At 59.9% G+C, this 111274-nt stretch carries 98 protein-coding genes, 4 pseudogenes and 1 other annotated feature (1 of these 103 running past the window's edge); of the genes and pseudogenes, 57 read left to right on the top strand and 45 right to left on the bottom strand.

The window, feature by feature from the left end; genetic code table 11:
- The 3 genes from alsS to ENGE1_RS03780 all read left to right on the top strand — a co-directional run.
- Positions 1 to 389 carry the 3' portion of an acetolactate synthase AlsS gene (gene alsS / locus ENGE1_RS03770; RefSeq protein ID WP_048254365.1) on the top strand. Its footprint begins 1291 nt before the window's first position, so only the last 389 of its 1680 coding nucleotides appear in the window; its start codon lies off the left edge, out of view; the stop codon is at positions 387 to 389.
- 30 nt (positions 390 to 419) lie between these two features.
- Positions 420 to 1190 (top strand): (S)-acetoin forming diacetyl reductase, encoded by a 771-nt coding sequence (locus tag ENGE1_RS03775; RefSeq protein WP_043080693.1) that lies wholly within the window; start codon positions 420 to 422, stop codon positions 1188 to 1190.
- Positions 1191 to 1510: 320 nt separating this feature from the next.
- Entirely contained in the window at positions 1511 to 2911 is a 1401-nt protein-coding gene (locus tag ENGE1_RS03780) for a cytochrome-c peroxidase (RefSeq protein WP_048273256.1), read from the top strand.
- A 200-nt stretch (positions 2912 to 3111) separates the two neighbouring features.
- Here the strand turns inward: ENGE1_RS03780 and treC are convergent, their stop codons facing one another.
- The 3 genes from treC to treR all read right to left on the bottom strand — a co-directional run bounded on the left by treC (position 3112) and on the right by treR (position 7313).
- The gene (gene treC / locus ENGE1_RS03785) at positions 3112 to 4770 is read right to left on the bottom strand and encodes an alpha,alpha-phosphotrehalase (protein WP_048254362.1); all 1659 of its coding nucleotides are present in this window, start codon (positions 4768 to 4770) and stop codon (positions 3112 to 3114) included.
- Between the two features lie 51 nt (positions 4771 to 4821).
- Positions 4822 to 6240: a PTS trehalose transporter subunit IIBC gene (gene treB / locus ENGE1_RS03790; protein ID WP_048254426.1), complete on the bottom strand. Its 1419-nt coding sequence runs from the start codon at positions 6238 to 6240 to the stop codon at positions 4822 to 4824.
- A 125-nt stretch (positions 6241 to 6365) separates the two neighbouring features.
- Positions 6366 to 7313, bottom strand: a complete 948-nt coding sequence (treR, locus tag ENGE1_RS03795) for a trehalose operon repressor TreR (protein WP_048254360.1) — start codon at positions 7311 to 7313, stop codon at positions 6366 to 6368.
- A gap of 157 nt (positions 7314 to 7470) precedes the next feature.
- On the opposite strand from treR, the gene mgtL reads away from it, so the two are divergent.
- From mgtL to ENGE1_RS03820, 6 genes are all read left to right on the top strand, one after another.
- A complete protein-coding gene (gene mgtL / locus ENGE1_RS29460; RefSeq protein ID WP_225823582.1) occupies positions 7471 to 7524 on the top strand; it encodes a mgtA regulatory leader peptide MgtL in 54 nt (17 codons plus the stop codon).
- A gap of 148 nt (positions 7525 to 7672) precedes the next feature.
- Entirely contained in the window at positions 7673 to 10381 is a 2709-nt protein-coding gene (gene mgtA, locus ENGE1_RS03800) for a magnesium-translocating P-type ATPase (RefSeq protein WP_048254359.1), read from the top strand.
- A 116-nt stretch (positions 10382 to 10497) separates the two neighbouring features.
- Positions 10498 to 12891, top strand: coding sequence for a beta-N-acetylhexosaminidase (locus ENGE1_RS03805; RefSeq protein ID WP_048254358.1), 2394 nt, complete (start codon positions 10498 to 10500; stop codon positions 12889 to 12891).
- Positions 12892 to 13269: 378 nt separating this feature from the next.
- On the top strand, positions 13270 to 14142 hold the full coding sequence (locus ENGE1_RS03810; protein WP_048254357.1) for a transporter: 873 nt from the start codon (positions 13270 to 13272) through the stop codon (positions 14140 to 14142).
- Positions 14143 to 14167: 25 nt separating this feature from the next.
- On the top strand, positions 14168 to 16393 hold the full coding sequence (locus tag ENGE1_RS03815; RefSeq protein ID WP_080964547.1) for a PQQ-dependent dehydrogenase, methanol/ethanol family: 2226 nt from the start codon (positions 14168 to 14170) through the stop codon (positions 16391 to 16393).
- The gene (locus tag ENGE1_RS03820; protein WP_043080687.1) at positions 16390 to 17742 is read left to right on the top strand and encodes a cytochrome c; all 1353 of its coding nucleotides are present in this window, start codon (positions 16390 to 16392) and stop codon (positions 17740 to 17742) included. The genes ENGE1_RS03815 and ENGE1_RS03820 overlap by 4 nt, the downstream gene beginning before the upstream one ends.
- A 75-nt stretch (positions 17743 to 17817) precedes the next feature.
- Here ENGE1_RS03820 and ridA read toward each other — a convergent pair whose 3' ends face one another.
- The 9 genes and pseudogenes from ridA to ENGE1_RS03860 form a co-directional block, all read right to left on the bottom strand.
- Complete coding sequence (gene ridA, locus ENGE1_RS03825; RefSeq protein ID WP_043080686.1) at positions 17818 to 18204, bottom strand: 2-iminobutanoate/2-iminopropanoate deaminase; 387 nt, start codon at positions 18202 to 18204, stop codon at positions 17818 to 17820.
- Between the two features lie 79 nt (positions 18205 to 18283).
- Positions 18284 to 18745, bottom strand: a complete 462-nt coding sequence (gene pyrI, locus ENGE1_RS03830) for an aspartate carbamoyltransferase regulatory subunit (protein WP_043080685.1) — start codon at positions 18743 to 18745, stop codon at positions 18284 to 18286.
- A gap of 13 nt (positions 18746 to 18758) precedes the next feature.
- Positions 18759 to 19694: an aspartate carbamoyltransferase gene (gene pyrB, locus ENGE1_RS03835; protein WP_043080684.1), complete on the bottom strand. Its 936-nt coding sequence runs from the start codon at positions 19692 to 19694 to the stop codon at positions 18759 to 18761.
- A 30-nt stretch (positions 19695 to 19724) separates the two neighbouring features.
- Positions 19725 to 19835: pseudogene (locus ENGE1_RS29465) on the bottom strand (pyrBI operon leader peptide); the annotation flags it as partial.
- A 127-nt stretch (positions 19836 to 19962) separates the two neighbouring features.
- On the bottom strand, positions 19963 to 21984 hold the full coding sequence (locus ENGE1_RS03840) for an NADPH-dependent 2,4-dienoyl-CoA reductase (RefSeq protein ID WP_048254353.1): 2022 nt from the start codon (positions 21982 to 21984) through the stop codon (positions 19963 to 19965).
- A 157-nt stretch (positions 21985 to 22141) separates the two neighbouring features.
- On the bottom strand, positions 22142 to 22942 hold the full coding sequence (locus ENGE1_RS03845) for a gluconate 5-dehydrogenase (protein WP_048273255.1): 801 nt from the start codon (positions 22940 to 22942) through the stop codon (positions 22142 to 22144).
- Between the two features lie 286 nt (positions 22943 to 23228).
- Positions 23229 to 24110 (bottom strand): dihydrodipicolinate synthase family protein, encoded by an 882-nt coding sequence (locus ENGE1_RS03850; protein ID WP_048254350.1) that lies wholly within the window; start codon positions 24108 to 24110, stop codon positions 23229 to 23231.
- Positions 24111 to 24181: 71 nt separating this feature from the next.
- Complete coding sequence (gene ygjG / locus ENGE1_RS03855) at positions 24182 to 25561, bottom strand: putrescine aminotransferase (RefSeq protein WP_169804719.1); 1380 nt, start codon at positions 25559 to 25561, stop codon at positions 24182 to 24184.
- Between the two features lie 258 nt (positions 25562 to 25819).
- Positions 25820 to 26326 carry a PadR family transcriptional regulator gene (locus tag ENGE1_RS03860; protein WP_048254348.1) on the bottom strand — a complete coding sequence of 169 codons (507 nt, stop codon included), beginning with the start codon at positions 26324 to 26326 and terminating at the stop codon, positions 25820 to 25822.
- 221 nt (positions 26327 to 26547) lie between these two features.
- Here ENGE1_RS03860 and ENGE1_RS03865 point away from each other — a divergent pair, with 221 nt between their 5' ends.
- From ENGE1_RS03865 to ENGE1_RS03875, 3 genes are all read left to right on the top strand, one after another.
- The gene (locus ENGE1_RS03865) at positions 26548 to 27321 is read left to right on the top strand and encodes a siderophore-interacting protein (RefSeq protein WP_048254347.1); all 774 of its coding nucleotides are present in this window, start codon (positions 26548 to 26550) and stop codon (positions 27319 to 27321) included.
- 477 nt (positions 27322 to 27798) lie between these two features.
- Complete coding sequence (gene ycaC / locus ENGE1_RS03870; RefSeq protein WP_043080677.1) at positions 27799 to 28434, top strand: isochorismate family cysteine hydrolase YcaC; 636 nt, start codon at positions 27799 to 27801, stop codon at positions 28432 to 28434.
- A gap of 324 nt (positions 28435 to 28758) precedes the next feature.
- Positions 28759 to 30177: an MFS transporter gene (locus ENGE1_RS03875; protein ID WP_048254346.1), complete on the top strand. Its 1419-nt coding sequence runs from the start codon at positions 28759 to 28761 to the stop codon at positions 30175 to 30177.
- Between the two features lie 3 nt (positions 30178 to 30180).
- Here the strand turns inward: ENGE1_RS03875 and ENGE1_RS03880 are convergent, their stop codons facing one another.
- Positions 30181 to 30636 carry a DUF1269 domain-containing protein gene (locus tag ENGE1_RS03880; RefSeq protein WP_162268880.1) on the bottom strand — a complete coding sequence of 152 codons (456 nt, stop codon included), beginning with the start codon at positions 30634 to 30636 and terminating at the stop codon, positions 30181 to 30183.
- 34 nt (positions 30637 to 30670) lie between these two features.
- The gene (locus ENGE1_RS03885; protein ID WP_043086262.1) at positions 30671 to 31531 is read right to left on the bottom strand and encodes an AraC family transcriptional regulator; all 861 of its coding nucleotides are present in this window, start codon (positions 31529 to 31531) and stop codon (positions 30671 to 30673) included.
- Positions 31532 to 31715: 184 nt separating this feature from the next.
- On the opposite strand from ENGE1_RS03885, the gene ENGE1_RS03890 reads away from it, so the two are divergent.
- The 3 genes from ENGE1_RS03890 to ENGE1_RS03900 are packed head-to-tail and all read left to right on the top strand — an operon-like array spanning position 31716 to position 36005.
- Complete coding sequence (locus tag ENGE1_RS03890) at positions 31716 to 33497, top strand: DUF2264 domain-containing protein (RefSeq protein ID WP_053075603.1); 1782 nt, start codon at positions 31716 to 31718, stop codon at positions 33495 to 33497.
- A gap of 31 nt (positions 33498 to 33528) precedes the next feature.
- Complete coding sequence (locus tag ENGE1_RS03895; RefSeq protein ID WP_045291289.1) at positions 33529 to 34794, top strand: oligosaccharide MFS transporter; 1266 nt, start codon at positions 33529 to 33531, stop codon at positions 34792 to 34794.
- A gap of 20 nt (positions 34795 to 34814) precedes the next feature.
- A complete protein-coding gene (locus ENGE1_RS03900) occupies positions 34815 to 36005 on the top strand; it encodes a glycoside hydrolase family 88 protein (RefSeq protein ID WP_048254340.1) in 1191 nt (396 codons plus the stop codon).
- A gap of 74 nt (positions 36006 to 36079) precedes the next feature.
- Here the strand turns inward: ENGE1_RS03900 and ENGE1_RS03905 are convergent, their stop codons facing one another.
- A complete protein-coding gene (locus ENGE1_RS03905) occupies positions 36080 to 37546 on the bottom strand; it encodes an aminotransferase-like domain-containing protein (RefSeq protein ID WP_048254338.1) in 1467 nt (488 codons plus the stop codon).
- Between the two features lie 177 nt (positions 37547 to 37723).
- On the opposite strand from ENGE1_RS03905, the gene ENGE1_RS26695 reads away from it, so the two are divergent.
- From ENGE1_RS26695 to ENGE1_RS03920, 4 genes are all read left to right on the top strand, one after another.
- Positions 37724 to 37888, top strand: coding sequence for a DUF1127 domain-containing protein (locus ENGE1_RS26695; protein WP_071199409.1), 165 nt, complete (start codon positions 37724 to 37726; stop codon positions 37886 to 37888).
- Between the two features lie 122 nt (positions 37889 to 38010).
- Entirely contained in the window at positions 38011 to 38460 is a 450-nt protein-coding gene (locus tag ENGE1_RS03910; RefSeq protein WP_043086258.1) for a MarR family winged helix-turn-helix transcriptional regulator, read from the top strand.
- Positions 38461 to 38478: 18 nt separating this feature from the next.
- Positions 38479 to 39546 carry an HlyD family secretion protein gene (locus tag ENGE1_RS03915; protein WP_043086256.1) on the top strand — a complete coding sequence of 356 codons (1068 nt, stop codon included), beginning with the start codon at positions 38479 to 38481 and terminating at the stop codon, positions 39544 to 39546.
- 4 nt (positions 39547 to 39550) lie between these two features.
- Positions 39551 to 40636 (top strand): DUF2955 domain-containing protein, encoded by a 1086-nt coding sequence (locus ENGE1_RS03920; RefSeq protein ID WP_048254424.1) that lies wholly within the window; start codon positions 39551 to 39553, stop codon positions 40634 to 40636.
- Positions 40637 to 40789: 153 nt separating this feature from the next.
- Here ENGE1_RS03920 and ENGE1_RS03925 read toward each other — a convergent pair whose 3' ends face one another.
- Together ENGE1_RS03925 and hpaB are read right to left on the bottom strand one after the other, a co-directional pair.
- Positions 40790 to 41299 carry a 4-hydroxyphenylacetate 3-monooxygenase reductase subunit gene (locus ENGE1_RS03925; RefSeq protein ID WP_048254335.1) on the bottom strand — a complete coding sequence of 170 codons (510 nt, stop codon included), beginning with the start codon at positions 41297 to 41299 and terminating at the stop codon, positions 40790 to 40792.
- Positions 41300 to 41314: 15 nt separating this feature from the next.
- Positions 41315 to 42877, bottom strand: coding sequence for a 4-hydroxyphenylacetate 3-monooxygenase, oxygenase component (hpaB, locus tag ENGE1_RS03930; RefSeq protein ID WP_048254333.1), 1563 nt, complete (start codon positions 42875 to 42877; stop codon positions 41315 to 41317).
- A gap of 296 nt (positions 42878 to 43173) precedes the next feature.
- On the opposite strand from hpaB, the gene ENGE1_RS03935 reads away from it, so the two are divergent.
- The 4 genes and pseudogenes from ENGE1_RS03935 to ENGE1_RS03950 form a co-directional block, all read left to right on the top strand.
- Complete coding sequence (locus ENGE1_RS03935) at positions 43174 to 43623, top strand: DcrB-related protein (RefSeq protein WP_048254331.1); 450 nt, start codon at positions 43174 to 43176, stop codon at positions 43621 to 43623.
- Complete coding sequence (locus tag ENGE1_RS03940) at positions 43616 to 47845, top strand: RHS repeat-associated core domain-containing protein (protein ID WP_048254330.1); 4230 nt, start codon at positions 43616 to 43618, stop codon at positions 47843 to 47845. The genes ENGE1_RS03935 and ENGE1_RS03940 overlap by 8 nt, the downstream gene beginning before the upstream one ends.
- A gap of 11 nt (positions 47846 to 47856) precedes the next feature.
- A complete protein-coding gene (locus tag ENGE1_RS03945) occupies positions 47857 to 48162 on the top strand; it encodes a DUF7716 domain-containing protein (RefSeq protein WP_045291419.1) in 306 nt (101 codons plus the stop codon).
- 121 nt (positions 48163 to 48283) lie between these two features.
- Positions 48284 to 48727 (top strand): annotated as a pseudogene (locus ENGE1_RS03950) (type IV secretion protein Rhs); the annotation flags it as partial.
- A gap of 30 nt (positions 48728 to 48757) precedes the next feature.
- Here the strand turns inward: ENGE1_RS03950 and ENGE1_RS03955 are convergent.
- Positions 48758 to 49675, bottom strand: coding sequence for an IS3 family transposase (locus ENGE1_RS03955; RefSeq protein ID WP_080964546.1), 918 nt, complete (start codon positions 49673 to 49675; stop codon positions 48758 to 48760).
- Positions 49676 to 49920: 245 nt separating this feature from the next.
- On the opposite strand from ENGE1_RS03955, the gene ENGE1_RS03960 reads away from it, so the two are divergent.
- Both ENGE1_RS03960 and ENGE1_RS26700 read left to right on the top strand, forming a co-directional pair.
- Entirely contained in the window at positions 49921 to 51129 is a 1209-nt protein-coding gene (locus tag ENGE1_RS03960) for an IS256 family transposase (protein WP_064360549.1), read from the top strand.
- 291 nt (positions 51130 to 51420) lie between these two features.
- A complete protein-coding gene (locus tag ENGE1_RS26700; RefSeq protein WP_072065325.1) occupies positions 51421 to 51519 on the top strand; it encodes an IS1 family transposase in 99 nt (32 codons plus the stop codon).
- A gap of 21 nt (positions 51520 to 51540) precedes the next feature.
- Here the strand turns inward: ENGE1_RS26700 and ENGE1_RS26705 are convergent, their stop codons facing one another.
- Positions 51541 to 53280: a hypothetical protein gene (locus ENGE1_RS26705; RefSeq protein ID WP_072065324.1), complete on the bottom strand. Its 1740-nt coding sequence runs from the start codon at positions 53278 to 53280 to the stop codon at positions 51541 to 51543.
- A gap of 188 nt (positions 53281 to 53468) precedes the next feature.
- Here ENGE1_RS26705 and ENGE1_RS29150 point away from each other — a divergent pair, with 188 nt between their 5' ends.
- Positions 53469 to 53909, top strand: coding sequence for a hypothetical protein (locus ENGE1_RS29150; protein ID WP_255265514.1), 441 nt, complete (start codon positions 53469 to 53471; stop codon positions 53907 to 53909).
- On the opposite strand, the pseudogene ENGE1_RS03965 reads toward ENGE1_RS29150, so the two are convergent.
- Positions 53817 to 54961 (bottom strand): annotated as a pseudogene (locus tag ENGE1_RS03965) (IS256 family transposase); the annotation flags it as partial. The gene ENGE1_RS29150 and the pseudogene ENGE1_RS03965 overlap by 93 nt on opposite strands.
- A gap of 96 nt (positions 54962 to 55057) precedes the next feature.
- On the opposite strand from ENGE1_RS03965, the gene ENGE1_RS03970 reads away from it, so the two are divergent.
- From ENGE1_RS03970 to ENGE1_RS29155, 4 genes and pseudogenes are all read left to right on the top strand, one after another.
- Positions 55058 to 56263: an IS256 family transposase gene (locus ENGE1_RS03970; protein ID WP_048253258.1), complete on the top strand. Its 1206-nt coding sequence runs from the start codon at positions 55058 to 55060 to the stop codon at positions 56261 to 56263.
- Positions 56264 to 56403: 140 nt separating this feature from the next.
- Positions 56404 to 56673, top strand: coding sequence for a hypothetical protein (locus ENGE1_RS03975; RefSeq protein ID WP_146144431.1), 270 nt, complete (start codon positions 56404 to 56406; stop codon positions 56671 to 56673).
- Entirely contained in the window at positions 56670 to 57062 is a 393-nt protein-coding gene (locus ENGE1_RS03980) for a hypothetical protein (protein ID WP_048284819.1), read from the top strand. Before ENGE1_RS03975 ends, ENGE1_RS03980 begins: the two co-directional genes overlap by 4 nt.
- 85 nt (positions 57063 to 57147) lie before the next feature.
- Positions 57148 to 57288 (top strand): annotated as a pseudogene (locus ENGE1_RS29155) (hypothetical protein); the annotation flags it as partial.
- Between the two features lie 25 nt (positions 57289 to 57313).
- Here the strand turns inward: ENGE1_RS29155 and hpaA are convergent.
- From hpaA to hpaG, 8 genes are all read right to left on the bottom strand, one after another.
- Positions 57314 to 58204 carry a 4-hydroxyphenylacetate catabolism regulatory protein HpaA gene (gene hpaA, locus ENGE1_RS03985; RefSeq protein ID WP_048253255.1) on the bottom strand — a complete coding sequence of 297 codons (891 nt, stop codon included), beginning with the start codon at positions 58202 to 58204 and terminating at the stop codon, positions 57314 to 57316.
- Positions 58201 to 59559: a 4-hydroxyphenylacetate permease gene (hpaX, locus tag ENGE1_RS03990; RefSeq protein ID WP_048253254.1), complete on the bottom strand. Its 1359-nt coding sequence runs from the start codon at positions 59557 to 59559 to the stop codon at positions 58201 to 58203. Before hpaX ends, hpaA begins: the two co-directional genes overlap by 4 nt.
- Positions 59560 to 59579: 20 nt before the next feature.
- Entirely contained in the window at positions 59580 to 60377 is a 798-nt protein-coding gene (hpaI, locus tag ENGE1_RS03995) for a 4-hydroxy-2-oxoheptanedioate aldolase (protein WP_048253253.1), read from the bottom strand.
- A 10-nt stretch (positions 60378 to 60387) separates the two neighbouring features.
- Positions 60388 to 61191, bottom strand: a complete 804-nt coding sequence (hpaH, locus tag ENGE1_RS04000; RefSeq protein WP_045291162.1) for a 2-oxo-hept-4-ene-1,7-dioate hydratase — start codon at positions 61189 to 61191, stop codon at positions 60388 to 60390.
- Positions 61192 to 61252: 61 nt separating this feature from the next.
- Positions 61253 to 61633 carry a 5-carboxymethyl-2-hydroxymuconate Delta-isomerase gene (locus tag ENGE1_RS04005; protein ID WP_043086232.1) on the bottom strand — a complete coding sequence of 127 codons (381 nt, stop codon included), beginning with the start codon at positions 61631 to 61633 and terminating at the stop codon, positions 61253 to 61255.
- A gap of 48 nt (positions 61634 to 61681) precedes the next feature.
- Complete coding sequence (gene hpaD / locus ENGE1_RS04010) at positions 61682 to 62755, bottom strand: 3,4-dihydroxyphenylacetate 2,3-dioxygenase (RefSeq protein ID WP_045291170.1); 1074 nt, start codon at positions 62753 to 62755, stop codon at positions 61682 to 61684.
- Positions 62756 to 62793: 38 nt separating this feature from the next.
- On the bottom strand, positions 62794 to 64260 hold the full coding sequence (gene hpaE, locus ENGE1_RS04015) for a 5-carboxymethyl-2-hydroxymuconate semialdehyde dehydrogenase (RefSeq protein WP_048253252.1): 1467 nt from the start codon (positions 64258 to 64260) through the stop codon (positions 62794 to 62796).
- Entirely contained in the window at positions 64257 to 65537 is a 1281-nt protein-coding gene (hpaG, locus tag ENGE1_RS04020; RefSeq protein ID WP_048253251.1) for a 4-hydroxyphenylacetate degradation bifunctional isomerase/decarboxylase, read from the bottom strand. Before hpaG ends, hpaE begins: the two co-directional genes overlap by 4 nt.
- Before the next feature lie 264 nt (positions 65538 to 65801).
- Here hpaG and hpaR point away from each other — a divergent pair, with 264 nt between their 5' ends.
- From hpaR to ENGE1_RS04035, 3 genes are all read left to right on the top strand, one after another.
- Complete coding sequence (gene hpaR / locus ENGE1_RS04025) at positions 65802 to 66266, top strand: homoprotocatechuate degradation operon regulator HpaR (protein WP_048253250.1); 465 nt, start codon at positions 65802 to 65804, stop codon at positions 66264 to 66266.
- Complete coding sequence (locus tag ENGE1_RS04030) at positions 66250 to 67191, top strand: Rpn family recombination-promoting nuclease/putative transposase (RefSeq protein WP_048253249.1); 942 nt, start codon at positions 66250 to 66252, stop codon at positions 67189 to 67191. Before hpaR ends, ENGE1_RS04030 begins: the two co-directional genes overlap by 17 nt.
- Positions 67192 to 67351: 160 nt before the next feature.
- On the top strand, positions 67352 to 68368 hold the full coding sequence (locus ENGE1_RS04035; protein WP_048253248.1) for an Ldh family oxidoreductase: 1017 nt from the start codon (positions 67352 to 67354) through the stop codon (positions 68366 to 68368).
- Positions 68369 to 68821: 453 nt separating this feature from the next.
- On the opposite strand, the gene ENGE1_RS04040 is transcribed toward ENGE1_RS04035, so the two are convergent.
- The 3 genes from ENGE1_RS04040 to ENGE1_RS04050 are packed head-to-tail and all read right to left on the bottom strand — an operon-like array spanning position 68822 to position 70719.
- Entirely contained in the window at positions 68822 to 69061 is a 240-nt protein-coding gene (locus ENGE1_RS04040) for a DUF2164 domain-containing protein (RefSeq protein ID WP_043086211.1), read from the bottom strand.
- A 14-nt stretch (positions 69062 to 69075) separates the two neighbouring features.
- On the bottom strand, positions 69076 to 70344 hold the full coding sequence (locus ENGE1_RS04045) for a DUF445 domain-containing protein (protein ID WP_048253247.1): 1269 nt from the start codon (positions 70342 to 70344) through the stop codon (positions 69076 to 69078).
- Between the two features lie 18 nt (positions 70345 to 70362).
- Entirely contained in the window at positions 70363 to 70719 is a 357-nt protein-coding gene (locus ENGE1_RS04050) for a hypothetical protein (RefSeq protein ID WP_048253246.1), read from the bottom strand.
- Between the two features lie 234 nt (positions 70720 to 70953).
- Here ENGE1_RS04050 and ENGE1_RS04055 point away from each other — a divergent pair, with 234 nt between their 5' ends.
- Genes ENGE1_RS04055 through ENGE1_RS04075 form a run of 5 tightly spaced genes read left to right on the top strand, consistent with a single transcriptional unit; the run spans position 70954 to position 74658 of the window.
- Positions 70954 to 71277 carry an HMA2 domain-containing protein gene (locus ENGE1_RS04055; protein ID WP_048253245.1) on the top strand — a complete coding sequence of 108 codons (324 nt, stop codon included), beginning with the start codon at positions 70954 to 70956 and terminating at the stop codon, positions 71275 to 71277.
- Between the two features lie 23 nt (positions 71278 to 71300).
- Positions 71301 to 71963: a hypothetical protein gene (locus ENGE1_RS04060; protein ID WP_043086201.1), complete on the top strand. Its 663-nt coding sequence runs from the start codon at positions 71301 to 71303 to the stop codon at positions 71961 to 71963.
- Positions 71947 to 72261 (top strand): hypothetical protein, encoded by a 315-nt coding sequence (locus ENGE1_RS04065; RefSeq protein ID WP_043086200.1) that lies wholly within the window; start codon positions 71947 to 71949, stop codon positions 72259 to 72261. The genes ENGE1_RS04060 and ENGE1_RS04065 overlap by 17 nt, the downstream gene beginning before the upstream one ends.
- Entirely contained in the window at positions 72254 to 72580 is a 327-nt protein-coding gene (locus ENGE1_RS04070) for a YtxH domain-containing protein (protein WP_048253244.1), read from the top strand. Before ENGE1_RS04065 ends, ENGE1_RS04070 begins: the two co-directional genes overlap by 8 nt.
- The gene (locus ENGE1_RS04075; RefSeq protein ID WP_048253243.1) at positions 72577 to 74658 is read left to right on the top strand and encodes a heavy metal translocating P-type ATPase; all 2082 of its coding nucleotides are present in this window, start codon (positions 72577 to 72579) and stop codon (positions 74656 to 74658) included. Before ENGE1_RS04070 ends, ENGE1_RS04075 begins: the two co-directional genes overlap by 4 nt.
- A 35-nt stretch (positions 74659 to 74693) precedes the next feature.
- On the opposite strand, the gene ENGE1_RS04080 is transcribed toward ENGE1_RS04075, so the two are convergent.
- The gene (locus ENGE1_RS04080) at positions 74694 to 76001 is read right to left on the bottom strand and encodes a glycoside hydrolase family 28 protein (protein WP_048253242.1); all 1308 of its coding nucleotides are present in this window, start codon (positions 75999 to 76001) and stop codon (positions 74694 to 74696) included.
- A gap of 475 nt (positions 76002 to 76476) precedes the next feature.
- Between ENGE1_RS04080 and tsgA the strand changes: the two genes are divergently transcribed.
- The 8 genes from tsgA (at position 76477) to ENGE1_RS04120 (ending at position 85898) form a co-directional block, all read left to right on the top strand.
- On the top strand, positions 76477 to 77685 hold the full coding sequence (tsgA, locus tag ENGE1_RS04085) for an MFS transporter TsgA (RefSeq protein ID WP_073971305.1): 1209 nt from the start codon (positions 76477 to 76479) through the stop codon (positions 77683 to 77685).
- A 55-nt stretch (positions 77686 to 77740) separates the two neighbouring features.
- Positions 77741 to 78535, top strand: a complete 795-nt coding sequence (locus tag ENGE1_RS04090; RefSeq protein WP_048253240.1) for a nucleoside phosphorylase — start codon at positions 77741 to 77743, stop codon at positions 78533 to 78535.
- Between the two features lie 141 nt (positions 78536 to 78676).
- Positions 78677 to 79561, top strand: coding sequence for a nucleoside-specific channel-forming protein Tsx (locus tag ENGE1_RS04095; protein WP_048253239.1), 885 nt, complete (start codon positions 78677 to 78679; stop codon positions 79559 to 79561).
- 57 nt (positions 79562 to 79618) lie between these two features.
- Complete coding sequence (locus ENGE1_RS04100; RefSeq protein ID WP_072065269.1) at positions 79619 to 80566, top strand: LacI family DNA-binding transcriptional regulator; 948 nt, start codon at positions 79619 to 79621, stop codon at positions 80564 to 80566.
- Positions 80567 to 80592: 26 nt separating this feature from the next.
- Entirely contained in the window at positions 80593 to 81816 is a 1224-nt protein-coding gene (deoB, locus tag ENGE1_RS04105) for a phosphopentomutase (RefSeq protein ID WP_048253238.1), read from the top strand.
- Between the two features lie 347 nt (positions 81817 to 82163).
- A complete protein-coding gene (locus tag ENGE1_RS04110) occupies positions 82164 to 82895 on the top strand; it encodes a hypothetical protein (RefSeq protein ID WP_048253237.1) in 732 nt (243 codons plus the stop codon).
- A 143-nt stretch (positions 82896 to 83038) separates the two neighbouring features.
- Entirely contained in the window at positions 83039 to 84412 is a 1374-nt protein-coding gene (locus tag ENGE1_RS04115) for an NAD-dependent succinate-semialdehyde dehydrogenase (protein WP_043086184.1), read from the top strand.
- A gap of 397 nt (positions 84413 to 84809) precedes the next feature.
- On the top strand, positions 84810 to 85898 hold the full coding sequence (locus ENGE1_RS04120; RefSeq protein WP_225823489.1) for a porin: 1089 nt from the start codon (positions 84810 to 84812) through the stop codon (positions 85896 to 85898).
- Positions 85899 to 85916: 18 nt separating this feature from the next.
- On the opposite strand, the gene yjiA is transcribed toward ENGE1_RS04120, so the two are convergent.
- Together yjiA and ENGE1_RS04130 are read right to left on the bottom strand one after the other, a co-directional pair.
- Positions 85917 to 86876 (bottom strand): GTPase, encoded by a 960-nt coding sequence (yjiA, locus tag ENGE1_RS04125; RefSeq protein WP_048253235.1) that lies wholly within the window; start codon positions 86874 to 86876, stop codon positions 85917 to 85919.
- Positions 86877 to 86964: 88 nt separating this feature from the next.
- On the bottom strand, positions 86965 to 89118 hold the full coding sequence (locus ENGE1_RS04130) for a carbon starvation CstA family protein (protein WP_048253234.1): 2154 nt from the start codon (positions 89116 to 89118) through the stop codon (positions 86965 to 86967).
- Between the two features lie 271 nt (positions 89119 to 89389).
- Between ENGE1_RS04130 and ENGE1_RS04135 the strand changes: the two genes are divergently transcribed.
- Both ENGE1_RS04135 and ENGE1_RS04140 read left to right on the top strand, forming a co-directional pair.
- Positions 89390 to 91033, top strand: a complete 1644-nt coding sequence (locus ENGE1_RS04135) for an anti-phage dCTP deaminase (RefSeq protein ID WP_048253233.1) — start codon at positions 89390 to 89392, stop codon at positions 91031 to 91033.
- Positions 91026 to 91223, top strand: coding sequence for a hypothetical protein (locus ENGE1_RS04140; protein WP_043086174.1), 198 nt, complete (start codon positions 91026 to 91028; stop codon positions 91221 to 91223). The genes ENGE1_RS04135 and ENGE1_RS04140 overlap by 8 nt, the downstream gene beginning before the upstream one ends.
- 53 nt (positions 91224 to 91276) lie before the next feature.
- On the opposite strand, the gene ENGE1_RS04145 is transcribed toward ENGE1_RS04140, so the two are convergent.
- Complete coding sequence (locus ENGE1_RS04145; protein WP_048253232.1) at positions 91277 to 92497, bottom strand: amino acid deaminase; 1221 nt, start codon at positions 92495 to 92497, stop codon at positions 91277 to 91279.
- A 200-nt stretch (positions 92498 to 92697) separates the two neighbouring features.
- Here ENGE1_RS04145 and ENGE1_RS04150 point away from each other — a divergent pair, with 200 nt between their 5' ends.
- The 5 genes from ENGE1_RS04150 (at position 92698) to ENGE1_RS04170 (ending at position 97634) form a co-directional block, all read left to right on the top strand.
- Entirely contained in the window at positions 92698 to 94152 is a 1455-nt protein-coding gene (locus tag ENGE1_RS04150) for an N-acyl-D-amino-acid deacylase family protein (protein WP_048253231.1), read from the top strand.
- Positions 94149 to 94541 (top strand): RidA family protein, encoded by a 393-nt coding sequence (locus ENGE1_RS04155; protein ID WP_048253230.1) that lies wholly within the window; start codon positions 94149 to 94151, stop codon positions 94539 to 94541. Before ENGE1_RS04150 ends, ENGE1_RS04155 begins: the two co-directional genes overlap by 4 nt.
- A gap of 138 nt (positions 94542 to 94679) precedes the next feature.
- Positions 94680 to 96170, top strand: coding sequence for a sodium:solute symporter family protein (locus ENGE1_RS04160; protein ID WP_043086169.1), 1491 nt, complete (start codon positions 94680 to 94682; stop codon positions 96168 to 96170).
- A complete protein-coding gene (locus tag ENGE1_RS04165) occupies positions 96170 to 97042 on the top strand; it encodes a 2-dehydro-3-deoxygalactonokinase (protein ID WP_048253229.1) in 873 nt (290 codons plus the stop codon). The genes ENGE1_RS04160 and ENGE1_RS04165 overlap by 1 nt, the downstream gene beginning before the upstream one ends.
- The gene (locus ENGE1_RS04170) at positions 97029 to 97634 is read left to right on the top strand and encodes a 2-dehydro-3-deoxy-6-phosphogalactonate aldolase (protein WP_048253228.1); all 606 of its coding nucleotides are present in this window, start codon (positions 97029 to 97031) and stop codon (positions 97632 to 97634) included. Before ENGE1_RS04165 ends, ENGE1_RS04170 begins: the two co-directional genes overlap by 14 nt.
- On the opposite strand, the gene ENGE1_RS04175 is transcribed toward ENGE1_RS04170, so the two are convergent.
- Positions 97631 to 98494, bottom strand: coding sequence for a MurR/RpiR family transcriptional regulator (locus ENGE1_RS04175; RefSeq protein WP_048253227.1), 864 nt, complete (start codon positions 98492 to 98494; stop codon positions 97631 to 97633). The genes ENGE1_RS04170 and ENGE1_RS04175 overlap by 4 nt on opposite strands.
- Positions 98495 to 98671: 177 nt before the next feature.
- Here ENGE1_RS04175 and tsr point away from each other — a divergent pair, with 177 nt between their 5' ends.
- Positions 98672 to 100339: a methyl-accepting chemotaxis protein gene (tsr, locus tag ENGE1_RS04180; protein WP_048253226.1), complete on the top strand. Its 1668-nt coding sequence runs from the start codon at positions 98672 to 98674 to the stop codon at positions 100337 to 100339.
- Positions 100340 to 100367: 28 nt separating this feature from the next.
- Here the strand turns inward: tsr and ENGE1_RS04185 are convergent, their stop codons facing one another.
- The 7 genes from ENGE1_RS04185 to ENGE1_RS04215 all read right to left on the bottom strand — a co-directional run bounded on the left by ENGE1_RS04185 (position 100368) and on the right by ENGE1_RS04215 (position 106503).
- Positions 100368 to 100886, bottom strand: a complete 519-nt coding sequence (locus tag ENGE1_RS04185) for a GNAT family N-acetyltransferase (protein WP_048253225.1) — start codon at positions 100884 to 100886, stop codon at positions 100368 to 100370.
- A 20-nt stretch (positions 100887 to 100906) separates the two neighbouring features.
- On the bottom strand, positions 100907 to 103195 hold the full coding sequence (opgB, locus tag ENGE1_RS04190; protein ID WP_064360550.1) for a phosphatidylglycerol--membrane-oligosaccharide glycerophosphotransferase: 2289 nt from the start codon (positions 103193 to 103195) through the stop codon (positions 100907 to 100909).
- Positions 103196 to 103380: 185 nt separating this feature from the next.
- On the bottom strand, positions 103381 to 103872 hold the full coding sequence (locus ENGE1_RS04195) for a DUF2501 domain-containing protein (protein WP_048253224.1): 492 nt from the start codon (positions 103870 to 103872) through the stop codon (positions 103381 to 103383).
- Between the two features lie 59 nt (positions 103873 to 103931).
- Positions 103932 to 104669 carry a DNA replication protein DnaC gene (gene dnaC / locus ENGE1_RS04200; RefSeq protein ID WP_045291058.1) on the bottom strand — a complete coding sequence of 246 codons (738 nt, stop codon included), beginning with the start codon at positions 104667 to 104669 and terminating at the stop codon, positions 103932 to 103934.
- Positions 104670 to 104672: 3 nt separating this feature from the next.
- On the bottom strand, positions 104673 to 105212 hold the full coding sequence (dnaT, locus tag ENGE1_RS04205) for a primosomal protein DnaT (protein WP_048253223.1): 540 nt from the start codon (positions 105210 to 105212) through the stop codon (positions 104673 to 104675).
- Positions 105213 to 105271: 59 nt separating this feature from the next.
- Complete coding sequence (locus tag ENGE1_RS04210; RefSeq protein WP_043086154.1) at positions 105272 to 105745, bottom strand: threonine/serine exporter; 474 nt, start codon at positions 105743 to 105745, stop codon at positions 105272 to 105274.
- Complete coding sequence (locus tag ENGE1_RS04215) at positions 105736 to 106503, bottom strand: threonine/serine exporter family protein (protein WP_043086153.1); 768 nt, start codon at positions 106501 to 106503, stop codon at positions 105736 to 105738. The genes ENGE1_RS04210 and ENGE1_RS04215 overlap by 10 nt, the downstream gene beginning before the upstream one ends.
- Before the next feature lie 192 nt (positions 106504 to 106695).
- Here ENGE1_RS04215 and pobA point away from each other — a divergent pair, with 192 nt between their 5' ends.
- Positions 106696 to 107880: a 4-hydroxybenzoate 3-monooxygenase gene (pobA, locus tag ENGE1_RS04220; protein ID WP_048253222.1), complete on the top strand. Its 1185-nt coding sequence runs from the start codon at positions 106696 to 106698 to the stop codon at positions 107878 to 107880.
- Positions 107881 to 107902: 22 nt separating this feature from the next.
- A complete protein-coding gene (locus ENGE1_RS04225) occupies positions 107903 to 108781 on the top strand; it encodes a helix-turn-helix domain-containing protein (protein WP_064360551.1) in 879 nt (292 codons plus the stop codon).
- Positions 108782 to 108787: 6 nt separating this feature from the next.
- Here ENGE1_RS04225 and ENGE1_RS04230 read toward each other — a convergent pair whose 3' ends face one another.
- Positions 108788 to 109246, bottom strand: a complete 459-nt coding sequence (locus ENGE1_RS04230; RefSeq protein ID WP_043086148.1) for a YbaK/EbsC family protein — start codon at positions 109244 to 109246, stop codon at positions 108788 to 108790.
- Positions 109247 to 109483: 237 nt separating this feature from the next.
- Between ENGE1_RS04230 and ENGE1_RS04235 the strand changes: the two genes are divergently transcribed.
- Positions 109484 to 110827, top strand: a complete 1344-nt coding sequence (locus tag ENGE1_RS04235) for a PTS sugar transporter subunit IIC (RefSeq protein WP_043086147.1) — start codon at positions 109484 to 109486, stop codon at positions 110825 to 110827.
- Positions 110828 to 110842: 15 nt separating this feature from the next.
- On the opposite strand, the gene ENGE1_RS29470 is transcribed toward ENGE1_RS04235, so the two are convergent.
- Positions 110843 to 110932 carry a (2Fe-2S)-binding protein gene (locus ENGE1_RS29470; RefSeq protein ID WP_218016954.1) on the bottom strand — a complete coding sequence of 30 codons (90 nt, stop codon included), beginning with the start codon at positions 110930 to 110932 and terminating at the stop codon, positions 110843 to 110845.
- 127 nt (positions 110933 to 111059) lie between these two features.
- Positions 111060 to 111264, bottom strand: a sequence feature (23S ribosomal RNA rRNA prediction is too short).
- Positions 111265 to 111274 lie beyond the last annotated feature (10 nt).

A 111274-nucleotide genomic window follows, 5' to 3' on the forward strand; every position in this document is an offset into this window, starting at 1 on the left:
GCGCCTGGCTGGTGAACCCGGGCCGCAAGGTAGTCTCGGTTTCCGGCGACGGCGGCTTCCTGCAGTCGAGCATGGAGCTGGAGACCGCCGTGCGGCTAAAAGCCAACATCCTGCACATCGTGTGGGTGGATAACGCCTATAATATGGTGGCTATTCAGGAAGAGAAAAAATACCAGCGGACCTCCGGCGTCGATTTTGGGCCGGTGGATTTTAAAGTCTACGCCGAGGCCTTCGGCGCGAAGGGTTTTGCCGTTGAAAGTGCGGAGGCGCTGGAACCTGTTTTGCGTGCAGCAATGGATACAGACGGTCCCGCCGTAGTGGCGATACCGGTCGATTACAGCGATAACCCGCTGCTGATGGGACAACTCCATCTCAGCCAGTTACTTTGAATCAACGAGAATCAACGAAAGGATACTGATATGCAAAAGGTAGCATTCGTGACGGGCTCCGGTCAGGGCATTGGTAAAGCGATTGCGCTGCGCCTGGCAAAAGACGGTTTTGCGGTGGCCATCGCCGATTACAACATCAATACGGCCGAAGACGTTGCTCAGGAAATTAACAGCAGCGGCGGCAAGGCGCTGGCGATCAAAGTGGATGTCTCCAGCCGCGACCAGGTGTTTGCGGCGGTTGAGAAAACCCGCGCCACCTTCGGCGACTTCAACGTTATCGTCAACAATGCGGGCGTCGCGCCCTCCACGCCGATTGAATCGATCACCGAAGAGGTTATCGACAAGGTTTACAACATCAACGTCAAAGGCGTTATCTGGGGCATCCAGGCCGCCATCGACGCCTTCAAAAAAGCCGGCCACGGCGGCAAAATCATCAACGCCTGCTCTCAGGCGGGCCACACCGGCAACCCGGAGCTGGCGGTCTACAGCTCCAGTAAATTCGCCGTGCGCGGCCTGACCCAGACCGCCGCCCGCGATCTGGCACCGCTGGGCATTACCGTCAACGCCTACTGCCCGGGCATCGTCAAAACCCCGATGTGGGACGAAATCGACCGCCAGGTCTCCGAAGCCGCCGGCAAACCGCTGGGCTACGGCACCGAGCAGTTCGCTAAAAAAATCACCCTCGGCCGCCTCTCCGAGCCGGAAGACGTTGCTGCCTGCGTCTCCTACCTCGCTGGTCCGGACTCCGACTATATGACCGGCCAGTCCCTGCTGATCGACGGCGGTATGGTGTTTAACTGATTCGAAATGTTGTTTCGGATATGGCTTGCCCTCGCGATTGCGGGGGCTTTTTTTCATCGCCGCGGCCGTCGGGTGCGGCACCTTAACGACGCTCCGCTAGCCCGCGTCTTATGACTCACGCTTTTTACCCATCGCGGATAATACGCCTGGCTGACAGATAGGCGTGGCCTATCTGATTAATAGCCATTGGCTGCCTAATTCATTGATTAACGACAAAATTGGCCTCTTTTCCCTCCTTTATCATCACCTCGTTCGGTAACGAATAGTTACATCTTCATCTCATACTCAGGGTCCATCACTCACTTCAGTGAGGAAAAATAATGAAAAAATTTACCCGTTTTGCCGCCATTGCCGCCTCCGGCGTCGTGGTCTGCTATCTCGGGCTGTCGGCCTACGTCTGGTATCACGACAGCCACCGCAGCCAGGAAGCCTCGGTACAGGCCTCCTCCAGCGAAGAGAACAATAAAGTGCTCGGCTTTCTGCGCGAGAAGGGCTGCGACTACTGCCACACGCCCTCCGCCGAGCTGCCTTTTTACGCCTCTTTCCCGGTGGCCAAACAGCTGATGAACTACGACATCCAGCTGGGCTACAAGTCCTTTAATCTGGAAGACGTGCGCGCCGCGCTGGTGGCGGATAAACCCGTTTCGCAGAGCGATCTCAACAAGATCGAGTGGGTCATGCAGCACGACACCATGCCGCCGACGCGCTATACCGCCCTGCACTGGGCGGCATCGGTCAGCGGCGAAGAGCGGGAAGACCTGCTCGGCTGGATAGCCAACCAACGGGAGCGCTACTACGCCAGTAAGGACATGGCGCCCGCGCACCGCAACGAGCCGGTGCAGCCGATTCCGGAATCGCTGCCGACTGACGCGCGGAAAGTGGCGCTGGGCTTCACGCTGTATCACGATCCGCGCCTGTCCGGCGACAGCACCATCTCCTGCGCCCACTGTCACGCCCTGAACGCGGGCGGCGTGGACGGCAGGAAAACGTCGATTGGCGTCGGCGGCGCGATTGGCCCGATTAACGCGCCGACGGTCTTTAACGCGGCCTTTAACGTTGAGCAGTTCTGGGACGGCCGCGCGCCCAACCTGCAGGCACAGGCAGGCGGGCCGCCGCTGAACCCTATTGAGATGGCCTCTAAGTCCTGGGATGAGATTGTCGGCAAACTCGACAAAGACCCGGTGCTGAAGGCGAACTTCGTCGCGGTCTACCCGGAGGGATTCACCGGGGATAGCATCACCGACGCAATTGCCGAGTTTGAAAAGACGCTAATCACGCCGAATTCGGCCTTTGATAAGTGGCTGCGCGGCGAGGAGAGCGCCATGACGGCGCAGCAGAAGCACGGCTATCAGCTGTTCAAGGATAACAAGTGCGCCACCTGCCACGGCGGGATCATCCTCGGCGGCCGCTCCTTTGAGCCGCTGGGCCTGAAGAAGGACTTCGACTTTGGTCAGATGACGGCGGCGGATATTGGCCGCATGAACGTGACGAAAGAAACGCGCGATAAGCTGCGTCAGAAGGTGCCGGGCCTGCGTAACGTGGCGCTCACCGCGCCGTACTTCCACCGCGGCGACGTTGCCACGCTGGATGAGGCCGTGAAGAAGATGCTGCGCTATCAGGTAGGGACAGACCTGCCCCAGAAGGATGTGGATGATATCGTCGCCTTCCTGCAGAGCCTGAACGGGGTGTATACGCCTTACGTTGTCGGCCAGCAGCAGTAACGCTGTGCCGCCTGACCGTCAATCGCGCTGAAAACCCTTAATGATGAACGCCTGCCGGTAAATCGCACTACCGGCGGGCGTTTGTCAGAAGAGCGGCGGCTATTTTTTCTTATTTTTTATCACGACATAGATTGCGATAAGGATAGCCGCTCCGTCAGGATCGCTGTAAAGGATGCCGTTAAGATATATAAAAGACGATTTTACGCACCGCGTATCCACCACGCGGCCTCAAAGGGCCGCAGCGTCATGGCGCAGGGCTGCCTGCAGGCGTCGTCATAGTTGCTCATCACCAGCACCCACTCGCCGCCCGTTTCCTCTGGCACCCACGTCTGTGGCTCGCGGCTCAGGTTCGCTGCGACGATCAGCGTCTGGTCCTGCCACCGGCGCCGGTAGCACCACAGCGACGGATGCTCAGGAAGCAGATCTTCGTAGCGGCCCAGGGTGAGCAGCGGCTCGCGCTTGCGCAGGGCAATCAGCCGCCGGTAGGCGTGAAAGACCGAATCTGGCGCGGCCAGCGCCGCTTCGGCGTTGACGCTCTCATAGTTCCGGCACAGGCCGATCCACGGCGTGCCGTCGGTAAAGCCGCCGTTAGCTTCGGCGCTCCACGGCATCGGCGTGCGGCCGTTGTCCCGGGACTTGCTGGCGAGGATCGCCATGAGCTCCCCGGCGTCCCGGCCCTGCGCCCGCAGTTCAGCGTACATATTGTGGCTTTCCACATCCCGGTAGTCGGCGATGGCGGTAAAGTGCGGGTTAGTCATCCCCAGCTCTTCGCCCTGATAGATATAGGGCGTGCCCTGCATACCGTGCAGCACCATCGCCAGCATTTTAGCGGACTGCACGCGATATTCGCCCTCGTCGCCGAAGCGCGAGACGATGCGCGGCTGGTCGTGGTTACACCAGAACAGCGCGTTCCACGCCGTGTTATGCATACCCTGCTGCCAGTGGCTGAACAGGGCCTTCAGCGCGACGAAATCCGGTTTTGCCAGCGTCCACTTTTCGCCGCCGGGATAGTCCACCTTAAGGTGGTGGAAGTTAAAGGTCATCGACAGTTCGCGGCCATCGAGGGCGGCGTACTGCCGGCAGTGCTCGAGCGTCGTTGACGACATCTCGCCCACGGTCATTAGCCCGCGCGGGGAGAAGACCTCGCGGCTCATCTCCTGCAGAAATTCATGCACGCGCGGGCCGTCGGTGTAGAAGCGGCGGCCGTCGCCCTGCGGATCGTCCGGGAAAGATTGATCTTTGGAGATCAGATTCACTACGTCGAGGCGCAGGCCGTCGACGCCGCGATCCGCCCAGAACTCGCACACCTTTTTAAGCTCACGGCGCACCGCCGGATTCTCCCAGTTGAGATCCGCCTGCTCCGGGGCGAACAGATGCAGATAGTACTGCTCGCTTTCCGGGTGCCACTGCCAGGCGCTGCCGCCGAACTTCGAGCGCCAGCCGTTGGGCCGCGCGCCCGACTTGCCGTCGCGCCAGATATAGAACTCGCGGTACGGGCTGTCCGGGTCCAGCGCCTCGCGAAACCACGGATGCTGGGTTGAGGTGTGGTTAAACACCATATCCAGAATAATGCGGATATTGCGCGCTTTCGCCTGCGCTACCAGTTCATCAAAGTCGTCCAGCGTGCCGTAGGCGGGGTCGATAGCCGTGTAGTTTGCGACGTCGTAGCCGTTGTCCACCTGCGGCGAAACGTAAAACGGCGTCAGCCAGATTGCGTCTACGCCGAGGGTTTGCAGATAGTCGAGCCGCCGGGTGACGCCCGGCAGGTCGCCGGTGCCGCTGCCGGTGGTGTCCTGAAAGCTTTTCGGGTAGATCTGATAGATGACGCCGTTCTGCCACCAGTGGGGAAGGTTGTTCATAAGACGGTCCTGGTCAATGAAATGCGGGGCGCGGGTGCGCCCCGAAATGCCTTACGCTGCCTGCAGCGTGCCCTGGCGCAGCTTGCGCTGGTAAACCGCGGAGGTCAGCACGATGGGGACGATAATGCAGATGGCCATCGCCGTGGTGTACACCTGCCAGAAGGTCGGCTGAATGGAGAGAATGCCCGGCAGGCCGCCGACGCCGATGCCGTTGGCCATCACGCCGCTGAGGCCGCACAGCAGGCCCGCGAGGCCGGATCCGACCATCGCGCAGAGCATCGGGAAGCGATACTTAAGGTTGATGCCGTACATCGCGGGCTCCGTGACCCCGAGATAGGCAGCGATCGCCGCCGGGACCGAGATTTCGCGCTCGTTCTTCTTGCGGCTGCAGATAATGATGCCGACTACCGCCGAGGCCTGGGCGATATTGGACAGCGCAATCAGCGGCCACACCGGGGTGCCGCCCATGCTCTGGATCATCTGCATATCAATCGCCAGCGTGGTCTGATGGACGCCGGTGATCACCAGCGGCGCGTACAGGAAGCCGAACAGCGCCGCGCCGATGGGGGCGAAGCTGCCGGTCATCAGGTGGCGCACCGCGAAGGCCACGCCGTCGCCAATCATCCGGCCAAACGGACCGATAAAGGCGTGGGCGAGGAAAACGGCGAGGATCAGGGAGCACACCGGCACCACCACCAGATAGAGATAATCCGGCACGATGCGCTTGAGGCGCGTCTCAATCATTCCCAGCGCCAGGCCCGCCAGCAGGGCCGGGATCACCTGCGCCTGATAGCCCACTTTTTCAATGGCGAACAGGCCGAAGTTCCACGCCTCGGGAATTTTGCTGCCCAGCTCGTAGGCGTTCATCAGCTGCGGCGACACCAGGGTGACGCCCAGCACGATACCGAGAATCGGCGTGCCGCCCATCTTCTTCACCGCCGACCAGCAGATGCCCACCGGCAGATAGAAGAAAATCGCCTCGCCGATAAGCCACAGGAAGTCGTAGAGGGTCTTCATTCCCGGATAGGTCTGGGCCAGGGTCTGGCCGCTGCTCATCGGCACGTCGCCGATGACGTTGCGAAAGCCGAGGATCAGGCCGCCGCTGATCAGCGCCGGCAGCAGCGGGAAGAAGATCTCCGCGAAGTGCGAAATCATCCGCTCGTGCCACTTCATATTCTGCCGCGCCGCCCGCTTCGCCTGCTCTTTATCGGCGGAAGCCTGGCCGGTGCTGGCCAGCAGTACTTTATACCAGTCGCCGACATCGGTGCCGATCACTACCTGAAACTGCCCGGCGTTGGTGAAGCAGCCTTTAACCATCGGCAGGGTGTCGATGCTTTTCGGGTCGGCCTTCGCCGGATCGTTAAGCACGAAGCGCAGACGGGTAATGCAGTGGCTGACGGTGGCGATATTATCGCGGCCGCCCACCAGCGCGATCAATCTGTCAATATCCTGTTGATTTACTTTGCTCATCATGAAGCCTCATGACCGTGAAGAGGGAAGGAGTAGCCTGAGTCGTAATCTATCCGCTTCCTGATATAGCGTGAATGGGAACGTTCCCGAAACCCGGCGACGATCACACTATTTCGTCGGGAGGGTCAGTTCAGCGCGGCGGGAATGACTATCTGGCGGGGCTTGCGGCGGCCGCCGATCTGTTCGATCAGCTGCTGCGCCGCCTGGCGTCCGGCCTCGCCGTAGCCGGGGTTGGCGGTGATGATCTCCGGGTGCAGGAAGGTCATCAGCGGCGTGCTGCCGACGCTCGCCAGCTGCAGGGTGTCGATGCGCTGCTCCTGCAGGTATTTACTGGCGCCCAGCGCCAGCGTGTCGGTAGCGCACAGCAGGGCGGTGGTATCGGGCGTCAGCACCCCGGCGACCGCATCGTAGCCCTGCTTCATGGTCAGGCCGGGCAGGGCGGCGGCGGGGGCAAGGCCGCGTTTTTTGCAAAACTGCAGGTAAGCCTCGTGGCGGCGCCTGCCGGTGGTTTCATCATGGTGCGGCGCGCCGAGAAAGCTGATGCGGCGGTGGCCCTCTTCGTACAGCCTCTGCATCAGCTGGGTGATGGCGCCCTTATCGTCGTAGCAGACCGAGGCAATACCTTTCGCGTCGCGGGCCAGCATCACCAGCATCTCCTGCCAGGGGGCAAGCATTTTCTGGCTGATGCCGCTAAAGCCGAACAGCACCACGCCGTCGACGTTGCGCCGCCGCAGCATCCCGAGATACTCGGCGACTTTTTCCGCGCTGAACTGGCTCTCCATCATGATCGGATCGTAGCCCTCGGCGTAGAAGGCGGGCAGCATGGTCTGTACGGCGAGGTTTTCCGACAGCGAATCGAGGCGGGTGACGATAATCGCCACCACTTTATCGCTCTGGCCGCGCATGGCCCGCGCCGAGCGCGACGGCGAGAAGCCGTGCTCGTTCATCACCGCCTCGACCCGCTCGCGGGTCTCCTGGCTGACGCCGCTTTCGTTGTTCAGCACCCGGGAGACGGTGGATTTCCCCACGCCGCTCAGGCGGGCAATATCTTTAATGGTCAGGCGGTTTGTCATTTCAGGTTCCGGGCTGCTGGCAATGTAAAGTGTGGGTCATCCTACTCAACCCGGACGCCTGCGGCAAAATCTTGTTGCAGATGCGTGCGGTATAGATACCGTTTAATCACCCGGCGTTATGATTTCACCGTTAACCAGTCCACTTACCGGAGGCGCAATGGATCCCGATCCCACTTCCCATCATCGATGGAGCAACATCTCTCTCCGGTAAGCCGCCCGTTCGCTGCCTTACCGGAGACGCGTGAGGCAGTGACGTCTTTCACGATGTCCCTGTTTTAAAAATAAGTACCTCAGGTACGCCTCTGGCGCGCCTGACAGTGACCCGCGATCGCCGGACGGCGAGCGCTGAGGGACTACATATGCTGAAAAATATTACCCGGCAGCTGCTCACGCAGCTTGGCCGCCGCTTACCGCGCCGTCTTATCGCCCGCGATCCGCTGCCCGATGGCAAAATCCTGGCCGGGGCGCCCATGCCGGAAACCCTGAGTCGGCGCTGCCTCGACGTTGCCGACATGGACGAACGCGAAATCTGGCGCGCGTTCAACAGCCACCCGGAAGGGCTTAACCCGCAGGAGGTTGAGGCCTCCCGCCAGGCGCACGGTGAAAACGTCATCCCGGCGCAGAAGCCCGCGCCCTGGTGGGCGCACCTGTGGCGCTGCTACCGCAATCCGTTCAACCTGCTGCTGACGCTGCTGGGCGTTATCTCCTACGCCACCGAAGATCTGTTTGCCGCCGGGGTGATCGCTCTGATGGTGGCGATAGCGACGCTGCTGAACTTTGTTCAGGAGGCGCGCTCCACCAAAGCGGCGGATGCGCTGAAGGCGATGGTCAGCAACACCGCCACCGTCCTGCGGGTCATCAACGATCTGGGCGAGAGCCGCTGGGTGGAGATCCCCCTCGACAGGCTGGTGCGCGGCGACATCGTTAAGCTGTCGGCGGGCGATATGATCCCCGCCGATCTGCGGGTGATCCAGGCCCGGGATCTGTTCGTCGCCCAGGCCTCGCTCACCGGCGAATCGCTGCCGGTGGAGAAAGTAGCCCGCAGCCGCTGCCCGCAGCAGAGCAATCCGCTGGAGCGGGATAACCTCTGCTTTATGGGCACCAACGTAGTGAGCGGCACGGCGCAGGCGATTGTTTTTGCCACCGCCGGCGAAACCTGGTTCGGCCAGCTGGCGGGCCGCGTCAGCGAGCAGCCGACGGAGGCGAACGCCTTTCAGAAAGGCATCAGCCGCGTCAGCCTGCTGCTGATCCGCTTTATGCTGGTGATGACCCCGGTGGTGCTGCTGATCAACGGCTATACCAAGGGCGACTGGTGGGAAGCGGCGCTGTTCGCGCTGTCGGTGGCGGTCGGACTGACCCCGGAGATGCTGCCGATGATCGTCACCTCGACCCTGGCGCGCGGGGCGGTGAAGCTGTCGAAGCAGAAAGTGATCGTCAAGCACCTCGACGCTATCCAGAACTTTGGCGCGATGGATATCCTCTGCACCGACAAAACCGGCACCCTGACCCGGGATAAAATCGTGCTGGAAAATCACACCGATATCTCGGGCAAAACCAGCGAGCGGGTGCTGCACTGCGCCTGGCTCAACAGCCACTACCAGACCGGCCTCAAGAACCTGCTGGATACCGCCGTGCTGGAGGGCGTGGACGAGGCCGAGGCCCGCACCCTTGCGCAGCAGTGGCAGAAGGTGGACGAGATCCCCTTTGATTTTGAGCGCCGCCGAATGTCGGTCGTGGTGGCCGAAGAGGCAGAGCAGCACCGTCTGATCTGCAAGGGCGCCCTGCAGGAGATCCTTGGCGTTTGTACCCAGGTACGCTTTAAAGGTGAAGTCATTCCTCTTGATGATGCCATGCTGCGGCGCATCGGCCGGGTGACCGATACCCTCAACCGCCAGGGACTGCGGGTGGTGGCGGTAGCGACCAAAACCCTGCCCGCCCGCAGCGGGGATTACCAGCGCGTCGACGAATCGGATCTGATCCTCGAAGGCTATATCGCCTTCCTCGATCCGCCGAAAGAGAGCACTGCCCCGGCGCTGAAGGCGCTGAAGGCCAGCGGCATCACCGTTAAAATTCTCACCGGCGACAGCGAGCTGGTGGCGGCGAAGGTGTGCCGCGACGTCGGGCTGGATGCGGGCGAGGTTATCGTCGGCAGCCAGGTTGACGCCCTCTCTGACGATGCGCTGGCGGCGCTGGCGAAAAGCACCACGCTGTTTGCCCGCCTGACGCCGATGCACAAAGAGCGCATCGTAACGCTGCTCAAGCGGGAAGGGCACGTGGTCGGCTTTATGGGCGACGGCATTAACGACGCTCCGGCCCTGCGCGCCGCCGATATCGGCATTTCGGTTGACGGCGCGGTGGACATCGCCCGCGAAGCCGCCGACATCATCCTGCTGGAGAAGAGCCTGATGGTGCTGGAGCAGGGCGTCATCGAGGGCCGGCGCACCTTTGCCAACATGCTCAAGTACATCAAGATGACCGCCAGCTCCAACTTCGGCAACGTCTTTAGCGTGCTGGTGGCCAGCGCCTTCCTGCCGTTCCTGCCGATGCTGCCGCTGCATCTGCTGATCCAGAACCTGCTGTACGATGTATCCCAGGTGGCGATCCCGTTTGATAACGTCGATGAAGAGCAGATCCGTAAACCGCAGCGCTGGAACCCGGCCGATCTCGGGCGCTTTATGATCTTCTTTGGGCCGATCAGTTCGATTTTCGACATTCTGACCTTCTGCCTGATGTGGTTCGTGTTCCACGCCAATACGCCGGAGCAGCAGACCCTGTTCCAGTCCGGCTGGTTCGTGGTGGGCCTGCTGTCGCAGACGCTGATTGTGCATATGATCCGCACCCGCCGCATCCCGTTCATCCAGAGCCGCGCCGCCTGGCCGCTGTGCGTGATGACCCTGGTGGTGATGGTCGTCGGCATTACGCTGCCGTTCTCGCCGCTGGCGCCGTATCTGTCGCTGCAGGCGCTGCCGCTGAGCTACTTCCCGTGGCTGGTGGCGATTCTTGCGGGGTATATGACGCTGACGCAGATGGTGAAAGGGATTTACAGCCGCCGGTACGGGTGGCAGTAGGGAGGGGGGCTGGAATGAGGGGACAGATGCGGAAACACGAATCCGCCCTTGACCCCCTAATTTCCGCGTGATACCTCAGTAGCTTGCATTTTTTGGCCCGTCATAAAGGAACTCTCATGCTAAAAACCGTGCGCTACAGCCTGCTGTCCACCGGACTGCTGCTGGCCGGTGCCGCGCTGGCGGCCCCCGCGGGCGATCTGCCCCTGATGCCCTGGCCCTCGCAGGTGGCGCGCCCCGCCGCTGAAGGGGCGCTGATCCTCAATAACACCCTTACCGTCAGCATCACCGGCGACGACCTCGGCGATGCCGCCGACCGTCTGCGCGGGCGCATCGCCCGCCAGACCGGCTGGGAGATGCTGCCCCAGCCGCCGGAGGTTAAAAACCCGACCATCGCGATCGTCATTGCGAAAAAGGTGCCGCCCGTGCCGCTCCCCGACAGCGACGAGCGCTATAAGCTGGTGGTCGATGAGAACGGCGTGAAGCTCACCGCGAATACCCGCTTCGGCGCTCTGCACGGCATAGAGACGCTGCTGCAGCTGATCCATAATGGTCCGAACAATACCGCCATCCCTTACGTCACCATCGACGACGCGCCGCGCTTCCCCTGGCGCGGGCTGCTGCTCGACCCCGCCCGCCACTTTCTGCCGGTTGAGGACATCAAGCGGCAGATTGACGGCATGGCGGCGGCCAAGCTTAACGTCCTGCACTGGCACCTGACCGACGATCAGGGCTGGCGCTTCGCCTCCACCCGCTATCCGAAGCTGCAGCAGCTGGCGAGCGACGGGCAGTACTACACCCAGGCGCAGATGAAAGAGGTGGTGCGCTACGCCGCCGAACGCGGCATCCGCGTGGTGCCGGAGATCGATATGCCGGGCCATGCCTCTGCCATCGCGGTGGCCTATCCGGAGCTGATGAGCGCTCCGGGCCCGTATCAGATGGAGCGCCGCTGGGGCGTGCTCAAGCCGGTGCTCGATCCGACCAAAGAGGCGACCTACGCCTTCGCCGAGGCGATGGTCAGCGAGCTGGCGGCCATTTTCCCCGACCCTTATCTGCATATCGGCGGCGATGAGGTGGACGACAGCCAGTGGAAAAATAACCCGGATATCCAGCGCTTTATGCGCGAGCACCGGCTGGCGGACAGCGGCGCCCTGCAGGCGTACTTTAACCGCCGTCTTGAAACCATTCTGGAAAAGCACCACCGCCAGATGGTGGGCTGGGATGAGATCTACCATCCCGACCTGCCGAAGAGCATCCTGATCCAGTCCTGGCAGGGGCAGGACGCGCTGGCCGAGGTGGCGAAAAACGGCTACCGGGGCATTCTCTCCACCGGCTTCTATCTCGACCAGCCTCAGTACACCGCCTACCACTATCGCAACGAGCCGGTGCCGCAGGGGCTGGACGGCGTGGACAATATTGGTGAGACGGAGAGCGCCCAGAGCTGGAGCTTCTCGATGCCGCGCCTCAAGGGCAGCCCGGTTACCGGCAGCTTCACGCTGGTGAAGGGCAAGGACGAGTGGCGCGGCTTTATCGACTTCAGCGGCAAAACGCGCCGCGCGGTGCAGGACATCGAGTGGCTGACGCCGGACCAGGTGACCTTCACCGTTGATAGCTGGATGGGCGAAACCCGGCCGGTGCTGAATATCCACGATGACCAGATTAAAGGCTACTTCCTGCTGGGCAATACCCGCTACCCGGTGACCGGCAGCAGCCTCGACGAGGTGCCGAAAGGCATTGCGCCGACGGTGCTCAGCGCGGAGCAGGAGAAAAATCTGCTCGGCGGCGAAGCGGCGCTGTGGAGCGAAAACGTGGTTGCCCCGGTGCTCGATATCCGCCTCTGGCCCCGCGCCTTCGCGGTGGCGGAGCGGCTGTGGTCGGCGAAGGACGTCAACGATACCGACAATATGTACCAGCGCCTGCAGGCCATCGACGGCTGGTCAACGGTCTCCGTCGGCCTGCAGCAGCATACCCAGCAGCTGGTGCAGTTCACCCGGCTGGCCAACGGCGGCGGAACGCTGCCGCTGCAGATCCTCGCCCAGGCGCTGGAGCCCGCCCACTACTACACCCGCCAGCACCTCAAGTTCCAGGCGGGCAACTACACCCAGCTTGAACCGCTGAACCGGCTGGCCGACGCCCTGCCGGCGGAGAGCAATACCGTGCGCGGCCTCGACCAGTGGGCGGATAACCTGATAAGCGATCCGGAGGACAACGAAAGCGCCGACGCCCTGCGTCACGTCTTCACCCGCTGGCAGAACAACACCGCCGACGTGATGCCGCTCACCGACGCCAGCTACCTGCTGTCCGCCATCAAGCCGGTGGTGCTGCAGGTGGACAAGCTGGCCGCGCTCGGCCTGCGCCTGACCGATCTGGTGGCGCGCCAGGGGACGCTGGATGACAAAGAGTATGCCTCCCTCCAGACCCAGCTGGACGAAGCGGCGAAAACCCAGGATGAGCTGGTGATTGCGGCGGTCTATCCGCTGGAGAAACTGCTGCGGGCAACGCGCATCGAGTGAGGATGTTTTCATAACTGCCGGGGCGAGGCCAATCTTCCCCCGGCCATCGCTTCACGCTGACACCCGCCGCTTTTCAGGCTGGCTCCCCCCACTTTCCCTTCCCCGACAGCTTCACAATGATTTTTATTGTGAGCTTTATCATCCAATGCGCGATCTCTTATGTATTGCGTTAATAAAAGGTGATAATTAGTGATACATATTTTTAATTTTTTGTTTTAAATGTGTATCACCATTTGGTGCGGTGAGCCAATTTCCACTCACCGCGCCCACCTTTTCTTAGGCGGGGATCGGCGGCTCATCGGCTCTTTTCTTCCGGGTATTCGTGCCATCAGATCCTGAGTAATAACACAAATATCAATAAGATAAGGTAAGGGTATTATGGCGGGAAAATATGGTAAGGCTCTGTTTGTCTGTCTGTTTTTCGGGTTCGGCAAGGTGGCGATGGCAATTGATTTTGATGCCGGAGATTACACCGCAATGCCGGAGGGGACCAACCTCGGGCTGCTCTACTATACCCATGCGAAAAGCGGCTCTTATTATGCGGGAGGTCAGCAGGTAAAACATGATACAAGTCTGACGCAGGACGTCTCTATTCTTCGTATGATTCACTTTACCACTATCGGCGGTTTTACTGTCGATCCGCAGTTCCTGCTGCCGTTCGGGCGCGTCCACGGCAGGATGAGCGGCAACAGCATGGGAACGGCGCACGGTGTCGGGGATTTGATTCTGGCGTCGACGCTGTGGCTTTACAACAACCCGTCTACCCGCACCTGGTTCGGGATCACCCCCTTTATCTATGTCCCTACCGGAAACTACAGCCATGACGATGCGCTGAACATGGGAGAGCACCGCTGGAAATATTCGCTGCAGGCGGCATTTACCACGCCGATTGTCGAAAATCTGCTTTTTGATATCGGGGCGGACGCCACCTGGTTTGGCGATAACAACAATTATGGGGCGTCATCCAGCCGGCTTTCGGAGGGCACCCTGTATCAGGGGCAGGTTCACCTGCGCTACCAGCTAACGCCGGCGTTCGATATCAGAACGTCTTACTCAAAGCTCTGGGGAGGCAACACTTCCGTAGACGGCATCAGCCAGGGCAAGCCGGGTGAACAGAAATACAGCGTCGGCGGGGCCTGGATGTTCGCGAGCAAAACGCAGCTCATGGCGACCTGGGGGCGCGATGCCAGCATAGATAACGGATTTAAGAACGAGAGCGTTTTTAATTTCAGAGTGATGCAAATGTTTTAAGGAAGCGTCACAGGAGCAATGAATCATGCGCAATATCATAAAAAAAGTGCGGGGATGCATCGCATTCATCGGCATTTTCACCTGCTTTCTCAGTACTATCGCATTTGCCGCCGCATCGGCACATGAGGACACCGGGCGTGAGATTATCAATGCGGATAAGCGGCCGCAGGACTGGCTGACCTACGGACGTACCTATTCAGAACAGCGCTACTCGCCGTTAGACAGCATTAACGAACGCAACGTTGGCCAGCTTAAAATCGCCTGGTATCAGGATTTTGACACGAATCGCGGCCAGGAGGGCACGCCGCTGGTGGTTGATGGCGTGCTCTATGCCACCACGAACTGGAGTAAGGTCCGGGCCTATAAAGCCGATACCGGCGAGCTGCTCTGGCAATACGATCCGAGAGTGCCGGGCGATACTGCCGTGAGAGGATGCTGCGATACCGTCAATCGCGGGGCGGCTTACTGGAACGGTAAGATCATTATCGGCACCTTTGATGGCCGGCTGGTCGCGCTGAATGCGAAAACTGGCCAGCCAGTCTGGGAGGTCAATACGATCCCGCAGGACGCGCAGCTGGGGGATGTCCGCAGCTACATCGTGGACGGCGCGCCCCGGGTGGCGAAAGGCGTGGTGATTATCGGCAATGGCGGGGCGGAATTTGGCGCCAGAGGTTTTGTCTCCGGCTTTGATGCCGAAACCGGTAAACTCCGGTGGCGCTTTTTCACGGTGCCCGCGCCTGATAATAAACCGGATCGTGCGGTATCCGATGGCCCGCTCTCAACGCTTGCCTACAAAACATGGGGGCCGGGCAACTGGGTAAAATCCGGGGGCGGCGGTACGGTGTGGGATGCCATTACCTACGATCCGCAAACCGATCTCGTCTATATTGGCGTCGGCAACGGTTCGCCCTGGAACTATAAACTGCGCTCCGGCGGCGTTGGCGATAACCTCTTCCTCGGCAGTATCGTCGCCCTGCGCCCCGAAACCGGGGAGTATGTCTGGCACTTCCAGGAGACGCCGCAGGATCAGTGGGACTTCACCTCCACGCAACAGATCATGACCGCCGACATACTGCTGGATGGCAAGCCCCGCCACGTGGTGATGCACGCCCCCAAAAACGGCTTTTTCTATATTCTGGATGCGAAAACCGGCAAGTTTCTCTCCGCAAAAAACTACGTGGACGTTAACTGGGCGAAGGGCGTCAATCCGCAGACCGGACGTCCCAATACGGTTCCTGAGGCGCTCTATTCGCTGACCGGCAAGCCCTGGCTGAGTTTTCCGGGAGACTTAGGCGGCCACAACTGGCAGCCGATGGCCTACAGCCCTAAAACCGGCTATGTCTATATTCCGGCGCAGCAAATCCCGTTTAATTATGTCCCCGGCACCGACAGTAACATGAAGTCAAAGGGCCTGAACCTCGGTCTTGATATGTCAAAAATTGGCGCGCCGGATGATGCGAAAGTGAAAACGCAGTTTGCCGGGCTGCTGAAGGGCTGGCTGATCGCCTGGGATCCGGTGAAGCAGGCGCCGGCGTTCACCGTCGATCATCAGGGGCCGTGGAATGGCGGCGTTCTGGCGACGGCGGGCAATCTGGTTTTCCAGGGGCTCACCAACGGCTTGTTTAATGCCTACGATGCCCGGACCGGTAAACAGCTGTGGCAGATCCCGCTACAGAGTGCGGTGATGGCCGCGCCGATCGCCTACGCCGTCAACGGCAAGCAGTATATCGCGGTAGAGGTAGGCTGGGGCGGCATCTACCCCCTGTTAATGGGCGGCATGGCGCGCACCGGCGGCTGGACGGTCAATAAATCGCGTTTAGTGGTCTTTTCGCTGGATGGCGATAAGCAGCTGCCGCCGGTGAATAAAAAAGGCTTTCTGCCGGTGAAGCCGCCGCACGATTTCGACGCGGCGCAGGCGAAAGCGGGTTACGCCCACTATATGGATTACTGCGCGGCCTGCCACGGCGACAACGGTGAATCGGGCGGCGTCTTGCCCGACCTTCGCTGGTCAGGCGCCATTCGCGATCCGGACGCGTTTTATCGCGTGGTCGGAGACGGCGCGCTGACGGCTTACGGCATGGTGGGCTTTAAGGATGCCATGACGCCGCAGCAGATCGAGACGATTCGCCAGTTCCTGGTCGGACGCGCCGGTGCGACCTACGATCGGGAAGTGAAAGCCCGCGAGAATCAGCAGCAGATCCCCGGCCAGATAATCATTGGCCCTGATTTTTCTCAGGGAGGTGTGCAATGAGGCGCCTTCTCTTTACCCTGACTCTCCTCAGCCTGACGTCGGCCGGCGCCGCGCTGGCGGACGATGAACAGCAGCTGATTCAGAAAGGCGAATATCTGGCGCGGGCCGGGGACTGCGTCGCCTGCCATACCCGCATTCACGGTAAACCTTTCGCCGGCGGGCTGGCCATTAAGTCCCCGGTCGGGGTCATTTATTCCACGAACATTACCCCCGATAAGCGCGACGGTATTGGCGCCTATACGCTGGATGAATTCAGCCAGGCGGTACGGCGCGGTATTCGCAAGGACGGCTCCGCGCTCTATCCGGCGATGCCCTATCCGAGCTACTCCCGGCTCAGCGATGACGATATTGCCGCCCTGTACGCCTACTTTATGCATGGCGTGAAAGCGGAAGCCGTCGAAAATAAAGAGGCGGACATCCCCTGGCCGCTGTCGCTGCGCTGGCCGCTGAGCCTGTGGCGCATGACCTTCGCACCGGATGCCGCGCCTTTCGATGCCAGCAAGTATCCCGATGCTACCGTCGCCAGAGGCGCCTATCTGGTGCAGGGCTTAGGGCACTGCGGCTCCTGCCATACGCCGAGAGGCTTTGCCCTTCAGGAGCAGGCGCTTGATGAGACGCAGGGAGAGGCGTGGCTGGCCGGTGGGTCGGTCATCGACGGCTGGTCGGTTCCCTCGCTGCGCGGGGATAACGATAACGGGCTGGGGCGCTGGTCTGTCGGGGAACTGGCCCACTATCTTAAAACCGGGCGTACCGATAACACTGCCGCCTTTGGCGCGATGAGCGATGTTGTCAGCTGGAGTACCCGATACCTTACCGATGCCGATCTTCATGCGATGGCGCGCTATCTGAAAACCCTTCCTGCCGGGCCGTCGCCGGCAGAAAAAGCCGCTCCCCCGCCGGCTGCGGTTGCCCGGGCCGGGGAGCAGGTTTATATGGATAACTGCGCGATGTGTCACGGCCGTCAGGGGGAGGGCATCGCCCGCATGTTCCCGAAGCTGAGGCAAAACTCGGCGGTAACTGGGCCGCTGCCTGATTCGCTGGTAAAGATCATTCGCGAGGGCGCGACCCTGCCCGCTGACAACTGGGCGCCCTCTACGGTCAGTATGCCCGCCTATGCGAACACGCTGAGCGCACAGCAGACCGCCGATCTGGTTAACTATTTGCGCAGCGCGTGGGGCCATCGCAGCGCCGCGGATATCACCGCGCGCGATGTTGAGAAGATGGCGGCCGCGCACGGAAGCGGCAACGATAATACGACGGGCTGGCTGATGATGGAGGCGCAGCCTTACGGCAAGCACTGGACCTTCCAGATGGAAAGCCACGCCGAGGCGCAAGATCCGGCGAAATAGCGCGCCGGTCGTCGGGACGCGAAACCACACTCTCTGGCCGCAGGCCAGGGAGTGTGCCGCTAAGGAGACGGGGCGTTAGCGACGGACCGCAATCGCCTCGATTTCAATCTTCACGTCTTTCGGCAGGCGGGCCACTTCCACGCAGGAGCGTGCCGGGAAGCTGGCGTTGTGCTCGGTGAAGAAGGCTTCGTAAGTGGCGTTCACGGTGGCGAAATCGTTGAGATCTTTAACGAAAACGGTGGTTTTCACGATATCGCCCACTTTCAGACCGGCGGCCTCAACAATAGCCTGCACGTTTTCCAGCGACTGGCGGGCCTGGGCGGCAATGTCGTCGGCAACAGCGCCGGTTTTCGGATCGACCGGGATCTGGCCGGAGGTAATGATCATGCTGCCGAGGTCAACGCCCTGCACGTAAGGACCAATGGCTGCCGGTGCCTTTTCTGTCGCGATACTTTTGCTCATTATTTTCTCCTTGATGACAGTAGGTTATTGATTAAGGTACCCGGCCATTATAGGAGGCCGGGGATCCGATACAACCTAATTAGTTCGCCAGCACCACGTTATGAGAAAACGCCTTCTCGCAGTATTTGCATTTCAGCGCAATATCCTGCTCGCGCTTTTTAACGCTGAAGCTCGACGCCACCGGCTCGGCGTGGCTGATGCAGTTGCTGTTCGGGCAGACCAGCACGCCGTCGATGCGCTCCGGCAGCGCCGGGCGGGATTTGCCGACCACCTCGTAGTTATCGATCCGGTTTACCGTCGCCTGCGGGGCGTACAGCGACAGCTGGTTGACCTGCTCGTCGGTGAGGAAGGTATTTTCGATCTTAATCAGATCCTTACGGCCCATCTCGCCGGAGGGCAGGTTGAGGCCGATGGTAATACGCTGATCGGTTTCGGTCAGCTTGAACAGGGTCAGCAGCTTAAAGCCGACCTGGGCCGGAATGTGATCGATGACGGTGCCGCGCTTGATGGCTTCGACCTGCAGTTTATTATCGTGCGTCATTGTTGTTTCCCCCTTACAGAGCCAGATCGCGGTTAAGAACCAGTGCCAGGAGCGCCTGGCGGGCGAAGATGCCGTTGCCCGCCTGCTGGAAGTACCAGGCGTGCGGCGTCTTATCGACATCGGTGGTGATCTCGTCGATGCGCGGCAGCGGGTGCAGCACCTTCATGTTGCCGCGCGCGCCTTCCAGATCGGCGGCGCGCAGGACGAACTGCGCTTTGACGTTGGCGTACTCGGACGGATCCAGGCGCTCTTTCTGCACCCGGGTCATGTAAAGAATATCCACTTCGCCCATCACCTCATCAAACGAACCGTGCAGGCTCCAGGCGATGCCCTTCTCGTCGAGCATATCGAGGATGTACTGCGGCATCGCCAGCGCGTCCGGGGCGATAAAGTAGAAGCGGTTGCCGTTAAATTTCGCCAGCGCCTGGGTCAGGGAGTGGACGGTGCGGCCATATTTCAGGTCGCCGACCATCGCCACGTTGAGGTTTTCCAGCCGCCCCTGAGTTTCCTGAATGGTAAACAGATCCAGCAGCGTCTGGGTCGGATGCTGGTTGGAGCCGTCGCCGGCGTTGAGCACCGGCACGCCGCCGGAAAACTCGGTCGCCAGGCGCGAGGCGCCCTCCTGCGGGTGACGCATCACGATGGCGTCCACGTAGGTGCTGATAACAGAGATGGTGTCGGCCAGGGTCTCGCCTTTTTTGCCAAGCGACGTGTTGGCGCTGTCGGAGAAACCGACCACGCTTGCGCCGAGGCGGTGCATGGAGGTCTCAAACGACAGGCGGGTGCGGGTCGATGCCTCAAAGAAGCAGCTGGCAATGACCTTATGCTTAAGCAGCTCCGGCTGCGGGTTAGCTTTCAGTTTTGCGGCCGTAGCCAGCACCAGTTCAAGGTCTTCGCGGCTGAGATCGTTTATTGAGATGATGTGTTTGTGATACAGCGGATTAGCCATGTCTATCTCCTGACGCCAGGGCAAAAAAAAGCCCCTTTTAAAAAGGGGCTTAAGAATTTGGGAATGCAGCGGAAAGAAAAACGGCAGGCCGGCGTCTGCTTTCAGACGCGGTAAGACAGAATGTCGAACGCTATTGACCATACTTCCTCCCGGCAAATCGACGGCGATTATACGCAGCCAGCGGCGACGATCAAGCGATTATTTAAGCAGCGGCTATCGTTTGCGCGCGCTCCCTGCGCGGCAGGATTGAGCAGGCCAGCCGCCGCGATTAAATCTCCAGCGCCAGCCGGGTGCCCTGGGCAATCGCCCGCCGGGCGTCCAGCTCGGCGGCCACATCGCAGCCGCCGATCAGGTGCAGCGGCCTGCCGGCGGCGCGCAGCGGCTCCGCCAGCTCGCGCCTCGGCTCCTGGCCCGCGCAGAGGATGACGTTATCCACCGCCAGCAGCTGAGGCTCGCCGTCAATGAATACGTGCAGGCCGGCGTCGTCGATCTTCTGATAGCTGACCGCCGGGATCATTTTCACGCCGCGCGCCAGCAGGGTAGTGCGGTGGATCCAGCCGGTGGTTTTCCCCAGTCCGTCGCCGGGTTTGCTGGCCTTGCGCTGCAGCATCACTATCTGGCGCGGGCTTTTCGGCTGCTGCGCGCCCCCGGGCCGCAGGCCGCCCGGCTGCCGCAGGCTGGTATCAATCCCCCACTCGGCGCAAAACTCGGCGATATTCTGGCGGGTGGCGTCCCCCGACTGGCTCAGGTACATCGCGGTATCGAAGCCGATGCCGCCGCAGCCGATAATCGCCACCCGCTCGCCGACCGGCTTTTTATCACGCAGCACATCGAGATAGGTCAGCACCTTCGGATGCGTAATGCCCTCAATGGCGGGCAGGCGAGGCTCAATGCCGGTGGCGAGAACAGTCTCGTCGAAGGCGGCCAGATCTTCCGCGCCGACCCGCTGGCCGAGCCGCAGTTCGACGCCGGTCAGCTCCAGCATACGGCGGAAGTAGCGCAGGGTTTCATAGAACTCCTCTTTGCCGGGGATCTGCTTGGCGATATTAAACTGGCCGCCTATTTCTGCGGCAGCGTCGAACAGCGTCACGGCGTGGCCGCGCGTCGCCGCGTTGACGGCGAACGCCAGCCCCGCCGGTCCGGCGCCGACCACCGCCAGCGCCTTTTTGCGCGCCGCCGCCCGCAGCGGCATTTTGGTTTCGTGGCAGGCGCGGGGGTTGACCAGGCAGGAGGTCACTTTTCCGGCAAAAACCTGGTCCAGGCAGGCCTGGTTGCAGCCGATGCAGGTGTTGATCTCGTCGGCGCGGCCGCTCTGCGCCTTGGAGAGCAGCTCGGGATCGGCGAGAAACGGCCGCGCCATCGACACCATATCGGCATCGCCGCGGGTGAGAATATCGTCGGCCACCTGCGGATCGTTGATGCGGTTAGTGGTAATAAGCGGTATTGAGACATGGCCCTTTAGCTTGCGGGTCACCCAGCTGAACGCGCCGCGCGGCACCGCCGTGGCGATGGTCGGCACCCGCGCTTCGTGCCAGCCGATGCCGGTATTGATAAGGGTGGCGCCCGCGGCTTCAATCGCCTGCGCCAGCTCCACCACCTGGTCAAAATCGCCGCCGCCCTCCACCAGATCGAGCATCGACAGGCGGTAGATAATAATGAACTCTTCGCCGACGCGGCTGCGCACGGCGCGCACTACCTCAACGGCAAAGCGCATGCGGTTGGCCCAGCTGCCGCCCCAGCGGTCTTCGCGCCGGTTGGTGCGCGCGGCGAGAAATTCGTTAATCAGGTAGCCCTCCGAGCCCATCACCTCCACGCCGTCGTAGCCCGCCTCCTGCGCCAGCCGGGCGCAGCGGGCGAAGTCGTCAATCAGCGTCACGATCTCCTCATCGCTCAGGGCCTGGGGCGCAAAGCGGTTAATCGGCGCCTGGATCGCGGAGGGCGCCACCGGATTGGGCTGGTAGCTGTAGCGGCCGGTATGCAGGATCTGCAGGGCGATTTTGCCGCCGGCCTGGTGCACCGCGTCGGTGACCGGGCGGTGGTGCGCCAGCTGGCTGGCGTCGTTGAGCACCGCGCCGCCCGCCATCGTCACGCCGGAAAGCGCGGGCGCCACGCCGCCGGTGACAATCAGCGCCACGCCGTGGCGGGCGCGCTCGGCGTAAAAGGCCGCCAGCCGCGCCGTACCGTCCGGACGCTCCTCAAGTCCGGTGTGCATCGAGCCCATCAGCACGCGATTTTTCAGGGTGGTAAACCCCAGGTCGAGGGGGGCAAACAGCGACGGATAGCTCATCATTCTCTCTTCCGGTATGTAAAATAATTGTTATGTGGTCCGATGAGTTTACTGTAGCGATCGCGCGGCAAAAGGGAAAAGGGGCGTGCGGTGATTGTGATGGGAGTCAAAGATTAACGCTGAGGGGCAGCGCCACCCGCGGGGCGTGGCGCTGAAGGTCTTACGGCTGCTTGCCAATATAGGCCAGAATGCCGCCGTCAACGTACATGACGTGGCCGTTGACGAAATTCGAGGCGTCTGAGGCGAGGAAGATCGCCGCCCCGGCGAGATCGTCAGGATTGCCCCAGCGCCCGGCGGGCGTTTTGGAGACGATAAACTGATCGAACGGATGGCGGCTGCCGTCGGCCTGCGGTTCGCGCAGGGGAGCGGTCTGCGGGGTGGCGATATAGCCGGGGCCGATGCCGTTACACTGAATGTTTTGCCCGCCGAATTCAGCGCAGATATTTTTGGTCAGCATCTTCAGGCCGCCCTTGGCGGAGGCGTAGCCGACCACGGTTTCGCGGCCCAGCTCGCTCATCATCGAGCAGATATTGATAATCTTGCCGTGGCCCTTTTTAATCATCGACGGCAGGACGGCCTTTGCCATGATGAACTGCCCGGTAAGGTCAATATCAATGATTTTGCGGTAATCGGCCGCCGTGGTTTCTAACATCGGTTTACGCTGAATGATGCCGGCGTTATTGACCAGGATATCAATCACGCCGACTTCCTCTTCAATGCGCCTGATGTGCTCAGCCACCGCCTGCTCGTCGGTAATATCGAAGAGATAGCCGCGGGCATGAATTCCCGCTTCGCGGTAGGCCCCCAGCCCTTTATGCAGATTCTCTTCTACCACGTCATTAAAGACGATGGTCGCGCCTGCGCCGCTGAGCGCTTTCGCAATCTCAAAACCGATGCCGTAGGATGCGCCCGTCACCAGGGCAACTTTATCTTGCAGAGAAAACAGCGTAAGAAAAGACATTCTGACTCCAGTCAATGGTATTCGTCGTTATTGTTAATTTAAAAAATTACCGCCGGTGATGTGCTGATGGCGCGCAGCGGCCTGTCGTTTAACCCTCAGTGGCCGAAAGAACATAACAAACGCAGGGTCTCTGTACAGTGATCGTAATCACGCAAAGTGAATAATTAAAACTATGTTTCATTTTTAGTGAAAGAGGGTTGTGAGACGCTGCCTTACGCTGCGGCGGTCTGGAGAGCGGGCAAGAGACGTTAAATACAAGCAGGCTCCGGGAAGCCTGCCGTGCCACCTAACTTAGCAGTCCCGTCGCCAGAAAGGTTTCCAGCGCGCGGCGATCTTCACCGCCGATGGCCTGCAGCGGGAACGGTAGGGCGGGCGCGGCGGCGACGCCCATGATCTCCGCGGCGGCGGCCACCACCCGCAGGCTGCCGTGGGCATCAAACAGCGCCCACAGCGGCGCCAGCGCCTCTTCACCGCGCGGATCGCCGCGCCGGGCGGCCCGCGTCATCGCCAGACAGACCCGGGGAAACAGCCCGCCGAGTACCGAAAACCAGACGTCAAATCCGGCCTCCAGCGCGGCGGGGGACTGCCTGTCGCCGCTGACGCCGAGCGCGACGCCTGCAGGCAGGCGCGTACGTAATTCGGCGGCAAACCCGGCTTTATCCGCCGGGAGGCGGTTGAGCTTGACCGCGCCGATGCCGGGCAGGCGCGCGACCTGGGTAAGCAGCTCGTCGCTGAAGGTAAACCCGGTGGTCGGGACGTTTTCATAGACGCACAGCGGAACGGAGAGGGCGGCAGTAACGCGCTCGTAAAGGCGAAAGGCTTCGTCCTGGGTCGGCGTCTGGTAGCTGACCGGCGCGAGCATCACCCCGCTGACCCCCGCGCGCTGGGCGTCGTCGGCCAGGTACAGGATGTCATCAAGGCGCAGAGCGCCGATGCTGACCATCACCGGCGTGTCGCCGGCGTTCTCCACCGCGAGGCGGGTAATGCGGGCCCGCTCTTCGCGGGTCAGGTAGGCGTAGCTGCCGGTTGAGCCGAGTACGCCCAGGGCATCTACCCCGGCATCGGTAAGCCTGGCCAGCAGCGCCGTAAAGGCGGCTTCATCAATGTACTGGTCGCGCAGCGGGGTCAGCGGGAAGGCGCAGAGTCCCTGAAAAAGGTTCTTAGGCATGGCGGTCCTTGAGCGATAAAAAAACAAAGCCCGGCGATAGTGGCTATCACCGGGCTTTCAGACGACTATCTTCAGGCCTGCTCCACGGAGACCCTGAGGGCGGCCAGCGCGGTGCGCGCGGCTTTCAGCACCTGTTCACACTGCTCGATGGTCAGCGTCAGCGGCGGTTCAACGCGGATGGTTTTGGCATTGTTGAGCGTACCGGCAACCAGCACCTTCTGGCGGAACATTTCGCTCGCGAAGGTATAGCCGATTTCGTTATCAACAAACTCTATCGCCATCAGCATCCCCTTGCCGCGCGCTTCCTGGATAAGATCCGGGTATTCGCGCGCCAACTGGCGGAAGCCGTCCAGCAGCATGTCGCCTTTCTGCTCCGCCTGGGCGGGCAAATTTTCTTCCAGCAGCAGGTTGATGGTCGCCAGCGCCGCCGCACAGGCCAGCGGGTTGCCGCCGAAGGTGGTGGTGTGCAGGAACGGGTTATCGAACAGCACCGAGAACACCTCTTCCGTCGCCACCGTGGCGCCAATCGGCATTACGCCGCCGCCGAGCGCCTTCGCCAGGCACAGGATGTCCGGATGGACGTTTTCGTGTTCGCAGGCGAACATTTTGCCGGTACGGCCCATGCCGGTCTGCACCTCGTCGAAAATCAGCAGGGCGCCGAACTCGTCGCACAGCTTACGCACTGCGGGGAGATAGCCCTGCGGCGGCAGGATCACGCCGCCTTCACCCTGAATAGGCTCAAGGATCACCGCCGCGACGTCATCGCCGGTCTTCTTACATTCGCTCAGCACGCTGCGCATGGCGCTGATATCGCCAAACGGCACGTGGCGGAAGCCCGGCAGCAGCGGCATAAACGGCTTGCGGAAGGTGGATTTGGCGGTGGCCGACAGGGCGCCCAGCGATTTGCCGTGGAACGCGCCGCTGGTGGCAACGAAGGTAAATTTACCGCGCGGAGCCTGGTAGGCTTTCGCCAGCTTCAGCGCCGCCTCAACCGATTCGGTGCCGCTGTTGCAAAAGAAGCTGTACTTCAGTTTGCCGGGCGTCAGCGCCGCCAGGGTCTTAGCCAGCATGGCCCGCAGCGGGTCAAGCATTTCCTGGCTGTGAAGCGGTTGTTTATTGAGCTGATTCTGTACGGCGGATACCACTGCTGGATTACGGTGCCCCACGTTAAAGATGCCGAAGCCACCCAGGCAGTCAAGGAACTCCTGCCCCTGGGTGTCGACAAGCGTATTGAGACCTCCCGCCTGCCATTCTACGGCTCCGTAATCCCCGCCGGCGGTTACAGATTTGCGATACTCAAGAAACCCCGGATTCACATGTTCTTTAAAGTACTCTCGCACCTCCTGATTGAGGGCTTTCATCTCATCATGGTCAAGCTCGCGCTTTTCAATGAGGTTCAGTGCGTGTGCGCTGCAGGCTAACGCCGAGGCGCTGGAAGGTAACCTGTTCAAAATATTCTCCTTGCCATCGCGTATCACATGATACTGATTTAAGTATTGCAGGGTTTACGCCAGTGAGAAGGGGGGCGATAAAATCGGGATAAACGCCAGGATGAAACATCAAGACACAGTATTTTATCATTTTGAGAACATTCTGCTGCGTGTTTACTCCTGCAGCCGCTAGCGGGGGACGTTCACTATTTTGAACGGTTTGCCTCATTCTGGTGCGCAAATGCACCAGGATGAGGCATCAGCAGAATATACGGTGCATCACTCCAGGCGGGAAATGGCCATTGCGGCCCGATCGATGATGGTGATGATTTTTTTTAGCTGTGCGTCGTCGATGGGGCGGTGGTTGATTCGCAGATCGAGTACGGCTTTAAAATTCTCCAGCGCCCGCTTCATCTGCGGATCCTTGCGCAGCGCGTGGCCAACCTGCTTTGCCTGCAGGCGCTGGGCTATCAGGTCAAGCTGCGGGCGGTTCTCGTCCAGCACCCGGCGCCCCTCTTCGCTGATGGCGATGCGCTTGCGCCCGCCCTCTCCAACGTCAATGGTCACCAGCGCCTGATCCTGCAGCAGTTCGAGCGTCGGATAGATAACGCCGGGACTGGGGCTGTAGTGGCCGTGGGTCAGGCCCTCTATCTCTTTAATCAGCTCATAGCCGTGGCTGGCGCGACGGTTGAGAAGCTCCAGCAGCACCAGCCGCAGCTCTCCGTGTCCAAAGAAGCGCTGGCGGCGGGAGCCGTGGCGGTCGGCGGTTACGTCATGCTGTTTCATGGGAAAACTCTCTTATATAGATATATCTAATCTATATCTAAAAGTGGAAGAGAGGCAAATAATTAAGAATTGAGTTTATAATTAGTTGATATTTAATCATTTATTGATAATGTCTGTCATTGCCTGCGCTATATCAAAAAAAACTTGCTTTCTGTACAGATAGCAATCATTATCATTCTCATCAGTTTTAGATATATCTATTTATTGTGCGAGGTCTTTCCATGGCAACGAGTCAACAGCAAACAAAATATCCCCAGCGCGTGCGCAACGAACTGCGCTTTCGCGAACTTACCGTGCTGCGGGTGGAGCGCGCGGGCAGCGGATTCCAGCGCATCGTACTGGGCGGCGAGGCGCTGGAAGGCTTTACCTCGCAGGGTTTTGACGATCACACCAAGCTATTCTTCCCGCAGCCGGGCGTGCGCTTCACGCCGCCGGAGGTCACGGACGAAGGTATTGTCTGGGCCGACGGCCCGCGCCCGGCCAGCCGCGACTATACGCCGCTGTTCGATGCCGCCCGCGGGGAGTTGACCTACGACTTCTTTATTCACGACGGCGGCGTGGCCAGCGACTGGGCGATGGGGGCAAAGGTCGGCGATACGCTGACCATCGCCGGGCCGCGCGGATCGCTGGTGGTGCCGGAAGATTACGCCTGGCAGCTGTACGTCTGCGATGAGTCCGGCATGCCGGCGCTGCGCCGCCGCCTTGAGGGGCTGCAGAAGCTGTCAGTTCGTCCTGAAGTGAAAGCGATCGTCACCGTTGCCGACGCGGCGTGTCAGGACTATCTCGCCGACTGCGGGTTTGCGATTACGTGGATAGTCGGCCACGATGAAGCGGCCATTGTCCGGGCGCTGGCGGCGGTTAGCGTACCGGCGGAGGATTACTTTATCTGGATGACCGGAGAGGGCAGCGTGGTGAAAAATGTGGTGGACGGTTTTGTCACCGACGCCATTAATCCGCATCTGGTTCGCTCCCAGGCCTACTGGCATCGTAAGTAGCGGACAGTTCGTGGGGGGCTCAGGGCCCCCCACGAATCGATCGCTTTGCTTAATTATGGCGATATTATTATTCACTTTTATTTATGTATTAAAGGCTGCCCGGCCACTTGCCTGCAAATAACCTCGCTATTAACAGGGAAAACCTGCCTCCTACAAATCATTACAAAACTCGATGCGAAATATAACTCTCAGGCTTTAATTTTTATTCAATGTACGTTATCGTCAGCACTTACTTTTTTGATAATGAAATTAATACTGCAAAATAAGCTTGTGAATTATATGCTTATCATTGTGCCTTTCATTATTTGACAAGGTGAGGCTTGTTGACTATACCCACTCATTAATTTGGCATTCTCAAAAATAACCACTACCCTGATATGGCTATGATGGTAATGAGCTATGCTGTATTTAATGTTGCGGACCGAATTATGGGTCCAATTAACAAGTCCCATCTCTATTTCAACCAGAGGAAATAAAATGACTAAGCCTTATGTACGTCTTGATAAAGACAACGCCGCCGTACTGCTTGTTGACCATCAGTCTGGCCTGATCAACATTACCCGTGACTTCAACCCCGACCAGTTGAAAAACCGCGTTATCGGCCTCGGCCACCTGGCCAAGTTCTTCAATCTGCCGGTTGTACTGACCACCAGTTTCGAAAACGGCCCGAACGGTCCTATCGTGCCTGAACTGGTTGAGCTTTTCCCGGACGCGCCGTTCATCGCCCGCCCGGGTCAGATCAACGCCTGGGACAACGAAGACTTCGTCAAAGCCGTAAAGGCAACCGGCAAGAAACAGCTGATCATCGCCGGCGTCGTAACCGAAGTCTGCGTGGCGTTCCCGACCCTGTCCGCGCTGGCTGAAGGCTATGAAGTCTTTGTTATTGCTGACGCTTCCGCGACTTTCGATGAAATCTCCCGTCAGGCTGCGCTGGACAGAATGCAGGCCGCAGGCGCGCAGATCCTGACCTGGTTCGCCGCCGCTGGTGAGCTGCAGCGCGACTGGCGTAACGACATGGAAGGCTTTGCCGGTATTCTGGGGCCGCACATCGCGCCATACTCCAACCTGATTCAGAGCTTCGTTCGCGCTCAGGAAGAAGCAAAGAAGAACTAATTCCGCGCGATCCGGCAGGAAAGGATTCCTGCCTTTACGTAATATCCCCACACTTCATGCCTTTATTTCCCGCATTCTTTTAATAATTAAAATATCTCCGTAAAGTTCCGGCGTGACATTCTGCTGGCGGAAAATAATGACGTTCAAATTTTTACTGCGTCATTTAATAACAACATCAATAAATTTGAGAGTTCTGCGCCAATATTTATCAGCGCTAGTTTTTTATGCTTATTTTTTGCACCTGCCTGCCTAATTAAAAATTTAAAACCGCGCGTTTCCCTCTAGCATGTTGGTTCTAATAAAAAAACGAAACAGGGGTTGGTAATGAGTGAGTATGTGGCCGCCGGCAATGGCGCGGAGACCGTCCATCGGCCTTTTCAGCAACAGGATCTGGCGGCAAGAATTGACGCCCTTCCGGCGTCGGCAGGGCTGTGGAAATTTATTATTCTGCTGTCGCTGGGCGGCTTTTTTGAACTGTACGATCTCTTTCAGACCGGCTATATCAGCGGCGGGCTGGTGGCCGACGGTATTTTTCACCTCGGCGCCGCGGGCGTGTTCGGCGTTGCGGACCAGGCGGCGTTTGCCTCGGCGACCTTTCTGGGCCTGTTTGTCGGCGCCAGCCTGCTGAGCCCGTGGGCCGACAGGATCGGGCGGCGGGCGACCTTTATGTACGCTCTGCTCTGGTACGGGCTGTTTTCGCTGCTGATGGCCTTTCAGCACCAGGCCGAGTGGGTGATTTTCCTGCGCTTTATGGTCGGCATCGGCCTCGGCGTGGAGCTGGTGACAATTGATACCTATCTTTCCGAATGGGTGCCCGCGCACCTGCGCACCCGCGCCTTCGCCTTTGCTTTCTTTATCCAGTTTTTGTCGGTGCCGGCGGTGGCCCTGATGTCGTGGTGGCTGGTGCCGCAGACGATTTTTGGCCTCAGCGGCTGGCGCTACGTGGTGATTATTGGCGCCGTGGCGTCGCTTATCATCTGGGTAGTGCGCAAGGGGCTGCCCGAATCTCCCCGCTGGCTGCTGCAGCAGCGGCGCTTTCAGGAGACCCGGCAGGTGATGGCAGAGATGGAGCGGCGCTGCGGCGTCAGCGCCGCCGCCGATTTCCCGGCCAGCAGCGAGGCCGCCTCGCTTGAGCCGGTCCGCGGCCGCTTTAAAGATATCTGGTCTCCGCGCTACCGCGGGCGGACGATGATGCTGGTGGTGATGAACTTCTTTCAGGCCATCGGCTTTTTTGGCTTCGGTAACTGGCTGCCCGCGCTGCTGTCGGGCAAGGGGGCGTCGGTGACCCACAGCCTGCTGTACGCCTTCTTTATTACCCTGGCCTATCCATTAGGCGCGCTTATCTGCAGCCGCTACGCCGACCGGATGGAAAACAAATGGCAGATCGTACTCTCCTGCCTGACAACGGTGGTATTTGGCACGCTGTTCGCCATGCAGAGCAATCCCGCCTGGCTCATTCTGTGCGGCTTTTTCATCACCTGGTCTAACGCCTGGCTGACCTACAGCTACCACTCCTATCAGTCGGAGGTGTTTCCGACCCACATCCGCGCCAGGGCGGTCGGCTTTTGCTACTCCTTCAGCCGCCTGTCGACGGTGTTCAGCAGCATCATCATTGGGCTTATCCTGCAGTACAGCGGCGCAAGCAGCGCCATCGCCTTTATCGTAGTGAGTATGCTTATCGTGATGCTGACCATCGGTATTTTCGGGCCGAAAACCCGCGGCGTGGATCTGGAGGATATCTAACGGTCAGTCAGCCTGCGGCCGCAGCAGCGTGCCGCCGCAGGCGCGGACCAGCGCGTCGACCGCCTGAGGGGTCTCCTCGTCGACGTCGACAATCACCAGCGCGCTGCCGGTCCCAACGTTTGCCAGCAGCGACTGGATAACGCCGCCGTCGAGGGCGCCGTCAAAGGCATCGCGAAACGCGCCCAGCAGCGCGCCGAGCGAAGCGCCGGTAAACGCCCCCGCCGGGCCCGCCAGCAGGCCGATAAGGCCGCCGATAGCCGCGCTGCTGACGGTGCCCAGCAGCGGCCTGTCTTTCTCTTTCAGAACCTCAAGCGCGCCGCTGGCATTTTTATACAGCGCCGCCCCGGCGTGGATCACGAAGGGGCTGTCGGCGTCTCTCGATAGCGCCTTTAGCGCCTGGCTCACATCGTAGGCCTGATTCTTATCCGACAACATGGCAACGAGTATCTTACGACTCATGAGTTTAACCCTTTGATATGCCTGTCGTTCAGCGTCAGACAGGCGCATACGCTTTCCGATATTGTAGCGGGGTTTTGCCCATATTTTTGCGAAAGCAGGTAATAAACCAGGCATATTCAGGGAAACCGACCCGTTCTGCGATCTCCCGCACGGAGAGCGGCGTATGCAGCAGCAGATCGCAGGCCTGGCGAATGCGCCGCATCATCAGGTACTCCTGAATGGTGCCGCCGGTTTCGCTGTGAAAGCGCCGGGAGGTGTGGCCCCGCGAACAGCCCATCTCGCGGGCGATCTCCTCCAGCGAGCAGCGTTCGTGAAAGTGGCTCTCGATCCAGCGGATGACCGAGGCCGAAAAGGTGTTGTGCCCCCGGACGACCTCCTGGTGGGGCAGCAGGCTGAGCAGCTGCATGATCAGAAACGCGCTGTCGCTGATGCTGAAGGAATCGCTTTTGCTCAGCGTTTCAAAGCGCGCGAGCAGCGCCTCGATCATCGGCTGCTCCGCCTCAACGTCGAAGACCCGCGCCCTCTCGCCGTGGCCGCACAGATGGTGCAGCAGCATCTGCTGGCGCGGAAAATCGCGCAGGTACTGTTCGATAACGAGCCGGTCAAAGTGCAGGGTCGTGCGGTGGTAGAGGTTGTGCTCATCCTGCTCGACAAACACTTTGTGGATTTTACCCGGCGGAAAAATAAACACCCGACCGGGCTTGACGGTGTACTGCTGATTCTCCATCAGCGCCACGCCGACTCCCTGAGAAATAGAGAGGATCTCCACGCACTGGTGCCAGTGGTAGTAGTTGGCCGGCATGTTTTTCATGCGGTTGAAATAGATCGACTTGTCGTTGAGGCTGATTTTTTCCAGGTAGCTGCCGTCGGCCGCCTGAGGGCTTCGGTTGCTCATGAACGGACCCGCAAGGTTAACAAACTTAAATTTTTATCACCGGAGTGAAACTTTAACGCCAGATCGGCCTGAAATGTTGTTCATCATCGCGTGGTTAGTTTAGAAATACGACGATTGTCACATTTACGTTACCGATGGACTCCCTATCATATATCCGCAACAAGGAATGAAACGGGGTTTCAAAATGCGGACAAGAGAAGAGTATTGCCAGATTGCCGAACGGTGGTTAACCGACGCGCTGCCCTGGCTCACCCGGGGAAACACGCGGCTTAACGCCGGTGAAACGGCGGCGACCTACCCGGCCGACGTCGCGGGTATGGAGGGCTTTATACGCCTGCTGTGGATCCTGGTACCGCTGCTCGGCGGCGGCGAGGCCGGGCAACTGCGCGATACCTTCGTTGACGGCATTCGCCGCGGTACCGATCCCCACTCTCCGGACTACTGGGGCGATCTGGCGGATAACGATCAGCGCCTGGTTGAGATGGCGGCCTTCGGCATCGCGCTGTCCATGCCCGGTGCCGGCCTGTGGTCCGCGCTCAGCGCGGATGAGCAGCAAAATCTGCAGCGCTGGCTCAATCAGAGCACCGACGTCAGCATGCCGGACAACAACTGGCACTTCTTTCCGGTGCTGGTGCAGGTCGGCCTCAAGTGCGCGGGCTGCCGTTACGACATGGCGGTGATTGACCATCACCTTAACGCCCTTGAATCTTTCTGGCTGGGCAACGGCTGGTACTGCGACGGCCACGGTAAGCCGCGCGACTACTACATCTCCAGCGCCTTTCATTTCTACAGCCTGCTCTACGCCCACTTTATGCAGGACATCGATCCGGCGCGGGCGCTCTGCTACCGCCAGCGTGCCCGCCAGTTTGCCCAGGATTACGTGCACTACTTTACCGCCGGGGGCAGCGCCGTGCCTTTTGGCCGCAGCCTGATCTACCGTTTCGTGCAGGTGGCGTTCTGGAGCGCCGCCGCCTTTACCGGGCTGGACGTCTTCCCCATGCCGGTGCTCAAGGGGCTGATCCTGCGTCATCTCGACTGGTGGCTTGAGCAGCCCTTTATCAGCCGCGACGGCCTGTTCAGCCTCGGCTACACCTATCCGAATCTGGTGATGACCGAAGACTACAACGCGCCGGGATCGCCCTACTGGGCCGGTAAGGCGCTGCTGATCCTTGCCCTGCCTGCGGAAAGCGAGTTCTGGCAGTGCGAGGCGGCGGCGCTGCCTGCGCTGGAGACCGTCCATCCGGTCCCCGAAGCGGGGCAGATCATCGTTCACGCCGAGGAAAATCGCCACGTCTGGATGGTGATGTCCGGGCAGTATGACCGGAATAACTTCGTTAATTTTGACGCCAAGTACTGCAAATTCGCCTACTCAAGCCATTTCGGCTTTACCGTCGAACGCGGTCTCTACGGCCTGAACCACGTCGCCTGCGATTCAACGCTGATGTTCAGCGAACAGGACGGCTACTGGCGCGGACGCCGCGACTGCGAGTCGGTGACGATGAGCGGTAGCGCGATCCGCAGCGTCTGGCGTCCCTGGAAAGACGTTGTGGTCACCACGTGGCTGATTGCCCACGAGCAGGGCCACGTGCGTATTCATCGGGTTGAAACCCCGCGTCCGCTTGATTGTACAGAAGGAGGATTCGCCGTTAACCGCCACCATAGTCTGAGCGTACATCAGACGGCGCACGGCATTACGCTAAATACTACCTCCGGCAGCTGCCAGATAGCCGACCTGCTGGCCGACCGCCAGCCGCTCAGCGTCACGACGCCGCCGAACAGCAATATTTTGTATGCAGCACCGGGGGAGATCCCCTGTCTGAGCACCACGCTTCAACCGGGAACGCACTGGCTGGGCTGTTTGGTCCGCGCCGTGCTATCGCCTGCGTTGCCGCCTTCACCAGGGGTGTCATTCGATAGCGTAAACCAGGTGCTCACCCTTGATGAGAAAACCCTACAGATAAAATAAGTGACGCACCCGCGTGCGCGTGGAGATAACAATGATAAACCCCGTACAGTCGACCCGGTCGGCCTACATTAAACTCAGCTTATTTGTTTTCCTCTTTACCTTTACCTGGGCCGCAAGCTTCGGTCTGTACGCTATCTGGCTTGGCGATAAGGCGGGCCTCAACGGCGTGGAGATCGGGACCGTCTTTGCCGTTAACGGCGTTTTCGCGGTGCTGATTAAGCCGGTCTACGGCTACATCATGGATAAAATAGGCATGAAGAAGCACCTGCTCTATTTTGTCTGCCTGGTCTCGGCCCTGATGGCGCCGTTCTATATCTGGGTCTATTTACCGCTGCTTGAGGCCCACTTCGTCACCGGGATGATCGTCGGCGCGCTGTTCTTCAGCCTCGGCTGGTATGCCGGCGTGGCGGCGGAAGAGTCCTATACCGACCGCTTCAGCCGCCTGTACGATATGGAGTTTGGCCGCATCCGCATGTGGGCGGCGCTGGGCTGGGCGACGGCCTCCTCGTTCTCCGGCTACCTCTACAACATCTCGCCGGAGATTAACTTCACCATCAGCTCTGTGGCCGCCCTGTGCATGTTCTGCGTGCTGCTGACCCTGAAGGTCGATCAGTTCGGTAAAGAGGAAAATAACGTCCTGTCGAAAGAGAAGATTGTTATCGGCGACGTGTTTGCCCTGTTCCGCAACCGCAAGTTCTGGACCTTTGCCCTCTACATCGCCGGCGTGGCGTGGATGATGTTTATCGCCGAGCAGCAGTTCTCCCGCTACTTCGTCACCTTCTTCAGCAGCAAAGAGGAGGGCAACGCCATGTTCGGCTACATGAGCACCGTGCAGTCCGCGACCGAGTTCTTCGGCATGATGCTGGTGCCCGCCGTCGTTAACCGCATCGGCGCCAAGCAGGGGATGATCCTCACCGGGCTGGTCATCAGCCTGCGGCTTATCGTCTCCGGCCTGACGACCGATCCGCTGATCATCTGCCTGGTCAAGCCGCTGTACGGCATTGAAATTGCCCTGATTCTGGTCTCGGTATTCAAGTACATCGCCGAGCACTTCGACAAGCGCGTTAACGCCACTATGTATCTGCTGGGCTACCAGGCGATGGTTTACGTGGGCTCCGTGGTGATTGCGCCGCCGGCGGGCTACGGCTACCAGACCATCGGCTTTGAGCACACCTATCTGATTATGGGCCTGATCGCGCTGTTATTTACCGGTATCTCGACGATGACCCTGTCGGCCTGTACCCAACACAGGCAGCCGCCGGTAGTGCCCCGCCGCGAGCAGAAAGCCGTTCACTAAAGCAAAGAAGTGAGAAACTGATGTCTGACACTATCCATAAAGAAGTCATTGTCCCGCAGCGTCTGGGCGCCGGGGAGCGCATCGCGATCACCCGCAAAATCCGCGACGCCATGCCGGTGATCCTGGCCGCGGTTGACCGCAACCGCGACTACTTCGGCCAGCGTTTCCCGGATGCCGCCTGCAGGGACGGTGTTTATCCGATTATCGACAATCAGGAGTGGACCACCAGCTTCTGGACCGGCCAGCTGTGGCTGGCCTGGGAGTGGAGCGGCCAGCCCGCCTACCGCGCGCTGGCGGAGGAGCACGTGCGATCGTTTGGCGTACGTATCGCCAGGCGCGACCATACCAACCATCACGATCTCGGCTTTCTCTACAGCCTCTCCTGCATCGCCGCCAACAAATTGACCGGCAGCCGTGAGGCGAAGTACATCGCCCTGCAGGCGGCAGAAGTACTGATGGAGCGCTACCACGAGAAGTGCGGCATTATTCAGGCCTGGGGCGAGCTCAACAACCCCGAGCAGCAGGGGCGGATGATCATCGACTGCAATATGAATCTGCCGCTGCTCTACCAGGCGTCCTTAATGACCGGCGACGACCGCTACCGCCGCGCGGCCGAACAGCACATTGAGCAGGCCCGGCGCTATATCGTGCGCGAGGACGGTTCCACTTTCCATACTTACTATATGGACGTGCGCACCGGCGAGCCGCGCTTTGGCAACACCCACCAGGGGTTCTCCGACGACTCCTGCTGGTCGCGCGGCCAGGCGTGGGGCGTGTACGGTTTTCTGCTTAACTACCTCTACACCGGCGATGAAAAGCTGCTGGCGCTGAGCCAGACGCTGGCCAACTACTTTATCAACCGCCTGCCGGAAGATCTTATCTGCTACTGGGACCTGGCCCTGACCGATCCCCGCAGCGAGCGCGACAGCTCCGCCAGCGCCATTCTGGCCTGCGGCCTGCTGGAGCTGGTGCGCCAGCTGCCGGTCAGCAACCCGGATCGCGAAAGCTACGAAGCGGTGGCGCTGCGCACCCTTGAGAAGATGATTGACGACTATCTCAATAAGCAGCACCGGGCGGGCGAGGGACTTTTAAAGCATTCCGTGTACCACTTCAACGGGAACGTGGGCGTGAACGAGTGTTGTTCGTGGGGTGATTATTACCTTATGGAGGCCATAACCAGGGCGATGACATCCTGGAACAGCTATTGGTGATACGCGACAGGATGTTGCAGCGCCTGCATATGCCACCCCGGTTCTGCGGAACCGGGATTGATGCAGGCGTTTTTTTATTGTCTGAATCCGTTAATCGCGCCATTTGCCATCACAACACTTTCCTCCGGCGCCTCTATCGCCCGATAAATCGCCTCCCCAAGTTGCGCCATCACCGCCCGGTGCTTCTCGTCCGGCGGCAGGGCGCAGTTGATACGCAGGCAGTTGCGGTACTTGCCGGAGGCGGAGAACAGCGAGCCGGGGGCCACCTGAATTTTCAGGCGCCGCAGCTGGGTGGCGACGCAGACCATATCGACCTCTTCCGGCAGCTCGACCCACAGCATATAGCCGCCCTGCGGCCGGGTCAGGCAGATGCCACAGGGGAAATACTGGCGGCACCAGCCGCTGTAGATCTCGATATTTGCCTGATAAATCTGGCGCATTTTACGCAGGTGGCGGTGATAGTGCCCTTCGCGCACGAAGGCCGCCACCGCCAGCTGGGTCGACGGTACGTTGGTGGCGCTGGCGGCATACTTCATGTGCAGCACCCGGTCACGGTAGCGGCCCGGCACCACCCAGCCGACGCGCAGGCCCGGGGCCACGGTTTTGGTAAAGGAGCTGCACAGCAGCACCCGGCCGTCGATGTCCCAGGATTTGAGGGTGCGCGGGCGCGGATAGTCGTTGGCAAGCTCGCCGTAGATATCGTCTTCAAAAATGGCGATATCGTAGCGCTGGGCCAGCGACAGCACCTGGCGCTTGCGGGCGTCCGGCATTACAAAGCCGAGCGGATTGTTGCAGTTGGCGACGAGAATCACGCCTTTGATCGGCCACTGCTCGAGGGCCATCTCCAGCGCTTCGACGCTGATGCCGGTCTGCGGGTCGGTGGGGATCTCGATGGCCTTGATATCAAACCCGCGCAGCATCTGCATGGTGCCGTAGTAGCAGGGGGACTCAACCGCCACGATATCGCCCGGCTTGCAGACGGCCAGCAGGGCGATAGAGAGCGCCGCGTGGCAGCCGCTGGTCACGACGATATCGTCGGCGCCGGCGACCGTCCCGCCGTCGAGCATCAGGCGGGCGATCTGTTCGCGCAGCTCGCGGCGGCCGGGCAGCGAGTCGTAGCTGAAGATCTCGCCCGGATTGTGCTGGATAACCCGGCTCATCTCCCGCCACAGCGGCCGCAGCGTGGGCTGCTCAACGTCCGGCGAGCCGCCGCCGAAGGCGGTGATGGTTTTATCGTGCCGGGCATCGAGCATGGTCAGCACCTGATCCCACTGGGTCACCTCGACGGGCCGCTGGGCCGGACGGGTCATCGCCGGCACCGGCGGCAGCGCCTGGCGCGGGGCGACGAAATAGCCCGAGCGCGGCTGCGGCACAATGAGCCGACGGCTCTCCAGCAGCCGGTAGGCCTGCTGGACGGTGCTGATGCTGACGCCGTGCTGCCGGCTCAGCGTCCGGACCGACGGCAGCTTCTCCTTCTCGCCGTACAGCCCCTGCTCAATGCGCGCGGCAAGCAGGTCTGCCAGATGCTGGTATCGGGTCATGCTGTATCCTCGCGTTTACCATACAGATGCGGGTGAGCAGTACAGATAGAGATCCGTAGCGCCGTTCAGCGCCAGTATTACCCGATCTGTATGTTAAAAAAAAGTATAATTTGAATCTGTATTGCAACCTCCTCTTGCGGCGATGATAGCCCCACAGACGCGATGAGGAGGTGCAGCATGGAGTACGACGTAAACCGGGCCAGACGGCCATTTATTTTCTATATTCTGCTGGGGCGCTGGCTGCGCCAGCAGTGGCGCATCTGGCACACCCGACGGGCGCTGAGACGCCTTAGCGATGAGCAGCTTAAAGACGTAGGTCTGCGCCGCGATGACGTGTGTTAACCCCGCCGCCCGGCTATCCTGCCGGGCAAATTTTATCCAATACCTGCGTTGTTAAATATCGTTCCTTGATACTTATCACGATAACTATTAAGTTAATAACCGTGATAAACAAGGGCGCAACAATGACTGAAGATGAACTGTTTAACCGCCGCACGCTGGGGATGCGCATGGCGATGGTGGTGCGCCAGTGGCGGGCCATTATTGACGATGCCGTGACCGACACCGGCCTGACCCAGTCAAGCTGGACGGTGATGATGCAGCTCTCCCAGCTCGGGGATAACGTCTCGGTCAGCGAACTGGCGGAGGTGCAGGGCATTGAACTACCGCCGCTGATGCGTACCCTTGCCCAGCTTGAAAAGCAGGGCTACCTGCTGCGTACGATATCGCCGTACGACAAGCGCTGCCGCCTGCTGCAGCTGACGCCGAAGGGGCGCGCGCTGCTGCAAACGCTAACCGAGGTTATCGAAGCGTCCCAGCAGCGGGTAACACAAAACATTCCCGCTGCGGATATGGACACCTTCAGCAATACGCTCAACCAGCTCGCCTGCAATATGCGCCACCTGCGCAAATAACGATAAAAGACAGTAAACATGATGACGCCTGAACAGAAGTTTGCCCGCTGGGTGCGGGTCAGTATTGCCATCTTCCTGCTGATGTTCGGCTGGTTTATCCTCGCCGACATCTGGATCCCGCTGACGCCGGACTCCACCGTCATGCGCGGGGTGACGCCGGTCTCCTCAAGGGTTTCCGGCTACGTCTCCCGCGTCTACGTGCACAACAACAGCGCGGTGAAGCAGGGCGATCTGCTCTACGAACTGGATCCGACGCCGTTTATCAATCGCGTCGAGGCGGCGACCATCGCCCTTGAGCAGGCCCGGCTCAGTAATCAGCAGCTGGATGCGCAGATAGCCGCCCAGCGGGCGAACCTGAAAACCGCCGAGCTGAACGCCCGCAACGATCGGGTCACCTTCGAGCGCTACCAGCGGCTCGGCAAGATGCAGAACGTGTCGCAGCAGGATCTCGACCGGGTGCGCACCACCTGGCAGAGCAGCGAGCAGGCGATAAGCCAGCTGCGGGCGACCATCCGCAATCTGCAGATCCAGCGCGGCGAGTCGGATGAGGATCGCAACGTGACCATCCAGAAGTACCGCAACGCGCTGGAGCAGGCGCAGCTCGATCTCGGCTGGGCGCAGGTGCGGGCGGAGACCGACGGTACCGTCAGCAACCTGCAGCTTAATCCTGGGGTGTATGCGTCGGCGGGCACTGCGGTGCTGGCGCTGGTCAGCGAACGTAACGACATCGTGGCCGACTTCCGTGAAAAGAGTCTGCGCCACACCCGGCCCGGCACCGACGCGGCGGTGGTGTTTGACGCCCTGCCGGGCAAGGTGTTCCGCGCCCACGTTTCCAGCCGCGATGCCGGGGTGCTGGCCGGACAGGAGGCGGTTAGCGGCCAGCTGTCGCAGCCGGAGACCTCCAACCGCTGGGTGCGCGACGCCCAGCGGATGCGCATTCACGTGGTGCTCGACGAGCCGCTGGATATTCAGCTGCCCACCGGCGCGCGGGCCACGGTACAGCTCTATAACCGCGAAGGTCCGCTGGCGAGCTTCTGCGCCGGGCTGCAGATCCGCCTGATCAGCATTCTCCACTATGTCTACTAATAAGATGGACTCGATCAATACCCTGGCGCGGGTCTTCACGCCCCACGACAACGTGATGTTCACCGCCAACGACTTTCGTCAGACCCTGCGCATTGCCTTTGCCGGGACCATCGCCCTGAGCATCTCCACCTTTTATAACGTGCAGTTCGGCGTCTTCTATGTGGTTTATCCGGTGATGCTGCTGTCGCTGGTGCCGGTATTTAGCGCCCACGTCGCCCGGCAGTTTATCGCCAGCGCGGCGGTGAACTGCGTCGAAATGGTGCTGATTGCCGGCTATCTTTCACGCTGGCCGGTTATCATGACGATGGTGGTTTTTGCCCTCTACACGATACGTTTTCGCTTTATGAGCAAGGGGCCGCTGTTCCTCTTCGGTTCGATGGGCGTGGTGTGTCAGAGCACGATGCTCAACTTTATGAGCTATTCGACCAACAGCTGGCACACGCTGCTGTTTTCCAATATGGAGGCCTGCCTGCTGGCGGTGGCGCTCAGCGCGCTGATGAACTACCTCCTGCCGGACGTTGAGCCGCGCCAGCCGCCGCCGCGCATTGAGAAAGACGCCGCCCGTATCCGCCACGAATATCTGCTGGCCGGCACGGTGGCGACCATTAACTTCGTGGTATTTCAGGTGTGCGATCTCAGCGATTCGCTGTCGGCGCTGATGGCCAGCATTCTGGTGCTGTTTCCGATGACCTATCGCGGCGCGGTGCTCAGCTCCCTGTGGCGGGTGGTCGGCGTGGCGCTGTCGTGCCTCTATATCCTGCTGGTGCAGATCCTGCTCTACGATCACAGCAGCCACATGGTGCTGATGATGCCGCTGATCGGCCTCGGCCTTGCCTTCAGCGCCCGGCTGCACGTAATGGAGAAGGTCGGGGCCGGGGTGGGTTTTTCGAGCATCACCACCATCGGCATTATGTTCGGGCAGAATATGCATCCGGAGCAGGACCTGGTGTTCAGCGATCTCTATCGCGTCGCCTCGGTCACCGTTTCGCTGCTGGTCACCCTCACGGTGGTATTTCTGGTCCACCGGATCCTCAATCTCTTCGCGCCGACGCGGTTTATCGTCACCGACCCGGCGCAGGCGGCGAAATAGCCTCGGACAGCCACCTTTGTGGAACAGAGGATAAAGCCGCTGAAAAAGAGGGATGCGCTGGTGATGAATAACAACAGCGGGGGGTTGCCGGAGAGCCGCTATTCATTCTAAGAGATACGGGCCTGAACGCCGGCGCGTTCAGGCCTGAGGGCGTTATGCCGTTTCTGCGGCCAGCATGACCGGATGAAATTGCCGCCGGAAATAGATCAGGCCGTGCCCGTCGTCGCTGAGGATAATATTCTCGATCTCCACCAGATAGACAAGGTGCGTGCCGATGGTCTGCACCTGGCTGATTTTGCCCTCCAGGCTCGCCAGCGCGCCCTTCAGTACCGGTTGCTTCAGCGGGCCGCGCTGCCAGCAGGATTGACTGAAGCGCTCGGCCATCGCCATCCCGGTCATCCCGGCAAAGTGGCGCGCCATCAGCTCCTGCTCATGGTTGAGTACGTTTACGCACATCCTGCCGTTGCCCCGGAACACCGGGTTCATGGCGCTGCTGGCGTTAATGCACACCATCAGCGACGGCGGCGTATCGGTTACCGAGCAGACGGCGGTGGCGGTGATCCCGCACTGGCCCGCTTTCCCTTCGGTAGTGACAATATTGACCGCCGCCGACAGGCTGGCCATGGCCTCGCGAAAGCGCAGGCGCTGTTCATCCAGTTGCATAGCTTTCTCCCGCCGCTATTTCAGCAGCTTATCGAGCATGTTGATATCGGTATTATTGTGCAGGTGCGGCACGGTCCAGCCGTGCTGATCGTATTCCGCCAGGCAGCGGTCGACCATCGCCATCATTTTGTCCATGTTGCCGGAGGTCTGCGCCTGGCGCAGGCACTGCAGGCGTACCTCGTCCTGGCTGCCGGAGTAGTTGATCTCGTACAGCTCGTGGCGGCCGCCGAACTCGCTGCCGATGGCGTCCCACATCAGCTTGAGGATCTTGATCCGCTCTACGTGATCCATGCCGTTCGACCCGCGCACGTACTTCGCCAGGTACTTATCGATCTGCGGGTTATGCAGATCCCGGGCGCTGGACGGCAGGTAGATAAGGCCGCTGGTGACGTTGCGCTCAATGATATTTTTGATCTTGGCGTAGGCCATCGGGGCCATCACGCGGTAGGTCTGCAGTGCGGCGTGGTCCGGCAGGTACGCGCCGTTAACCCACGGCGTCGCCTCCGAGCACATGGAATCACTCAGCGCCCAGAACATGTTGCGCCAGGCCACCACCTCGCCGAGATCCGCCTGCACGCCGCGAAACTCGGCGGTACCGGTGCACTCCAGCGACTTTTTCAGCAGGGCGGTAATGAAGTCCAGCTTGACGCCCAGGCGCACGCAGGCCTGCAGCGGGTACATGCGAGCGAAGCCGCCCTCCATGCTCCAGCGGCGGCAGCGGTCGAAATCGCGGTAGATCAGCACGTTTTCCCACGGGATCAGCACATTATCCATCACCAGGATCGCGTCGTTCTCGTCGAAGCGGCTGGAGAGCGGGTAGTCGTAAGGCGAACCGGTCGCACCGGCCACCATCTCGTAGGAGGCGCGGGAGATAAGCTTCACGCCGTCGGCATCCATCGGGGCGACGAACATCAGCGCGAAGTCGGGATTCTCGCCCATCACCTGGGCAGAGCCGAAGCCTATCATGTTGTAGTGGGTCAGGGCCGAGTTGGTGGCCACCACCTTCGCGCCGCTGACGATAATCCCGGCGTCGGTCTCTTTTTCTACCTTAATGAAAACGTCCTTCACCTCATCGGCGGGTTTGTGGCGGTCGATAGGCGGGTTCACGATGGCGTGGTTAAAGTAGAGCCCGCACTCCTGAATGCGGGTGTACCAGTTGCGGGCGTTCTGCTCGAACTGGCCGTAAAAGCCGGGATTTGCGCCGAGCGCGCTGCCAAACGCCGCCTTGTAGTCCGGCGTGCGGCCCATCCAGCCGTAGCTCAGGCGCGACCATTCGGCGATGGCGTCGCGCTGCTGGCGCAGGTCGTCGGCACTTTTCGCCACCCGGAAAAACTTATGCGTATAGCCGCCGCTGCCGGTGTCGGTATTCCAGCACAGGCTGTCCTGCATCTCCGGTTTGTGCAGGGCGTCGTAGAGCTGGGCCACCGAGGCGGCGGCATTGCGGAACGCCGGATGGGTGGTAACGTCTTTCACGCGCTCGCCGTAAATATAGATCTCGCGGCCGTCCTGCAGGCTCTTCAGGTACTCTTCTCCGGTCAGCGGACGTCTGGCATCACTACGGTAATCTTCTGGTTTCATTGCAGGCCTCGGGTCATCGGATTTAATGTTAAATTTATGTTTTGTTTTTGTTGTCTAATTGAAGGCGCTAAGGCGCGCGCCGTGAAGAGACGTTTCGGGCGATAGCGGGTACTTTTCACCAGCGGAGAGGGTCGGCGTGGGAAAGTGTGCGCGGGATCGGATGGGTGGGGGGAGCGAACCATTTTGCTTAGCGGTTTTGTGCGCACAGGGCGGCGATTTTCGGAGCGCCGGCGATTTTATTTTCACGTCACTTTATGCGATGCTCGGGCCCTGATTACGTAAAAGGACCTTGCATAATGCCTGATTACGCCCGCTGCGCCTTCAGCGAAGGCAGCGTCGCCCTGCCGGAAGGCTACCGCGACCGTACCGTTAACGTGCTGCTGGCCGGTGACGATTTTTCACCTTCCGTCAACATTTCCCGCGATGGGTTGCATGCGGATGAGACGCTCGCCGACTACATTGACCGCCAGCTCGAGTCTCTGTCGAAGGCGCTTAAGGGCTGGGTTCTGAAGGGGCGCGATCCTGCCGCCCTCGGCGGTAGCGTGCACCGCGGTGAGCGCGTCACCGCCAGCTACCTGCGCGACGGCAAGCGCATCTGGCAGCAGCAGGCGGTGTTTGCCCTGCCGGATGGACCGGTACTGGTCTTTACCCTGGCCCATACCCGCAAGCTGACCCCGGACGACGAAGCGCTGCTGGCGCAGGTGCTGGACAGCTGGCAGCCGCCGCAGGAGAACCTCGGTGGGTGAGGCGGCGCGCGTCGGCGATGCCATCGGCCACTCCCACGCCCTGGCGGGGATGATTGCCGGGACGATTGTCGGCGGGCTTATCGCCGCTGCCGGCGCCGTTGCCTCCGGCGTCCTGTTTGCGGCGGGACTGGCGTCATCCTGTTTCGGGATTGGCGTGCTGCTGGTGGGGGCCAGTATCGGCCTGGGTTATCTCACCGGAGAACTGGCGACCGCCGCGAGGGACGGCATCGCGGAGGCGGGCGCCGGCAGCCTGTCGCCCTCGGGTGTCATCCTGACCGGCTCCCCCAATGTTTTTATTAACGGTAAGCCCGCCGCTATCGCCACCGTCAGCCGGGTTGAGTGCGACCAGGACGGCCCGGCGATGCAGATGGCGCAGGGCTCTGACAGCGTCTTTATCAACGGCCAGCCCGCCTCCCGCATTGGCGATAAAACCAACTGCGACGCTCAGGTGATGGAGGGCTCTCCCAACGTCCGCATCGGCGGCGGCACCGCCACCACGCTGCCCATCAAGCCCGAAGTGCCGGACTGGCTGTATAAGGTTTCCGACCTGACGCTGCTGTTTGCCGGCCTGGTGGGGGGGCTTGGCGGGGCGGCGAGTAAAGTCGGTAAGCTTGGCAAACTGCTGAGTAAAATCCCCGGCATTAACAAAATAGGCCGCGTCGCCTGCCGCTTTGGCACCCTGATGACCGCCAGCGCCGCGGCGGGCATCATCGCCCGCCCGGTGGATATCACCAGCGGACAGAAGTTCCTCTCCGGCGAGGACGACCTGGACTTCACGCTCCCCTCGCGCCTGCCGGTCGAGTGGCAGCGCTACTGGCGCAGCGGTAACCCGGCGGAGAGCGTGCTGGGCCGCGGCTGGAGCCTGTTCTGGGAGAGCACCCTCGAACCGTATCAGGACGGCCTGGTGTGGCGCGCGCCCTCCGGGGACTACGTCTCCTTTCCCCGCGTACCGCGCGGGCACAAGACTTACTGCGAGGCGGAAAAGTGCTGGCTGATGCACAACCCGGACGGCAGCTGGCAGGTGTTCGACGTCAGCGAGGAGGCCTGGCACTACCCGCCGTTGCCCGATGGCGCCCCGGCCCGCCTGAGCATGATGACCGACGCCACCGGCAACGCCACCTCGCTGTTTTATAACGACGCGGGCCACCTCAGCGAGCTGGTGGACAGCGCCGGGCAGCGCCTCTTCTGCCGCTATCTCACTACTGCAAATGGCCACGTCCGCCTCGCCGCCGTCCTGCAGCATAGCCCGCAGGGGGAGCTGCTGCGGGTGCGCTACGACTATGACGACGAGGGCCAGCTGACGGCGGTCCTCAACGCCGCCGGCGAGGCGACCCGCCGCTTCGGCTGGCGGGACGGGCTGATGGTCAGTCATCAGGACCGCAACGGTCTGCTGAACGAGTACCGCTGGCAGGAGATTGACGGCCTGCCGCGCGTGGTGGCCTGGCGGCACAGCGCCGGAGAGTCGCTGACGCTGCACTACGACTTTGATGCGGGCGTGCGCCGGGCGGTGCGCGACGACGGCAGGCAGGCCGTCTGGCAGCTCGATGACGACGATAACGTGGCGCAGTTTACCGACTTCGACGGTCGAAAGACGGCCTTTATCTATGAGCGCGGCGAGCTGTGCGGCGTGGTGCTCCCCGGCGGCGGTCTGCGCCAGAGCGAGTGGGACAACTACGGCCGCCTGCTGAGCGAAACCGACCCGCTGGGCCGCACCACGACGTATCAGTATTCGCGCAACAGCGGCCGCCTGTTTTCGCTGACGCTCCCCGACGGCAGCCGGCAGTTCCAGCAGTGGGACCCGCTGGGCCGGCTGACGCAGCAGACCGACGCCCAGGGCAACGTCACCCGCTACAGCTATCCCGACGACGAGGAGAGCCTGCCGTCGGCCATCACCGACGCGCTGGGCGGCGAGGTGCGGCTTGAGTGGAGCGCGCAGGGGCTGCTGACCCGCTACGTGGACTGCTCCGGCAGCGTAACGGCGTACGCGTACGATGCCCTCGGCCAGCTGACGCACCTCACCGACGCCGAGGGGCACCTCACCCGCTACCGCTGGAACAGCATCGGCGAGCTGCAGGCCATCCTGCACCCGGACGGCAGCGAGGAGCAGTTTGACTGGAACGCCTGCGGGCAGCTGGCGGCCCACCGCGACCCGCTCGGCAGCGAGACCCGCTGGCAGTACAACCCGCTGGGGCAGCCGGTGAGCATCACCGACCGCATCGGCCGCACCCGCCGCTATCACTACGGCCCGCGCGGCTGGCTCACCCGGCTGGAGAACGGCAACGGCGGCGACTATCAGTTCAGCCACGATGCCGTGGGGCGCCTCACCGGCGAGCGCCGCCCGGACCACAGCGACCATTTTTATCTCTACGGCGCCGACGGCCAGCTGACGGAGCACCGCGAGACCGGTCCGCACAACGCCTCCGCGCCGCCGGCCCACCGCCTGCACCGCTTCCGCTTCGACGCCGCGGGCCAGCTGGTCTGGCGCGGCAGTGACGATGCGGAATGGGAATATCGCTACGACCCGGCCGGGCGGATGACCGCCGCGACGCGCGCGCCCACCGCCGCCGGCGCGGCGCTGGGCATTGAGGAAGACATCGTAGAGCTGGCGTATGACAAGGCCGGCAACCTGCTGAGCGAGCGGGGCGTTAACGGCGAGGTGGGCTACGCCTGGGACGCCTTGTCCAACCTGCAGAGTCTGACCCTGCCGCAGGGCGACCGGCTGGCGTGGCTGTACTACGGTTCCGGCCACGCCAGCGCGATGAAGTTCAACGACCAGCTGTTAAGCGAATTCACCCGCGACCGTCTGCACCGGGAGACCGGCCGCAGCCAGGGCGCGCTGTACCAGCGGCGCGGCTACGACGCGCTGGGCCGCCGCAGCTGGCAGAGCAGCGGCTTTGCGCAGGGGATCGTTACCCGCCCGGAAGAGGGCGTGCTGTGGCGCACCTTCCGTTACACCGGCCGGGGCGAGCTGGAATCGGTACATGATGCGCTACGCGGCGACGTCCACTACGGCTACGACCCGGAGGGGCGCCTGCTGCAGCACCTTGAGCCGAGGCAGAATCCGCTGGCCCGCCGCCTGCAGTACGACCAGGCGGACAACCTGGTCGATGCGCCCCCCGTCCCAGTGGTCAGCAACCGGCTGGCGCACTGGCAGCGGCTGTTTTACCGCTACGACGCCTGGGGCAACCTGGTCAGCCGCCGCAGCGGCCTGAGCGAGCAGCACTACGTCTACGACGCGGACAACCGGCTGCTGCGGGCCAGCGGCCACGGCCCGCAGGGTGACTTCAGCGCACAGTACCACTACGACGCGCTGGGCCGGCGCACCCGCAAGACGGTCGCTTATAAGGGTAAGCGCCCGCAGACCACCCGCTTCCTGTGGCAGGGCTACCGGCTGCTGCAGGAGCAGCGGGACAACGGCACGCGGCGCAGCTGGGCCTATGACCCGGCCAGTCCGTGGACGCCGCTGGCGGCCATCGAGCAGGCGGACGGCGGCCCGCAGGCGGATATCTACTGGCTGCACGCTGACCTGAACAGCGCCCCGCTGGAGGTCACCGACGCCGACGGTCATCTGCGCTGGTCCGGGCAGTACGACACCTTCGGCAGGCTGAAGGGGCAGACCATAGCCGGCGCCGCGCTGCGCGAGGGCGCCACGTATGACCAGCCGCTGCGCTACGCCGGGCAGTACGAGGACGCCGAGAGCGGGCTGCACTATAATCTGTTCCGGTACTACGATCCGGAGGTGGGGCGGTTTACGGTGCAGGATCCGATAGGGCTGGCGGGTGGGTTGAATCTCTACTCGTATGCGCCGAATCCTATGGGTTGGGTGGATCCTTTAGGATTATATAATGGTGAGGGAGAACGTGATCTAGGGAAATATCATGTTTTTCATGAGCATATGCTCGACTCCTCTGAATACAAGATGACGGATAAAGAGCACTTTAGTCGTGCAAATGAATCAGTATATAAGCGTTTACAAGTAGACCCTGACTTTAAACGAGAGTTACAGGTTAAATACCCTGGTGTTGTGGAACACGTACAACCAATGAAAAATGGTAAATTCAGAGGATCATCACCTAAAGGGATGACGTGGCATCATGGCGACTCCCCTGGATCACTACAGCTTGCTGATTTTAATGATCACAAAAATTACCATAAAATTTATCATCCAGATGGTACTGGTGGTCGTAACAAATGGGGTGGCGGGACATCTTGCAGAAAATAGAGGAGTGTTAAATGATTGTTATTGAAGGTTTTAATAAGTTACTGCAAATGAAAGATAGTTTGCCTGATGTAGGTTGGCTGTATGTTGCGCCATCGTTTAATCTTTCTTCAAAAGAAAATATAGTCAATGGTAGTTATTACCTTGCTCAAAATGAAGATGAGGAAATGGATTTTGAAGATAACTACGGCACTTTCCTTGAAGCGCCGATTTTTAAGGCCATTATTGACAATAAGCTAGAGCATAATCCTTCTTCCGGAGGTGACGAACTTCTAAACGCAGTGCGTTATTACATCGAAAACGATGATTTTCAGGACTGAAAAATCTAAAAGCTTCTTTGCTGCCTTTCTGACCATGTCATAGCACGCTGTATTGACTCTAATTACGCAGAGGTGCACACAATGAAAGCAGTTAGCATTGCTGATGTTAGCTTCCTCCACTATCACAGTTTCGAAGAAGGGCGTGCTGTGGCGCACCTTCCGCTACACCGGCCGGGGCGAGCTGGATTCGGTCCGCGACGGGCTGCGCGGCGACGTCCACTACGGCCACGACCCGGAGAGGTGCCTGCTGCAGCACCTGGAGCCGCGGCAGAATCCGCTGGCCCGCCGCCTGCAGTACGACCTGGCGGACAACCTGGTCGATGAGCCTCCCGTCCCGGTGGTCAGCAACCGGCTGGCGCACTGGCAGCGGCTGTTTTACCGCTACGACGCCTGGGGTAACCTGGTCAGCCGCCGCAGCGCCCTGAATGAGCAGCACTACGTCTACGGCGCGGACAACCGGCTGCTGCAGGCCAGCGGCCCCGGCCCGCAGGGCGACTTCAGCGCACAGTACCACTACGACGCGCTGGGCAGGCGCACCCGCAAGACGGTCACTTACAAGGGTAAGTGATCCTACCCATGTAATGTGGACACAGCTCTAAGCGAGGTTTTCATTTTCAAATTGTTCCGGACTGAGACCGCCGCAGGCACTGTGACGACGCCACCGATTGTAATCACACTCGATATAATTAAATACCGTTGTCCGCATAATTTCCCGGCTAATAAAGTGCTCGCCGTGGATGCATTCCACTTTCAGCGTGTGAAAGAAGCTTTCCGCACATGCGTTATCGTAGCAGTTGCCTCTGGCGCTCATGCTTCCATGCAGTTTGTGCCGCTTCAGCAGTGCCTGATAATCTGCTGAACAGTACTGCCCGCCGCGATCCGTGTGAACGATAACCTCTTCTGGTCGTTTACGCCGCCACAGGGCCATCTGAAGTGCATCGCAGGCAAGCTGCGCCGTCATCCGTGAGGACATCGACCAGCCGATAACCGCACGTGACCACAGGTCGATGACCACGGCAAGATAAAGCCAGCCCTCCTCAGTACGTAAGTAAGTGATGTCACCACACCACTTCTGGTTCGGGCCACTGGCGAAAAAATCCTGTTTCAACAGATTCTCTGAGACCGGCAGGCCGTGCTCACGGTAGCTGACCGGGCTGAAGCGACGTGGGGCCTTCGCCCGCAGTCCCTGACGGCGCAGGCTTGAGGCTATCGTTTTCATGTTATACGTCAGGCCCTGCTCGCGTAGTACCTCTGCCAGCCGGGGTGCACCGTAGCGCTGTTTCGCCTGAAGGAATGCGTCGTGGGCAATGCTGTCGCAATCGTCGCGGAAACGCTGGCGTGCATTAATCACGCGGCAGCGGCGACGCCAGGCATAAAGCTGAGACTCATAAAGGGAGAGTTCGCGGGCAGCGGCGGCAACGCCTATTCGCTCAGCAAGCTTCAGGGCTTCGCTGCGGTATTCAGGCGAATACTGTTTTCTTGGCTTCTTACTTACGTTTGCTGATTTAGTCATGTGAGTCACCTCTGTCTGAGAGTTTAATCACTTAGTCGCGTGTCCACATTATGAGGGGAGGATCAGGAAACGTTAATTGATGGAAAGCACGTCTGGACTGAGAAAAATTTAGACCAGATGTAATCTAACAGATACCTGTATAAATAACCGGTAACTGTCAGATCAGGTCTGAGGAGCCTGTACATAAATTTGTGTAATTGCCTGATTTTGATATGTTCAATTCAACATCACAGGCAGGTTACTTTATGGACGAAAAACAGTTGCAGGCTCTGGCTAATGAACTGGCCAAAAATGTCAAAACTCCCGACGATCTCAGCCAGTTCGATCGTCTGCTGAAGAAAATCAGCGTTGAGGCGGCCCTCAATGCCGGGATGTCTCACCATCTGGGCTACGATAAAAATCAGCCTGAACCGGGCTCCAACACCCGCAACGGCTACTCAACAAAGACCGTAGCCACTGCGGATGGTCCACTTGAACTGCGTACTCCCCGGGATCGCGAAGCCACCTTTGAACCCCAGTTGCTGAAGAAAAACCAGACCCGTATTACCGGGATGGATAACCAGATTTTATCCCTGTACGCCAAAGGGATGACCACCCGCGAGATAGCAGTTGCGTTCAAAGAGATGTACGACGCGGATGTCTCGCCGGCGCTGGTCTCAAAAGTCACTGACGCCGTCATGGAGCAGGTTGTTGAGTGGCAAAACCGGCCACTGGATGCCATCTATCCTATTGTTTACCTTGACTGTATTGTCCTTAAAGTCCGGCAGGACAGTCGCGTCATCAATAAATCCGTGTTTCTGGCTCTGGGCATCAACATCGAAGGCCAGAAAGAACTGCTGGGTATGTGGCTGGCCGAAAATGAAGGCGCGAAGTTCTGGCTGAATGTGCTGACAGAACTGAAGAATCGCGGCCTGAACGACATCCTCATCGCCTGCGTCGACGGACTGAAAAGCTTCCCGGACGCCATAAACGCGGTATATCCGGAGGCCCGCATCCAGCTGTGCATCGTACATATGGTGCGCAACAGCCTGCGGTTCGTCTCCTGGAAAGATTACAAGGCCGTTACCCGCGATTTGAAGGCGATTTACCAAGCGCCGACGGAAGAAGCAGGTCTGCAGGCACTGGAAGTGTTCGCCAGCGCCTGGGACAGCCGCTATCCGCAGATAAGCCGGAGCTGGACGGCAAACTGGTTAAACCTTGCGACGTTTTTCGGCTACCCGGCAGATATCCGCAAAGTCATCTACACCACCAACGCCATTGAATCACTGAACAGCGTGATCAGGCATGCAATCAAAAAGCGCAAGGTGTTCCCGACGGACGAGTCAGTGAAAAAGGTCGTGTGGCTGGCAATCCAGGCCGCCTCACAAAAATGGACGATGCCGCTGAGGGACTGGCGCATGGCAATGAGCCGTTTTATCATCGAGTTCGGTGACCGCCTCGACGGTCACTTCTGAGAAAAGGCATTTACACAGAATGGTGTACAGGCCCACTAAAACTGGTGTGCTTACAAGAGTACCTTCACAACGTTAAGCAAGCTACTCTCCTTACCCACCTTGAATCGCAGGGAAATGCGCTGACCGCAGAACGTCAGCAGCATCAGGCCACGTGCGAAACACTTCAGATGCTGTTAGTGGTGTACGAAACCGGTCGGTTTTGTACATACGATTTAGGTATACCCTAATGTGACATACTAGCGAGCGGTCTGGGATTGTTAAATAAAAAAAACACCTGACACCCATACTCACATTAAGCATGTGGCCCGCAAAACGATTTACTTTCCACGTTCCATTAAGGTCCACGAAAAAGCGATCGGCTCATTCATAGAAAAGTATATTTTCAACTAATTGGAGCCATAATCCTATATCTCAGGCTGTTAAGGGACGCTGACTAGGCCATTGCATAAGCCAATATTTGGCTTTATCCTCTCTTGCTTTTAAAGTTCTTTCGCTAATATCATTAATTTTATTTTCTTGTAGGATATTAACGAACTTACTCCGAGATATTTTACCTACAAAGCTTTCATGCCAAAGGAAACAAATTCCGAGTAGTAGATCTTCAATTTCGCTCAGTTCCATCGTTAAGCTTTCTTCTAGATTTCTTTGAAAATACAACCCCTTACTAAACAGTTCAGCAAGATATAATCTTTCTTGTTTTGATATGCCTGTGGCTGTGTAAAAAATACACGTTTCTGAATTGCTTGAGGGTAGTTGAACCATAATACCAGGATTTCTCCCTTGCGCACGATCTAAACTGTTAAGAAAGTTAGGTATTGTTAGTGCAGAAGCTGCTAAATTAATGTTTCTAAAAGACCTATTTTTTTTATCTATAAGCTCAATGTCTTTATTTTTTTTATTGCTGAAATAATGAGTCATTAACTCTATCGGTTCTGGTAGTACACCCGAAAACATCCAAGGGAAAAGACCGACAGGATTGGCACTGAATATTTCGTTAAAACTATTGTATAATGTATCATCCATACATTCATTTCTATTAGAAAAAGTGAGGAGTTTTGACGTATAGTCTTGAGGATAACTCACTTTTAGTCTTGTCATGAAATCTCTTACTTTAATGTACCAAGCAGCATTTTTCATGAGTGAAAAATAAAACATAATCATATGATATATTATCATTTTCTGCATCACTTCAGGGGGCGTAGTCTTTAGTGCATTTCGTTGGTTTTGAGCGAAGTCATCGGGGCTAGGATTCAGGAATCGAAATAGAGAACTAGCTCGCTTACTTAATTTTTTAATCTGATGATTAATACTATTACTGTATAACTCATGTTGGTATTTACTTGGGATTATTTTGCTATATTTTTCTTGGTGTTCGACCTGTGTACTATTCTCATGTTTTCGACATAATGCATGTAGTATTGGTGCCCACTGAGTATATTTTTTGTCTTTTAGTAGTGGATGCGATACATCGTTTAAAGGATCTCGACCTAAAGCAAGCTTATTAGCTATACTTATAAAGTGCCCGTGGACCTGATCAAGGCTAAATTCTTTATCAACTAATCTTTGGTATTTATTAGTGAATAAATCGAAGGAGTGAATCCTAAATGGAGTCATTTCGCCTTGAGGATTACCATACTCGATGTCAACCAAGTTTGATGTAAGTTGCCGTTCACTAACTATTTTACATAACTCAATTAGAGTAGGATCTTCGATTGTAATATCTAGTTTCTGGCGATTATTTTTTTCTAATTCTATACGAACTTTATAGTAAGCGTGAACAATTTTTTGTGGGTCTAGGACGGAATTAGTTGCTGCTGCAGTAAGTAATAAATTAAGTGGCATTTTGGGATAGTTATTAGCAAGGCATTCAGCGTATATATACAAATCACCTCTCAACAGCAATGAATTATCATAATGTCCAAGTAGTATATCTAGTGTGTTATGCCGTGGGCTAAATGCTTTTTCTAATATGTCATAGTAGTAAGGCCTGTGGGCTAGAGGGATTTTGGCAAAACGTTTTCTTAAGTGAATCAAACCTGATTCTTTTCTAAAATCTAAAGGTCCAAAAATTAGATTGAAGGCTATTCCAGCTTCAAACCATTCTCTCAACACATTTTCAGCCTCACTTAACTCTAAAACGATTTTTTTCATCCACACTTCCTCGAAAATTGCAATACATAAGTAGAAAAATAACTCGAGTGGTTAGCTTAATCGTTGGTGATTAACATGCCTACTCTTATGAGTTTTGACTCTTAAGACAATCATACAGCACCATCCGTACATAAAATGGCTCGTTGGTGGTCTGGGAACCGTTCGTATACACAAAAGTGAGATAGATCATGAAAAAAGTAATTTGCTCATTATGCCATGGGCGTGGTAGTGACGTAATTATTACATGCAGTAACTGCAATGGTTCAGGTTATGACCCAGAAGATGATAAGCCGTTCGCGCAGTGCCACACTTGTTACGGAGAAGGTGAAGAAGACGTTGACGTTTGTCCTCGTTGTGATGGTGATGGTTATTACTACGTAGATGAGGATGACGATGAGGATGACGATGAGGATGACGATGAGGATGACGATGAGGATGACGATGAGGATGACGACGAGGATGACGACGAGGATGACGACGAGGATGACGACGAGGATGACGATGACGATGAGACGAGATTGTGTAAATGCCTTTTCTCAGAAGTGACCGCTCAGGCGGTCACCGAGCTCGATGATAAAACGGCTCATTGCCATGCGCCAGTCCCTCAGCGGCATCGTCCATTTTTGTGAGGCGGCCTGGATTGCCAGCCACACGACCTTTTTCACTGACTCGTCCGTCGGGAACACCTTGCGCTTTTTGATTGCATGCCTGATCACGCTGTTCAGTGACTTAATGGCGTTGGTCGTGTAGATGACTTTGCGGATATCTGCCGGGTAGCCGAAAAACGTCGCAAGGTTCACCCAGTTTGCCGTCCAGCTCCGGCTTATCTGCGGATAGCGACTGTCCCAGGCGCTGGCGAACGCTTCCAGCGCCTGCAGACCTGCTTCTTCCGTCGGTGCCTGGTAAATCGCCTTCAAATCGCGGGTAACGGCCTTGTAATCTTTCCAGGAGACGAACCGCAGGCTGTTGCGCATCCATATGCACAATGCTCAGCTGGATACGGGCTTCCCGATACACCGCGTTTATGGCGTCCGGGAAGCCTTTCAGGCTATCGACGCAGGCGATGAGGATGTCGTTCAGGCCGCGATTCTTCAGTTCTGTCAGCACATTCAGCCAGAACTTCGCGCCTTCATTTTCGGCCAGCCACATACCCAGCAGTTCTTTCTGGCCTTCGATGTTGATGCCCAGAGCCAGAAACACGGATTTATTGATGACGCGACTGTCCTGCCGGACCTTAAGGACAATACAGTCAAGGTAAACAATAGGATAGATGGCATCCAGTGGCCGATTTTGCCACTCAACAACCTGCTCCATGACGGCGTCAGTGACTTTTGAGACCAGCGCTGGCGAGACATCGGCGTCGTACATCTCTTTGAACGCAGCCGTTATCTCGCGTGTGGTCATCCCCTGGCGTACAGGGATAAAATCTGGTTATCCACCCGGTGATGCAGGTCTGGTTTTTCTTCAGCAACTGGGGTTCAAAGGTGGCTTCGCGATCCCGGGGAGTACGCAGTTCAAGTGGACCATCCGCAGTGGCTACGGTCTTTGTTGAGTAGCCATTGCGGGTGTTGGAGCCCGGTTTAGGCTGATTTTTATCGTAGCCCAGATGGTGAGACATCCCGGCATTGAGGGCCGCCTCAACGCTGATTTTCTTCAGCAGACGATCGAACTGGGTAGAGTCTTAAGGCGTGGTGTAAATTCGGAGAATGGTGAGAGCCATCGGCTAATCCGGTAAGGTAATGGTTACGAAGACATTATCTTAAGAAGGAATCAACCGATGGCTGATAACAGAATGACATTCAGCAACGCTCTGATCCAACTCGGCGGTGAAGATTTTCTACGGGAACTTACCGAATTTATGCTTAACCGCATCATGGAGGCCGACGTTACTCAGCGCATCAACGCAGAGCCTCACGAGCGCAGTGAGAAGCGCGAGACCTACCGGAACGGCTACCGTGACCGACAGTACAACACCCGACCCGGTACGCTGGACCTGCGTATCCCGAAGCTGCGCGAAGGCTCTTATTTCCCGCCTTTCCTTGAGGCTCGCAGACTGTCTGAGAAGGCGCTGAATGCGGTTATTCAGGAAGCGTGGATAAACGGTGTCTCTACCCGCAAAGTGGACGCACTGGTTCAGTCGATGGGCATGACCGGCATCTCACGCAGCCAGGTATCGTCCATTTGCCGCAGTATCGATGAGCGCGTACACGCGTTCCTGAACCGGCCGCTGGAGGGAGAATGGCCCTACCTGTGGCTGGATGCGACCTGGGTTAAGGTCCGCAAAAACGGCCGGGTGGACAGCGTGGCGGTAATAATCGCCTGCGCGGTCAGCCTGGACGGTCGCCGGAAGATTATCGGGATGGGTATCGGTGAGTCAGAAGCTAAAGCGTTCTGGCTGGCCTTCCTGCTGAGCCTTAAAGAGCGCGGTCTGGAGGGCGTGAAGCTGGTCATCTCTGACGCGCACAGCGGCCTGAAAGCGGCGATACAGCAGGTGTTCTGCGCCAGCTGGCTGCGGTGTCGGGTCCACTTCATGCGTAACGTCATGGGGCGCGTCAACAGGGCCTGTCAGTCAGTAGTTCGTGCTGCCCTGCAGCAGGTGTTCGTCCAGACGGAGGCGAAGAGTGCTCATGCCACCTGGCGCGATGTAGCTGCCCAGCTGGAGAAGCGCTTCCCGTCGGTCGCAGAGATGATGGATGAGGCGGAAGCGGACGTGCTGGCGTACTTCGGCTTCCCGAAGGCGTACAGGGTGAAAATCCACTCGACGAATACGCTGGAGCGGCTGAACAAAGAGGTGAAGCGACGTGCAGACGTGGTGGGCATCTTCCCCAATGAAGAGAGCATTACGCGGCTACTGGGCGCAGTGCTGACGGAGCAAAATGAGGAGTGGCTGTTGCAGAATCGCTATCTGCCGCAACACACCATGGCGGAGATAGAGCAGACCGCTGAAACTGAAGTGATTGAGGCGCTGCCAGTCAGCGCATAACAGGCATATTACCGGACCGGAGAGCTGGAACTGAATTTACACCACCTTGACGGACTCGACCCCGGGTAGTTGAAAGCGCCGCCGATCGCCGGGTCTTTGACGTCAGCGTCACCTGGCTCACTAAGGGAAGCACCTCCGGATTGACGCTGAACTTCCGGATGCGCCAGCGCAGCGACGAGGAGGGACAGTATTCACTTATTGATCCCGACAGCATGCGCGTCTCATGGCCCGGCGTCGGCAGTGAGGCTGTTAAAACTGTGCTGCAGGGGTTCCGGGCCAGAATGACAGATGGTGAAAAATTTGAGCCTTACAGCCACACCACAATCGCCCGGTTTCCGGGCTATATCGTCCTCACGCCCGGGGAGGCGCCGCAGTTCTGCAGTAAGGAACCGCCCGGGGAGGATGAATGATGGGAGTATCTACGATGGTGCAGTTTGAGTTCTGCGAGACAACGTTCACTGCACGGTGCCGCTGGTCTGCATGCGACCTGGGGCGCCAGGTCCGCCTCAGCCTGAGGGACATGCAGGCCCTCTATCCGGAACTGGCGCACTGGAGCCTGCTCGCCCTGTCCTGCGGCTGGGACAGTTATGCTGGTGACAGGTTAGCCCCGGCGCCAGTAGGGGGCGTAACGCGGATCCGCGATGAGGGGTTTCTGGCGTACTGCTACGTGCGCCAGCGCTGGCCTGGATTCAGCTTCGGCAGTGCCGGCAGCCTGGCGCCGCAGCTGCGGGCCCTGGGGGCTGCCCGGCCCTGGCAGCTGACGCCGCCGCCGGCGAAGCCGGACTGGGTGACATCGTGAGCGCGTATCTGGTCATTCCCGGGCGGCCGGCTCCGGCCTACGGCGGTGGCCATCGACTATCCCGAGGCGCTGGCGCTGCGGCAACGGGTTCAACGCGCTTTACCGCAATGGCTGGATAGCGGAGGCTACCCTCTGGGCTCGCGCCCGCCGTAAGATCCACGATGTGCACGTTCGCACGCCGTCAGTCCTGACGGAGGAAGTCTGCAAACCAAAATCTGATTTATTCAACAAAGCCAGTTAAGAGACCCAGCCTAACTCCCCCGATACCCCGTCGGCGAGCACCCCTCCATGCGGTGAAAAAAGCGCGCAAAGTAGGCCGGATCCTTATACCCCAGCTCCAGCGCAATCTGGTTGACGCTCAGTTCGCTGAAGCGCAGCAGGCGCCGGGCCTCCCGGCTGACGCGCTCGAAGATCAGCCGCTTCGGCGGCTGGTTGGCGAAGCGGCGGCACAGCTCCGTCAGGCGGGATTCGCTCATCCCCAGCATGTCGGCGTAGGCCGGCACCGTCAGGTGCTGGCGAAAGCGTTCGTCCACCAGGCGATTAAACTTCTGAAACAGCCGCATCTCGCCGCGCACGCCGCTTGGCGCTCTGTCGCACGGCGGCGCCTCGCGCAGCAGTAGGGTAAAGACGCTGCGGGCGAGGGACTGCAGCAGCAGCTCGCGGCCGGGGCGCCGATGGCGAAATTCATCGGCAATCGTTGGCCAGAGGTGGTTGAGCGCGCTCAGGGTGGCGGGCAGATTCTCCAGCGACAGGCAGATCCCCTGCAGCATCGCCGCCTCGCCGCTGCCGGGCCACAGGCTCTCAATCAGCGGCCAGACCAGCTCCTGGCGCACGGTCAGTACGTGGCCGTCGCTGTCCGGCTCGGTAAAAAAGGCGTGCGGCACCGAGGGCGGGGTGAGGATAAACAGCGGCGCGCGCACCGCGTAGTAGTGGGCGTCCAGCTGCAGGGTGATGCGTCCGGTGGCGAGAAAATGCAGCTGGAAGTAGCGGTCGTGCCAGTGGGGGCGCATATCGCGCCCGAAGAACGCCGCCAGCCGGGCGAAGGTTTCGTAGTGCACGTCCTCCCCGGCGTAGCGGGCGTCATACTCCCGCACCAGATCGATATTCTGGTAGCCGTGCGCAAAGGCCGCCTCCGCGGTCATGCCCGCTTCTCCGCTACAGAAATCACCGCCGTTTGCGGTTCGCGGCGGCCGCCCATTGGAATGGCGGTCAGCACCAGCGCGCCGGCTATCAGCAGCCCGGCGACGAACCACAGCCCGGCGCTGAAGCTCCCGGTGCTGTCGCGCAGAATGCCGATCAGCAGCGGGCTGACGGCGGATCCGACGTTGCCAACGGCGTTGATCGTCGCCAGCGCCACGGCCCTCGCCCGCAGGCTGATTACCCTGTCCGGCGTGGTCCAGAAGATCGCCATGGCGGTAAACGATCCCGTCGACGCCATGACGATCCCCAGCAGCTGGATCAGGTTACTGCCGCTTGCTGATGCCAGCAGCCAGCCGGCGGCGGCGAACAGGTAGGGCAGGATAGTGTGCAGCTTGCGCTCGCTGCGCCGGTCAGAGCGGCGGCTCCACCAGATCATGCCGAAAATGGTGCAGAACTGAGGAATAGCCGCCAGCAGGCCAATCATGATGTTGCTGCTGCCGGTGTTAAAGCTCTGCAGGATCTGCGGCGTCCAGATGTTGATGGCGCTCAGGGTGTTGGTCAGGCAGAAGTAGGCGAGCGTGTAGAGCAGCACGGCGGGCGTCAGCACTTCCCGCAGGGTGGAGCGCGGTGCGCTCCGGGGAGCAGCGGCAGCGCTGCGCTCCCGATCGAGCATCTGCTTCAGCGCCCGCTTCTCATCGTCGTCCAGCCAGCCGGCCTGGTCCGGGGTGTCGTTAAGGAAAAACCAGGTCACAACGCCGAGGAGGACCGAGGGCAGCCCCTCCAGCAGAAAGAGCCACTGCCAGCCTTTTAAATGCCACAGGCCGTCAAGGGCCAGGATGTAGCCGGAGAGCAGCGATCCGAACATCATCGTTACCGGCATCGCTATCATAAACAGCGCGTTGGCCCGCGCCCGGTGCCAGGCCGGAAACCACCAGGTGAGATAGACCAGCACCCCCGGCAGAAAGCCCGCCTCGGCAATGCCGACCAGCATCCGCAGCAGGTAGAGCGTCTGCGGGCTGGTGGCGAACAGGGTACAGGTCGAGGCGATACCCCACACCACCATGATCCCGGCAATCCAGCGGCGGGCGCCGACCTTCGCCAGCATGATATTGCTGGGGATGCCGCACAGCACGTAGGTGACATAGAACAGGGTCGCCGCCAGGCCGAACATCGTTGAGGTCAGGCCCAGATCCTTGCCCATGGTCAGCCCGGCGAAGCCGATGTTGATCCTGTCGAGGAAGGAGAAGACGAACAGGACGAACAGAAAGGTAATCAGACGGCGAAACAGTTTTTTTATTACGCGCTGTTCGATCCCGCCAGCGCTGTGGTTATCAGGATGCAGGGAAGAGGCTGTCATGATGCGCTCCGGGTCTCCGCTCAGTAGACGGATTTATTATTGTCAGCTGCAGTATCGCGCCCGGCGTTAAAGCGCGCCGCCAGCGCCTCCGCGCTCCGCGCCAGCAGGGTGGTATCAACGCCGACCGCCACAAACAGCGCCCCGAGTTCGAGATAGCGCTTCGCCAGCGGCTCGTTCGCCATCAGGATCCCCGGCGCTTTCCCGGCTGCGCGAATTTGCGCGATGGCGCTCTCAATCGCCGCCTGCACCTCCGGGTGCTGCGGGTTGCCGCCGAAGCCCATATCGGCGCTGAGGTCGGCGGGGCCGATAAATACCCCGTCCACGCCGTCGACGTCGAGGATCTGCGGCAGATTTTTCAGCGCCTCGCGGGTCTCAATCTGCACCAGCACGCACATGGCGTCGTTGGCCTCCTGCAGATAGTTCGGCACCCGGTTCCAGCGCGAGGCGCGGGCCAGCGCGCTGCCGACGCCGCGGATCCCCTCCGGCGGATAGCGGGTGGCGCGCACCGCCAGCCGGGCCTCGTCGGCGTTCTGCACCATCGGCACCAGCAGGGTCTGCGCGCCGACGTCCAGCAGCTGCTTGATCTGCACCGGATCGTTCCACGACGGGCGCACCACCGGCTGGCCGGGATAGGGAGCCACGGCCTGCAGCTGGGTCAGGACCGTCTGCACATTATTCGGCGCGTGCTCGCCGTCGATCAGCAGCCAGTCGAAGCCTGCGCCCGCCAGCAGTTCGGCACTGTAGCTGCTGCACAGCCCCAGCCACAGGCCAATCTGCGGTTTGCCGGCCTTCAGCGCGGCTTTAAACGTGTTATTCATCTTCTTCTCCTTAAACGAAGCGGCAGCTGATGGCGCCCATGTTGCCGTAGTCAACGTGGAAGGTATCGCCCCGTCGCGCGGGCACCGGGCGGGTAAAGGAGCCGCCGAGGATAATCTGCCCGGCATCGAGCTGGACGTCGTAGGGGGCGAGCTTGTTGGCCAGCCACGCCACGCCGTTGGCCGGGTGGTTGAGCACGCCCGCCGCGACGCCGGTCTCTTCAATGACGCCGTTGCGGTAGAGCAGGGCGGAGATCCAGCGCAGATCCAGCGCGTCTGGCCTGATCGGCCGGCCGCCGAGGATCACCCCGGCATTGGCCGCGTTGTCGGAGATGGTGTCGAACACCTGGCGCGGACGGCCGGTTTCCGGGTCAACGTTGTGGCAGCGGGCGTCGATCAGCTCCAGGGCCGGGATCACGTAGTCGGTGGCGTTATAGACGTCGAACAGGGTGCAGTTCGGCCCGCGCAGCGGTTTCGCCAGTACGAAGGCCAGCTCCACCTCGATGCGCGGGACGATAAAGCGGTCGGTGGGAATATCGCTGCCGTCGTGAAAGAACATGTCGTCGAGCAGGGCGCCGTAGTCCGGTTCGCTTATCTGCGAGCTGGCCTGCATCGCCTTAGAGGTCAGGCCGATTTTGTGGCCCTTCAGGGTGCGGCCTTCGGCGATTTTCATCGCCACCCACTCGCGCTGGACGGCGTAGGCGTCTTCAATGGTGATGGTCGGGTAGTCAAGCGAGACGGCGCGGATCTGCTCCCGCTGCTTTTCCGCCTGGTTCAGCCGCTGGGCTATCAGGGTGTGGGTCTGTTTATCGAGCATGATGGCTTCCTGTGAGTACCGCACGGTTTCCCTCTCCCGCTGCAAAGAGGGTCAGAAACCGTTACTTAAACAGCGCGTGCACGTTGTTCTGTTTGTAGTTCAGCGTCGGGTGCAGCTCTTCGATCTCAAAAGAGAGCGCCAGATAGCGGCTCTCCATCAGGGCGGCGAAGTGCTGCTTGATCAGCCCGAACAGCATCTCTCCGGTTTGCTGGCGGCTTTCCAGGCTGCGGCCGCTGCCGATCTTCAGCGTCATATGGACGAAGGCGTAATCGTGCCTGCCGTCGGCCATCTGCCAGGTATCCAGCCAGTGCGCCCGGCTGCGTATTCCGCCGATGGGGAAGATGCCGGTGGCGGCCAGCGCCTCGTTGACCTTGGCGAACAGGCCGGGGAGATCGGCTTCGCTGCGGATGTTGTCGGTGCATTCAGCAATAAAATGCGGCATAGCGCCCTCCGGGGGCAGAGGCGCGCGGGAACATCCCGCGCGCGGAGGTTACAGAGAGTTGCCGAGCTTAAAGCCCTTTTCCGTATCGCCCTCGCGGGTCCAGGAAAAGCCGTCGGCGCCGATGGTGACGGCCATTTCGCTGGGCGCCTCGCGTTCGACCACCGGCTGCGGCTGGCCGTCGAGATCCAGCACCAGCGAGCCTTCGGTGTACCAGCTCGGCACCACCGGGTTGCCCCACCAATCGCGACGCTGGTTGTCGTGTACGTTCCAGGTTACGACCGGGTTATCCGGATCGCCGGTGTAGTAATCCTGGGTGTAGATCTCGATGCGGTGACCGTCAGGATCGCGCAGGTAGAGATAGAAGGCGTTAGAGACGCCGTGGCGGCCCGGCCCGCGTTCAATAAGGTCTGACTTGCGCAGGGCGCCGAGCTTGTCGCAGATCGCCAGAATGTTGTGTTTTTCGTGGGTGGCGAAGGCGATGTGGTGCATGCGCGGCCCGGCGCCGCCGGTCATGGCGGTATCGTGCACGGTGGCCTTGCGGCGCATCCAGGCGGCGTACACCACCCCGGCATCGTCGCGAATATCTTCCGTGACCCGGAAGCCCAGCCCCTCGATATATTCCACGGCGCGCGGCACGTCCGGGGTTATCTGATTAAAGTGATCGAGGCGCACCAGCGCGCCCGGCGTGTAAAGATCGTAGCGCCAGGCCAGGCGCTCGACGTGCTGCACGTCGTAGAAGAACTCGTAGGGGAAGCCGAGGGGATCTTCGACGCGCACCGCATCGCCGATGCCCTTCACAAAGCCGTTAACCCGGCGCTCCGTGCGGCAGCCCAGCGCCTTAAAGTAGGCTTCGGCGCGATCGACATCCTCCGGGGCGCGCACGCGGAAGGCAAAGGCGGCGACGGCGGCCACCGGGCCTTCACGCAGGATCAGGTTGTGGTGAATAAACTCTTCCATTGAACGCAGGTAGAGGGTCTTGTCATCCTCGGCGGTCACCACCAGGCCAAGAATATCGACGTAAAACTCGCGGGCCGCCTTCAGGCTGGTGACCTGAATTTCCATATAGGCGCAGCGCACAACGTCGGGAGCGGGAACAGCGGTCGTCGTCAGTTTGCTTGTCATTGTTGTCATCTCTTTCTTTTTAATCGTAAAACCGGGGGTCAGACGCCCCATTTCGGGATCGGATGGTCGCCCATGGAGATGCAGACGTTCTTCATCTCCGCAAACACCTCGAAGCTGTACTCGCCGCCTTCGCGGCCGGTGCCGGAGGCCTTCACCCCGCCGAACGGCTGGCGCAGGTCGCGTACGTTCTGGGTGTTGACGAAGACCATGCCGGCTTCAATGCCGCGCGCCAGGCGCAGCACCTTGCTCACGTCCTGGGTCCAGATATAGGAGGCCAGGCCGTACTCAACGTCATTCGCCAGCCGCAGCCCCTCGGCCTCGTCCTTAAACGGCAGCAGGCAGGCCACCGGGCCAAAAATCTCCTCCTGGGCGACGCGCATCCGGTTATCGACGTCCGCCAGCACCGTCGGGCGCAGGAAGTGGCCGCCCTTCAGATGCGCGGGCAGGTCCGCAGGCTTGTCCGGGCCGCCGGCCAGCAGCGTGGCGCCTTCCTCAATGCCGAGGCGGATGTAGCCGGAGACTTTCTCCCAGTGCTGCTGGCTAATCAGCGAGCCTACCTGGGTATTCGGATCGGTCGGATCGCCGACCCGCAGGCGGCTGGCGCGCTCGGCGAAGCGCTTAACGAATTCGGGATAGATGCTCTGCTGAATGAAGATGCGCGAGCCCGCGGTGCAGCGCTCGCCGTTCAGCGAGAAGATGGTAAACAGCGCGGCGTCCATCGCCCGTTCGATATCGGCGTCTTCAAAAATCAGCACCGGCGACTTGCCGCCTAGCTCCATCGAGTACTTCTTCAGCCCGGCGCTCTGCATAATCTTGCGCCCGGTGGCGGTGCCGCCGGTGAACGATACGGCGCGCACGTCGTGATGGCGCACCAGCGCGTCGCCCGCCGTCGCGCCGTAGCCCTGCACCACGTTCAGCACGCCTGCCGGGATGCCCGCTTCCAGCGCCAGCTCGCCGAGGCGGTCGGCGGTCAGCGGCGACAGTTCGGACATCTTCAGCACCGCGGTATTGCCCAGCGCCAGGCAGGGCGCTACTTTCCAGGTGGCGGTCATAAACGGCACGTTCCACGGCGACACCAGCGCGCAGACGCCCACCGGCTGCACCAGGGTGTAGTTGAGCATCTTGTCGTCAACCGGATAGGTTTTGCCGTTCATCTGCTGGCACACTTCGGCGAAGAACTCGAAGTTGTGCGAAGCGCGCGGGATCAGCACGTTTTTGGTCTGGTGGATCGGCAGGCCGGTGTCGGCGGTCTCCACGGCGGCGATCTCCGGTACGTTCTGGTCGATCAGATCCCCGAGCCTGCGCATCAGCTTCGCGCGCTCTTTCATCGGCAGGTTGGCCCATTTCGGAAACGCCGCCTTTGCCGCCGCGACGGCCTGCTGGATCTCCGCTTCGCCGCCGGAGGCGACCTCCGCCAGCACCTCGCCGGTGGCGGGGTTGGTGGTCTGGAAATAGTCTTTGCTGGCAACGCTTTTGCCGTCTATCCAGTGGTTAATCTTTTTCATTTCGCGCTCTCCTCGCTGACAATTCGGTTCACCAGTCTTCCTACGCCCTCCACTTCAACCACCACCTCGTCTCCCGGCACCACGTCCGACAGCCCCTTCGGCGTGCCGGTGGCGATCATGTCGCCCGGATTAAGGGTCATAAAACTGCTGAGGTAAGCGATGAGGTACGGGACGCTGAAGATCAGATCGGCGGTGGTGCCCCGCTGGCGCAGCTCGCCGTTCACAAAGGTGCGCAGGGTCAGATTGTGCGGATCGGGGACCGCCGCTTTAGGCACCACGGTCGCAAGCAGCGGCGTCAGTCCGTCGCGGCTTTTTACCCGCAGGTTGGGGCGGTAGTAGTTCTCCAGGTAGTCGCGAATGGCGTAGTCGTTGCACACCGTGTAACCGGCGACATAGTCCATGGCATCGGCCTCGCTGACGCTGCGCGCCTGCTTGCCGATGACCACCACCAGCTCCGCCTCGTAGTGCATGTACTCGACGTTATCCGGGCGCACGGAGGTCTGGTTATCGCCGGTTACCGTGTTCGGCGCTTTGATAAATACCAGCGGCTCTTCCGGCGGCTTGAATTCCAGCTCGCTGGCGTGGTCGGCGTAGTTCAGGCCGAGGGCAAACAGGGTGCCGGCCCGCTGCGCCGGCGCCGGCGCGGGGGGAGCCTCGCTTTCTGCCACCACCGTATTTTCCAGCGGCGGCAGGCCAGCGGCGGTGATGCGTACGCGATCGCTGGGGTTCAGGGCGACGCGCTGCTGCGGGGTGCCGATCAGGATGGCGTCGCCGGGCTGGAGGGTGGCGAACTCGCTCAGGGCGCTCAGCAGGTCGGCGGCGCTACGGTGCAGGTCGGCGGTGTGCCAGCGGTCGACTTCGCGGCCGTTGATTTCGGTGACGATCGTCAGGTTATCGGCGCTATCAAGCGCGGCGCTTTCGCCGATCGGGCAGAAGCCGTCCCGGCACTTGGCCTTGATTGCCGGGCGATAAAAGCTCTCTTCCGGCAGGCTGACCTCGTTGGCCAGCGCGTAGCCCGCGATGTAGTCTGCGGCCGCCTCCGGCGCGATCCTGCTGGCGGTTTTGCCAACGATCAGCGCCACGGTCGCGCCGCTTAGCACCTGCTCGCCGGCGGGATGGGGAATAGCGTCCCCGCTGGCCGCCACCGTATTGCGCGGCTTAATAAACCAGACGGCGGTTTTGGGGGGCGTGTTATAGGGCGCGCGGGTAAACGCGGCCTGCCAGGCGTCGGTCTGGCTGCGGTGGTTCAGCGCGACGGCGAAAACGGTTCCTTTCATTGCGGCTCCTTCGGCTTCAATAGCCGGTGAGTGATTTCATTAATATGTTAATGAATATCTTTTATTCCCTGGCCGCGCCGTTGGCAATTTTATGTGAATGATTTGTGATCTAATTAACGATAATTTTACATCAATCCTTATTATTCAACCTATTAACGGAAATTCGCTTGCCGCTGCTGTTTTTAAAGTCAATCTCAGGTTGCAAATCAGTGCCGGAGTGGGGAATCATTTACCTGTTAATAATCAGAAACCGCGAGAAAACCGATGCACGAGTCTTTAACTATTTCGCTACTGCAGGCGCGGGAAGCGGCAATGTCCTGGTTCCGTCCGATCGTCAAGCGGCACAATCTTACCGAGCAGCAGTGGCGCATCGTGCGGGTGCTGGCGGAAAACCCCTCGATGGACTTCCACGAGCTGGCGTTTCGTACCTGCATTCTGCGCCCGAGCCTGACCGGGATTCTGACGCGCATGGAGCGTGACGGGCTGGTGCTGCGGCTTAAGCCGGTCAACGACCAGCGCAAGCTCTACCTCTCCCTGACGCCCGCCGGCCAGGCGCTCTACGGTAAAGCCCAGGCGGAAGTCGAGGCCGCCTACCGGCAAATTGAATCGACCTTTAGCGAAGCGAAAATGCGCCAGCTGACCGGCCTGCTGGAGGAGTTTATTGCTCTGGGAAATGGCGCGGAGACTATCAAGGATGATGAGGAATGTACTGATGGAGAACAACGCTAGAACGCCTACGCCCCACGATGCCGCTTTTCGTCAGTTTTTGACGCAGCCGGATATTGCCAGGGACTTTATGACCATTCATCTGCCGCCGGCGCTGCTCGCTATCTGCGATCTCGACACGCTAAAGCTGGAGTCCGGTTCCTTTGTGGAAGAGGATCTGCGGCAATATTTTAGCGACGTACTTTACAGCCTGAAAACGACCGCCGGGGACGGCTATGTTCATGTGCTTATCGAGCATCAGTCAACGCCTGACCGCCATATGGCGTTCAGGCTGCTGCGCTACGCCGTTGCCGCGATGCAGCGACATCTTCAGGCGGGACATAAAAGACTACCGCTGGTGATACCGGTGCTGTTTTACACCGGCAGGCGAAGCCCTTACCCGTGGTCGACCCGCTGGCTGGATGAGTTCGACGATCCTGAACTCGCGGCCAGCCTCTACGGCGGCGCTTTTCCGCTAGTGGATATCACCGCGATCCCGGATGATGAAATCGCCACTCACCGCAGCATGGCGGCGCTGACGCTGCTGCAAAAGCATATTCACCAGCGCGACATGGCCGGGTTGGTTGACAGACTGGCACCTATACTGCTGGCCGGATATCTCTCTTCAGACCAGGTTGTATCGCTGGTACACTACATTTTACAGACTGGCGAAACCGCCGACGCCGGAACTTTTGTCCGCGAAATGGCGCGGCGAGTGCCGCAACACGGAGACACTCTTATGACAATTGCACAACAGCTGGAACAGCAGGGTATCGAGAAAGGTATCAAGCAGGGCATTGAGCAGGGCAGAGAGGAAGGCCGGGAGGAAGGTCGTAGTGAAGAAAAGCTCGACGTTGCCCGCCGTCTGCTAAAAATGGGCCTGCCCCACGACGCTATTCTGGAAGCGACCGGCCTGAGCGAAGCCGAGTTGGTACAGTTGCAGCACTGATTTTTTGTCTTTTGTCGCCAGCGGATGAGCCGCTGGCGAAACATCTTCAGCCTGTCCTCCCTCCATTTGCCGTCGGGGCTGTCCTGCGCCACTATGATGGTCCGGTGCAGCGGCCCGGGCGCTCTACCGCATCTATCGAAAGCGAAGAAGAGGAGATGTTATGGAAACAATAACGCTATCGCTGTCAGAGGCAAACGCGCTGGCCCTCACCGTGCTGCTCAGCAACGGCTTCAGCGACGATCACGCGGCGGCGATTGCCGCCAATGTGACCGCCGGGGAGCGCGACGGGGCCGCTTCCCACGGCCTCTGGCGGCTGCTGGGGATTGTCGACACGCTGCGCAAGGGTAAAGTGTCGCCGGATGCGCGCCCGGTGCTGCGCGATAAGGCGCCCGCCGTGGTGCAGGTTGACGCCCGGGGCGGCTGCTCCCTGCTGGCCTGGCAGCTGGGGCTGCCGGTGCTGATTGACAAAGCGCGCCAGGGCGGGATCGCCGCCCTGGCGATAAACCGCTGCATGCACTTTTCCGCGCTGTTTGCCGATATTGAGCCGCTTACCGATGCCGGGCTGGTAGGGCTTGCCTGCACGCCCTCCCACGCCTGGGTTGCGCCGCAGGGCGGCAGCCGGCCGCTGTTTGGCACCAATCCCATCGCTTTCGGCTGGCCGCGCGCCGGCAAGCCGCCGTTTATTTTTGATATGGCCACCAGCGCCGCCGCGCGGGGCGAGATCCAGCTGCACCAGCGGCACGGCACGCCGCTGCCGGAGGGCTGGGGTATCGACAGCCGCGGCAGGCCCAGCACCGATCCGCAGGCGGTACTGGACGGGGCGATGCTGACCTTCGGCGGCCACAAGGGCTCGGCCCTGGCGGCAATGGTTGAGCTGATCGCCGGTCCGCTGATTGGCGATATGACCAGCGCCGAATCGCTGGCCTGGGACGACGGGGCCGGGGCGCTGCCTTTCGGCGGGGAACTGATTCTGGCTCTCGATCCCGCCCGCTTTCTCGGCGACGAAGCGCCGGCGCACCTGGCGCGGGCGGAGGCGCTGTTTACCGACATGCAGGCGCAGGGCGCAAGGCTCCCCGGCGAGCGCCGCTTTCAGGCGCGGGCGCGCAGCGAGCAGCAGGGGGTTGTGCTGCAGCGCTCGCTGTATGATGACATTAATGGCCTGATCCGCGGGCGCTGATTTTGCCGTCGGCCAGCTGGCCGACGATTATTGACGTCGCGACCTTAAACATTAAGCGCGGCGGCCAGAACCTTTATGGGCTGCATTAAGCCCTCTTCAATGACCATGATGCGATATCAGAAACCGTAATGTATCGTCATGACTTAATTCATAAGCCAGGGTAAAGTATTCAGTGCCGCACGCCTGATGGCGCGTGGCGATCCTGAATCAATTTGCTCAATGCAGCCATTGCTCATGAGGGGTTTAATCCCCGCACAAGAGAGATGATGAAAATAACATTCTGTTTTTTTGAATAAGTCCGGCAAATATTTTTGGTCTCAATTCCCCGGATGGCGAATTATTATTCATTAGGTCAGCGCGGTGATAATACGCCTTGGCAACTGTTCGACTTAAAAATGGGCGAGCCTTTCGCCAACACCAGGGGACCGGCCGCGGAAACGCGGCCGGCTCTTCTCAGTAGATTTTCTTTAAGTCCATCTCTTCCTGAATGCGATCGCTGTACGCCAGGTGCGTGCGGATTGCCTCATCAATACCGGCGTTAAAAAACAGCGGGCCGAGCTGGTCGATGATGAAGTCGGCGAAAAACTCGGCGTCGAACTGTTCGAGCTGTAAATCGAACTGTTCGTCACAGTAGGTTTCCAGCTTCTGCCGCAGCAGCTCTCGCTGCGCTGGCGTAAGGGTGACGGCGCTCATCGGTACTCCCGGAATCAGTGTATCAGCGTGGGGATCTGCGACAGCAGCCACAGGATCAGGCCTATCGTACCGCCGACCAGGGTGCCGTTGATACGAATAAACTGCAGATCTTTGCCGATGTTCAGCTCAATCTGGCGCGACATGTCCCGCGCGTCCCAGCTTTTTACCGTATCGCTGATGTGGCGGGTGAGGAAGGCGGCGAACTCCGGGGCGGCGCGGCGGCCGGCCTGCGCCAGGTGGGCGTTGAGCGAGGCGCGCAGGGCGTCGTCACTCATCAGCGTTTCGCCGAACCATAGCCCGGCCTCGCTGATGCGCTGCTCGACCCGCGAGTCCGCAGATGCCATATCCTCTTTCAGCCAGCCGCGTAAATCGGCCCACAGCTCGCCGATGTAGCGGTTAAACGCCTCGTCATTTTTCAGCCAGAGCTTGATGCTTTCGGCGCGCTCGGCCATCTCCGGGGAGTGCTGCAGGTTATCGATCAGCTTGCGCACCGCGCTATCGAAAGCGTGGCGCAATTGATGATGGCTGTCGTGGCTGACATCGTCCAGCAGCGTATTGACCGCATCGGCCACCAGGTCTGCGCTGTGCTCCCCCAGCCACTCCCGGGGCAGGAGCCTGGCCTTCAGCGGGTGCTCCCGCTCCAGCCAGCGGATAATCTGCCGGGCGATAAATTCCCGGCTGCTCTCTTTTTGCAGCAGGGCGACAAGCTGGGCAATCATCGCGTCGAGCAGCTGCTGGTGGCGCTGATTTTTGGTCATGCTCTCCAGCATCAGCGCCCCGGTACCGGTAAGATCGACCTTATCAATCGCCTTGTGCACCGCGCGCTTGAGCAGGCCCTGAATGCGCGCATCGTCGGTCAGTTCCAGAAAACCGCCCATCACCTGGATCAGATGCTGGCCGACCCGGCGGGCGTTTTCCGGCTGGCTGAACCAGCGTCCGAGCATGCGGGCGGGATCGTGCTTCTCAATCAGCCCCACCAGCGAGCCGGTATCGAGAAACTTCTCCTGCACGAAAAGGCCGAGATTATCGGCAATGCGCGTCTTGTTGCGGGGAATGATCGCGGTGTGGCGGGCGATAAACGGCAGCGGCACGCGGCGAAACAGCGCCACTACCGCGAACCAGTCCGCCAGCGCGCCGACCATCGCGGCTTCAGAAATGGCCTTCAGCGCCTGCACCCAGCGGGCGGGCGGCAGAAACAGCGTAGTAGTAAAGACGGCGGCGGCGATCAGCAGCAGGGAGAGCGCCAGCAGCTTGACCCGCCGGAGCTGGGCTAATTTATCCATAGGCAGGGAAAACGCGGCTTACCGCAGCACCATTTTCAGCAGCGAAGGTTTGACCACCGCGTTGAGCGTCAGCATTGCCGCGCCTTTCACCATGCTGCGGGCCAGCTGACGGACGGTGGTATCGATATAGGCATTATCGTTGCGCGCGGTGAGCCAGCCGAAGCCTTCCATCTGCGCCAGCAGCGCGCTGCCGCTGACTCGGCTCTCGTCGAAGCGCACCGCCACTGAACCCGCATAGCGTCGGTAGATAACCTCCTTGACGCCCGCCGCGCCTTTTAACTGCGCAAGCTGCAGCGCGACCTGCTGCGGATTGCGCAGAATAAAGTCGGAGCGTACGCGAAGTCGGTTCTGAGTCTGATGCAGATAGGGGGCCATAACGTCATCCTGCAGGTCACTGGTAATGATAATGATTTACCTTATATCTAGCATAATCATTGTGCTTATGTATTCAACTTTTTGTCGCCCGCGTGGATATTTGACCTGAGGCAAGCCCGCGTCAGATAACCCTGCTCTTCGTGGGTATTACGTCTCCGCTTAAGGTAAATTACCCCCCGCCATTGCGCGCACCATATCCAAATGATGACCACCCTTTTCCGTACAGGTACCCGCATGCAGTTCGATGATTTGAACAATCTGATGACGCTTCGCCGCTACGTTGAGATTGCCCACCATATTCCCGGCCGCCTGCGCCTGCGCTTTACCAGCAAACTGGTCTCCGCGCTGAGCAAAAGCCGCCTCAGCGGCCTGGACTCCCTCTGTTCAGCGGAAGGTTATCTGCACAGCTATACCCTGAATACCGGGACCGGCAGCCTGCTGCTTGAATACAACGCCCGGGCGCTTTCGCCTGCGCTGCTGACGCAGCTGTTTGGCGCCGATGACGCCCGGGCCGGCGAGGCGCTGGCCGCTATCCATACCCTTTTAACCCCGCAATAACCCCTAACATAAAGAGAACGATGATGAGCAACAATTCCCAGCCAAATCCGATGCCTCCTTACTGGACGCCTTACGGCTACGTTTATCCGCAGCCGTCGCAGCAGGCGCCAGAACAGCCGCAAATGCCGCCGATGGGCTGGCCGCAGCCGCCGGTCTGGCCGGGCCAGATGATGCCGGGCTATGTGCCGATGGGCTACCCGATGCCGCCGCAGCCGATGATGCCTCAGCAGCCGGTCATGCCGCCGCAGGGCCATCAGCACTGCCACCAGCCGGCGCCGGGCTTTGACTGGAGCCAGCACGCGCAGGGCATGGTGGAAGAGATGATGGGCGAGCAGGCGGGGATGCTGAAAAACATCGTCAGCATGATCGGCATCGACGATAAAGAGTTCTGGAAAGGGGCGATGATCGGCGCGGCGGCGACCCTGCTGCTGACCAACGACAGCGTGCGCGGCATGCTGATGCAGACCCTCTCCGGCACCGGTGAAATGCTTAAAACCGGCGGCAGCAAGGTGAAGGAGGCGGTGATGAGCGGCGCGGGCTCCATCCGCGAGACCGCAGCCACCGGCGGCACTATCTTCCGCGATACCGTCAGCGCCGGCAAAGAGGGCTTCCAGGAGTCCGTCGCCCGCAACCGTAAAGCGGCAGAGCCTGAGTGCGGAGATGACGGCGATGAGCAACAGTCGTGATGATTTTAGTCCGGTAAACCGGGCGCTGGTCGCCGGGGCGCTGGTGGGCGCTACCGGCTCGTGCATTGCGCAGTGGAAAAACTACCGGTCCGGGGAACAGTCGCTGAACATGACCGCGCTGAACGTCGCCCGCGATGCCGCCAAAGGCGCGGCGATCGGCGGCGGCGTGATGGCGATCTCCCGGGCCGGGGCCGGACGCCCCTTACTCTCTACGCTTGCCATTATCAGCGCCGGCGTGGCCAGCATGTACCTGCTGGATGAAATAAAGAAGAAAAATGAGCGTGAAAACCATGAATAACAATCAATACCTGTACCCTTACCTCCTGCCAAATGGCCAGGTGGCCTATATGCCTTATCCGGGCCAGCAGCCGGTCGCCCCGCAGCCGCAGGCCGCCTATCGCCGGGCGAACGGCCGCACCCACCTTATCAGCGGGCTGGTGGCGGGCGCCGCCATTACCTATCTGCTGACCAATCGCCAGGTGCAGCAGGGTATCTCCGGCGCGGCGGGCAAGGTGTGGGGCAGCGTGCGCGGCGAAGTGGAGGAGATGAAGGAGCGCATGGCGGATCTGCAGGCCGAGCTGGAGTACTACCGCGGCCAGGAGCAGGACAGCGAGTGAGTCATCCAGCGACTGAATCGATAAGCATTGTTCACCGCCTGCCGGGGCGCCTGCGCCTGCGCGTTCCGCAGCTGGCGAGCTGCCCGGACGGCGCAGGCTGGTTCCGCCAGCAGCTGCTGGCGCTGCCCGGGGTCACCGGCGTGCGCCTGCGCCCGGCCGCCCGCTCGGCGGTGGTAGAGTTTGACCCGCGGGTCAGCGGGGCGGAGGCGCTGCTGGCGCAGATAGCCGACATCGACTGGCGGCAGCGCAGCGAAGGCGAGTACGAGCCGGAATACTGCATGGCCGATAACCTGGTCAACGCCGGCGGCCTGGCGCTGGCCCAGCTCCTGCCGAAGAAGTGGGGCGGGCTGTCGACGCTGCTGCTCACCGCGCCGACCCTGATTGACGGCCTGGATACTCTTTCGCAGCGCCAGCTGAAGACCGAAGTGCTGGACGCCCTGGCGCTCGGTATCTCCATGAGCCGGGGCGATCACCGCACCGCGATGGTCACCCAGTCGCTGCTGACCCTCGGCGAGTATATGGAGCAGCAGACCAGCCGCCACTCCGACGCCCTGCTGGCCAGCCTGATGCAGCCGCAGGATCATCCTGTATGGGTCGAGCGCGGCGGCGAAAGCATTGAGATCGCCTCCAGCGAACTGGCGGAAGGCGACGTGATGCTGCTGGGGCCGGGCGACAGCATTCCGGCCGACGGCAAGGTGCTGCGCGGCGTCGGGCTGATTAACCAGTCGTCGATGACCGGCGAAAGCGTGCCGGTGCGCCGCGAGCGCGGGGCCTGGCTGTATGCGGGTACCCAGGTGCAGGAGGGCAACATCGCGGTGGTGGCGGAGAAAGTGGGCGACGCCTCGTCAACCGCCAACATCCGCCGCTTTATTACCGAGTCCCTCGGCCAGCGCAGCGAAACCCAGCAGGTCACCCAGAAGATGGCCGACCGCCGGGTGGCGATCACGCTCGGCGTCGGCGCCGCCGTCTTCGCCATGACCCGCGATATGCGCCGCCTGGCCTCCGTTTTCCTGGTGGACTACTCCTGCGCCCTCAAGCTCAGTACGCCGATCGCCTTTAAGTCGATCATGTACCGGGCGGCGCGCAGCGGTCTGCTGCTGAAGGGCGGCCGGGCGATTGAGCAGCTGGCCGCCGTGGACACAGTGGTGTTTGATAAGACCGGCACCCTGACCATGGGCGACATGCTGGTCACCGACGTGGTGAGCTTCGACCCGCAGCACACCTGGGCCGAGCGGCTGCTGGCGATCGCCGCCTCCGTCGAGGAGCACAGCAACCATCCGCTGGCCCACGCTATCGTGGCGGCGGCGGAAGATCACGACCTGCCGCACATCAACCACGGCGAGGTGGAGTACGTTATCGCCCACGGCCTGATCTGCGAGCTGGACGGACACAGCATGCAGATCGGCAGCCGCCACTTTCTCAGCGAGCACTACCAGATTGACTTCTCGGCCAATCAGGCCGATATCGCCCAGCTGGAGCAGCAGGGGCGGCACCTGCTGTTTATCGCCCTCGATAACCGGCTGGTGGGGATGATTGGCCTGCAGGACAACGTCCGGCCAGAGGCGGCGGAGATCATCGCCGCCCTGCGCGATGGCGGTATCGGCGAGGTGATCCTGCTGACCGGCGACAGCGAGCGCAAGGCGCAGCAGCTCTCGGGCGAGCTGGGCATCGACCGCTACTACGCCCAGTCGACGCCGGAGAGCAAGGTCGAGGTGGTGCGCCAGCTGCAGGCCCAGGGCCGCCGGGTGCTGTTCGTCGGCGACGGCATCAACGATGCGCCGGTGCTGACCCAGGCCGATATCGGTCTGGCGATGAACAAGAGCACCGAGCTTGCCCAGCAGGCGGCGGACGCGGTGCTGCTGCAGGACAACCTGCACGGCGTCACCGTCGCCCGCGAACTGGCGCAGCAGGCGATGAAGCTGGTCAACAGCAACATCAAAATCACCGAGTGGGTCAACAGCGCCATTATGCTGGCCGCCGCCCTCGGCTGGCTGTCGCCGGGGAGCAGCGCCCTGCTGCACAACGGCACGACGCTCGGCGTGCTGCTGCGCTCGCTGGCGGCGCGCAAGGCGCGTTAAATCAGGCGCGCGAAGGTCCGCCTTCGCGCGCTTTCTCAGCGGTTGTCGAAGGTATCGTTACCGGCATCGTTGTTGCCGCTGACGGAAACCTGCACGTTGCTGAAGTTCATCCCCTCCACGGCGACAATCCTGCCGAACTCCCCGGCCGCGATGCGGCAGTCTGAAAAGCTGACGTTCTGCATCGGCCGTTCGGGAAAGGCCACCAGATCGAAGGCCCGGGCGGGCAGGGCGTAGTCCTCGCTGAGCGTCGCCTCGACGCCGCTGACTGCGATATTGCGCACCCGCGTCATCTCCATCGCCTCCGGCACCCGGCTCGCTACCGCCCGCCAGCTCTCCGGCAGCGCGTCAGGGTTATTGATCCGCTTGCGGTTGTAGGCGTTGTGCCAGTCCATGATCCACGAGAAGGGGAACTGCACGTTGCGCATGCGCAGGTTTTCAGCCCGCACGTTTTCAATCACGCCCCCGCGTTCGCGGGCGGACTTCATCCGCAGGCCGCAGGCGGCGCCGTCAAAATCGATGTCGTGGATATGGACATTGCGGATGCCGCCGCTCACCTCGCTGCCCAGCGTTACGCCGTAGCCGGAGCGGATGACGCAGCGGTCGATTTCAATTGCCTCTGACGGCCTGTTGACCCGCAGGCCGTCGCCGTCGCGGCCCGACTTCACCGCGATGCCGTCATCCCCGCAGACGATATCGCAGCCGGTAACGCGCACCCGCCTCGAGGAGTCGATATCGATTCCGTCGGTGCTGGGGCCGTGGTTATCGCGAATAGTGACGCCGCTGACCAGCACGTCCTCGCAGTAGGTGATTTGCAGATTCCAGAAACCAGAGCGGCGGAAGGTGATGTCCGCCACGCGCGCGCCGCGCACATTGTGCAGCAGGCAGGCGCGCGGGCGCTTGATCAGGTAGTCCGCTATCCAGCGCAGGCCCTGTTCATCGTACTCCCGGCGCAGGCCGCCGTTTTGATTTTCGCCCCAGTAGAGGTTCCACCAGTGCGGTCCCTGACCGTCAATCGTGCCGCCGCCGGTAATCTCAACGCCGCTGACGTCGATGGCGTTGAGGATCGCGGCGGGCCAGCGCATCTCAACGCCCGCAATCCGGCTGAATATTTCCGGATAATCGGCAATGTCGGTGGCGCCGAGCAGCGTCGCGCCCGCCGCCAGGCGCAGGCGGCTGCCGGTGCGCAGAAAAAGGGCGCCGGTAAGCCAGGTTCCCTGCGGAATTATGACCTCGCAGCCGTCGGCGGCTCCGGCATCAATGGCCCGCTGAATTGCCGCCGTATCGCGGCGCAGGCCGCGGCCGGTGGCGCCAAAATCGTGAACGCTGAGCGTCTTGGCTGTCATGCCCGATCTCCCGTGGTGGATCTTCTCAGGCAGATTCTAAAGCAGGGCCGCGCCGGCGGCCTTGACGATACTGCCACCGGCCGGGCGGAGGTGGCAGCGGCGGGAAGATAGCCGCTAGCCGCGCAGCGCCTGGAGAATGCGCGCAAGGTGGTCCGGGAGCGGTTCGTCGTACCACAGGGTGTAGAGGCCGGCGGGAACGGTCTCAAGCGGCCTGATAAACCTCACGCCGGGCCAGTGGATCAGCGCGCTATTTTTTTGAGCGCCTATTGAAGCCGATCACAAAAAAAAGCCAATCCATGAAAATTTTGCGCCAAGCGGGGATAAGCCGGAAGGCCTATCAAATATTCCACCAAAAGGCGTTAATAACTTTTGTCTTAAATTAAACGGCTGCTTAATCTCATTTCAAGTTTACTCGATAGGCTTACGCACTTGGGTATTAAATGTTAACTCTAATTGGCGTTGTGCTGAGGTAATTATGAGGCAAAAGGCGATTATGATGGTAATTGCGTTCCTTTCCTATATGGGAATGGCAGCGTTTGTTACCCAGATTGGTATATTGATATCTCCGATGGCGTCTTATTTTGGGGTTTCTGCGGTGGAGATGGGCGCGCGATTCTCTTTTCTTACTGCCGGAACCTTAACCGGAACGTTTATTGCGCTATTTATGTTTGATAAATTCAGTATTAAACGGTCATACATGATTTTGTATATACCGCTACTGGTTTGTGGCGCGATTATATCTTTAACGCCGAATATACATATTCTCAGCGCCGCCATGTTTATTCTTGGTATTGGCTGTGGGGCTGGTTTATCTGCCGGTGCGGTGATTATTTCGAAAACCTTTGACGATAATCAGCGTGCCTCCATGTTTATGATCACCGACTGCGCATTCAGCCTCTCCGGCTTTATTTATCCGGGGATGACCACCTTTACTCTGGCGGTGGGTTTAAGCTGGAAGTATGGCTTTACGGCTGCGCTGGTGTGTATCGTCCTGATCCTGCTGGCGCTGCCGTTTGTCACCTTCCCGAAGGTATCGAAGAAGGAGCAGATGGGCGCGGAGCAGCGCGTTGAGTACTCCACGCAGTCTATCTGGATCGGGCGGGTTTTCCTGTACGGTTTCCTGCTGTGCATGTACCTCATCGGGCAGAATGTGCTGATGACCTGGGGGCCTAACTATCTGATTGAGAGATTCAGCGTTACGGCGACGGAAAGTAATATGGTTATCAGCTATTACTGGGGCGCGGCAGTGATTGGTCTAATTCTCTCTTCTATTATCGTCATGAAGATCCCGCCGCGTAAGTTTATGATATTTGCCACCAGCATGGGGACGCTCCTGACGTTTACCATGTATACCGCACCGTCGTTTAACGTATTTATTGCGGCAACTACCCTGTTAGGCTTTTTCACTTCCTGCATCTTTAAAATGGGCATTGCGATTGGCTCTATGCAGGTTAAAAATGCGCCGCCGCGGCTGGTTACCTTTCTGCTGTTGTCCGGGACCATCGGCGCAATGATCGCACCGGCTGTTTCTGCCTTTATTGTTCATCTGTTGAGCCTGAAAGTATCGATGCTGCTGGTGTTTATTTCTTATCTCTCGGTATTTTTAGCGTTCATTACCGTGTACTACAAAGAAATTAAAGAGATTGGCGTCAACCACAGCGAAAAAGCCAGTGCGGCACACTGATCGACCATTTATATCGTTAACCTAATTATCACTGTATTTAACCAGGAGTTATATCATGGCTAAGATGTTACATACCCATTTAGATGAAAATGATGTTGGCCGCTACGCGTTTTTACCCGGCAGCCCGGAGCGCGTGCCGCTGATTGCAGAGTATCTCGACGATTTTAAAAAGGTGATGCAGCATCGCGAGCACACGACCTACAGCGGCTATCTCGAAGGTGAGCTGGTGCTGGTGACCTCTACCGGAATGGGCGGCTCCTCCTCCGCTATCTGTACCGAGGAACTGGGCAAGCTGGGCGTGGATACCTTTATCCGCATCGGTACCGGCGCTTCGACCTCTCCGGACGTCAACAAGGGTGACCTGGTGATCCTGAACGGCACCGTACGCATGGAAGGCACCAGCTCTCACTACGTCCCGATGGAGTTTCCGGCGGTGCCGGACTACCAGGTCTTAACGGAGCTGGATAAAGCCTCCCGGAAGCTCGGTTTTAATTACAAAGTCGGCATCTCTATCACCAAGGACTCCTTCTTTACCCAGATTGAGCCGGAAACGCGTCCGAACGGCTGGGAGCTTAAGCACAAGTGGGAATCTTATGTGAAGGGCGGGGCGATCATTACCAGTATGGAAGAGGCCGTGCTCTTTGTTATCGGTACCTCCTTTAACTATCGCATGGGCTCCGTACTGGTGTGCGCGACCGATTATACCGGCCCTGACGTTAAAGCTAAGCAGACCGTGAAGGCAGCGCCAACCGCCGACGGTTATCCGCGCGAGCACATTCATAAAGGTATCGAAGTGGGTATTGAAGCCATGCGTCAGCTGATTCTGAGCGATAAGCAGAAGCGGGCCTAATCCCCCTGGCCGCACCCGGCAATGTCATGCCGGGTGCGGAGCACGGACAAAATAACGACGCGAAATTTTGGATCCTGTCGTAATAAAAGCGGAGTGTTGTGATGCGAAAGGATCTGTCTGATTTACGTCAGGGATAATGATATGAAAACCAACGTTGCTGCACTCGGCTCTCTGCTCCTCTCTGTTTTTTCCTTTAACGCTATGGCTGCAGAGAGCAATAGCCCACAATATTTATCTGACTGGTGGCACCAAAGCGTCAATGTGGTGGGCAGCTACCACACCCGCTTTGGCCCGCAGATCCGCAATGATACCTACCTGGAATATACGGCGCTGGCCCGCAAGGACTGGTTTGACTTTTACGGCTACGCCGACCTCCCGGTTTTTTTCGGCGGTAACTCTACGGCTAAGGGGATCTGGAACAAAGGCTCTCCGCTTTTCGTCGAGATAGAGCCACGATTTTCCATCGATAAATTAACCGATAGCCATCTTGGCTTTGGCCCCTTTAAAGAGTGGTACTTCGCTAATAACTATATCTTTGATGCCGGGCGGAACTCCGACTCCCGACAAAGCACGTGGTATATGGGACTGGGGACAGATGTCGACACCCATTTACCCATGAGCCTGTCGCTGAATGTTTATGCCAAATATCAGTGGAAGAACTATGGCGCCACTAATGAGAATGAGTGGGATGGCTATCGCTTCAAAATTAAATATTTCGTTCCGATTACCCCGCTGTGGGGCGGTAATTTAAGCTATGTTGGTTTTACTAATATAGACTGGGGATCTTCATTAGGTTCTGACAGCGCCCGCGATATAAACGGCAATCATATCCGCAGCAATAATTCAGTGGCCTCAACGCATATTCTTACGCTTAATTATGCCCACTGGCACTATGCTGCTGTAGCACGTTACTGGCACCACGGCGGACAGTGGACAGACGGCGCGACGTTAAATTTTGGTAACGGTAATTTTACAACCCGCAATACCGGCTGGGGCGGCTATTTTATTATTGGCTACGATTTTTGATAAAACCCGGATATACTTAGCGTAGTACATTTAGCCTGCCGTGGGGGGAATATATCAATGGGTAAATTAAGCAGACTCTCTGTAGCCACCGGCCTGTCTGTTTCAACAATCTCACGGGTATTAAATCGCTCTGCGAATGTATCAGCTGAAAAAAGAGAAGCGGTGCTGGCGGCAGCTAAAGCGCTCGGTATTATGGGCGGCGTTAAAGCCTATCATAATCTTATCGTGGTGGTCAGCGATGGCCGCAACGATCCCTTCCACCACGAAGTGATTGAGGGGATCAACAGCCTGTGCAGTGAGTTTGGCTACAGCCTTGTTGAGTTTAAGCTGAATGCCAATAATTTTATCCGCGAAAAAATAGAGCCCATCGCCAGCGCGATTATTTTTATCGGCGAAAGATCCTGTAACGGTTCGGTGAAAGAATTAGGCGTCCCCTATATTTTTATCGGTGACTCAATTATGGATGCGACGGCGCCCAGTATTAAGATTGATAATCTGCAGGCCGCGCATACCGCGACAAAATATTTGTGCGAACGCGGGCATCGGCGCATTGGGCAAATTCTCGGCGATAAGTCGCTAAAGCTCGTTGAGCTCAGAAATATGGGTTATAAAAGCGCGCTGCGCCAGGCGGGGGTTACCGTCGATATGTCATGGAACTACTACGGTGATTTCAGCTTTCGCGCTGGCGAGAAAGCCATGGACTATTTCATGCGCCTTCCCGAAAGGCCTACCGCTATTTTTTCACACTGCGACCGGATGGCTATCGGGGCAATGAAGCGCGCTAACGAAATGGGCCTGTCCGTTCCCGATGATATCTCGCTGATTGGCTTTCAGAACATCGAGATAGCCGAGTACATGGCGCTGACCACCGTATCGCAAAATTTGCGGCAGATAGGCCGCAGCGCCTGCATGGCGATCCACGAAAAGATAACCAAAAATAAAGATATTGCCAGCGTGCTCTATTTTCCCGATGTGGTTGAGCGCGGTACGGTCAGGCGTATCTGAATATCACATTACGTACCGGAGAACTTATGAAACGTGCATTTATTATGGTGCTGGACTCGTTTGGTATCGGCGCTACCGAAGACGCGGATCGCTTTGGCGACGTCGGGGCCGACACGCTGGGCCACATTGCAGAAGCCTGCGCCAGAGGCGAAGCCGATCACGGCCGCAAAGGGCCGCTGAACCTGCCGAACCTGACCCGCCTGGGCCTGGCGAAGGCCCACGAAGGCGCCACCGGCGAGATCCCGGCGGGCATGGACGGCAGCGCCGATATCGTCGGCGCCTACGCCTGGGCGCACGAACTCTCCTCCGGGAAAGACACGCCGTCGGGCCACTGGGAAATCGCCGGCGTGCCGGTGCTGTTCGACTGGGGCTACTTCCCGGCGCATGAGAACAGCTTCCCGCAGGCGCTGCTCGACAGGCTGGTTGCACGCGCGAACCTGCCGGGCTACCTCGGCAACTGCCACTCCTCCGGCACCGTCATTCTCGACGCGCTGGGCGAGGAGCACATGAAGACCGGCAAGCCGATTTTTTACACCTCGGCGGACTCGGTGTTCCAGATTGCCTGCCACGAAGAGACCTTCGGGCTTGATAAGCTGTACGAGTTGTGCGAAATCGCCCGCGAGGAGCTGACGGAAGGCGGTTACAACATCGGGCGGGTGATTGCCCGGCCGTTTATCGGTGATAAAGCGGGTCACTTCCAGCGCACCGGCAACCGCCACGACCTGGCGGTCGAGCCGCCGGCGCCGACGGTGCTGCAGAAGCTGGTGGACGAGAAGCGCGGCCAGGTGGTGTCGGTGGGTAAAATCGCCGATATCTACGCCAACTGCGGCATTACCAAAAAAGTGAAGGCCACCGGCCTCGACGCGCTGTTTGACGCGACGGTTAAGGAGATGAAAGAGGCCGGAGACGACACCATCGTCTTCACCAACTTCGTCGACTTCGACTCCTCGTGGGGCCACCGCCGCGACGTGGCGGGCTACGCCGCGGGCCTGGAGCTGTTTGACCGCCGCCTGCCGGAGCTGATGGCGCTGGTGGGCGAGGATGATATTCTCATTCTGACCGCGGACCACGGCTGCGATCCGACGTGGAGCGGCACTGACCATACCCGCGAGCACATACCGGTGCTGGTGTACGGGCCGAAGATGAAACCGGGCTCGCTGGGCCACCGGGAAACGTTTGCCGATATCGGCCAGACGCTGGCGAAATATTTCGGCACCTCGCCGATGGAATACGGTAAAGCGATGTTCTGATGAGGGGAGGGGAAGGGCGTGAGCCTGGTTCCCCTCACCCCGCCTCCCTCTTTTCCTGCCAACAAGATTCATCGGCAAGCGATTAACCGGTCTCACGCCTGCGCGTAAATAGTACATCTATCAGAAATGAGTGCTATATAACCTCAGCTTTATTAATGTGTATTTAATGCCGGGTTGATTGTGGTCGCTTTATATAATTAAATGCTATTTATTATTCTGTAATGTCATCGGGTTTATTTAATCAATATAAATTGACGATAGACATTCTTCCGGGTATTTTTTTTGACGATGATCTTTTCATCGTCCTGTTTTTTTTATGGTTATTATTGCTTTATTAAAGGTGGGGTATGTTTAAAAAATTACTACTGGCAACCAGTTTGTTAAGTGCCGTAATGCCAGCATTCGCAGCAACGCCAGGTCTTTCGTGGAAATTGCCAGGAAGCGAAGAGTTGAATCAAATAACCTTTGGAGTGACTATCAACGCGGCAGCAGCAAGAGATCAATTCTATTTTGCTAATCAGTTCAGCTTCACTAATGGTGGTGATATAGGTTATACGGGGATTCAGCCCACCGTTAATACACAAACCGGTGAACGGCAGTTCAGGGTATTATTTAGCAGCTTCCGCAGCGACTCCTTCCCGCAATACCCAACGTGCTCTGGCGGTGCTGATGGTGCGAAAGCGGGTACAACGTGCCGTATTCTTGTTCCCGGTTCTCTGGGCGACACTTTCCGGTTTGAGGTGACTAAAGTAGGTGAAAGGGTGTCCGGTGTGGTTGAAAACCTCACTACCGGTCGTAAGGATATTATCGGGGTCTGGACCGTTGGCACCTCTGCCGGCTCTTTAGCACATTCGCAAATCGCCTGGATTGAAAACTACAAAATGAACAACGCGAATTATAAGCTGACCTGCGATAGTACCGGCTGGCCTTACTATGAGGTTAAATTTTTACCTCCTACGGGTAATGATGGCAAAATACAGGGGACGATCTCTGGCCTTAACCGCGGTTCAGACGCCTGCCCGGGAGCGATTACCTGGACTACGGACAGTACGGGGACGTTGGTGCACGGCGGATTCTGACCCTGCCTAACCGAATGTCAGGGCGGCCCTGCGCCGCCGTATTTTCAGAACCCTCCGTAAATCCCGCCGACTCCAGCCATCTCAACTACGCTTAACTGTCTACGCCAAATTTCTAACTGCAATCAGACGGAAGGAGACCACAGATGGCATACCAGACAGTGAACCCCGCTACCAACAAACTGATCAAAGCCTACGACAATCATTCAGATGCGGACGTGGAAGCCGCCCTGAAGACCGCCCACGCGCTGTACAAATCCGACTGGGCGAAAGGCAGTATTGACCAGCGCCTGCCCGTCCTGCACAGGCTGGCGGATCTTATCGATAGCCGCGTTGAAGAACTGGCGAAAATTGCCAGCGAAGAGATGGGTAAGCTCATCGGGCAGAGCCGCGGCGAAGTGAAGCTCTGCGCGCAGATCGCCCGCTACTACGCGGATAACGCGAAAGAATTTCTTAAGCCGGTGCCCTACCAGAGCGAGCTGGGCGAGGCGTGGGTTGAGCACCATCCCATCGGCGTACTGATGGCCGTGGAGCCGTGGAACTTCCCCTACTATCAGCTGATGCGCGTTCTGGCGCCGAACCTGGCGGCGGGCAACCCGGTGCTGGTCAAGCACGCCAGCATTGTGCCGCACTGCGCCGAGGTGTTCGCGCACCTGGTGCGCGAAGCGGGCGCGCCGGAAGGGGCGTGGACGAACCTGTTTATCTCCTCGGATCAGGTGGCGAATATTATCGCCGACGACCGCGTGCAGGGTGCGGCCCTGACCGGTTCGGAAAAAGCGGGCAGCGCGGTGGCCTCTCAGGCCGCTAAATACGTCAAAAAATCGACCCTCGAACTGGGCGGTAACGACGTCTTCGTGGTGCTGGATGATGCCGATCTTGAAAAGGCGGTGAAAATCGGCGTGCAGGCGCGCCTGCAGAATGCCGGCCAGGTGTGTACCGCCGCCAAGCGCTTTATCCTGCATGAGAAAATCGCCGACGCGTTCCTCGATAAGTTCACGCAGGCATTCCAGGCGGTGAAGATTGGCGATCCGCTGGACGAAAGCACGAAGCTTGGGCCGCTCTCCTCGAAAGAGGCGCAGGAAACCCTGACGAAGCAGGTTAATGAAGCCGTTAAAAACGGCGCCACCCTGAAGCTCGGCGGTAAGCCGGTGCAGGGCGAGGGCAGCTTCTTCGAGCCGACGATCCTCACCGATATCGCCCGCGATAACCCGGCCTACTTCGAGGAGTTCTTCGGCCCGGTGGCGCAGGTGTACGTAGTGAAAGACGATGACGCGGCGGTGAAGCTCGCCAACGATTCCCACTACGGCCTCGGCGGCGCGGTGTTCAGCCAGAACATCGATCGCGCTAAAAAAATGGCCTCGCGAATCGAAACCGGGATGGTCTACATCAACTGGCTGACCGATACCGCCGCAGAACTGCCGTTCGGCGGCGTCAAGCGTTCCGGCTACGGGCGCGAGCTGTCGGATCTGGGGATCAAGGAGTTTGTGAACCAGAAGCTGGTGGTGGTCCGCAAGGGATGATTCTTATTCCGGGCTAAAGCAGCACGCGCGCGCCGTCGGCAGAGTCTGCCGACGGCGCGTCTTTTCATACCGTCCGCAATGCTGTCTGAGAAATAATGGCTGTGGCGCAGCTAATCATATTTTTTTCCCGGTCATAAATGCAGATTAATTATCTACAGACACACCTTTCCCTCATATTTTCTTCTTTAGCGTAAGGCCTCTGCCATTAATTAATGAGCGTTCACCCTTTTAACTGATAATCGCTAAAATGCGCGACTGCGCGCGATTTAATGCCTCGCAATGGAAAAGAGGGAATTTTAAACTCTGGTATCATTTCGACACGATTAGGATGAGTTAATGGCTGGAGAGCATTTTGCGTCGCATCAGATATTATTCGGCTCTGGTACTATTTAGTTCTGTGAGTACTTTTTCCACTCACGCTGAAGTCACCGTTCTGGAAAAAAAACAGTTTAATAATACCCTGCTGGATCCCCTGAGTCTGGAAGTCGGCGGCAGCATCCGGCCAGAATTTATCTGGAATAACGGCCCCGAGCCGGGATATGACAAAAATGGTCACGACGGCGGAACGCGCTTTCGCTTTACCGCCGACTACGCCCTCGCGCCGCACACCTCGGTGGTGGGCTACTATGAGTGGGGAGTGGATATCGCCCACGTGCTCGGTATGAGCAGCCACTACGATCATGACGCGCCCGACGACTTCCAGCGCCAGCTCTACGGCGGTATCAAAGACGATCGCTACGGTACCCTGACCTACGGCCATCAGTACGGCGCCTACTACGATGCGGTGGGGGTAAAAAGCGATGTCTGGGACAACGACGGCCACGCCAGCGCCAACTGGATCGGCGTCGGCGGGGACTACGACGGCGGCGAGCGGCCGAAAAACACCCTCAAATACACCAATACCTTTGGCGACCTGACGCTTTACGCCGACTACCTGATGCCCGTGGACGAGAAGTGGATGGGGGACGATATGCGCTATCGCCGCAACCACGGGGGCGGGATTGGCTTTGACTACCAGCTGGAAAAGGATCTCACCGTCAGCGCGGCCTGGAACCAGACCAAAGCGACCATCAAGAACAGCGCCGGGGAGCAGAAGGGTTACCATCAGCAGTACTCCGGGGCGGCGCTGACCTGGCAGCCGGATAACTGGTATCTGGTCGGCACCGCGACCTGGTACAAGCACTACGTGCCGACCAAAAGAACCGCGACGGTGGATCGCTACTTTGCAGGCGACGGCTACGGGCTGGAGAGTTTCGCGGGCTACACCTTCCATATCGACAAGCCGCTGCTGCAGTCCGTGCAGCCCTATCTGGGCGCCGATACCCTGCGCCTGAAGGGGGAGGAGAACTACCACGCCAACCACGTCTATCTGGGCATGTACACCCAGATAGCCTACGGCTTCTCGTTCTATCTGGAGCGCACGCTGGCATCCACTTCCGATAACGAAGCGGACACCACCTGGCTCTCGGTGTACTACGATTTCTGATACCGCTTGCGGGGCAGATTACGCTTTCTTCAGCCCCGCAAACGCCGCCCGGATCTCCGCCTCCGGCAGTTCGACGCCGATAAACACCATCACGCTGTGCGGCGCCTCGTCGCCCCAGGGGCGGTCCCAGTCGGCGCTGTAGAGGCGCTGCACGCCCTGAAACAGCAGCCGGTTTGGCTCGCCGTCGATCCACAGCATGCCCTTGTAGCGCAGAAGCTGCTCCGAGTATGTGAGCAGCAGATTTTCCATCACCCGCGACACCTCGCTGATGTCTACCGGGTAGTCGAGGTCGACTACGATGGAGGCTATATCGTTCTGCTTCTCCGCCACGAAGTGGAAGCGCGGCCCGGGCTGCACCACCTTCTCTTCCAGCATAAAGCCGCCGGTATCAAACAGCAGTCCGAGGTCGATATCGCCGTGGGTCACGGTATAAATCGGCGCCCTGGCGTTAATGCGCGCCAGCCGCTCGCGCAGTTTTTCGCTGTCGCCCGCCACGTCCGTCTTGGTCAGCAGAATGCGGTCCGCGTAGCCTACCTGCGACTGGGCGAGAGTGTACTGGTTCATCTGCCCGTCGGCGTGCACCGCGTCGACCAGGGCGATCACGCCGTCGAGCAGGTAGCGCTGGCAAATCACCTCGTGGGAGAAAAAGGTCTGGACGATCGGGCCGGGATCGGCCATGCCGGTGCACTCGACGATCAGCCGGTCAAAGTCGAGATCCCCGCGATCGCGGCCGTCGAGCAGATCCAGCAGGGCGTCTTCCAGCTCGTTTGAACGGCTGCAGCAGATGCAGCCGTTGGTCAGCGTTTTGATCTGCGTCGCACGGTCGCCGACCAGCTGACTATCAATAGAAACTTCGCCAAATTCGTTTTCAATGACGGCAATTTTGTGGCCGTGCTGCGCGTTGAGGATATGGCGCAGCAGGGTCGTTTTTCCGGCGCCGAGAAAGCCGGTGAGTAGGGTGACGGCGATAGGGGGCATGTGCGGCTCCTTGGGATTTTTCGTCCACGTTAGCAGACTACGCGGCGCCTGATAAGTGAAGGCCCCGCGTTTGCGGGGCCATGTTGGATTAATGATGAGAGGAGGTCTTCACGCCACCCTCCGGCACCGGCACGTAAGGTGTCTCCTGGTCGGTGCGTTTGTCGATATTGCGCACCTTCAGCCAGGTCTTAATACCGTAGAAGATGATGCTGTACACCACCACCAGGAACAGAATGCTCAGCCCGGCGTTGGTGTAGTTGTTCACCACGATATGGTTCATGTTGGCAATCTGCGTCGCGGTCAGGTCCGCGCTGCCGCTGGCAATCTTCTCTTTATACTGGTTAGCCATGTAGAGGAAGCCCTCCAGCTGCGGATTGCTGCTGAACAGCTTCAGGCCCAGCGCCCAGGTGGTGCACAGCAGCAGCCATACCGCCGGGATCACGGTGACCCAGATATACTTGCTGCGCTTCATCTTCACCAGAATTACCGTACCGAGCACCAGCGCCACCGCGGCCAGCATCTGGTTAGAGATACCGAACAGCGGCCACAGGCTCTTCACGCCGCCCAGCGGATCCACCACGCCCTGATAGAGCAGGTAGCCCCACAGGCCGACGCAGCCCGCGGTACCCAGCACGCCCGCTACCAGCGAATCGGTTTTCTTGAGGAACGGGATAAAGTTGCCGAGCAGATCCTGCAGCATAAAGCGGCCCGCGCGGGTGCCCGCATCCAGCGCGGTGAGGATAAACAGCGCTTCAAACAGGATGCCGAAGTGATACCAGAAGCCCATATCGGCCCACGGCAGTACCTTGTGGAAGACGTGGGCGATACCCACCGCCAGGGTCGGCGCGCCGCCCGCGCGGTTGAGTACCGACGGTTCGCCGATATCTTTCGCGGTCTGCATGATCTCTTCCGGCGAAATCACGAAGCCCCAGGAGCTGACGGTGGCCGCCGCGTGAACGCTAACGTCTTTCAGCTGGGCCATGATCAGCGCCGCGTTCTCGCCGCCCATCTCGTGCAGGTTCGGCATGGTGATGCCGAGGCCCGCCGGCGGGGTGTTCATCGCAAAGTAGAGGCCCGGCTCGATAATCGAGGCCGCCACCAGCGCCATGATCGCCACGAAGGATTCCATCAGCATCGCGCCGTAGCCGATAAAGCGGGCATCGGTTTCATTGGCCAGCAGCTTCGGCGTGGTGCCCGAGGCAATCAGGGCGTGGAAGCCGGAGACCGCGCCGCAGGCGATGGTAATAAACAGGAACGGGAACAGCGCGCCTTTCCACAGCGGGCCGGTGCCGTCGACGTACTGAGTCATCGCCGGCATTTTCAGATCCGGATTGAGGATAACGATGCCGATCGCCAGCCCGACGATAACGCCAATCTTGAGGAAGGTCGCCAGATAGTCGCGCGGCGCCAGAATCAGCCACACCGGCAGCAGGGCGGAGATAAACGCGTAGCCGATCAGGGTGAAGGTGATGGTGGTGTCCTTAAAGGTCAGCGCCGGGCCCCAGTACGGGTCGTGAGCGATGACGCCGCCGAACCAGATGGCGGCCACCAGCAGCACGATGCCGATAACCGACACTTCGCCGACGCGGCCGGGGCGAATAAAGCGCATATAAATGCCCATCAGCAGGGCAATCGGCACCGTCGAGCAGACCGTAAACACGCCCCACGGGCTTTCCGCCAGCGCCTTGACGACGATAAGCGCCAGCACCGCGAGGATAATAATCATGATCAGGAAGCAGCCGAACAGGGCAATGGAGCCGGGCACCCGGCCCATCTCCTCTTTGATCATCTCGCCGAGCGACGAGCCGTTCCGCCGCGAAGAGATAAACAGCACCATAAAGTCCTGTACGGCACCCGCGAGCACTACGCCCGCCAGCAGCCACAGCGTGCCGGGCAGATAGCCCATCTGCGCCGCCAGCACCGGGCCCACCAGCGGGCCCGCGCCGGCGATGGCGGCAAAGTGGTGGCCGAACAGCACGTAGCGATTGGTTGGCACGTAGTTGAGGCCGTCGTTATTGATAACCGCCGGCGTCGCGCGGGTCGGGTCCAGCTTCATCACCTTCTGGGCGATGTAGAGGCTGTAGTAGCGGTAGGCCACCAGATAAACCGAGACCGAGGCGACGACGATCCACAGGGCGCTGACGTGCTCGCCCCGGCGCAGGGCCACCACCGCCAGACAGAACGCGCCGAGTATGCCGAGCGCTGCCCAGGGGAGATGGCGGATGAGTTTTTTCATGTCCATAGTAACAACCTGACTGAGAGTAGAGAGGAGATATTGTTTTGTTTATTGCTGGGTGCTGTTAACGGATGCTATGGCTATCGTGCCAGACGCGCGGGTGCGTGCGCGTCTGATTATGGGTGAGTGGTTGTATGGCGGGGCGAGCGGTTATTTTTCCGGCTGAGCGGTTTTTTGTACTGATTCCGACAACTGAAATTGTGATTCAAATCACGCTTAAGATTTTGATTACGCGCATATTACGCGTAATGTGCGCAGCACAAATAAGGAGGAAGAGATGCAGGGAGCCGCAAGAGAAATAAGTGCCGTAAAAAAACAATCGATTGCCGTGCGGACGATTGACTCTACCCAGGAGGCATTGGCCAGCATGACGCCGGAGCTGGTGATTGCACTTTGTGGTCCCATTGGCTCTCCGCTGCATGAGACCGCAGGGCATGTTTGTAAGCTGATTGAGGAGTTCAGCTATCATGCCGAAATTATTCGCTTAAGCGAAATTATTCGCCTCAATATGCCGTTAGTCGCCGCGAGCGTCGATTCACATTCCCGGCATGCGGAAATTGACTCACTCATTCGCGGCGGTGATGCGCTGAGAGAGCGCTACGGAAATGATATTCTGGCTAAAATGGCAATCGCCAAAATTGGCGCTGATAGAACCTTCCACTATGGTGAGTTTGACGACACTCCCGCTGAGAGCCTGGCCGCCGATGCGCGAAAAATAGCGAGTCATCGCATTTGCCATATTATTGACTCTATTAAAAACAGCGATGAGCTTACGCTGCTGCGCAATATATACGGCGACGCGCTATTTGCCATCGGCGTATTTTCTCCTGTTGAAACGCGGAAAATGAATCTGGAACATTCAGAAGAACTTTCCGCATCCGATATTGAACTGCTAATTGATACTGATTCCGGTGAAGAGTTCAGCCACGGGCAATCCGTGCGGGATACCTTTCCGCTTTGTGACTATTTTTTACGGGTGGACGACGGCGTTAACGGCCCGCAGGGAATCAATGCGCGTAGCCAGATAGAGACCAGCCTGCAGCGCCTGCTGTCGCTGTTGTTTCGCACGGCGGTTGTCTCACCGACTCTGGAAGAAAGTGCGATGTATGCCGCCGCGTCAGCGGCCCGCAATTCCGCCTGCCTCTCCCGCCAGGTCGGTGCTTCTGTGACGTCCAGTAACGGTGAGCTGCTGGCTATCGGATGGAATGATGTACCTAACAGCGGCGGAGGGCTATACGGAAAATTAGCCGTAAATGGACATAAAAATCCGGATGCCCGCTGCTATGCAAAAAAAGGCGTGAAGTGTCACAATGATGCCGAAAAGAGGGCGATTGCGGGTATGATTGTCAGCAATCTGGTCAGCGATAAAATTATTCCGCAAAAAAAGCAGTGCCAGGCCGTTGAGGCAATGATAAAAAATACCCGGCTCAAAGATTTAATCGAGTTTTCTCGCGCCGTCCATGCCGAAATGCATGCGATCCTGACCGCCTCTCGCGTGGCCGGGGAGCGCATTGTTGGCGGAAAGATTTTCGTTACAACCTATCCCTGCCACGCTTGCGCCAGGCATATTATCGCCGCCGGTTTGCAGGAGGTTTATTACATTGAACCCTACAGGAAAAGCCTGGCGACGCGTTTGCATGACGACGCAATGACGGAGGCGCAGGCTGCGGGCGATAGACGGGTCAGATTGATTCAGTTTGATGGCGTAGCGCCCAGGCGCTACCTCGACCTGTTCGACTCAGGATCTCGTAAAGCGGCAGGGGGAGTGCTAAAGTTGAGCGCTAAAGAGATCGCGCTGCCGGCGACCAACGTGAGTCTGAGGGCGATCCCGAGGCTCGAGGAAGTTGTCGTCGCAGAAGTAAAAGAGAAGGCTTTCCGCTTTCCGAAAGTCATAGCACCAGAAGGTGAACAGCATGAGTAAAAATGATCCTCATCAGCTTCAGCTCCCGATTCTTGTTGAGGTTGGCTCCCCAATGAAGGAAAAGAGAGTCAGCAGCCGCGCGGCGGAAAGCGAACGCGCTTTTCAGCGCCAGTATGGCGCCTCCGCCGCCGACGAAGATATCTACAGCGCGATGGCAAATCGCTACTGGCAGGGATTAGCGGGCAAATAACGCTTCATCAGCCGCGCTGGTGTTTCAGGACGGCTGATGAATACTCGCCTTATTTAAAACAGCGTCTCCAGCTCCTCAACCACCCGATACTCATCATCCACCAGCAGCAGCGTCTTCCACTTGTCGAAGGTCAGGCAGGGGTGCGAGGTGCCAAAAATCAGAATATCGCCGACCTGCACATCGCAGCCGGGCGCGACGTTCAGCATGCAGTGCTGATCCATGATGCCGACGCTTTTCAGCGCGCCCGCGTCCAGCGCCAGCGCTTTTCCATCCCGGTAGTGGGCGGTCGGCTGCGGCAGCCCGGCGTCGAAGGCACTGTCGCGCTTGCCGAAGTTGACCACCGCGCGCCCCGGCTCCGGCACCGACTGCACCATTGCCACCAGCTCCAGCGCCGAAGCGAGATCGCCGCCCAGATCGCAGGCGGTGGCATCGCGGGCCCGGAGCTGCTGCTGCGATTCGTCGTAGATCCCGGTATCGTGGGTGATATAGCATCCGGGGCGAATGACCACCCGGCACTGCGGCGGCCGCTCCGCCGCCAGCCAGACATTACACACCACGTCATACCAGACGCTGCCCGCCCCGGTCAGAATAAACTCCCCGTCGACGTAGGGCGCCATTTCGCAGGCCAGCGCGGCGGCGTCGCGCAGCAGCGCCTCCACCTGCGGCTGCGGGTTGTCGCCGTGCAGCACGCCCTCATACAGCTCCAGGCCGCGCAGGCGCAGGCCGGGAAGGCGGGCAACAGACTGCGCCAGCGCCAGCCCCTGCGCCGTGGTTCGGCAGCCGCAGCGGCCCCCGGGGACGCCGAGCTCAATCATTACGTCCAGCCGCTGGCGGCGGGCGGCAAAAAAGTCGGAGAGCGCGCGGGCGTTGGCTTCGCTGTCCACGCAGCAGATAAAATCCACCTCGCGATAGTGCGCCTTCAGCTGCGCGACCATCGCCATATTGGCCTTTCCTACCAGCTGGTTGACCATCAGCACCCGCTGCACGCCGCTGGCCATCGCCGCGCAGGCCTGCCAGGCGCTGCCGACGCCGATGGCCCACGCGCCCGCCCGCTGCTGGGCCTGAAAGATCCACGGCGTCATGGTGGTTTTTCCGTGCGGCGCCAGAGACACGTCGCGCGCGTCGGCGTAGCGCTGCATCCACTGAATATTATTCTCCAGCGCCGATTGCTTAATCACCGCCGCGGGCAGGCAGACCTCTTCCGCCAGCACATTGGCGGGCGAGAAGAGCGGGGCGGACTTGCCGGGAAACAGAAGGTTATCTTGATACTTCATATCATTTATCTCATCGTAATTTAACGGATTTAAGTTTTGGTATCATATTTATGGTGTTGATAAAAATGATTATTTTTGTGTTTTTCTTCATTTTGTGAATTAAAGTATCACTTTTTACTCTTTCTTTTGCGTAGTTTCCCGCTGTTTTTCTCACTTGTAAATGGTTAACTTACCCACAGAAAAATGAGGAGTAAGTGGCGATGAAGGTTGACTGGCTATTCAGAAATGTGACCGTTGTCGACGGCAGCAGCGGCGCGGAGTACCGCGCGGACGTGGCGGTAAGCGGCGAACGGATTGTGGCGATTGCGCCGGCGCTGGAGGTCGAGGCCGGGCAGGTCATCGACGGCGAAGGGCGCGTGCTGGCGCCGGGGTTTATTGATGTCCACACCCACGACGATATCAACGTTATCCGCATCCCGGAGTACCTGCCGAAAATCAGCCAGGGCGTGACCACGGTGATTGTCGGCAACTGCGGCATCAGCGCCGCCTGCGCCACCATCGGCGACGCCGTGCCCGATCCGATGAACCTGCTCGGCGAGAAGCCGCAGTTTATCTATCCCAGCGTAGACGCCTACGCGCGGGCGGTGGAAAAGGCCCGCCCGGCCATCAACGTCGGCACGCTGATAGGTCATACCACGCTGCGCAACAATCACATGGACTCTCTCTACCGCGCAGCTACCGAGGGCGAAATCTCCGCCATGCGCGAACAGCTCAGCGCGGCGCTGCAGCAGGGGGCGCTCGGGCTGAGCACCGGCCTGGCCTATGCCAGCGCCAACTGCGCCCCCACCGAAGAGGTGATGGCCCTGGCGGAAACCCTGGCGGCGGAGAACGGCATCTACACCACCCACCTGCGCTCGGAGTTTGCGCCGATTCTCGACGCGCTGGACGAGGCGTTTCGCATCGGCCGCCACGGCCGGGTGCCGGTGGTGGTGTCGCATCACAAGTGCGCCGGGGCGAAGAACTGGGGCCGCACCAAAGAGACGCTGGCCTTTTTCGACAAGATGCGCCGGCAGCAGGAGATCGCCTGCGACTGCTACCCCTACTCCGCCAGCTCCTCGACGCTGGACATGAAGCAGATAACCGACGAGTTCGATATCGTCATCACCTGGTCGGAGCCGCATCCGGAAGTGGCCGGGCAGACGCTGGCGCAGATCGCCGACGGCTGGCAGATGTCGCTGCACGAGGCGGGCAGGCGGCTGATGCCCGCAGGGGCTATCTACTACAACATGGACGAGCAGGACGTGCGGCGGGTGCTGCGCTATCCGGTGACGATGATTGGATCCGATGGCTTGCCTAACGATCCGATGCCGCATCCGAGGCTGTGGGGTGCCTTCCCGCGCGTGCTCGGCCACTACTGCCGGGAGGAGCGGCTCTTCCCGCTCACCCAGGCCATTCATAAGATGACCGGCCTGTCGGCGGCCCGCTTTCAGCTGCCGCGCCGGGGTCTGGTCAAGGTGGGCTACTACGCCGATCTGGTACTCTTCGATCCGCTGACGGTGAAGGACGTGGCGAGCTTCGCCGATCCCAAGCGCCCCGCGGCGGGCATTGAGGCGGTGATGGTTAACGGCGTAATGAGCTATGACGGCAATCAGCAGATTATTGGGCGGGCAGGGCGCTTCCTGCGCCGCCAGGATACGATAAAGGAGCAAGTATGAGCATTAAGCGCTACGGCACAGAGGGCGGTACCGGCACCGGCGGGCAGCACCTGCCGTTTGCCAGAGCGGTGGAGGCGGGAGGCTGGCTGTACGTTTCCGGCCAGACGCCGATGAAAAACGGTGAAGTGGTCGAGGGCGGGATCGTCGAACAGTCCCGGCTGGCTATCCAGAACTGCGTCGATATCATGACCGAGGCGGGCTATAGCCTGGCGGACGTGGTGCACGTCAGCGTTATTCTTACCGACGCGCGCTACTTTCAGTCCTTCAATAAGGTGTTCCGCGAATTTTTCGGCGATAACCCGCCGGCGCGCATCTGCTGCGTGGCGGACCTGGTGGTCGACTGCAAGGTCGAAGTGGATGTGAAATGTTTTAACTCGTCGCGAATCTAAAGAATTTCGCCGGCGTTAATCAACCTGATTGCCGCCGGCCGTAACAACAAAAAATAACGATGACTTTATCCGCCTTCGCTGAACGGCGGGGCGGCACCTTTTTATCTCAAATACCCTTCAACTGGCAGGATGTGACTTATGAATAATCATATCTTTTTAGTCGGCTTTATTATTTACGCGCTGGCAATGATCTGGCTCGGCTGGTTTGTTTCGCGCAATCAGAAAAGCGGCGAGGATTTCCTGCTCGGCGGCCGTTCGCTGCCGATGTTCCTGACCCTCGGTTCGACGGTTGCCACCATGGTCGGCACCGGCTCCAGTATGGGCGCCGTCGGCTTTGGCTACAGCAACGGCTGGGCGGGCATGCTCTACGGCATCGGCGGCGCGGTCGGGATTTTGCTGGTGGCGTGGCTGTTCGCGCCGGTGCGTAAATTACGCTTTATGACCATGAGTGAAGAACTTTCTTATTATACCGGCGGCAGCCACCTTATTAAGAATATTGTCGGCCTGATGATATTTATCGCCTCGATTGGCTGGCTCGGGGCGCATATTCTCGGCGGCAGTATGTATCTGGCGTGGGCCACCGGAATTAACCTGACGCTGGCGAAAGTGATTATTGCTCTGGCCTTCGCGATTTACGTTATTATCGGCGGCTATTCGGCGGTGGTGTGGACCGATACGATCCAGGCGCTGATCCTGTTCTTCGGCTTTATCCTGATGGCCGTGCTTGCCGTGGTGCACGTCGGCGGCTGGAGCGCTATTGAGCAGGCGATGGATCCGCGGGCGCTGAGCCTGTTTGCCGTCGATAAGATGGGCGTTCTGCCGGCGCTGTCGCTTGCGACGGTGATTGGCGTTGGCGTACTGGCGACGCCCTCTTACCGCCAGCGCATCTATTCCGGTAAGGATGTGCCGTCGGTGCGCCGCTCGTTTGTCTATACCGGCGTGCTTTATCTTTTCTTCTCAATATTGCCCGCCATTATCGGCATGGCGGCCTTCACCATGAACCCGCACCTGGCCAACAGCAACTACGCCTTCCTGTTCGCCACCAGCTTCCTGCCGGCGATCCTCGGGCTGGTGGTGCTGATCGCCGGGCTGTCGGCCACCATGTCCTCCGCCAGCTCTGACGCCATCGCTGCGGTCGCCATCATGATGCGCGACCTGTATACGATGATCGTCGGCAGAATGCCGCCGGAGAACCGCGCCATCACCCTTTCACGCTGGATGCTGGCGGCGGTCATCGGCCTGGCGCTGCTGTTTGCGCTCACCTCGGACGATATCATCAGCTACATCACCAAAATGATCTCGATGCTGATGTCGGGCCTGTTTGTCTGCTCCATCCTCGGCCGCTTCTGGCCGCGCTTTAACTGGCAGGGAGCGCTGACTTCGCTGATTAGCGGTATGGCGGTCTCAGCCGCCATGCTGATGAACGATGCCTGGCTGGCGCGCTGGGGCAACCCCTGCATTCCGTCGGTCATTGCCAGCCTGGTCTTTGGCGTGGCGGTGACGCTACTGACCCCCGCCAGCCGCGTCAGCCGCGAAGAGGCGCTGGCGATGATCACCCGCGAGCGCGAGGCTCAGCCGGACGTGCGCAGCCTGCGCGCTGGCAAGCGCAGTCCCGCCGGAGGCCGGTAATGGAGAACTACATTGCCGTTGACTGGGGATCGAGCCACCTGCGGGCCTGGCACATTGCCGACGGCGCGTGCGTTAACCGCCTCAGCCTGCCTTACGGCGTGACCCGCATTGCGCCGGGCGAGGCGCCGGAGATTTTTCGCCGCCACATCGCCCCCTGGTGCGGGGCGTCGCCGCTGCCGGTGGTGATGGCGGGGATGATCGGCAGCGACGCGGGCTGGCGGCCCGTGCCCTATCTGGCCTGCCCGCTGCCGCTGGCCGGGATTGGCCGCGGGCTGTATGAGGTTGAGGAGCAGGTGTGGATCGTCCCCGGCCTGAAGCTGGAGCGGGAGGGCGAGTACGGCGTGATGCGCGGGGAAGAGACCCAACTGCTGGGGGCGATGCGTCTGGCGCCCGCGGCCTGCTGCGTGATGCCCGGCACCCACAGCAAGTGGGTCGGCCTCAGCGGCGGCAGCGTGGAGCGCTTCGATACGGCGATGACCGGCGAGCTGCACCACCTGCTGATGCACCATTCGCTGATCGGCAAAGGGCTGCCCGCGCAGCGGCGCGACGACCGCGCCTTTACACGCGGCCTGGAGAAGGGGCTTGGCGAACCGTCGCTGGTGAATGCGCTGTTCGCGACCCGCGCCGCAAGAGTGCTGGGCGCGCTGGCGGAGACCGCCGTGGCCGATGCGCTTTCCGGTCTGCTGATCGGCGCCGAGGTAGCGACGTTCAGCCGCCGCTACCGGGCGGAACAGATAACGCTGGTGGCAAGCGACGCGCTCGCGCCCCGCTACCGCCAGGCGTTCGCCCGCCTGGGCACCGCCGTCAGCCTCTGTCCTGGCGAGGCGGCATTTTTACAGGGCATAAGGAGCATTATTGATGGACGATATTAAACTGGTGGCGATCCTGCGCGGGATCCGTCCCGCCGAGGCCGCCGATCACGTCGGCGCCCTGATTGAAGAGGGCTTTCGCTACGTTGAGATCCCGCTCAACTCTCCGGACTGGCAGCATAGCATTCCGCAGATGGTGAAGCGCTACGGGGAGCGGGCGGTGATTGGCGCGGGCACGGTGCTCACCGCCGCACAGGTGGAGACGCTGGCCGAGGCGGGCGCCGCGCTTATCGTCACGCCCAATACGCAGCCGGCGACCATCCGCCGGGCGGTGGCAAAGGGCATTCTCGTCTGCGCGGGCTGTGCCACGGCGACCGAGGCGTTTAACGCCCTGGAGGCCGGGGCGCAGTGGCTGAAAATTTTTCCCTCGTCGGCGTTCGGACCGGGCTATATTGCCGCCCTGAAGGCGGTCCTGCCCCCGGAGGTGCCGGTGCTGGCGGTGGGCGGCATCACCCCGGAGAACCTGGCCGACTATCTGGCGGCGGGCTGCGCCGGGGCGGGGCTGGGGAGCGATCTCTACCGCGCCGGGCAGAGCGCGGCGCAGACCCGCCAGCAGGCCCGGCGCTATCTCGCGGCCTGGCGCGACGCGCGCTAGTCGCCCAGCGGTTGGCGATCGGCACCGCCCCGGTGGCTGTCCAGCGCCAGCTTGATACGGCGAATGCGGTCCTTTGCCTGCGCTTTATTGGCCATCGCCAGTTCGGTGGCCAGCACGTCTACCATCGCCAGCATCGCGTAGCGCGAGGTACTGGGCTTAAAGATATAGTCGTTTTCCCGCACCAGCAGCGGCAGCAGCAGATCGGCCTGCTCCGCCAGCGGCGTGCCTTCCGGCGCGATGGCGATAACCTTTGCGCCGTACTGGCGGGCGATGGCGGCGCTCTCGGTGATCTCCTGGGTATAGCCGCCGAGAGAGAGCGCCACCACCACGTCTTTCGGCGCCACCGCCGCGCACATCATCCGCGCCAGCAGGCCGTCGCTCTGGCTGACCACCGGCAGGCCGAGGCGGAACAGGCGGTACTGCATCTCCATTGCGCAGATGGTGGATCCGCCGCCCATGCCGATGGCGAGGATCTGCCGGGCGCCGCTGAGCAGGGCGACCGCCTGACTCAGGGCCCCGGCATCCAGCGCCCGGCGGTTGGTCTCCAGTACGCTGATAATCGATTCATAGATCCCCTGCACGCCCTCCAGATCGGGCACATCGAGAATAAAGCGCTGTCCCACCGCCAGCGACTGGGCCAGCCGCAGCTTTAGTTCGCGCACGTCCTTACAGCCCAGCGCGCGGGCAAAGCGGGTCACCGACGCCTGGCTGGTGCCGGTCAGGCGCGCCAGCCCGGCAATCGGCAGTTCGGCGGCGGCCGCCGCGTCGTCGAGGATAAACTGGGCGATGCGCTTTTCGGTGGCGGTCAGCGACATAAAGCGGTCGGTGATGCAGGAGATGATGTCGATAGTCCAGGCCATGTGCGGTATCACTGCGTTGATTAATCATGGTACTTTGTACCACAGATGCGTCGATGCCGCAGCGCAGCTTCTGCGCAAAAAAAATCTCTGTTACCGCCCATGAGCAGGATCAAAATGATTAAAGTTTTTTCACGGCAGGCCGTTAATTCTTTAATCTGCTCACTGGAATGAAACGACATGCTTAACCGTATCAAGATAGTCACCAGCCTGGTGCTGGTATTAGTGCTGTTTGGTCTTTTACAACTGACCTCCGGCGGCCTTTTCTTCAGCGCCCTGAAAAATGACAAAGAAAACTTCAACGTTCAGAAAGTCATCCGCCAGCAGCAGTCGACGCTGAACGGCAGCTGGGTGGCGCTGCTGCAGACCCGCAATACGCTGAACCGCGCCGGGATCCGCTACATGATGGATCAGAACAATATCGGCAGCGGCGCGACGGTTGCCGAACTGATGCAGACCGCCAGCCTGTCGCTGCAGGAGGCTGAAAAACGCTGGGCGGAATATCAGAGCCAGCCGCGGGATCCGCGCCAGAGCGAGGCCTCGGCGCTCGACATCAAGCGCAACTACGATATCTATCACGGCGCGCTGGCGGAGCTGATTGAGTTGCTAAAAGCGGGAAAAATCAACGCCTTCTTCGATCAGCCAACCCAGGGTTATCAGGATGGTTTTGAAAAGGCTTACGTCAACTACTTCCAGCAAAACGACCGCCTTTACGAGCAGGCCGTGGGAGATAACCAGCGCTCTTATAACCAGGCTATCTGGATCCTGGTGGGCGTGCTGGTGACGGTGCTGGTAATTATTCTGGTGGTGTGGACGGGTATCAACCACTCGGTGATCCGCCCGCTGCATCGCCTGATGGAGAGTATTCGCCACATTGCCGGCGGCGACCTGCTGAAGCCTATCGACGTGCACGGCACCAATGAGATGGGCCGCCTGGCGGACTCCCTGCGCCACATGCAGGGTGAGCTGGCGCGCACCGTCGGCGAAGTGCGCAGCGGCGCCGATGCGATTTACAGCGGCGCCAGCGAGATTGCGATGGGCAATAACGATCTCTCTTCCCGCACCGAGCAGCAGGCGGCGTCGCTGGAAGAGACGGCGGCCAGCATGGAACAGCTGACGGCGACCGTGAAGCAGAATGCGGAGAACGCCCGCCAGGCCAGCAACCTGGCGCTCAATGCTTCCGAAACGGCGCAGAAGGGCGGCAAGGTGGTGGACAATGTTGTGCAGACGATGCGCGAAATCACTACCAGCTCGCAGAAGATTGCCGACATTATCAGCGTTATCGACGGCATTGCCTTCCAGACCAATATTCTGGCCCTTAACGCGGCGGTGGAAGCGGCGCGCGCCGGTGAACAGGGGCGCGGCTTTGCGGTGGTGGCGGGTGAGGTGCGCAACCTTGCCCAGCGCAGCGCCCAGGCGGCCCGCGAGATCAAGAGTCTGATTGAAGACTCCGTCAGCCGGGTCGATGTCGGCTCCACGCTGGTCGAAGGCGCGGGCGAAACCATGGCCGAAATCGTCAACGCCGTCACCCGCGTGACCGATATTATGGGCGAGATCGCCTCTGCCTCCGACGAGCAGAGCCGCGGCATCGATCAGGTTGGCCTGGCGGTGGCCGAGATGGATCGCGTGACTCAGCAGAACGCCTCGCTGGTTGAAGAGTCGGCGGCGGCGGCGGCGGCGCTGGAAGAGCAGGCGAGCCGCCTGACGCAGGCCGTTGCGGTGTTCCGCATTGAACAGGCGCGGCAGCCGGCAGGCCGCGAGGCCGCGCCGGTAAAAGCCAGCCCTGCGCCCGTCGCGCTGCGCAAGCCGGCGGTGGCCGATGGCGAAGACAACTGGGAAACCTTCTGATGTGAATGGCCCGGCGCGCCGCGCCGGGCTACAGCGTCAGGCGCATGGCGCAGCGCATCTCGCGCGCCAGGCCGTGCGCCGCTTCCTCCTCCAGCCGCTGCTTCAGCTCCGGCGTCAGAGCCTCCTCTTCAACAACAGTAAATCCCAGCCGGGCGTAGAACGGCGCATTCCACGGTACGTGGCGGAAAGTGGTCAGCGTGAGCGCAGCCAGTCCGTTATGCCTGGCGCGGGCGGCGGCGGCATTCAGTAAACTGCGGCCCGCGCCCTGGCCCTGCCGATCGCGGCGTACGGAGAGTTCGGCGATAAACAGGGCATCGTCAGCGGCGTCGAGGAGCACAAAGCCGACCGGAACCCCTTCCTGTACGGCCACCAGGCTGCGGCCCCGCGCCCGGTACTGCCGGTGACGCGCGGCATCGATGACCGGCGCCTGCGCCAGCCAGGCCAGGGCGGGGATCGCAAGAAACGCCTGCGCCGCCGAGCGTTCAACGGCGGGCAGATGGGCAATGTCGGCGGGCCGGGGCGGACGAACGGCGATCGCGTTTTTCATCGGGCGGCGGGCGAGGGGGGCTACCCCTCGCTTTTCACTATCTTAATTTCCACCATCCCGATCCCCAGCCTGCGCGGCGCGTGGCCGAGGATATTGCCCTCGTTGGTGGCCTGCGGCGCAGGCGGGACGATGGTCAGCAGGCGGCTGCCGGTCGGGTTATCGAAGTGCAGCGTGGTGGTGGTTATCTCGTGGCTTAGGGTCAGAGTCTGCTCGCTGTCGCCGACCCGCACCGGCACCGGCTTATCGGCGTTCTGGCCGAAGGCGCGGGCGGTAATAATCAGGTCGAACCTGGCCGGCAGCGGGTCTTTATACTCAATTTTCACTGCGTCGCCGAGCTGGGCGTTGGACCAGCGGCCCCACAGCTCCGGGCGGGAGATACCGCTGAACTGCTTCACCTCCTCCGGCGCGCCGGCGACGTTAAAGATAAAGCTGTCGGCCTTGTAGCGGATGTCGTTATCGACAATTTTCAGCGTATCGACGTTGTGCTGATAGCGGGCGACGTCAATCACCGTCTCCTTAAACGCCGCTTTGCCTTTCCACAGCGGCTGATTGACGTGCTCCACCTTCTGCTCGCCGCCCAGCTGGCCGGAAGAGACGCACCAGTCGGTTGACAGCGCCAGCGCGGGCGACCACAGCTGGCCCATCTTGTAGCAGCGGTCGATCCACATAAAGTTGTCGCGCGGGGCGAAGCCCGCCAGCTGGAAGCGCAGCGGCGCGGAGTATTCGCTCTCCGGCAGCGGCTCGACGCGCTTATCGGAGACCCGCAGCAGCAGCGGCAGGCGGAAGTGGCTGCCGGAGAAAGCAATCATGTTTTTCTGGCTGTCGATGGTGTAGTCCTTGATCGACTTGGGGAAGTTCCACAGGCGGATGATGTCCGGCTTCCACGCCAGCACCTTCTCCTTCATATTGAGGAACACCTCCGCCAGCGACTGCCCTGAGAGGCTGCTGCGCCCGAGGCCGAGATAGTTATCGCCGCCGAGAATATCGAGCACCGTGGCGCCGTTATCCAGCGAGCTGCGCTTCACGCCGACCACCTCCTGCTGCGGCTTAACGCCGCGAATGATCATAAACAGGTTATTGCGGTCCTGCTTGTTGAGGTAATCCCAGGCGGTGTTCTTCATTGCCAGATGGTCCGACGACACCACGATCACCGTATTTTTAAAGTACGGCGAGGCCTTAATTTTTTCGATCAGCGCCGCGATGTGCTCCTGGCTGCAGCTTACCGCGCTGAAGGACTGGTTCACCTTGCCGCCGATTTCGTACTTTTTGCGCTGGCAGGTGCGGGAAACGAAGCCGTCCGGATGGTGAGTATCCACCGTCAGGGTAAACAGCGAGAAGCGCTGGCCGGACTTCGACAGCTCTTCATACTTTTGCCACACCTCGTCGAGGACGGTGTCATCGTAGAAGCCCCAGTCGTTGCGGTAAGCCGGGTCGGCCACCACGCTTTTGAGCTCTTCTGAACCGTACAGATGATCGAAACCGTGGGATCGGAGAAACACATCTTTGCCGGCGAAGCGCAGGTTGGCGCCCTGCATAAAGTAGTTCTGATAGCCGGAATTTTTCAGGATGTCGCCGAGGCAGACATTCTGCGGGAAGAAGCTGGAGACCGACGCCGAGGCGTTGCCCTCAAACGGCGCAAACAGCGGGATGCCGCACTGGGAGGCAACCATACCGGCGATGGTGTAGTCGGTGCCCGGCAGCTGCATGGTGTGGCTGAAGTCGACGCTCTCGCTTCTGAGCTTATTCATTTCCGGCGCGAGGTCCGGGAAGGCGTCGTTGTTGAAGTAGGTGCGTTCCAGGCTTTCGCCGTAGATATAGACCAGGTTCAGCTGCGGATGGGGAATGGTTTTCGACGGCTCTTTGTACCAGGCGGCAAAGTCCGGATCGCCGTCGCGAGCCTGGGACTTCACCAGCTCCGTCAGCTGGCGGAAGGCCGGGCTGGCGTCAACGGAGGCCAGGGCCAGGCACAGCGCCAGCAGGCTGTAGCCAAAGTGGTGCGGACGGCGGCGGCGGCGCAGCAGCCAGCCCAGCCCGCCGAACACCAGTACCAGCGTCAGAATCAGCCCAGCGCCCGGCAGGAGATATTTGCCGAAGCCCGCGCCGGTGAGGCTGTTGGTCAGCGTATAGAGCACGGCATCGTTGATGCCGTCGCCGGTAAAGTAGTTGCTGGCGTAAAGCGTCAGATTCAGAACAACAAACAGGCCAAGCACCGCCAGGGTGGCGGAAAACCACCAGGCGTTGCGGCCCGCTTTCCATGAGTAGAGCGTCACGGACGCGAGAAACAGAGCAATGGAGACAAGCTCGGACACGGCACATCCTCAGTGAGGCCCGCCATCCTCTGGCGGGCATAGCAATTTCGACGCTACACTTTAATGGTTGCGCAATATTGCTGCAATTGTAGCGTCATGAAATTGCGGATCGCCTAAGATTTGGCTGAGAAGTGCAGAGGTTTTAGCCCGCTCACGTTCGGCGTGGGCGGGCGCTGAGGCGGGGATCAGGAGATAAAACTGGCGCCCTGCTTGAGGACGAGGTCGCAGGCCTTGGTTTTCACCTTTTTACCCAGCTCAGTGTTGCCCAGCGTGCTGAGGTTCAGCTGCTGGCCGTTCTGGGCGTTGAGCAGGCCCTGAATGCCGCTGGTGTAGTCGGTATCCTGCTTCTGCTGTTCGCTGCTGGTCAGGCCGAGCTTGTCGAGCACCTTATCCTTCACGTTCTGCGCGTCGGTAGCGTCGGTCAGCTTCTGATTGGCGCAGTACTGCAAAATACCGGCGGCATTGTTCATGTTGCTGGCGCTCAGCGCCTGGCCGTTGCCGTTCAGCAGGCCGGCCAGCGAGGAGAGGGAAGTACCGCCCTGCTGGCCGCTCTGAGCGCCGAGCTGGCTGGCGGCGCTGGAAAGCGAATCGGTCAGGGAAGAGGCCATCGCCCCGCCGGAGAGCAGCGCACAGGCCGCAGCTGCGGCGCAGAGGGTGCGTTTTGCAGATTTCATCATGTCGGACTCCTTTCAACGTTAACTTGCGAAGTATACAGCGTCATCCGCCAGGATTGGTCCTAATACTCTTTACCGGTGACGCGGCTGCGGTAGCTGCCCCAGTTGAAGATGACCCACAGGCTGTTGCCCAGCCGCATGCGGTCCATCACCCGCTCGCCCAGCAGTTTATTCATTTCCTCCATGTTGCTGTTGGTCAGCATGCCGGTAGGGCGCTTGGAGGAGGAGCGGCGGTCGACGATCTGATTGATAATCACTTTTTCGTAGCGGGACTCGGTCTGGACGCCGATTTCGTCAATCACCAGCAGATCGACGTTGCTGAGATCGTTAAGCAGTTGCTCTTCGCTGCTCTCCCGGTTGCCGAAGGTCTCTTTCATCGCCGACATGATATCGGCGACGGTGATGATCAGCACCGACTTGCCGCGCAGCAGCAGCTCGTTGCAGATGGCGGCGGCGAGGTGGTTTTTCCCCGTCCCCGGCTTGCCGGAGAAGATAAAGCTGGCGATGTTGCCGTCAAACTCCTCCACGTACTGGCGCGCTTTGGCCAGGGCATTCATCTGCCCGTCGCACTCGATATGGTAGTTATCGAAGGAGCAGTTCTGGTGCAGCGGGCGAATGCCGGAGCGGTTGAAGGTGCGCTGCATCTTCATGGCCCGGTTCTCGCGCTCCAGCGCCGCCGAGCGCAGCTGGCCCTGCTCTTTTTGCCAGGCCAGCAGCTCTTCGCCGGTTTTGAACGCCGGTTCGATGTGCTTCGGCATCATTTTCTGCAGACGCTGCATTACGTCGCCAATATTTTTCATCACTTAACCTCGAAAGCCGGGGGGAATGTGGTTGTCAGGTTCAGAAATGGCGTTCATATCGCGCTTCGGCTGGCCGTTGTTGCCGGCGCGGCCAATTTGCAGGCTGCGGGCCAGCTTCTGCTGCCACTGCACGTGGTGAAACACTTTGCCTTCCGCCTGCCAGTAGGCGACAAACGACGCCAGCTCCTCCGGCGTGGCAGGCGCGGTCAGGGCAATGCCCCACAGGGCCGCCATCCGCTGAAAGTCGGCGTCCGGCTGCCAGCCGTCGTACATGGCGAATTTACCCAGCGGCACCGCGACGGGCGCGGGCGTCGGATCGTTAAACAGCGCGCCGTCCAGCGCCACGTCGCTGCCGGGGCGGGCGAGTTTTGCCTCAAGATCCAGCAGCTGCGCCAGCCGCGCGGGCGTGAGGGCGTAAAACGCCGGGGCATTGTTAGCAAACACCGCAACAGTGCCGTTTTCGGCTTTCTTTAACACGCCGTCGGGGTCGTCGTTAAACGCATCAACGCCGATGACGCTGGCGGTCAAAATTCTGGAAGACATAGCGCAAATTCAGGAGTGGCAGAACATCGGCAGATAGTAGCACAGACCCGGGCGAAAGATCAGACCCGGGGACGCTTGCGGTAGAGCCACAGGCCGGGCAGCGACAGCCCTATCGACAGCGCGCCGACGATGGAGATGGCTTTAAAGAAGTTGCCGAGCAGGGTCTCCATCAGCGCTTCGCTGTAGCCGAAGTGGCTGATTTTTACCGCCGAAATCATCGCCGTGTAGGCGGAGATACCGGGAAACATCGGAATGACGGCGGCAACGGTAAAAATTTTCGGGTGCGCCAGATACCAGCGCGACCAGCGGATGCCGATGCAGCCCACCAGGATCGCCGCAAAAAACGTCGCCCACTCCACGCTGAGGCCGCTGTGCATCATCAGCATCCGCGAGCCGTGGCCGATGGCGCCGAGCAGCGCGCACCACGGCAGCGCGCGGGCGGGGACGTTAAAGACAATGGCAAAGCCCACCGCCGGCACGGCGGACAGCAGCATATCCTGCGCCAGCGCCAGTAAAAAAGGAATTATGCCCATCCGCGCAGCCCCCACAGCGCCATCGCCAGCACCACGCCGATGCAGGTGGCCAGGGTCAGCATACTGGCGATCGCCCAGCGCGCCAGGCCGGTATTGACGTGACCCTTAAACATGTCCGCCACCGCGTTGATCAGCGGAAAGCCCGGCACCAGCAGCAGGACGCTGGCCGCCATGGCGATCGTCGAGGTCTGGACAAACGGCGGCAGGCGCAGCAGCAGCCCGGAGACGGTGGTGGCGGCAAAGGCGGTAATGCAGAAGTTTATCTGCGGATGCAGCCCGCGGTGGGTTAGCAGCTGGCGGATATACATGGCAACGGCGCTGGCGCAGAAGGTGACCAGTGCCCCGTCCCAGCCGCCGCCGTTGAGGCGGCAGAAGCAGGCGCAGGAGAGCGCCACCATGCTGACGACCAGCCAGCGCGGGTAGCGCAGGGGCTGGATATGGCTCAGGCGTTTGCCAACGTCGTCGGCGTCCAGCAGCGCGTGTTCGGCCATGATGACAATATGCTGCACCTTGGTGACAACGTGCATATTAATGCCGCGATCGTGATTTTTGCGCGTGGAGGTGAGGCACTCGCCGCGATAGAGCGTCGTCAGCACGATGGCGTTCGAGGAGATGGCGCTCTCCACGCTGTCCATCCCCAGCGCCAGCCCGAGGCGGCTGGAAAGCTCGTCCACCAGCGCGCTCTCGGCGCCGTGCTGTAACAGCAGCAGCGCGCACTGAATGCACAGCCGCGTGACGTGTCGTTGGTCCATTTGCATCCGTTCCTTTATGGCTACTGAGCCGTAACGGAACAGATTTTGAACTACGCCACACTTTTTGTAAATCGTTGGAAAGTGCACGTTTACCGTGATTTTTGGCCTTCTTTTTTACGGCCGGGTTATCAAAAATGCATTAAGACACTTTGTTGATACAAAAATAAAACAAATAATTAACCATTGGAGGCTGCAAGCGTGAAAACCCAGGTCGTGATTATTGGCGCAGGTCCCTCGGGTCTGCTGCTGGGGCAGCTGCTGCACCGGGCGGGGATCGATAACCTGATTATTGAGCGCCGGACGCCGGAGTATGTGCTGGGGCGCATCCGGGCGGGCATTCTGGAGAGCGGCACCGTTGCCCTGCTGCGGGAAGCGGGCGTCGGGGTGCGAATGGACGCCGAAGGGCTGGTCCATCACGGCGTCGAGTTTCTGTTCGACGGGCAGCGCACGCCGGTGTCGCTCAGCGCGCTGACCGGCGGCAAGAGCGTAATGGTCTACGGCCAGACCGAGGTGACCCGGGACCTGATGGCGGCGCGGGCCGACAGCGGGGCGCCGGTTATTTACGGCGCGGACAACGTCGTTCTGCACGACATGAAGTCGGACCGGCCGTACGTGACCTTTGATAAAGAGGGCGAGCCGTGCCGGGTGGAGTGCGACTTTATCGCCGGCTGCGACGGCTTTCACGGCGTCTCGCGCCAGAGCATTCCCGCCGCGTCGCGGCGCGAGTTCGAAAGCGTCTGGCCGTTTGGCTGGCTGGGGATGCTGGCCGATACGCCGCCGGTGAATCCGGAGCTGATTTACGCCCATCATGAACGCGGATTCGTGCTTTGCAGTCAGCGCTCACTTACCCGAAGCCGCTACTACCTGCAGGTACCGCTCAGCGACCGCGTTGAACAGTGGTCTGACGAACGCTTCTGGCAGGAGCTGACGCGCAGGCTGCCGGCAGATCTGGGCAATAAGTTAGTGACCGGTCACTCACTGGAGAAGAGCATTGCCCCGCTGCGCAGCTACGTGGTGGAGCCGATGCAGTACGGCAGGCTGTTTCTGGTGGGCGATGCGGCGCACATCGTGCCGCCGACCGGCGCCAAGGGGCTGAACCTCGCCGCCTCGGACGTTAACTACCTGTGGCGGATCCTGCGCGAGTACTACCTGCGCGGACGCGGCGACCTGCTGGCCCGCTACTCCGGCTACGCGCTGGACCGGGTGTGGAAGGGCGAGCGCTTCAGCTGGTTTATGACCCATCTGCTGCACGACTTCAGCGAGAAGAGCCCGTTTGACCGCAAAATGCAGCAGGCGGATCGCCGCTACTACCTCGGCTCCCGGGCCGGGCTGACGACCATTGCCGAAAACTATGTCGGGCTGCCCTACGAGACGGTTGCCTGATCCGACGTTAACAGGAGGCTTGATGCCCCGGAGCAGTAAAGTCCCGACGTTTAAGCTGTACGGCGAGGCGGCGGACTGGCCGACACCGGAGCTGCTGCACTGTGAGTCTATTTTTGAGCGCAGCAGCCTGCACGGGTGGCACATTCGCGTACACCAGCACGCGGAGCTGGTGCAGATGCTCTACCTGCAGAAGGGGCAGGCGGAGATTATGGTGGAAGGGGAGACGATTATCTGCCGCGAGGCCAGCCTGCAGGTGGTGCCCGCGCTGTGCGTGCACGGCTTTCGCTTCTCGCCCGGCACCCAGGGCTACGTGCTGTCGCTCTCCCTGCCGCTGCTGGGCCGCTTTGAGGCGCAGTTTGGCCGCCAGCTCGAGGTGCTCAACCGCCCGGGCTGCGTGGCGGTGAAAGCGTCGAAAAAGCATATCGACGCCCTGTTCGCGACGCTGCTGGCGGAGTATCAGCAGGAGCAGGACGCCAGGGAGATGATGCTGCACGCTATGCTCAGCGCGCTGCTGGTGTGGCTCAATCGCCAGGTGCAGGCGCCGCCGCCGGCTGAAGCGGGCGGTGAACGCAAGCGCACGGTGATGCGCCAGTTCGCCCGGCTGATTGAGAGCCACTACCGGGAGCACCTGCCGCTGGCGGAGTACGCCCGGCGGATCGGGCTGTCGGTGACCCACCTCAATACGCTGTGCCGGGAGCTGCACGGCTGCAGCGCGCTGGGCGTGCTGCACCGGCGCCTGATGCTGGAGGCGGAGCGCAGCCTGCGCCACACCAGCATGAGCGTACGGCAAATTGCCGACTTTCTCGGATTCAGCGATGCGACCTACTTTTCGCGCTTTTTTCGCCGCTACCGCGGCGAGGCGCCGGGGCGGTTTCGCCAGCGGCTGATGGCCGACTCGTAGCCGGGGCTACTGGCAGACGTCAACCCACTCGGCGTCCGTCAGTTCCGCCAGCCGCTGCGGCGAGAGGCGCACGGCGCTGTGGATGGCGCCGGCGGCGGGCAGCACTTCATCATAGTCTTTTAACGACACATCGCAGTAGACGGCGAGCGGGTTCTCCAGGCCAAAAGGGCAGACGCCGCCGACCGGATGGCCGGTCCAGGTGACCACCTCATCGGTACTGAGCATCCGCGCCTTGGCGCCGAAAGTGGACTTCAGCTTTTTATTGTCCAGCCGGGCGTCGCCTTTGGCGACCACCAGTATCACAGCATCCTTGACCTTCAGGGAGAGGGTTTTGGCTATCTGCCCCGGGGCGACGTTGTGCGCCGCCGCCGCCAGCGCCACGGTGGCGGTACTCTGATTCAGTTCGATGATTTCAATATCGGGGGCGCGGTCTGAGAAAAATTGCCGCACGGATTCAAGGCTCATGGTTCTCTCCTGATATAAGCGCAGTAAATCTGGCACAAGCCGCCGGTACTGTAAATATCCGCCGTAACGATAGCGGCTATTTCGCCGTTTATCGATCCTCTTCACATTCGCTGCAACCGGTTACAGTAACCGGTTGCAGATGCGGCAAACCGGGATTAAAACTGAAGAGGTAACCTACTCAGTCATTTATAAAAAACAAGAGCCGTCCTATGAAACCTTTCCCGCAGGAGAGCCGCCATGTCAGGTAATAGCGCCGCGTTTAATCTGATTTTTCGCTTTGTTGAAAATTACGTTAGCCCGATTGCCGGGCGGATCTCCGCCCAGCGCCACGTCATGGCCATCCGCGACGGCTTTATCTCCGCGATGCCGTTTATGATTGTCGGCTCTTTCCTGCTGGTGTTCGCCTACCCGCCCTTTTCGGCAGATACCACCCTGGGCTTTGCCCGCGCCTGGCTGGATCTGGCCAAAGAGTACGAAGGACGTATTCTGACGCCGTTTGATATGACGATGGGCATTATGTCTATCTACATCTGCGCGGCCATCGCCTATAACCTCGGCAAGCACTACGAGAAGGGCGCCGGGCTGGATCCGTTTATGTGCGCCATGCTGTCGATCATGGCCTTTCTGCTGGTGGCGGCGCCGAAAACCGACGGCGCGCTGCCGGTGGACAGCCTCGGCGGCACCGGCATTTTTACCGCCATTCTGGTGGCGCTCTACTGCGTGGAGATGATGCGCTTTCTGAAGGTGCGCAATATCGGCATCCGCCTGCCGGACCAGGTGCCGCCGATGATCAAAAATTCATTCGATCTGCTGATCCCGGTGCTGGTGGTGGTGGTGACCCTCTACCCGCTGAGTCTGCTGATCCAGAGCCAGTTCGGGATGCTGATCCCGCAGGCGATCATGGCGCTGTTTAAGCCGCTGGTGTCGGCGGCGGACTCGCTGCCGGCGATCCTGCTGGCGGTGCTGATTGGCCATCTGCTGTGGTTCGCGGGTATCCACGGGGCGGCCATTGTCTCCGGGATGCTGCAGATGTTCTGGCTGACCAACCTCGGCCTCAACCAGACCGCGCTGGCGCAGGGCGCGCCGCTGCCGCACATCTTCATGGAGGCGTTCTGGACCTTCTTCATCGTCATCGGCGGCTCCGGGGCGACGATGGGGCTGGTCATCTGCTACCTGCGCAGCCGCTCCGCCCATCTGCGCTCAATTGGCCGCCTGGGCGTGGTGCCGAGCTTCTTTAATATTAACGAGCCGGTGATTTTTGGCACGCCTATCGTCATGAATCCGGTGTTCTTTATTCCCTTCCTGCTGGCGCCGATGGTCAACGCCACGCTCGCCTGGGCGGCAATGAAGCTCGATCTGATTGGCCGGGTGATCTCGGTGGTGCCGTGGACCGCACCCGCGCCGGTGGGGGCGGCCTGGGCGCTGGGCTGGGACTTCCGGGCGGTGATCCTCGTGGTGCTGCTGGCCTGCGTATCGGCCATTATCTACTTCCCGTTCTTCAAGGTGTATGAGAAGCAACTGCTGGCGCAGGAGGCGGAAGAGGCGCAGCGCGCGGCGCAGGAGGGGGAGCAGGTGGCGTAACGGACCCGGGCCCGGCTACTTCAGCGTGCAGTCGCCGCACGGCTGGACATCCGGCAGGCGGTAGCGCTGGCAGCAGGTGCGGCGCACCAGCGCGCCGTCGCGCATGACGACCGTGCGCCACAGCGGATTATCGCGGCCGTCGGAAAAACGCGGAGAGAATAAGAGGTGCTGGCGCAGTGCGTTGACCAGCGCATCGCCGAGCAGCGGCCGGAGGTCGCCGAGATACCAGTTGATCAGATAGCCGGTGTTGCTCCAGATAAGCTTACCGTTGATGTCGCCGGTTGCTTCCAGGGCTTCTACCACCGGGCAGCAGCGTGCGGGTCACCAGCTGTTCTGCCCGCGCCTCCGCCAATTAACCTTCCGGCACCGGGCAGGCGTCACACCGTATACGTCCACTTTCGTGTTTGCACAGTGCTGTGTTTTTAATAAACAGTTGCAGCCAGCTGG

This window comes from Pluralibacter gergoviae ATCC 33028 = NBRC 105706, assembly GCF_001598855.1.
GTDB lineage: Bacteria > Pseudomonadota > Gammaproteobacteria > Enterobacterales > Enterobacteriaceae > Pluralibacter > Pluralibacter gergoviae.

Excerpts from the sequence above, each read along its gene's own strand:
- ENGE1_RS04080 (WP_048253242.1), bottom strand. The coding sequence starts at position 76,001 with ATGACAGCCAAGACGCTCAGCGTTCACGATTTTGGCGCCACCGGCCGC.
- ENGE1_RS26705 (WP_072065324.1), bottom strand. The coding sequence starts at position 53,280 with ATGAAAAAAATCGTTTTAGAGTTAAGTGAGGCTGAAAATGTGTTGAGA.
- ENGE1_RS04155 (WP_048253230.1), top strand. The coding sequence starts at position 94,149 with ATGAGCATTAAGCGCTACGGCACAGAGGGCGGTACCGGCACCGGCGGG.
- ENGE1_RS04160 (WP_043086169.1), top strand. The coding sequence starts at position 94,680 with ATGAATAATCATATCTTTTTAGTCGGCTTTATTATTTACGCGCTGGCA.
- ridA (WP_043080686.1), bottom strand. The coding sequence starts at position 18,204 with ATGAGCAAAAGTATCGCGACAGAAAAGGCACCGGCAGCCATTGGTCCT.
- ENGE1_RS04115 (WP_043086184.1), top strand. The coding sequence starts at position 83,039 with ATGGCATACCAGACAGTGAACCCCGCTACCAACAAACTGATCAAAGCC.
- hpaA (WP_048253255.1), bottom strand. The coding sequence starts at position 58,204 with ATGACCGCGGAGGCGGCCTTTGCGCACGGCTACCAGAATATCGATCTG.
- dnaT (WP_048253223.1), bottom strand. The coding sequence starts at position 105,212 with ATGTCTTCCAGAATTTTGACCGCCAGCGTCATCGGCGTTGATGCGTTT.
- hpaI (WP_048253253.1), bottom strand. The coding sequence starts at position 60,377 with ATGAATAACACGTTTAAAGCCGCGCTGAAGGCCGGCAAACCGCAGATT.
- ENGE1_RS04140 (WP_043086174.1), top strand. The coding sequence starts at position 91,026 with ATGAGTAAAAATGATCCTCATCAGCTTCAGCTCCCGATTCTTGTTGAG.
- ENGE1_RS04045 (WP_048253247.1), bottom strand. The coding sequence starts at position 70,344 with ATGGATAAATTAGCCCAGCTCCGGCGGGTCAAGCTGCTGGCGCTCTCC.
- ENGE1_RS29150 (WP_255265514.1), top strand. The coding sequence starts at position 53,469 with ATGAAAAAAGTAATTTGCTCATTATGCCATGGGCGTGGTAGTGACGTA.
- ENGE1_RS03895 (WP_045291289.1), top strand. The coding sequence starts at position 33,529 with ATGATAAACCCCGTACAGTCGACCCGGTCGGCCTACATTAAACTCAGC.
- hpaE (WP_048253252.1), bottom strand. The coding sequence starts at position 64,260 with ATGAAAAAGATTAACCACTGGATAGACGGCAAAAGCGTTGCCAGCAAA.
- ENGE1_RS03915 (WP_043086256.1), top strand. The coding sequence starts at position 38,479 with ATGATGACGCCTGAACAGAAGTTTGCCCGCTGGGTGCGGGTCAGTATT.
- ENGE1_RS04150 (WP_048253231.1), top strand. The coding sequence starts at position 92,698 with ATGAAGGTTGACTGGCTATTCAGAAATGTGACCGTTGTCGACGGCAGC.
- ENGE1_RS04100 (WP_072065269.1), top strand. The coding sequence starts at position 79,619 with ATGGGTAAATTAAGCAGACTCTCTGTAGCCACCGGCCTGTCTGTTTCA.
- tsgA (WP_073971305.1), top strand. The coding sequence starts at position 76,477 with ATGAGGCAAAAGGCGATTATGATGGTAATTGCGTTCCTTTCCTATATG.
- treC (WP_048254362.1), bottom strand. The coding sequence starts at position 4,770 with ATGAACAACCTTCCCCACTGGTGGCAGAACGGCGTCATCTATCAGATC.
- ENGE1_RS04235 (WP_043086147.1), top strand. The coding sequence starts at position 109,484 with ATGTCAGGTAATAGCGCCGCGTTTAATCTGATTTTTCGCTTTGTTGAA.
- ENGE1_RS04065 (WP_043086200.1), top strand. The coding sequence starts at position 71,947 with ATGAGCAACAGTCGTGATGATTTTAGTCCGGTAAACCGGGCGCTGGTC.
- deoB (WP_048253238.1), top strand. The coding sequence starts at position 80,593 with ATGAAACGTGCATTTATTATGGTGCTGGACTCGTTTGGTATCGGCGCT.
- ENGE1_RS03925 (WP_048254335.1), bottom strand. The coding sequence starts at position 41,299 with ATGCAACTGGATGAACAGCGCCTGCGCTTTCGCGAGGCCATGGCCAGC.
- treR (WP_048254360.1), bottom strand. The coding sequence starts at position 7,313 with ATGACAAACCGCCTGACCATTAAAGATATTGCCCGCCTGAGCGGCGTG.
- ENGE1_RS04040 (WP_043086211.1), bottom strand. The coding sequence starts at position 69,061 with ATGAGCGCCGTCACCCTTACGCCAGCGCAGCGAGAGCTGCTGCGGCAG.
- ENGE1_RS04185 (WP_048253225.1), bottom strand. The coding sequence starts at position 100,886 with ATGAAAAACGCGATCGCCGTTCGTCCGCCCCGGCCCGCCGACATTGCC.
- hpaB (WP_048254333.1), bottom strand. The coding sequence starts at position 42,877 with ATGAAACCAGAAGATTACCGTAGTGATGCCAGACGTCCGCTGACCGGA.
- ENGE1_RS03900 (WP_048254340.1), top strand. The coding sequence starts at position 34,815 with ATGTCTGACACTATCCATAAAGAAGTCATTGTCCCGCAGCGTCTGGGC.
- pyrB (WP_043080684.1), bottom strand. The coding sequence starts at position 19,694 with ATGGCTAATCCGCTGTATCACAAACACATCATCTCAATAAACGATCTC.
- ENGE1_RS03980 (WP_048284819.1), top strand. The coding sequence starts at position 56,670 with ATGATGGGAGTATCTACGATGGTGCAGTTTGAGTTCTGCGAGACAACG.
- ENGE1_RS04195 (WP_048253224.1), bottom strand. The coding sequence starts at position 103,872 with ATGATGAAATCTGCAAAACGCACCCTCTGCGCCGCAGCTGCGGCCTGT.
- ENGE1_RS04215 (WP_043086153.1), bottom strand. The coding sequence starts at position 106,503 with ATGCAAATGGACCAACGACACGTCACGCGGCTGTGCATTCAGTGCGCG.
- ENGE1_RS03960 (WP_064360549.1), top strand. The coding sequence starts at position 49,921 with ATGGACGAAAAACAGTTGCAGGCTCTGGCTAATGAACTGGCCAAAAAT.
- ENGE1_RS04130 (WP_048253234.1), bottom strand. The coding sequence starts at position 89,118 with ATGGACATGAAAAAACTCATCCGCCATCTCCCCTGGGCAGCGCTCGGC.
- pyrI (WP_043080685.1), bottom strand. The coding sequence starts at position 18,745 with ATGACGCACGATAATAAACTGCAGGTCGAAGCCATCAAGCGCGGCACC.
- ENGE1_RS04070 (WP_048253244.1), top strand. The coding sequence starts at position 72,254 with ATGAATAACAATCAATACCTGTACCCTTACCTCCTGCCAAATGGCCAG.
- ENGE1_RS03905 (WP_048254338.1), bottom strand. The coding sequence starts at position 37,546 with ATGACCCGATACCAGCATCTGGCAGACCTGCTTGCCGCGCGCATTGAG.
- yjiA (WP_048253235.1), bottom strand. The coding sequence starts at position 86,876 with ATGCCCCCTATCGCCGTCACCCTACTCACCGGCTTTCTCGGCGCCGGA.
- mgtA (WP_048254359.1), top strand. The coding sequence starts at position 7,673 with ATGCTGAAAAATATTACCCGGCAGCTGCTCACGCAGCTTGGCCGCCGC.
- ENGE1_RS03885 (WP_043086262.1), bottom strand. The coding sequence starts at position 31,531 with ATGAGCAACCGAAGCCCTCAGGCGGCCGACGGCAGCTACCTGGAAAAA.
- ENGE1_RS03875 (WP_048254346.1), top strand. The coding sequence starts at position 28,759 with ATGAGTGAGTATGTGGCCGCCGGCAATGGCGCGGAGACCGTCCATCGG.
- ENGE1_RS04050 (WP_048253246.1), bottom strand. The coding sequence starts at position 70,719 with ATGGCCCCCTATCTGCATCAGACTCAGAACCGACTTCGCGTACGCTCC.
- ENGE1_RS03805 (WP_048254358.1), top strand. The coding sequence starts at position 10,498 with ATGCTAAAAACCGTGCGCTACAGCCTGCTGTCCACCGGACTGCTGCTG.
- ENGE1_RS03780 (WP_048273256.1), top strand. The coding sequence starts at position 1,511 with ATGAAAAAATTTACCCGTTTTGCCGCCATTGCCGCCTCCGGCGTCGTG.
- hpaH (WP_045291162.1), bottom strand. The coding sequence starts at position 61,191 with ATGCTCGATAAACAGACCCACACCCTGATAGCCCAGCGGCTGAACCAG.
- ENGE1_RS03850 (WP_048254350.1), bottom strand. The coding sequence starts at position 24,110 with ATGCCTAAGAACCTTTTTCAGGGACTCTGCGCCTTCCCGCTGACCCCG.
- ENGE1_RS29470 (WP_218016954.1), bottom strand. The coding sequence starts at position 110,932 with ATGCGCGACGGCGCGCTGGTGCGCCGCACCTGCTGCCAGCGCTACCGC.
- ENGE1_RS04055 (WP_048253245.1), top strand. The coding sequence starts at position 70,954 with ATGCAGTTCGATGATTTGAACAATCTGATGACGCTTCGCCGCTACGTT.
- ENGE1_RS03845 (WP_048273255.1), bottom strand. The coding sequence starts at position 22,942 with ATGTCTTTTCTTACGCTGTTTTCTCTGCAAGATAAAGTTGCCCTGGTG.
- hpaD (WP_045291170.1), bottom strand. The coding sequence starts at position 62,755 with ATGACAAGCAAACTGACGACGACCGCTGTTCCCGCTCCCGACGTTGTG.
- ENGE1_RS04170 (WP_048253228.1), top strand. The coding sequence starts at position 97,029 with ATGGACGATATTAAACTGGTGGCGATCCTGCGCGGGATCCGTCCCGCC.
- ENGE1_RS03775 (WP_043080693.1), top strand. The coding sequence starts at position 420 with ATGCAAAAGGTAGCATTCGTGACGGGCTCCGGTCAGGGCATTGGTAAA.
- ENGE1_RS03860 (WP_048254348.1), bottom strand. The coding sequence starts at position 26,326 with ATGAAACAGCATGACGTAACCGCCGACCGCCACGGCTCCCGCCGCCAG.
- ENGE1_RS03890 (WP_053075603.1), top strand. The coding sequence starts at position 31,716 with ATGCGGACAAGAGAAGAGTATTGCCAGATTGCCGAACGGTGGTTAACC.
- ENGE1_RS04135 (WP_048253233.1), top strand. The coding sequence starts at position 89,390 with ATGCAGGGAGCCGCAAGAGAAATAAGTGCCGTAAAAAAACAATCGATT.
- ENGE1_RS04060 (WP_043086201.1), top strand. The coding sequence starts at position 71,301 with ATGAGCAACAATTCCCAGCCAAATCCGATGCCTCCTTACTGGACGCCT.
- hpaX (WP_048253254.1), bottom strand. The coding sequence starts at position 59,559 with ATGACAGCCTCTTCCCTGCATCCTGATAACCACAGCGCTGGCGGGATC.
- ENGE1_RS04230 (WP_043086148.1), bottom strand. The coding sequence starts at position 109,246 with ATGAGCCTTGAATCCGTGCGGCAATTTTTCTCAGACCGCGCCCCCGAT.
- ENGE1_RS03955 (WP_080964546.1), bottom strand. The coding sequence starts at position 49,675 with ATGACTAAATCAGCAAACGTAAGTAAGAAGCCAAGAAAACAGTATTCG.
- ENGE1_RS04030 (WP_048253249.1), top strand. The coding sequence starts at position 66,250 with ATGGAGAACAACGCTAGAACGCCTACGCCCCACGATGCCGCTTTTCGT.
- ENGE1_RS03840 (WP_048254353.1), bottom strand. The coding sequence starts at position 21,984 with ATGATGAGCTATCCGTCGCTGTTTGCCCCCCTCGACCTGGGGTTTACC.
- ENGE1_RS04110 (WP_048253237.1), top strand. The coding sequence starts at position 82,164 with ATGTTTAAAAAATTACTACTGGCAACCAGTTTGTTAAGTGCCGTAATG.
- ENGE1_RS03910 (WP_043086258.1), top strand. The coding sequence starts at position 38,011 with ATGACTGAAGATGAACTGTTTAACCGCCGCACGCTGGGGATGCGCATG.
- ENGE1_RS04225 (WP_064360551.1), top strand. The coding sequence starts at position 107,903 with ATGCCCCGGAGCAGTAAAGTCCCGACGTTTAAGCTGTACGGCGAGGCG.
- hpaG (WP_048253251.1), bottom strand. The coding sequence starts at position 65,537 with ATGAAAGGAACCGTTTTCGCCGTCGCGCTGAACCACCGCAGCCAGACC.
- ENGE1_RS04210 (WP_043086154.1), bottom strand. The coding sequence starts at position 105,745 with ATGGGCATAATTCCTTTTTTACTGGCGCTGGCGCAGGATATGCTGCTG.
- ENGE1_RS04095 (WP_048253239.1), top strand. The coding sequence starts at position 78,677 with ATGAAAACCAACGTTGCTGCACTCGGCTCTCTGCTCCTCTCTGTTTTT.
- ENGE1_RS04175 (WP_048253227.1), bottom strand. The coding sequence starts at position 98,494 with ATGGCCTGGACTATCGACATCATCTCCTGCATCACCGACCGCTTTATG.
- ENGE1_RS03815 (WP_080964547.1), top strand. The coding sequence starts at position 14,168 with ATGCGCAATATCATAAAAAAAGTGCGGGGATGCATCGCATTCATCGGC.
- ENGE1_RS03810 (WP_048254357.1), top strand. The coding sequence starts at position 13,270 with ATGGCGGGAAAATATGGTAAGGCTCTGTTTGTCTGTCTGTTTTTCGGG.
- ENGE1_RS03945 (WP_045291419.1), top strand. The coding sequence starts at position 47,857 with ATGATTGTTATTGAAGGTTTTAATAAGTTACTGCAAATGAAAGATAGT.
- ENGE1_RS03865 (WP_048254347.1), top strand. The coding sequence starts at position 26,548 with ATGGCAACGAGTCAACAGCAAACAAAATATCCCCAGCGCGTGCGCAAC.
- dnaC (WP_045291058.1), bottom strand. The coding sequence starts at position 104,669 with ATGAAAAATATTGGCGACGTAATGCAGCGTCTGCAGAAAATGATGCCG.
- ENGE1_RS04165 (WP_048253229.1), top strand. The coding sequence starts at position 96,170 with ATGGAGAACTACATTGCCGTTGACTGGGGATCGAGCCACCTGCGGGCC.
- ENGE1_RS04035 (WP_048253248.1), top strand. The coding sequence starts at position 67,352 with ATGGAAACAATAACGCTATCGCTGTCAGAGGCAAACGCGCTGGCCCTC.
- ENGE1_RS04145 (WP_048253232.1), bottom strand. The coding sequence starts at position 92,497 with ATGAAGTATCAAGATAACCTTCTGTTTCCCGGCAAGTCCGCCCCGCTC.
- ENGE1_RS04005 (WP_043086232.1), bottom strand. The coding sequence starts at position 61,633 with ATGCCGCATTTTATTGCTGAATGCACCGACAACATCCGCAGCGAAGCC.
- ENGE1_RS03920 (WP_048254424.1), top strand. The coding sequence starts at position 39,551 with ATGGACTCGATCAATACCCTGGCGCGGGTCTTCACGCCCCACGACAAC.
- hpaR (WP_048253250.1), top strand. The coding sequence starts at position 65,802 with ATGCACGAGTCTTTAACTATTTCGCTACTGCAGGCGCGGGAAGCGGCA.
- treB (WP_048254426.1), bottom strand. The coding sequence starts at position 6,240 with ATGAGCAAAGTAAATCAACAGGATATTGACAGATTGATCGCGCTGGTG.
- ENGE1_RS03880 (WP_162268880.1), bottom strand. The coding sequence starts at position 30,636 with ATGAGTCGTAAGATACTCGTTGCCATGTTGTCGGATAAGAATCAGGCC.
- tsr (WP_048253226.1), top strand. The coding sequence starts at position 98,672 with ATGCTTAACCGTATCAAGATAGTCACCAGCCTGGTGCTGGTATTAGTG.
- ENGE1_RS03970 (WP_048253258.1), top strand. The coding sequence starts at position 55,058 with ATGGCTGATAACAGAATGACATTCAGCAACGCTCTGATCCAACTCGGC.
- ENGE1_RS03820 (WP_043080687.1), top strand. The coding sequence starts at position 16,390 with ATGAGGCGCCTTCTCTTTACCCTGACTCTCCTCAGCCTGACGTCGGCC.
- ENGE1_RS03935 (WP_048254331.1), top strand. The coding sequence starts at position 43,174 with ATGCCTGATTACGCCCGCTGCGCCTTCAGCGAAGGCAGCGTCGCCCTG.
- ENGE1_RS26695 (WP_071199409.1), top strand. The coding sequence starts at position 37,724 with ATGGAGTACGACGTAAACCGGGCCAGACGGCCATTTATTTTCTATATT.
- ENGE1_RS04090 (WP_048253240.1), top strand. The coding sequence starts at position 77,741 with ATGGCTAAGATGTTACATACCCATTTAGATGAAAATGATGTTGGCCGC.
- ycaC (WP_043080677.1), top strand. The coding sequence starts at position 27,799 with ATGACTAAGCCTTATGTACGTCTTGATAAAGACAACGCCGCCGTACTG.